Genomic DNA, 95342 nt, shown 5'->3' on the forward strand with positions numbered 1-95342 from the left:
GCTGACATCGTGCATCGTGGAAGCGAAGTGGCGGTGGGACCGGCCGGCCGGTCCCACCGCCACTTCGCCCGTCCTGAGGAGGAACGATGAGCGGGGCTGAGACCTCATCGCGGTTCGCCGCCGACCCGCCGCCGATCCGGTCCAAAGGCAAGCTCTTCGACTGGAAGCTGCTGGTCGGCATCGTCATCGTGGGCCTGTTGCTGGTGCTGTCGCTGTTCACCGGCGTCTACGACATCTTCGGTGCCGAGGACGGCGGGGAGATGTTCGCGATCACCCGCATCCCGAGGACGATCGCCCTCGTGCTGGCGGGCGCGGCCATGGCGATGTCGGGCCTCGTGATGCAGCTCCTGACCCAGAACCGGTTCGTCGAGCCGACGACAACGGGCACGACGGAATGGGCCGGACTCGGGTTGCTCGCGGTCATGATCCTCATCCCGGGAGCCAGCATCACCGCCCGGATGATCGGCGCCGTCATCGCGGCGTTCATCGGCACGATGGTGTTCTTCGCGTTCCTCCGACGGGTGTCGCTGCGCTCCTCGCTCATCGTGCCGATCGTCGGCATCATGCTGGGCGCGGTGGTCAGCTCGATCTCCACATTCGTGGCGCTGGAGACCGACATGCTCCAGAGCCTCGGCGTGTGGTTCGCGGGCAGCTTCACCTCGGTGCTCCGCGGCCAGTACGAGATGCTGTGGATCGTGGCCTTCGTGGCGGCCGCGGTCTTCGTGGTCGCCGATCGATTCACCGTCGCCGGCCTCGGCGAGGAGATCTCGACGAATATCGGTGTCGACTATCAGCGCATGGTGCTGCTCGGCACCACGCTCATCGCCGTCGCGACCGGTGTCGTGACGGTGGTCGTCGGCAACCTGCCCTTCCTCGGCCTCATCGTCCCCAATGTGGTCTCGATGATCCGTGGTGACGACTTGCGCAGCAACCTGCCCTGGGTGTGCCTGCTCGGGATCGGCATCGTCACGGTGTGCGATCTCATCGGCAGGACCATCATCATGCCCTTCGAAGTGCCGGTCTCGTTGATCCTCGGGATCGTCGGCTCGGTCGTGTTCGTGGCCCTCTTGCTGAGGCAGCGACGCCGTGGCTGAGACCCTCGCCGCCCCCGCCCCGGTCGGCCAACGCACCTCGCGATCCCTCGGCACCTCGCGGTCACGACGCCGCTACTGGATCATCCTGTCGATCCTCCTCGTGCTCGCGGTCGGATTCGCTTTCGGACTGCTCGCCTGGGACAACCCCATGCCCTTCAGCACCTCCGGCTTCTGGCGGATCGCCGAGCTGCGAGCGGCCAATCTCGTGGTCATGGTGATCGTGGCGATCTGCCAGGCGACCGCCACGGTGAGCTTCCAGACCGTCGCCAACAACCGCATCGTCACTCCGTCGATCATGGGATTCGAGTCGCTCTATGTGGCCGTCCAGACCTCGGCCGTGTACTTTCTCGGCGCCGCGGGAGTCATCGCCTTGCAGGGGCTGCCCCAGTTCCTCCTGCAGATAGCGCTGATGGTCGCCTTCGCGCTGGTGCTCTACGGATGGCTGCTGTCCGGCCGGTACGCCAATCTCCAGATCATGTTGCTGATCGGCATCATCATCGGCGGGGGGCTGGGTTCCGTCGCCACCTTCATGCAGCGCCTGCTCACACCCAGCGAATTCGACGTGCTGGCGGCACGGCTGTTCGGCAATATCTCCAATGCGCACACCGAGTACCTGCCGGTCGCGATCCCGCTGTGCATCGTCCCGGCGGTGCTGCTGTGGCTCAATGCCCGGAGACTGAATATCGTCTCGCTGGGCCGCGAGTCGAGTATCGGCCTGGGCCTCAACCACCGCGCCGAGCTGATGAAGGTGCTGTTCCTGGTCTCGATCCTGATGGCGGTCTCCACCGCCCTCGTGGGACCGATGACCTTCCTCGGTTTCCTCGTGGCGACGCTGGCCTATCAGTTCGCGGACAGCTACGACCACCGTCTGGTCTTCCCGGTCGCGGCGCTCACCTGTTTCGTCGTGCTGAGCGGCGCCTACTTCGTCATGCGCAACATCTTCTACGCCCACGGCGTGGTGTCGATCGTCATCGAGCTGGTCGGAGGAGCGGTGTTCCTGTTCGTCATCCTCAGAAAGGGCCGACTGTGATCTCTCTGTCCGAGGTCCTCAAGGAGTACAGCAGCGAGGTCGCGATCGGACCGGTCGACCTGGAGATCCCCCGTGGGGGCATCACCGCCCTCGTGGGTCCCAATGGCGCCGGCAAATCGACCCTGCTGACCATGATCGGCCGGCTCCTGGGTCTCGATGCCGGCACGATCGAGATCGCCGGCTACGACGTCGCCAGCACGCCATCGAAGGATCTCGCCAAGATCGTGTCGATCCTGCGCCAGGAGAATCACTTCATCACGCGGCTCACGGTGCGCCAGCTCGTCGCCTTCGGCCGGTTCCCGTACTCCAAGGGGCGCCTGACGGTCGCGGACGAGAAGATCGTCAGCGAGGCGATCGACTTCCTGGGCCTCGGGGTCCTGGAGAACCGGTACCTCGACCAGCTGTCCGGTGGCCAGCGACAGCGGGCCTATGTCGCGATGGTGCTCTCGCAGGACACCGAGTACGTGCTGCTCGACGAGCCGCTCAACAATCTCGACATGCGCCATTCGGTGCAGATGATGCAGCACCTGCACCGGGCTGCCGAGGAGCTGGGGCGCACGATCGTCATCGTGCTGCACGACATCAACTTCGCGGGCCACTACGCTGACCGGATCTGCGCGATGAAGGAGGGCCGGGTCGTCGAATTCGGCACGCCCGCGGAGATCTTGACCGATGATGTCCTCACCCGTGTCTTCGACACGCCCGTGCGAGTGATCGACGGGCCGAACGGCCCCCTCGCGGTCTACTACTGAGTGCGCTCAGCCGGTGAGCCGTCGTCTCACGAGGGAGGCGACGGCCGCACCCGCCAGTGACACTCCGGCGGCCACCCCGAAGGCGGCGACGGCCTTGCCCGCCGGAGAACTCAGCCGTCCGCGCAGTGCGACGGGCCGGGCGAAGATCAAGATGGGCCATCCCTCGGTCTCCGCCCGTTCGCGCAGGACCTTGTCGGGATTGACGGCGAAGGGATGGCCGACGACCCGCAGCATCGGGATGTCGGTCTCGGAGTCCGAATAGGCGTAGCAGTCGGCCAGGTCGTAGCCCTCGGCCTCGGCGAGCTCCTCGATGAGCTCGGCCTTGCCATCACCGTAGGCGTAGTGGAGGATCTCGCCGGTGTAGCGACCGTCCTCGACGACGAGATCGGTGGCGATGACGCGGTCGACGCCCAGCATCGCCCCGATCGGCTCGACGACCTCACGACCCGATGCCGAGACGATGACGACATCGCGCCCGGCAGCGTGATGCTCGACGATGAGGTCCACCGCCTCGGCATACACGATCGGCTCGATGATCTCGTGCAGAGTCTCGGCCACGACCTGGCGCACGGTCTCGACGTCCCAGCCGCGGACCATCTCGGTGAGATAGCCGCGCATCGCCTCCATCTGCTCGTGGTCGGCACCATTGGCAGCGAAGACGAACTGCGCGTAGGCGCTGCGCAGCACCGCGCGCCGGCTGAGCAGACCCTCAGCGAACAGTGGACGGCTGAACGCGAGCGTGCTCGACCGGGCGATGATCGTCTTGTCCAGATCGAAGAAGGCAGCGGTGCGGCCCATGCCCCCAGAGTACGGGGTGTGATTCAGTCGCGGGTCGGAGTTGTCCACAGCCCATCGCGACGGACCTTGCCGATGTCGGCGGTCGCGGTGACCCTGAGGCCATGTCAACGATCGGGGTCATCAGCCAGAACATGTCGCTCATCGAGCGGGGCCGTCGTTGGGGTGCGGCCGTCGGCGCGGAGGTGGTCGACGCGGCCGAGACCGCCGCGATCCGCCGGGTGTGGCGGACGGCCGGGGCGATCGTGGTCGGAGGAGACGAGCTCGCGTCGCTGGCCGCAGCCGGCCTGACACGACGCGACCACGTGCTCGTCGTCGAGGAGACCCCCGCCGAGCGGCTGTGGCGCGATGCGGTCACGGTGGGGGCGGTGGGGGTGTTCGCTCCGCAGGACGATGACGCCGTCACCGGGGCGCTCACCGCCGCGCTCGATGGTCGCGGCGCGGCGTGCGTCCTCAGCGTCATCGGGCTCACCGGCGGCATCGGCGCCTCCACCCTCGCCCTCGGGTGTGCCCAGCTCGCCGGGCGCAGGGGAGTACGGGCCCTGGCGGTCGATGCCGATGCGGAGGGCCCGGGGTTGCACGTCACGGCCGGCACCGAGAACGCGCCCGGACTGCGGTGGCGCGATATCGCCCGGGCCGACGGCCATGTCGCGGCGCGGGCGCTCGCGGGAGCTTTCCCGATGGCCGCGGGTTCCGCGGTGCTCTCCTTCGATCCCGAGGATCACTCTCCGGCCACCTCGGGGCCCGTGCTCTCCGCGGTCGAGCGCGGTTTCGATGCCGTGATCGCCGATGTGCCACGCCACGCGGCCTCCACCGAGCTGGGGTCCGACATCATCGCCCGCTCGGTGGCCCTCGTGCTGCTCGTCCCCGAGAACGTGACCGGAGTCAGCGCCGCGCGCCGTTCGGTGGTCCGCTGGCAGGAGCTCAATGACCGGTGCCTGGTGGTCTCGTGTGCCGTGCGCGCTGGGCTCGGGCCCGGTGACGTCGAGCGGTCCCTCGGGCTTCCGGTGCTCGCGCGACTGCGTCGTGATCGCCGGTTGGCGGAGGACGTCGAGGCAGGGCGTGGGCCGGCCCGGTCGCGGATGCTGCGGCGGGTGGCGGGTCGTGTGCTCGACGCGGTGGGGATCGAGGACGCGTCATGATGCCTGATCCGCAGCTGGTCGAGACGGTTCGGCGCAGGTTGGCCGTGACGGGAGAGGAGGCCACGCCGAAGACGGTGGCGGCGGCGGTCGCGGCCGGCCACGGGGTGGTGGGCACGCAGCAGCTCCTCGCAGTGGTCGACCTGCTGCGCGCCGAGGCGCTCGGGGCCGGCCCCCTCGAACCGCTGTTGACGCTCGATGGCGTCACCGATGTGCTGGTGAACGGCGCTGACGAGGTGTATCTCGATCGCGGGCGCGGACTCGAACGTCAGCGGATCGGCTTCCCCGACGATGCGGCGGTGCGTCGCCTCGCGCAACGTCTGGCCGCGCACGCCGGGCGCCGTCTCGATGAAGCGAGTCCGTGGGTGGACGCGCGGCTCCCGGACGGCACGCGCGTCCACGCGGTGTTGGCGCCGCTCGCACGCCCCGGCACCGTCATCTCGCTGCGAATCCCCGCTCGTCGTTCGTTCTCCCTGGCTGAGCTCGTGCGCACGGGCGCGATCGACGACGACGGAGCCGCCCTGTTGCGGGCACTGATCGCCGCTCGGGCGGCTTTCGTGGTCACCGGTGGCACGGGTTCGGGCAAGACCACGGTGCTCGCGGCGCTGCTGGGTGAGGTCCCGGCGGACGAACGTCTCGTGGTGGTCGAGGACGCCAGCGAGCTGCGTCCGGACCATCCGCACGTGGTGGGGCTGGAGGCGAGGCCGCCCAATGTCGAGGGCGCGGGTGCGGTGTCCGTGCGCGACCTCGTGCGGCAGGCGCTGCGGATGCGACCCGACCGCCTCGTGGTGGGTGAGGTACGCGGTGGCGAGGTGGTCGATCTGCTCGCGGCGCTCAACACGGGTCATGAGGGTGGCTGCGGCACTGTGCACGCCAATGCGCCGGCGGTCGTCCCGGCTCGGTTCGAGGTCCTGGGTGTGGCCGCCGGCCTGGCGCGCGAGGCCGTGCACAGTCAGCTCGCGGCGGGATTGGATGCCGTCATCCACGTCGGGCGCACCGCCGGTCGCCGCCATATCGCCGAGATCGCGGGAGTGACCCGTTCGCCGCAGGGTCTCGTCGAGGTCCTGACGGCGTGGTGTGCTCGGCGTGGCCGAGTGTCCACGGGGGCAGACCTGCTCGATCGGGTCTTCGACCGATGACCACCGCGGCCCTCGTCAGCGCCCTCTGCGCCGCCGGCGCCGTCTGGTGCCGGTTCTCGGCGTTGCGGACCCGGGTGCGCCGGCCAGAGCCACCGCGCCTCGGGATCCTGGGAATGCTGGCGGGTGCTCCAGTCGCCCTGCTGGTGGCGATGGTCATGACACCCGCACTGACTCTCATCGGTCTTGGATGCGTCGCGGTCATCGTCACGGCCGCGCTGCGCTGGCGCAGGAGCCGGCAGCGGGCTCGTCGACAGGAGCGAGCCGCGCAGGTGACCGAACTGATCCTCGTGCTGGCCGCGTCTCTGCGTGCCGGGCTCCCGGCTCCCGCGGCTCTGGGACATGCGGCCGAGGACGAACCGGTCGTCCGCTCGGCGGCGAGGGCCGCGGAGCGCGCGGCCGATGTGTCGCGGGCCTTGCGCGGGGCACACCGTGGTCCCGGGGACGACGGCCTCGAGAGGCTGGCCATCGCCTGGCAGGTGGCCGACCGCACCGGCGCCCCCTTAGCCGCGGTACTCGACCGGCTGAGCGAGGTGGAGCGCCAGGAGCGCGATCTCCGCCGGGAGGTCGCCGCGGGCGTCGCTCCCGCGCGGGCGACGGCTGCGCTGATGGCCCTGCTGCCGGCCTTCGGCTTGCTGATCGGCTCGGGATTCGGGGGAGATCCCATGTGGATGGTGATCACGGCACATCCGATCGTGGCCCTCTCGGTCGCCGTCGGCGCGGGCTTGGCCTGCGTGGGCGTGCTGTGGATCGACCGGATCGCCGATGGGGCGGAGGCGGCGTGATCGCGGCAGTCTGCGCGGCGCTGGCGGTGTGGTGCGGCGTCCCCCGACGCCCCCGCCATCGGGTGGGGATGCGTCAGACACGCGAGGCGTCGCGGAGGCGTCCCGAATATCTGTCGTGGGTGATCTGCCCGTTGCTCGGACTCGTGGTCGCCGGTCTGCTCGGCGCCGTGTGCGGCGTGATCGCGGCACCGCTGGCGGCCCGCTGGATCGCCCGCCTCGAACCCTCGGCTCGTCGGCGCGAGCGGTTGCGGGTGGCCGAGCAGCTGCCTTTGGCCGTCGAGCTGCTGGTCGCCGCCATGGACGCGGGAGTGCCGCTGCGTCGAGCGCTTGAATCGGTGGCGGCGGCCGTGTCCGAGCCGCTGCGCGCTCAACTCACCGATGTCACCCGCCGGCTTGCCATCGCCGGGGACGACACAGCGGTCTGGGCTGAGCACCTTCGGGGCCCGCTGGCACCGCTCGCCCGCTCCTTGATGCGCGCGGAGCGACACGGTGTCCCCGCGGGCTCAGTGCTGGAGGACAGCGCTCGTGAGCTGCGCCGCGAACGGCAGGCCGAACGTCGTGACGCCGCCCGGCGCGTGGCAGTGCGTACGGCCGCGCCATTGGGCGCGTGCTTCCTGCCGGCCTTCTTCCTGGTCGGGATCGTGCCGATGCTCGCGGGAGCGCTGTCGTCGATCTCCTGGTGGTGAGGGTTATCCCCAGGCGGGCAGCTGCCGGGCGTCGTCCCCAGATCGGTCATGGGCCAACCCGTCTCCCCCCTCGCGGGTCATCTTCCGGTGTCAGTTCGTCCACGAGACATCGGAGGTTGATCATGTTCCGTCTACGTCGCCGCGCCCAGGAGCGCGGCATGTCCACCGCTGAGTACACCGTCGGCACACTCGGTGCCTGCACCATCGGCGGGGTTTTGGTCAAGGTCGGCCAGAGCGAGTGGTTCGGTGATCTCGTCACCGGACTGCTCGACAAGATCCCGAGCCTTCTCCCGTTCTGACCGACGTGGACCGGCGGCGCTCCTCGCGCCGCCGGTCAGGAAGGAGTGACCATGCAGCAAAGAGGCACGCGGCAGCGGCGTGAGTGCGGCATGTCCACGGCGGAGTACACGGTCGGCACCCTGGGAGCGGTATCGATCGCGGGCCTGTTGGTGTCAAGCAATCCGATCGGCGATTTCATCAGCACGGTGTTCCGCGAGGCGGTCCGGATCGTCGTCTCCGGGGAGGTCGAGGATGTGCTCACCCTGCCCCGTCTGATCATGCGAGCCGTCGGGGACGTCCTGCCGTGGTGAGCCGCGAGCGGGGCATGGTGACGGCGGAGACGATGATGATCGCGCCGTTCGTCATCGCGATCGCAGTCGCCGGGATCTGGTTGGTCTCTCTGGGAGTCACGCACGCCCGGGCGACCGATGCCGCGCGCGAGGCCGCCCGGTCGCTCGCGCGTGGCGATCCCGAGGAGGTCGCGGAGCGACACGCGACGGATGCGGCCGCTCGCGGTTCCCGGATCGAGATCAGTCGGCAGCGTGACGCAGTGGAGGTCACGGTGTCCAGCCCGGCGCGGCTTCCCCTGTTCGGCGGTGTCGGCACGACCGTGTCGGGACGAGCGGTGGCGAGCCTGGAATGAGAACCGAGTCCGGAAGCGCCACCGTGTGGGCGGCCTTCATCGTCACCGGGATCGTGATCGCCGCCGTCATCGGCTGGCAGATCGCTCAGTTGGTCGGGCTGCGGCATCAGGCAGGCGCCGGTGCTGATCTCGCGGCTTTGGCGGCCAGTCGGGCGAGTCTCGCCGGCACGTCCCCTTGTGATCGTGCCGAGCAGGTCGCTCGCGCCAACGGCACGATCCTCGTCCAGTGCCGCATGGACGCCGACGTGGCCACCGTGACCGCACGAGCGGAGAGTCCGCGCTGGTGGGGCGGGCAGTGGGCCGTCGAGCAGCGAGCTCGCGCGGCCCCCATCAGCTATCTGCCGCCGTGACCTCTCCGTCGAGCTCGCCGAGGAGCAGGCCGAGCAGGCGGACGGCACCGGTCTTGTCGAGGGGATGATTGCCATTGCCGCACTTCGGGGACACCACGCAGGAGGGGCACCCATCGCGGCATTCACATGCCGCGATGGCATCGCGCGTCATTGTGAGCCACTCCTCGGCGGCGGCATAGCCCCGCTCGGCGAATCCGGCCCCGCCGGCGTGGCCGTCGTAGACGAAGACCGTCAGCGCGCCGGTCTGCGGATGCAGCGCCGTGGACAGTCCGCCGAGATCCCAGCGGTCGCAGGTCGCCACGAGCGGCAGCAGGCCGATAGCCGCGTGCTCAGCCGCGTGAGCGGCGCCCGCAATCTGTTCGGGCTCCAGGACCTCGGTCACGGCCGACTCGTTCAGGGTCCACCAGACCGCGGTGGTGGCGAGCCGTCGTTCCGGCAGCTCGAGGGGGTTCTCGCCGATCACCCGTCCGCTTTGCCGGTCGCGGATGGTGTAGGACGTCACCTGATGGGTCACCTCGACATCGCCGACGTTGAGGGTGGCGGCGTCCGCGCGTCGCGCATCACGGGGCTGCACGATCGTGACCGTCGTCGCGGTCCGTGCGGAGGTCGAGTACGGCACATCACCGCGTCGCACCACCGCGATGCCGTGGTCGATGTCGTACTCCTCGACGGTGAACATCTCCTGCTGGTGGATGTAGACCGCCCCCTCGTGGACCTCGCCGTCGGCGGAGGCCACGTCGACCGTTCCCACGAGACGGCCGGTCTCCGCGTCGACGATCTGCACCGGGGAACCGCCCGAGGATCGCAGATCCGCCAGGTCACTGGCGCGATCGCGAGAGGTCCAGTACCACCCGTTCGCGCGCCGTCGCAGCAGCCCGGCCGCCTCCAGCGCGGCCACGCCCTCTTCGGCGCGCGCACCGAAGATCGGCAGGTCCTCGGGGGTCAGGGCGATCTCCTGCGCCGCGGCGGCGAGGTGCGGTCCGAGCACGTACGGATTGTCCGGGTCGAAGACGGTCGCCTCCACCGGAGCGCCGAGTACGGCCTCGGGATGGTGCACCAGGTAGGTGTCGATGGGTTCGTCGCGGGCGATGAGCACCTGCAGGCTGCGATCGTCCACCCCACCGCGTCCGGCCCGGCCGAACTGCTGGAGCAGGCCCGCGCGGGTCCCCGGGAAGCCGACAGTGACCACCGCGTCGAGTCCGGCGATGTCGATCCCCATCTCCAGGGCATTGGTGCTCGTGAGTGCAAGCAGCTCGCCCGATCGCAGCCGATCCTCTAGTTCGCGCCGCTCCTCGGGCAGGTAGCCGCCACGATAGGTGGCGATTCTCTCGCGGAGCTCTGGGGCGACCTCGCCGAGTCGATCGCGGGCGATCGAGGTCAACTGCTCGGCCCCGCGTCGTGATCGCACGAAGCACAGGGTCCGGGTCTCCTCGACCGCCAGGTCGGTCACCAGCTCGGCGGCTTCGGTGGTGGCCGACCGGCGTGCCGGAGCATCATCGCGTCCGGGCAGCAGTGGGGGCTCCCAGAACACGGTGGTGCGAGGACCTTGGGGAGAGGCGTCGTCGACCACGGCTTCGAGGTCGAGGCCGATGAGTCGGCTGGCCGAGATCGCCGGATCGGCGACCGTCGCCGAGGAGGCGATGAACTGCGGCGACGCTCCGTAGTGGTCGCAGACACGTCGCAGACGGCGCAGCACCTGGGCCACATGGGCGCCGAACACGCCCCGGTAGTGGTGGCATTCGTCGATCACCACGTACCGGAGACCGGACCAGAATCGCGACCATCGCTCATGTCCGGGCAGGAGTGTGTGATGCACGGTGTCGGGATTGGTCAGCACATAGGTCGCATGGTCGCGGGCCCAGACGCGCTCCTCGCGGGAGTTGTCGCCGTCGACGGTCGCCGCTCGCAGGCCCTCTGCGTCGTGGGGAAGACGGCGCCATTGGTCGGCCGCGAGGGCCTTGGTGGGTGCCAGGTACAGCACGGTGGGGCGTTTGCCGCCGTCGAGGGCGCTGCCGGAGCGACCCTTGGACAGGCACTGCAGCGCAGGAGCCATGAATACCAGGGATTTCCCGGAAGCCGTGCCGGTCGATACCACGACATGACGCCCTCGTTCGAGATGGTGCAATGCCTCAGCCTGATGTGCCCAGAGGTCCACTGCTCCCTCGGCGGCGAAGCGCTCGCGCACCGAGGAGTCGATCCACTCCGGCCACGGCTCGACCACCGCAGCGCGAGCGGGGTCGTCGACACGGTGCAGGATGCGGTCGGCATGCCGCTGCAGAATCGACGGCGCCAGGGTCTCCACGTCATCGAGTCTGACGCATCGCGGGTGAGCGGCGTAGCCTCCCTGCGCACCCAGGCGAGTATCGACCCAGGTGCGGCGGTCGATGCCACGTGGTTGAATAGCCATCGATTCCGCGTCAGAGAAGGGATGACATGGAGCTCACGCTCACCGAACGCCCCGCCCCGCCCCACCACATCATCGCGGTGGAGGGTGAGATTGACGTCTACACGGCCCCCAAGTTCCGGGAGGCTGTGGTCGCTGCCATCGACGCGGGCCATACACGTCTGGTCGTCGACATCGAGAATGTCGCGTTCCTGGATTCGACCGGCCTCGGCGTCCTCGTCGGAGCTCTCAAGCGGGTCCGTGCCGAGGACGGCTCGCTGGACATCATCTGCACGAGCGATCGTCTGCTGCGGATCTTCAGCATCACCGGCTTGGACAAGGTGTTCGGACTGCACGAGTCCTACGAGGCACTCGCCCAAGCCGACTCCGCGTGACCTTCGCCGGCGACGAGCTCACTGGGGCGCAGGTCGCTGCGCTGCGTGAGCGCCTCGACGGGTTCACGGTGGATGCCGTCCATGCCGTGCTCGGCGACGACGCCTGGTATGCCCTCGCTCGCGGTGAGACGACACCTGGCAGGTTGGCGACCACGTCTGGGGATCGACTCTCCACCCTGATCCGGCTCTTCCAGTTGCAGGCCGTCGTCGACCGCTCGGCGGCGGAGGCCGTCTTCGGTGAGTTGCTCGGCGCGATCGCATCGGCAGGTGTGGTCGTCTGCTCGGGAGACGAGGTGCGAGCCGCTGTCGATATCCGGCCCTATGGCGATGAGGGGCACGACTGGTGGGTCGTCTGCGATCTCACGCCGGGCCTCGACGGACGCCTTGCGCCGATGGATCCGGCGTATGTGCTGGGCATCAGCGAGGCCTCCTCGTCGTTGGCGCAGCTGACGAGTCGTCGCGAGGTCGGCCGGGCGCTGGATCTCGGGACCGGCTGCGGGGTCCAGTCCCTGCATTTGGCGACGCGCTCCGCGCGAGTGGTGGCCACGGATGTCAATCCGCGGGCGCTCGCGATGGCACGGCTCACCGCTCGACTGAACGAGGTCGATATCGATGTTCGGGAGGGCAGCCTCTTCGAACCGGTCGCCGGGGAGCGATTCGATCTGATCGCGACCAATCCGCCCTTCGTCGTCTCACCTCCCGATGGCGAAAGGTTGGTGTACCGCGAGACCGAGTTCCCGGGTGACGATGTCGTCCGCCGGGTCGTTCAGGGGGCGAACGGCCATCTCCGCGAGGACGGCTGGTGCCATATCCTCGCGGCCTGGATCCACACGGACGACGAGCCGTGGCAGGAGCGGTTGGCCCGGTGGATCGAGCCGACCGGCCTCGATGCCTGGGTCGTGCAGCGTGAGCGAGCCGACCTGGCGACCTATGCGGAGATGTGGCTCGCGGACGGAGGTCACAAGGGAGCGCCCGACTATCCGAAGCGGTACGAGCGCTGGCTGCGCTGGTTCGCCGAGCAGCGGATCGATGCGATGGGTTTCGGCTGGATCTCGTTGCGGAGGGCCGAACGGGAGGTCCCAGCAGTCCGGATCGAGGAATGGACGGGGGAGGTCGGCCAGCCGATGGGTGCCGCCGCGCTCGCCTGGGCCGGCCGCACGGATGCCTTGGAACGCAGCGACGACATCCTGGACACCGCCTGGCAGCTCGCTCCGGATGCCACGCAGATCACCTACGGCGGGGTCGGGGCGGAGGACCCGGCCGCCATCACGGTCCGGTTGGAACACGGGCCGCGGCGCTCCGCGCGGCTGGACACCATCGAGACCGGACTGTTGAGCGCCAGCGACGGCGAGCTGACCGCCGGACAGATCCTCGATGCCCTCGCCACCCTGCTCGGCCAGGATCGCGCCGAGCTGCGCGCCACCTATGCGCCGGTGGTCCGCGAGCTCATCGCCGACGGCTTCCTCCACCCCGCCGGCTGACCTTGGCCCTCCCTTCGAAGGCGGTGAATAGGCGTCCATTCTCGCTCCCCGGCCGGTGAGTAGGCGTCCATTCGTGCGACGAGACGGACGCTTAACCACCGGACAGCGCGGTCAGTCGAGGGAACGGACGACGTCCTGACTGCCGAGCCGTTGGCCCACCAGGGCGATGACGGCGATGAGCGCCGCCAGACCGCCGCCGACGGCGAAACCGCCCAGCGCCCCGTAGTGATCGATGCACCAGCCCACGACCGGGCCCGCCGTCGCCCCGCCGATCGTGAAGGCCGTACCCTGCCAGCCCATCGCCACACCGCGTCGGCGCTCGTCGACCAGATGGGTGATCCACTCGGTCGCGGCTGCCAGCGAGGGAGCGCACATCAGACCTGCCGGCAGTGACGCGAGAGCGAGCAGCCAGACCGAGTCAGTGAGACCGATCGGCATCGTCAGCAGTCCCATCGCGAGCAGGAGATAGGTGGGCCGGATGGACCGGCTCTGCGCGCCGTACAGCAGACCGCCGACCAGCGAGGCCGCACCCCAGACGGCGTAGACCACTCCGACGAGCCCCACGGCATCGAACTCGCGCAGCGCCGCGATGATGCCGAGATCGGTCGCCATGAGCGCGAGCATCGTGCCCGCCGAGATGGCGAAGAGATAGCCGACCGTCGGCGTGAACCAGGGGCCCGGGACCGGTGTGGGGCCGTCGTCGACGGCCTGGAGCCGCGTGCGGGTGGGTGGATCCAAGACGAAGAAGATGAGGCCCGCCACGAGGGTCGAGCCGCCGACGACCAGGAGCGCCATGAGCGGACTGGCCTGGACCACCAGCACGCCACCCACGGCCGGACCGATGATGAAGGCCGCCTCGGCCACCACGCTGTCGGCCGCGAACGCGGTGCGACGCTGCGTGATCGGCGTGAGGATGCCCAGCGCGAGCCGGGTGATCGTCTGCACCGGGATGAGGAAGACCCCGGCCAGGAAGGCCAGCGGCAGCAACCCCCAGAAGCCGACGAAGGGCACCAGTGGATAGAGGACGAACACCGCGACCAGCGAGGGGATCAGCGCGCGCCGCACGCCGAAGCGATCGATCAGCTTGCCCCGCCAGGGCGAGCCGATGGCCGCCCCCACCGTCTCGACTGCGGCCACGATCCCGGCCTGGGCGTAGGTGCCGCCGAGCCCCTCGACGATGTAGAGGGTGAGGACGAGGGGCAGCGCCAGCATCGGGATGCGGGCGAAGAAGGAGGCGACGAAGAGGACGCCCACGTGGGGGATCCTCAGCAGCTCGCGATAGACCCCCAGGCTCACGGACCGATCCTGCCATGTGGCGCCGACAGTCCGGAGTCGAGGCGTAGGCTGCGCGGGGACGGTTGACGCGGCACGCTACGGTGTGCTGCGTCCCCCTCTATTATCCGCGTGGGATCAGGCAGGAAGTGGCTCGTGACCAAACTCGTCATCGTTGAGTCGCCGAACAAGGTACGCAGCATCCAGGCTTACCTCGGCGACGACTACGTCGTGGACTCCTCGGTGGGCCACATCCGCGACCTCCCGCGCGGCGCCGATCAGGTGCCCGAGAAGTACAAGGGAAAGTCATGGGCGCGGCTCGGTGTCGACATCGACAATGGCTTCGAGCCGGTCTATGTCGTGTCCGCGGACAAGAAGTCGCAGATCACCAAGCTCAAGAAGCTGCTCAAGGAGGCCGACGAACTCGTCCTCGCGACCGATGAGGACCGCGAGGGAGAGGCCATCGCCTGGCACCTGCTCGATGAGTTGAAGCCCAAGGTGCCGGTCAAGCGCATCGTCTTCAATGAGATCACCAAGGAGGCGATCCAGCGCGCGATCGCCCAGCCCCGCGATGTCGACATGGACCTCGTCGATGCCCAGGAGACCCGTCGCATCCTCGATCGTCTCTACGGCTACGAGGTCAGCCCCGTGCTGTGGAAGAAGGTCATGAGCGGCCTGTCGGCCGGACGCGTGCAGTCGGTGGCGACCCGGCTCGTGGTCGAGCGCGAACGTGAGCGGATGGCCTTCGTCCCGGCGTCCTACTGGGACCTGGAGGCCACCTTCGACGCCGGCGAGGGGCATGACCCGCGTCGCTTCGGTGCCAAGATCGCCTCGGTCGACGGCAAGCGGGTCGCCAGCGGATCGAATTTCGGCCCGGACGGCAAGCTCAAGGGCAAGGCCGACGTGGTGCACCTCGATGAGGCAGCCGCGGGCGCTCTGGCGACGGCGCTGGAGGGCCGCGAGTTCGCGGTCCGCTCGGTCGAGTCCAAGCCCTACACGCGTCGTCCCTACGCCCCGTTCCGCACCACCACCCTCCAGCAGGAGGCGTCGCGCAAGTTCGGCTTCGGTGCTCAGCGCACGATGTCGGTGGCGCAGCGTCTGTACGAGGGGGGCTACATCACCTATATGCGCACCGACTCGGTCACGCTCTCGCAGACGGCGATCAAGGCCGCTCGCGCCCAGGTCAAGGAGCTCTACGGGGACTCCTATCTCCCGGAGAAGCCACGCGTGTACACCGGCAAGGTCAAGAACGCGCAGGAGGCGCACGAGGCGATCCGTCCGGCGGGAGAGTCCTTCCGCACGCCCAAGCAGACCGGCCTGTCCGGCGACGAGTTCCGGCTCTACGAGCTGATCTGGAAGCGCACGGTCGCCTCCCAAATGCGCGACGCTCAAGGGGATCAAGTCACGATTCGCGTCGGCGCCCAGGCCAGTAGCGGAGAAGACGTCGTCTTCCATGCCTCGGGCCGCACCATCACCTTCTACGGCTTTCTGAAGGCCTATGTGGAGTCCAGCGAGGACCCCGATGCCGCCGACGACGACCAGCAGACCAAGCTGCCGGTGCTCTCCGAGGGCGACCAGGTGACCGCGGTCGACCTGGAGGCCGCGGGTCACCAGACCAAGCCGCCGGCTCGGTACACCGAGGCGAGTCTCATCAAGGAGCTGGAGGACCGCGAGATCGGTCGTCCGTCGACCTACGCATCGATCGTCAACACGATCCAGAACCGCGGCTATGTCTACAAGAAGGGCACGGCGCTCGTGCCCGCGTGGATCGCGTTCAGCGTGGTGCGGCTGATGGAACGGCACTTCGGCCGGCTGATCTCCTATGACTTCACCGCCGAACTCGAGGACGTGCTCGACGAGGTCTCCCACGGCCGTGAGGACCGGGTCGCGGTGCTGGAGTCCTTCTGGGCCGGCGAGGACGAGGGCAGCACCGGCCTGAAGCGACTCGTCGAGAGCCTGCCGGACATCGATGCGCGCGAGATCGCGACCTTCGACATCGGTGAGGGGATCCACCTGCGGGTCGGTCGCTACGGGCCGTATCTGGAAGGCCCCGAGAAGACGACCGGCAAGGACGGCACCGAGCAGCCGGTGCGCGCCAATGTGCCCGAGGACCTCCCGCCCGATGAGCTGACTTTGGAGAAGGCGCGCGAACTGCTGGCCAATCCTGCGGGTGCCGAGCGCGAACTCGGCGAGCATCCCGAGACGGGTCTGATGATCACCGCCAAGAACGGTCGCTTCGGTCCCTATGTGACCGAGCAGCTGCCCGACGACGCTCCGAAGGGCGCCAAGCCGCGCACGGCGAGCCTCTTCGCCTCGATGGACCTCGACACCATCACCCTCGAGGACGCGGTGAAGCTGCTGACGCTGCCGCGGGTCGTGGGCACCGACGAGGACGGCACGGAGATCACGGCACAGAACGGCCGCTATGGTCCGTACCTGAAGAAGGGCACGGACTCGCGTTCGCTGGAGTCCGAGGAGCAGCTCTTCACGCTCACCGAGGAGCAGGCCCGCGCGATCTACGCGCAGCCGAAGAGCTACGGCCGGCGGGCGGCGAAGCCTCCGCTCAAGGAGCTCGGTGAGGATCCCACGAGTGGCAGGCCGATCGTGGCCAAGGACGGCCGTTTCGGCACCTACGTGACCGATGGCGAGTACAACGCGACGCTGCGCAAGGACGACGACATCGAGTCGTTGACCCACGAACGCGCGGTCGAGCTGCTCGCCGAGCGTCGGGCCAAGGGACCGGCCAAGAAGGGTGCGAAGAAGACCGCCAAGAAGTCGACCGCCAAGAAGTCCGCGGCGAAGAAGAGCGCGGCGAAGAAGTCCACCGCGAGGAAGTCCACGGCCAAGAAGTCTTGAGTGGTCCTGCCGTCCGGCCGGCGGCGGTACGTCGTCAACCCTTCCGGTGGGTGGCGGTATCTGATCAACTTCAACGCGGGCTCGTCAGGTTGTTTAAGGTACCGCCACCGTCTCCGAGGTTTCGCTGTCGCGGAGAAGCGCGTAGCGCCAGATCATGTATTGCCACGACGACTTCGGGGGCTTATGTTTTCTCCATGACACATGCGGTCGTGGCGCCGACGACGGCCCACAAGCTCGGCGCGGAGACGCTGGGCACCTTCTGGCTCGTCTTCGGCGGGTGCGGTACGGCGATCTTCGCCGGCGAGTATGTGGGCTTTCTCGGTATCGCCCTCGCTTTCGGTCTCACGGTCCTGACGGGCGCCTATGCCTTCGGTCCGGTGTCGGGAGGTCACTTCAACCCGGCCGTGTCGGTGGGGCTCGCGGTGGCCCGCCGGTTCTCCTGGCGCGAGGTCCCGGGTTATGTCGTCGCGCAGGTCGTGGGAGCCACGATCGCCGGCGCCGTCCTTCTGGCCATCGCGTCGGGCCTGGACGGCTTCAGCGCATCCGATGGGTTCGCCACGAATGGATTCGGCGACCGATCGCCCGCGGGCTACTCGCTCGCCTCGGTGGTCGTCGCTGAGATCGTGCTGACCGCCTTCTTCCTGTTCGTCATCCTCGGCGCCTCGGCGAAGCGCGCAGCAGTCGGCTTCTCCGGCCTCAGCATCGGCCTGGCGCTGACGCTCATCCACCTCGTCAGCATCCCGATCAGCAACACCTCGGTGAATCCGGCGCGCTCACTCGGCGTCGCGTGGTTCGCGGGCGCGGACGCATTGAGCCAGGTGTGGGTCTTCATCCTGGCGCCCGTGATCGGCGCCGCGATCGCGGCATTCGTCTACGACCTCGTGTTGGGCGCCGAAGACTGACCACTCCCGCCCGAGCGATCTGTGGGCAGCGGCCATTAGGCTCGCTGACATGGACTCATCCTCCGTCCCCGCGCTCTACACCGAGACGGGTGTGTTCGTCGCCTTCGAGGGCGGTGAGGGGTCCGGCAAATCCACCCAGGCGCGTCTGCTGGCCGAGTGGCTGACCCAGCACGAGCGCGGTGTCGAGGTGACGCGTGAGCCGGGTGGCACCGCGGTAGGCCAGCAGCTGCGCCGTATTCTGCTCGACCCGGACACCGGCGAGCTGTCGCCCCGTACCGAGGCCCTCGTCTACATCGCCGACAAGGCCGAACACGTCGATCACGTCGTCCTGCCGGCGCTGGCGGAGGGCAAGGTCGTCGTCACCGATCGCTATGTCGACTCGACGCTGGCCTATCAGGGGGCGGGTCGTGCGCTGCGGGCCGCCGAGCTGGAGCCGATCGCGCGGTGGGCCACCTCCGGACTGCGGCCGCATCTGACGATCGTGCTGGACATCGACCCGGTCGTGGGACTCGCCCGCGCGGGTTCGCCCGACCGCATCGAGAGCGAGCCCCTGGAGTTCCACCAACGGGTGCGTCAGCACTTCCTCGAGCTGGCGAGCACCGATCCGACCCACTATGTGGTCATCCCGGCCGACCAGGACCCGGGCGCCGTCCATATCGTCGTGCAGCGGGCGATCGCCCCGTGGCTGTCGCAGGTGACCGCATGACGGTGCTGACGGGGGTGTGGTCCGAGCTAGTGGGCCAGGACGTCATGGTGGAGTCGCTGCGTGGCGCGGTCGAGTCGAGCTCTGCCACCCCCGAGGCCGATGCGAGTGCCCACGGGATGACCCACGCCTGGCTGTTCACCGGCCCCCCGGGGTCCGGGCGCTCTACTGCGGCGGTCGCCTTCGCGGCAGCCCTGCAGTGCGAGCGCGGCGGCTGCGGAGAGTGCCACTCCTGTCAGACTGCGCGTGCCGGCAGCCATCCGGACATCACCGTCGTCAACACAGACGGCCTGTCGATCGGCGTCGCTGAAGCACGCGAGATCGTTCGGACCGCGGCTCTGCATCCGGCCGTGGGACGCTGGCAGATCCTCATCGTCGAGGATGCCGACCGGCTCACCGATCAAGCCGCCAATGCCCTGCTCAAATCGGTCGAGGAGCCCTCGCCGCGCACGATCTGGATGCTGTGCGCGCCTGCGGTCGAGGATGTCATCACCACCATCCGGTCGCGCTGCCGGCCGGTGCTGCTGCGCACCCCCTCGGTCGAGGCGATCACGCGATTGTTGGTGGAGCGTGACGGACTCGATGCCGCCGAGGCGCATGCCGCGGCGGCGGCCTCGCAGGGTCATATCGGCCGTGCCCGGGGTCTCGCCCGCGATGCGGAGGCGCGTCAGCGCCGCGCCGATATCCTTGCGCTGCCGCGCAGTCTCCGCACGCTCGGCGACTGCCTGCGGGCGGCGCAGCGCATCGACGCCGAGGCCACGGCCCGGGCCGATGCCTACTGCGATGCCGCGGACGAGCGAGAGAAAGCCGATCTCAAGTCCTCCTGGGGCGTCGAGGACAGGGGCAAGCGTCCGGCCGGTTACGCGGGTGCGCTCTCGAGCCTCACCAAGGAGCAGGAGCGGCGTCGCAAGCGCATGGCCCGCGACAGCATCGACGGGGTTCTGCTCGACCTGCTCTCCTATTTCCGCGATGTCATGGCCGTCCAGCTCGGCTCGACGCAGTATCTGATCAATGCCGATGTCAGCGATGATGTCGTGTCCATGGCGCGCGAGCGTTCCCCGGAGTCGATCGTCGGGGCGATCGATGCCGTCGGCGCGTGCCGGGAGGCACTCGAAGCCAATGCCGCCCCGCTCCTGGCCGTCGAGCACATGATGACGAGGTTCCTGCCGTGAATCGTTCTGCCGCTATCGTCCTGGGTGCCGCCGGGATCGTTCTCGCCCTGATCGTCGCCGCGGCGGTCTATGTCATCGGCGACTGGGATGGGGACGATCCCGCCCAGTCCGCGACGCCCACCGGCGAGCAGGCTCCCGAGGGTCTCGATGCCTTCTACGATCAGCAGATCGACTGGGAGTCCTGCGACAGCGGCGATGCCCGCTGTGCCACCGCCGAGGTTCCCGTCGACTACGACGACCCGAGCGGCGAGACCATCGATCTCGCCCTGCTCAAGGTCGAGGCGACGGGGGAGCGGCAGGGCACGATCTTCGTCAATCCGGGTGGTCCGGGGGGCTCGGCCCAGGACTTCGCCCTGATGATGGGCGCTCGCTTCCCGTCCTCGGTGCGCGAGGCCTATGACATCGTCGGCATGGACCCCCGCGGCGTCGGGGACAGCACGCCTCTGCAGTGCCTCGACGATGCCGACTTCGACGCCTTCATCGCACTCGATCCCGACCCGGAGACCCCCGAGGAGATCGAGGAGTCCCGCGAGGGCATCGAGGCGATGGGAGAGGCCTGCCGCGAGAACTCCGGTGACCTCGCGGCCCATGTGTCCACCGCAGAGGTCGCCCGTGACCACGATGTGGTGCGGGCGGCGCTGGGTGAGGAGACCTTCAACTGGTTCGGAGCCTCGTACGGCACGCAGCTCGGCGCGCAGTACGCCGAGATGTTCCCCGATCGGGTCGGCCGCATGGTGCTTGACGGCGGTCTGGACCCTGCGCTCAGCTCGATCGAGGTGTCGCTGGGGCAGGCGGAGGGCTTCCAGCGGGCACTCGACGCCTATATCGCCGACTGCGTGAGCAGTGGTGACTGCCCGCTCGGCTCGAGCGAGGATGAGGCGCTGGATGCCGTCGCGGGCTTCATGGCCGATCTGGAACAGGAGCCGTTGGTCTCGCGCGGCGGACGGGAGCTGACGGAGGGTCTGGCCTTCTATGGGGTCGCGGTGACGCTCTACGCCAAGGAGTCGTGGAGCTACCTGACGGCGGCCTTCGAGGCGGCGCTCAGCGACGACGACCCGGGGGTCTTCCTCCAACTCGCCGATATCTACTTCGATCGCAACGCGCGCGGAGAGTTCCAGGACAACTCCGGCCAGGCGATCTACGCGGTCAACTGCCTGGACGGGCCGCTCGATGTCACGGTCGAGGAGGTCGAGTCGGAGTGGTTGCCGCGGTTCCGCGAGGCGTCACCGGTCTTCGGCGGGGCCCTCGGCTGGGGCGTCATGGCATGCGCCGACTGGCCGATCGAGTCCACGAATCCGCAGGAGCCGGTCGCAGCCGAGGGTGCCGATCCGATCGTGGTCGTAGGCACCACGCGCGATCCCGCCACTCCCTACGAGTGGTCACAGTCGTTGGCCGAGGAGCTGTCCTCGGGTGTCTTGGTGACGCGCGAGGGCGACGGCCACACCGGTTACGGCATGGGCAATGCGTGCGTCGACGAGGCGATCAATGCCTATCTGGTCGAGGGCACGGTGCCCGATGACGGGCTCGTCTGCGCCGAGTAACCCCCTGCGTCGCCGGCGCTCACACGGATGATGAGGCGTCGTGGTTGCCGTGGCGACCTCGATGCATCGTCATCCGCCCCTGGGCGTCACTGCGTAACGGGTCAGGCGGTGGTGTCGCGGGCGGCGGCCTCATGGTGGTGGATGACCTCGTCGATGATGAAGTTCAGGAACTTCTCGGCGAAGGCCGGGTCGAGATCGGCCTCGATGGCCTTCTCGCGCAGGCGACGGATCTGCCGCGCCTCGCGGTCCGGATCGGCAGGCGGGAGCTGGTGTGCGGCCTTGAGTCGACCGACCCGTTTGGTGCACTTGAAGCGCTCGGCGAGCAGGTGAACCAGGGCGGCGTCGATATTGTCGATGCTGGCGCGGATCTCGTCGAGTTCGGCGCGGATGTCGTCGTCCACCCCCCGAGTCTACGAAGCCACCCCCTCGGTGGAGTGCAGTCGGGGTGGCGGGTAGAGTTGCGGTGGTTCGACGGGCGATCCCTGTCGACCGCGCCGCCTTAGCTCAGTCGGTAGAGCATTTCACTCGTAATGAAAAGGTCGTCGGTTCGATTCCGACAGGCGGCTCCACTAGCCTAGGCGTGTGTCGGCTGTCGATGTGAATCAGGAACGTCTGCGCGATGTGTGCGAGCGTTATGGCGTCGCGTCCCTCGACGTGTTCGGCTCAGGCGCTCGCGCTGAGAGCGGTGAGGATAGCGATGTCGACCTGCTCTACATCTTGAAGCCCGGAGTACGGCTGGGATTCAGGCTCTTTGATCTCGAAGACGAACTTGTGGCGGTCTTCGGCCGGCCGGTCGACCTCGTGGCGCGCGCAGCGATCAATAAGTACATCCGCGAGAAGGTGCTCGCCGACGCGCAGCCCCTCTATGCGGCGTGAACTCCTGCTGGTGCGCGAGATGCGCGACCCAGCGGTCACGATTATTGATCTGGTCGGCGACCGGAACGCCGAGGAGATTCGCGGGGAGGCCCTCCGGCGCTCCGCCCTCCTGTGGCATTTCACGGTCCTCGGCGAGGCGGCCAGCCAGGTGACCGGCGAACTCCGAGACTCTCACCCTTGCGTCGCCTGGCGTGCCGCAGCGCGTCTGCGCAATGGCATCGTCCACGGTTATTGGAATATCGACGTGGACACCCTGGTCGCCACGGCTGTCGACGACCTTCCGCAGATGGTCAAGGACCTCGAGAGTCTTATCGAGGTTCTTCGCCGGTAGGCGATTCCGGCCCAGCCCCGTTCGCGCGCAGATCGCTGCGCTTCTTCCGGTCAGCTGGCGTCGTACTGTTTGCGAGCCGACAGGACCGCAGGCATGTTCTCGCGAGCCCAGGCCTCGATGCTCAGCAGCACCGGGCGCAGGGTGCGGCCCAGGTCGGTGAGCTCGTAGACGACGCGAGGGGGGACCTCGGCATACGCTTTCCGGGTCACGAGCCCATCGCGTTCGAGCGCCTTGAGAGTGTGGGACAGCATCTTCGGCGAGATCCCGCCGACACTCGCCGCGATCTCGCCGTAGCGGGCCGGGCCGTCCGAGAGCACGCCGGTCACGAGAATGGTCCAGCGATCGCCCACCCGGTCGACCAACTGCCTGCTGGGACAGTCAGGGTGGTACGGATCGAAGTCCGGTTCCTCGTTCACGGCGTCCTCTCGAATCCTCGAGCTCTCAGTATGCGACGCTGAAACGAGCTCGGCGGTGCCGGGGGTTCTCGATCTCGTCGACATAGGCGATCGCGTAGTCGGCGCCGGAGATGCTCGAATCGCCGTTCGCATCGGTGAGGAGCACGTCGCCGCCGATGCGGAACTCACCGGTCCGCTCGCCCGGGTTCCACGCACCGAAGCTCGCGGCCGGGCTGACATAGAACCAGTCCAGGTCGTCATCGGTCTCACGCAAGGCATCGAGGATCGCCCCGTGCTCGGTGGCCTCGGTGCGATAGTCGGCCGGGAAGTCGGGCGTATCGAAGAGGCGCGGGCCGCCCTCGCTGACATCGAGGGATCCTGCTCCGCCGACGAAACTCAGGCGCGCCTTCTCAGCGGTCGCCGTGGCGACCAGTGTCGGGAGTGCATCGATGAGTCGGGGGCCGTCCTCCTCCAGGGCGCGAGCCGGAAGGGCGACGACGATCTCATCGACACCGCGAGCGGCATCGCGGACGAGGTCGGCATCGAAGATCGAGCCGGCGCGGGCGGTGACGCGATCGTCCACCGACGACACGTCGCGGGCAATGCCGGTGACGTGATGCCCGCGGCTGAGCAGTTCGGCGGTGATGTGCCGGCCGGCGTAACCGGTGACGCCGAAGACGAGGACGTGAGCCATGGAGGGATCCTAACTATGCAATGGATACTTACTATCCAAATTATAGTAAGTGTGCCAAGTGCAGTTCGTCGGGTCCCCGGACGGTGGCTCTCTCGCCGAGGGGTGCTCCGCTGAGCGGACGCTCGATTCCCGCAGTAGGTTGCGAGAGTGGAACCACAGACAGGACTGCTTCGCGTCCGATACAACTTCGATGGCGACGCTCCCGCCAGTGAGCAGGGCGACTGGATGGAGCCGGAGGACGCGCTCGCCTGGGTCGAGCTGCAGAAGCTCGACCATGCGGAACGGTTCGAGCGTTGGGAGATCTGGCGCTTCGACGGCCGGGAGTGGGTCTTCGATCGCGGCGTCGATGACACCGACTCGGCGTCCTGAGGCGTTGATCGTGGCCGGCCCCCGGGCCGGTAACGTGCACATGGTGAATTCACCCCTCCGGCGCTGTACCGAGGACGACATCGCCGCGGCGGCCTCAACCCTCGCGACAGCCTTCGACGACTATCCCTGGACGCGCTGGACCGTGCCGGCAGAGGACCACTCGCGGCGCCTCGAGGAACTGCAGGCGATCTACCTCGCCCATGCCCTCGAGCACGGGTTCGCCCTCGTTGACGACGCCGTGCGCGCGGTGATCGCGTTCGTCCGCCCGGACGCTCCTGAGCTGGAGCCGGCGGCGATGAGGCGGATCGTCGAGCTGCACGGCGAGCGACTCGACCTGCTGATGGGCGCCGCCACTCCACCGGTTCCCACCGGGGCGTGGGATCTCGCCACCTTGGGCGTCCAGCCCGATGTCCGTGGCGCGGGCCTGGGGTCACGGATCACTGCCGCCGGACTGGACCTCGTAGCTGAGCTCGATCCGGGCGCCGCCGTCGCCCTGGAGACCTCCGATGAGCGCAATGTGCGGCTCTACGAGCGCCTCGGCTTCCGTCTCACGGCCACGACCCCCATCAGCCAGGGGCCGACGGTGTTCTCGATGCTGCGTACCTCCGACGCGCAGTGAGTGATCCCGTCCCGAGAACGGGACCACTCCCCCCGTGCGTAACGGTGGCGCGGTCCCGCGAGCACTGGTAGGTGGGAGTAACCGTGGCACGGGGCCGCAACGGAGGGGTACCCGGTCGTTGCGGCGATGAAACGGGGCCGAGTCAGGCGATCCCGGCCTGGCGCCGCCGCGACCGGCCGATGATCCAGAGGACGATGCCGACCACGAGCAAGGTGAGACCGCCCAGGCCGCCGAACACGGCGAGCAGGATGCCGCCGACACCGGCGAAGATACCGCCGATCGACAGCGGCGGCGCCACCAGCACGTCCCCGCCGGTGCAGCTCACCAGGTAGTCGCCAGCCGTCTTCGTGCGGAACGAGTCGAAGCTCTGCCACGTGTCACCGTGCACGGTGACACTGCTGGACTGGCTCGGTCCGGAAGCCGGCGTCTGCCCGTCGGGTGTCTGCACCGTGCAGGAGGGCGTCGCATCGCCCTGGCGGCGATACAGCTGTATGTCCTCGTCGGTCTCCAGAGTGATCTGGCCGGCACCGGAGATGACGTCGCCGTCGCTGACTTTCGAGACACTGCCGCCGATACCGACCACGCCGAGGGCGACACCCCCACCGACACACACCACCGCCATCACGGCGCCGAGGATCGTCAAGACGATCCCGGTGACGCGGAAACCCCGTCCGGGGTCGGTGGGTGGCGGTGTCGACATCAGCTCGGCTCCTTCGGTCGTCGGACACTCCATCATGGCCCATCGTCGCCGGCCGCGCGGGTGTGGCGCCCCGACCCCTCCCTCGGGGCCGGGGCGCCATCTCTGTGGATCAGCGGAGCGATGCGCTGCCGATGATCCCCTGGGCCTCGATCTCCACGGTGAGACCCGGTTCGACGAGCGCACTCACCTCGACCAGTGTGGAGCACGGGAAGTCGCCGGAGAAGAACTCCGCCCGAGCGCGCCCGATCTCGGCCTTCTCGCCGATATCGGTCAGATACAGCCGCAGGGTCACGAGATCGTCCATCGTTCCGCCGGCGGCCTCCACGAGATGCCGGATCTTGATGAAGGTCTGCCGAGCCTGGTCGTAGGTCGACCCGTCGCCGAGCACCCCGCCGGCTCCGTCACCGGCATGTAGCCCGGAGAGGAACAGCTGGTCGCCGATCAGTCGGGCGTTGCTGAACATGTCCGGCCGAGGGGGCCGAGCCACCTCGGGTGAATCAATCGCGGTCATACTCTCTCCTCTTCATCGGTCGCGCGTCGCTCGATCGACTCGCGGGTCAGCCGTTCGCGCACCGGCACGAAGTCGTAGGTGGCGTACACGTCGGTGGAGAAGGTCCCCCACGCGCGGCGCTCCAGCTCCACATTGACGGCATTGAGGCGTCCCGAGGGCAGCCGCAGTGTCACGATCTGCCCGAGTCCTACCGCAACCACCCAGGAGATGATCTCGACCCCCGCGGGCGGGAACCCGGTCCACCACTCGCGCTCGTCCAGCTGCCGCTGGAATTCGTCGAGATGACGGGACTGGTCATGGCGGAGGACGACGGTGAGCATCAGCTCGCCGTCATCATTTCCCTCCGCGGTGAGCGGGTCCGGCAGGCCACGACTCGTCCTGTGCTCGCTCATGCCTCACCGGCGATGAGCTTGGCCTGCTCGCGTGCCGCCGCCTGGAACATGCGCCGGATCCGTGCCACGCCGAGATCGTGTTGGTAGAGGTGCTCGCCCTGGTCGGCATCGACCGCGAAGTTCTCCAGCATCATCCGGTCCTGTTCCAGCACCTCCCAGTGCTTGGCCTCCAACGTGGTCTTGTAGAGGAAGCGCCAGACCTCGGCCTCCCACCCGGTCACCTCGCGGGTGCGCCAATGGAACACGGCGGTCACGTTCTCGGTGATCGGCGTGGGGATGCCGACGATGCCGAAAGGCCCGCCGGGGCCCGCATCGGGACCGTAGGGGATCTCCAGATCGACATACGACAGCGCGTTCTGCTCGACATACTCGACCCAGTCGAAGTTCTGGCCCCGCTGGTCGGTCTTCTCGAAGAAGAAGCCGCGGTCGGTCTCGCGGATGCGGAACCGTGCGGTCGTGTCGCCGCGGTACATCGAGTGCGAGTCCGCGTGCAGGAAGGCACCGTGCATCGGGTCGAGCACATTGTCGAGGTAGTAGCGCCAGGGTGCCTTCCACTCGACATAGTTGAGGAAGTGTGTGTGCTCGTCCGAGGCGAGGCGGTCGGGCAGCTTCAGCTCGGGTGCCTTGCTGTCCGGAGTCGCTGGGAACCACGCGAAGATCGCCCCGGCGCCCTCGGCGACCTCGAGGCTCAAAGTGGCCTGCTTGCCCTCCAGCGCGCATCCGGGCATGCCGGGCACCTTGACGACGGTGCCGGTCGGATCGACCTCGACTCCGTGGTACTGGCAGCGCACCCGATCGCCTAGGTGCTGACCGATCGACAGCGGAGCGTTGCGGTGTGGGCAGCGGTCGGCGAGCACCGAGATGCGTCCCCCCGCGTCCCGGAACACCAGCCAGTCCTTGCCCAGCCGGGTCACCTTCTGCATCTCTCCGGGCTTCACGAGCGCCGAGGGAAGGACAGGGTACCAACGATCGCGCAGACCGGTCGCCTGCAGCTCCTCGAAGGTCAGCGGTCCGGAGTTCTTGCCCGCGGAGTTGACGCGCGGCGCGGTGGTCATGGTGCTCATGTCATTCTCCTAGTCGTCGCATCTCGGCACGGAAGGTTTCTTCGGTCCACTCGCTGCCGTCCGGCGCGGTGGAGCCACGTTCGTTGAGGGCCCCGACGAGCGCAGGAAGCGTCTCGTGGCCTTCGGAGAAGATCGCGTGGATGAGTCCGGCGAGCTTTCGCTCATAGGGCGTCGGCGGCTCGTCCCGCGTCTGCATCGGTTCGAGGTACAGCGGTGATTCCATGATTCCTCCGGGGGTGTTCAAGCGGGGGTACGAGTGCTTGGGGGATCGGCGACCGCGTCGCTGTCCAGCGACCGCAGACCCTCGACGATGGAGATGAACGAGTTCGACCAGGCGCTGAACGACCCGGGGCGCGAACCGTGGGCGGGGAGCTCCACGTGATCGATCACGACGAAGACGCCATTGGGGATCTGGCCGGCGAGCGTCTGGGACTCCTCGAGACCGCTGGTGCCGTCGGGGCATGCGGCGACCACCAGGGCGGGCGCGGTGACCGTGGGCAGCTCATCGGTCACGTCGCCCAGATCGCTCGCCGGGCTGCAGTCGGCGAGCACGAGGGACTTGACGAGATCCGGCCGCGCCACCGCGAGCCGCACGGCGACCGCACCGTCGGAACCGCTGGCCACGACGTGCACGGGTGCGCCGAACTCCTCGATGGTCCGGGCCGCCGTCGCGGCGCGCTGGTCGAGGTCCTGGCCGGCCTCGAAGCCCACCGACAGATGCGTGTGCTCGTCGAGCTCAGGGCGGGCCCAGCTCGTGTGGCTGTGCAGGGTCAGCACGGCCGTCTCGGCGGAATCGATCGCGCCGACGCCGGTGGGGCTGATGGGGGTCTCAGTCACGGGTCTCCTCCTTGCTGCGGGGGTCTGCGGTGGGGCGCTCGGGGACGTGCACGGGCGGCACGAAGGGGGCCGGTGCCGGAGACAGCGCGGTCACATCGACCTCGATCACCATCGGTGCCCGTAGGTCGACGGCCTTGAGCAGCGCACTGCGGAACTCGTCCGCGCTGCGGGCCAGCGCATACGGCAGCGCGAGGGCGGAGGCGAGGTCGCCGAAGTCCGGCGTGAACAGATCGACCCCGTGGCGTTGCCCCGAGTGCGCCTCCTGCAGATTGCGCAGCACCCCGTAACCGCCGTCGTTGAAGATGACGAGTACACACCAGGGCGTCTCGCCGGCGAGGGTCGCCATTTCGCCGAGGTGGACCACGAGTCCGCCATCACCGGCCATGACCAGGGTCGGCACGTCCGGGCGGCCGATGGCCGCGCCGATGCCCATCGCCAGTCCCTGCCCGATCCCCCCGCCGAGCGGGAAGATATTCGAGCGCGGGTCGATGATCGGCAGCAGTCGGTTGCCCCACGAGCTGGACGGGATGGTCACGTCGCGGGCGATGATCGAGCCGGTCGGGAGGACCTCGTCGATCGCGGCGCAGATATCGCCGTAGGCACCGATGTTCTCGGTCATCACCGCGCGCACCTCGTCGCGGGTAGCGGTGATGCGATCGGTCCATCCAGCCTCGGCCCCGGGGTCGTCGCCGAGCGCCGTGAGGAGTCGGGGGACGATCTCGGCCGCATCGCCGACGAGGCCGACGTCGGCCGGGTAGACCCGGCCTATCGCGGCCGAGTCGACGTCGATCGCGATCTGGGTCCCGGGGAGCGGCAGCTGATAGGAGCGCGTCTCATTGGAACGGAAGTGCGTGCCGATGCTCAGCAGCAGATCGGCATCGCCGATGAGTTCGTCGAGTCCCGGGTTCGAGGCGAAGTTGCCGAGCACGAGGGGGTGATCCTCCGGTACGCTGCCGCGACCCGCGTTGCTGGTCAGCAACCCCGCCCCGAGCCGCTCGACGAGTTCGCGCAGCGGGGCACCGATCGTGCGGGCGCCGCCTCCAGCCCACAGCAGCGGGCGCCGCGCGGACCGCAACATGCCGGCGGCGGCCTCGATCTCGGCGTCCTCGGGGCTGCGCGGCTCACCGATGACGGGTGAGGCCGCGACCTGGCGATCGGGCTCCCCCAGGTACTGCAAATCGATCGGCCACTCGACGCTGGCCGGTGCGTGGGGCAGCGTGTGCAGATCCGCGATGGCGTCCTCGAGCACCCGCTCGGCATCGTCGACCTGCTCGACCGTGCGGGCGAAGCGCGAGATCGACTCCAGCATCTGCAGCTGGCGAGGCACCTCGTGGATCACACCGCGGCCGGAACCGAGATGCTCGCTGTCGATCTGGCCGGTGATGTGGAGCACGCGGCTGCCGGCGGAGAGCGCCTCGAGCATCGAGCCGGCTGCGTTTCCGGCTCCGGTGCCGGTGCTGGTGATCGCGACCCCGAAGCGTCCGGTGGCCCGGGCATAGCCGTCGGCCGCATTGACCGCGGCGGCTTCGTGCCGGACCGGCACGAAGCGCAGTTCGCGGTCGACGGCCTCGACCAGCGGGAGATTGTGGATGCTGACGACGCCGAAGGCGACCTCGACACCGTGCCGTCGCATCACCTCGACGAGGATGTCGCCGCCGGTGGGCTGCTGAGGATCGGACATGGGTTCTCCTGGGGGTCAGACGTAGCGGGCGACGCCGCCGCCCACGTCGATACAGGCGCCGGTGGTGTATCCGGACAGGGGGGACAGCAGCGAGACGATCGGGAAGGCGACTTCCTCAGCGCTGCCGAGCCGTCCGAGGACGATGCCCCGGTCGGCCGCGAGCCGGCCCGTCCACTCGGCGTAGTCGAGGCCGCTGCCGGAGGACTGGTAGCGCCGGGTCCACTGGCCCGTGTCGATGAGGCCGAGCAGCACGGAGTTGACGCGGATGCCGTCGGCGCCGAGGGAGTAGCTGAGCGTCTGCGTGAGGTTCAACAGCCCCGCGCGAGCCGCGGAGGTGATCGCGAGCTTCGGCTCAGGTTGGCGGGCGAGGATCGCGTTGACCGCCACGACGGAGGCGACCTCGGACTCCGCGAGGTGCTTCGCCGCCGCGCGGACGACATGGAGAACGCCGAACAGCTTCAGCTCGAACTCCTCGCGGATCTGCTCATCGGTGGTCTCATCGATCGTCGCCATCAGCGATCGGCCGGCATTGCAGACGACACCGTCGATGCCGCCGAAGACCTCGACGGCGGAGTCGACGAAGGAGCCCATCGAGGCGGCATCGGTGACATCCGCCGACACGGCGTGGACGCGGCCGGGATCGGCGACCGCGTCGCGGGCCCCGCGCAGGGTCGCATCGAGACGCGCGCCATCGCGTGCGCAGGCGGCGACATTGGCGCCTTCTGCGAGCAGCATCCGAGCGGTGGCCAGTCCCACACCGGAGCTGGCGCCGGTCACCAGGATGGTGCGGTCGCGCAATTGCAGATCCATCGCATTGCCTTTCGGTCGAAGATCGAGGTCAGTGCATGACGAAGCCGCCGTCGACGACGAGCGTCTGGCCGGTGATATAGCGGGCATCGTCGGACAGGAGGAAGGCCACGGCCCCAGTGGTGTCCTCCGGGGTCTGGTCACGATCGAGGGCGCGGCCCGTGCGGTACAGGTCGTAGCGTTCATCGGGCACCGTCTCGGTCGCCTCGACGCGGGTCAGCCCGGGGGCTACCGCATTGACGCGCACCTCGTCAGGCCCGGCATCGCGCGCCATCGCCCGGGTCATGGAGATGATCGCTCCCTTGGAGGCGATGTAGTGCGCGAGGCGCGGGGAGCCGTAGAGCGCGGCATCCGAGGCGAGGTTGACGATCGCTCCACGGTGCTGGGCGATCTGGGCGTAGAGGGCGCGGGATACCAGCCAGGTGCCGCGGACGTTCACATCGAGCACGCGACTGAAGGCGTCCTCGGGGATCTGGTGGAAGGGCAGGCCGCCGACGCCGTCGGCGAGGGCGGCGTTGTTGACCAGGCCGTGCGCACCGCCGAGGGCCGCCACGGCCTCACCGAGCGCGGCGACCGAGTCCGCATCGGCAACATCGGTGTCGACCCGGTGCGCCTCGATGCCGAGGCCGGTCAGCTGCGCGAGTCCCTGCTCGGCGACCTCGCTGCGCAGCTCGGCCACCACGATGCGGGCACCGTCGCGTCCGAGGCGCTCGGCGATCGCCAGGCCGAGACCACGCCCGGCGCCGGTGACCACGTACAGCGGAGCCTCGCTCATCGGCCCGTCCTCTCGACGACGGGTAGGCCCGACAGGAAGGTCAGCAGCTCGGCGGTGACCTCGACGGGGCGTTCCTGCGAGGCGGCATGGCCAGCCCCGGTGATCTCGGCGTACCGCGCTCCGGGGATCTCGCGGGCGAGCAGCCGTGACTCGTCGACCCCCGTGACCCGGTCCTCGTCGCCGACCACCACGAGCGTGGGCACGCGGAGGGTCGGCAGCAGCTGCCCGGTGTCGCTCTGGGCCATCATCTCGGCCGCACCCCGGTAGCCGGGCAGGCGCACGCGTCCCATGTGGTCGGCGACCTCGGCCGCGATCGCCGGCTCTACGCCGTCGGCGAGCAACCGGGGGGCGCGACGTGCGGCGAAAGCGGGTCCCCCGAACTCAATCAGCTCGTCCACCCGTGCTCGCATCCCGGCGGCCTTCTCCTCGGCGGTTCCCGATCCCCGGGTGCTGTCGATGAGGGTGAGCGAGGCGACCCGCCCGGAGACGCGCGCCGCGACGTGGGTCGCGATCACCCCGCCCCAGGACACGCCGACGAGGTGCGCGGTCTCGGCGCCCAGTCGATCGAGGAGCCGTACGACGGCCTCCACGTAGGCGCCGGGCGAGTCCGTCCCGAGGACGTCGTCCGGGGGGTCGGGGGACGCTCCGTATCCGGGTGCATCCCAGGCCACGGCCGTCCAGCCGGCCTCGGCGAGCAGCTCGCCCATCGCGGAGAACGCGTCGGCGCGACCGCCGATGCCGTGCAAGAGAAGGATCGGGGTCGTCTGTGGCGAGGAAGCCGGGGAGGGGGTCCAGGTGCGCACCGCGACATCGGTGGGCTGAGGGGTGGTCATAGCACCGTCTCCTTGCGTCCGGCCAGGTCGCGGATCGCCCGCAGCACGCTGAGCGGGACGAGCCCGGAGGTCGCCGGATTCTCGGGCGAGGGATGGTTCGCGATCCTGAATCGGTAGGTGCCGGTGGTCGATTCGACGGTGATGTCGTGGGTCGTCATGGTGCATACGGGGTCGGCGAAGACCGCCGCCTCGACAAGGGATGGGGATCCGGCGGCGGCTGCCACGGCCATCGCGACATTCGCCGAGGCCGGGAAAGCGCCGGCGATGTGCTGTGGGCTTCCCCGCAACACCTCGACGCGACCGGTGGCGTCGAGCAGCTCGGCACGCTGGGTCTCGGACATCCAGCCCTGAAGCAGGGTGGGGGGACGCTTGGTGGTCTCGATCGAGGCGCGCTGCAGGGTCCCGGCGTCCGCGACGGCGCGGAGCACATCGAGACCACCGATCGCACCGGTCGACAGGTAGAGACGGCCGGGTCCGGCACCGAGCCGATCGTGGAGATCGTCATCACCGAGGGCGCCGATGGAGAGTACGAGCAGATCCACTCCGGCGGCGATGACCGAAGGACCCAGGGAGGCCACAGCCGGCTGTCCAGCCGCCTCCACGACGAGATCGGCCTCGTCGAGCCAGGTGTCCCCCTCGATCGCCTCGCCATCGGGTCGAGTCGCCCCGGCGCGGTCAACCACAGCGGTCAGCCGGGCGCCCCGAATCCGTCCGGACGCGAGGGCCTCCCGGACCGGTGCGCCGATGGCCCCTTTGCCCAGCACGGCGACCCGCAAGGCCCCTCCTTGGGCCGAGATGTGCTCCGAGCTCGTCAACCGATCCGACCGTTGGTTGACGTTTCGGGAGCAGATCTCGGTCCAGGCCGTGGTGCGCTCACTCATGGGGACTCCGGGTTCAGGCTGTGGTCGAGAGCCGGGCGAGGTGGCCCGAATCGGGGATGCCGGCCATGTGCCGACGAATCTTCTCGGTCGGCGGTCCCGCGGTGCCCCACTGATCGGAGAGCTCCGGGGTGCGCTTCCAGACCCGGCAGAGCCAGCTGTCCTCGTCGATCTGTGCGACCTCGGAGGTGTACTCGCACACCAGGCCGGCCGGATCGGTGAAGTACGAGAAGGTGTTGTCACCCGGGCCGTGGCGACCCGGCCCCCACTCGGGGCTGACCCCGGACTGCTTGAGCTTGCCGATGCCCCGCATGAAGTGGTCGACCGTCGGCATCTCGTAGGCGACGTGGTTGACCGAGGTCCACGGAGCCTGGTTGAAGGCGATGACGTGGTGATCGCTGTTGCAGCGCAGGAAGGCCATCTGGTGCTCGGACCAGTCCGAGATCCGCATGCCCAGCACCTCGGTGTAGAAGGCACAGGCGGCGTCGATATCGACCGTGTTGAGCACCACGTGGGCGATCTTGCGGGGGATCGCCTCGCGGCCGTTGGTGTCCCGTGCGGTGACCGCATAGCGGTCGGCGCTGAGCTCGATGAGGCGTCCCTCGGGGTCGACGAACTGCACGCCGTAGCCACCGGCGGCGTCGTCGAGGGGTCCGGGCTCGTGGATGATCGGCACGCCGAGGCTTTCCAGCGCGCGGGCGGCATCGTCGACCTCCCGGCGAGTGGCGACGGCGAAGACGATGCGCCCGAGGGCGTTCTCCTCGTGGTGGCCGAGGTGCAAGATGTGGTGCTCCTCGCTGGTGCCGCGCAGCCAGGCCGCGTCATCGCCCTGGTCGACGGCGCTGAGTCCCCATGAGCCGGTGTAGAAGTCGATCGCCGCCTTGGGATCGGGCACGAGCAGCGAGACCGAGCGCAGCGAGCGCACGGTGGCGACGGGCGGTCCGGGGTTGATGATTACCGAATCGGTCACGGTGGGCTCCAGAGGGGTCGAAGGATCAGGAGAGGTCGAGGGTGAGCTCGGGCGTGAGAGCACGCGAGACGCAGACGAACATCGTCTTCTGCGCGCTCTTCTCGTCCTCGGTGAGCAGGAAGTCGCGGTGGTCGACGGTGCCCGCGATCACGCCCGTCTCGCAGGTGCCGCAGATGCCCTCCGTGCAGGAGCTGGGCATCGGGACCCCGGCGGCCTCCAATGCGGCGAGCGCGGTGGTGTCCACCGGTACGTGGACGCGACGGCCGGAGCCGGCGCAGATGATGTCGAAGGGTTGGTCCCCGCCCTCGGGCGGAGCGATGGGCTCGGGCGCCTTGAAGCGCTCGAGGCGCAGGCGGCTGGGGTCGGCCAGCTGCGCCTCGACGGCGGCGAGCAGCGGCTCGGGGCCGCAGACGTAGACGAGGGTACGGCCGTCGACATCGGCGAGGGTCGCCGCAAGATCGGGCGGGCCCCCGGCCTCATCGTCGGCATGCAGCTCCACCTTGCCCGCGCCGATCCGGTCCAGCTCGGGGAGGAAGGCCATGGTGGTGACCCAGCGGCCGGCATAGAGCATGCGCCAGTCGGCACCGCGACTCTCCAGCTCGCGGGCCATCGCGAGGATCGGGGTGATGCCGATGCCGCCCGCGATGAGCAGATAGCGCTCGGCGTCCTCAAGCCTGAAGTTGTTGCGAGGTCCGTCGACGGTGATCAGATCGCCGACGCGCAGCTCGGTGTGCACATAAGCGCTGCCGCCGCGTGAGCTCGGTTCCCGCAGGACCGCGACGGTCCAACCGCTGCGGTCCTGCGGGTCGGAGCAGAGGGAGAACTCCCGAACGAGGCCCCCGGGCAGATGCAGCGCGAGATGGGCGCCGGGCTGCCAGGAGGGCAGCTCCTCTCCTGACGGGTCGCAGAGCCGGAGGCTGAGGACGCCGTCGGCTTCCCAGCGCATTTGGCTGACGCGCAGCTCACGTGAATCGTTCGTGGTGTCCATCGCAGGTGTGCCTCCCTGTGGTGGTGAATCGGGTCCGACCCGATTCAGTCGCGGGTGACGCCGTACATCTCCGAGGTCTTGGGGTAGGTCGGCAGCTGGGGCTTCTGGGTGCCGATGATGACGCAGAAGAGCGCGTCCTCGGTGCCTGGATTGCGCAGACTGCGCGGCACGCCGGCCGGTACGACGATGAGGTCGCGGTAGCCGAGCACGCGGGTGGCGGTCTTGGTGCCGTCCTCGACATCGTGGACGGTGACCTCGACCTGACCCTCCAGGACGAAGAAGGCCTCCTCGACGTCATTGTGGGTGTGCTCGGGGCCGACCGCGCCGGAGGGGAGCCGCATATTGGAGAAGGTGAAGCCCTTCGAGGGGATGATGTTGTCATCGCCCTCGTGGTTGCCGGTGGCGCCGGAGCCGACGTAGCGGATCTGGGCGCGACGGAAGCGGTCGCCGCCCTTCTGGGCCTGGAAGCCGAGCGTGTCCCAGTCCTCGGTACGGGTCTCCCGCGAGGCAATGCAGGAATCGATCAGCTGCTCGAGCTCGGGGTGGGCGTCGACATTCGCATCGGTGGTGGTCATCGGGAAACTCCTTCAAGCAGTTGTTTCAGAGCTAAGATATTTAGTACTATGAGGCGTGTCACGCCCCGCGTCAAGTCATGCTCGCTGAGAAAACCAAAACCCAAGCACACGAAATATGCGGATCGGACCAGCTTCCCAGGGTTCATCGACCCCTTCAAAAACCCTTTGCGCTAAGGAGATTTTCATGACTCTGTCCACGGTTGACGGCCTCGGTCCGGTCACCGGGTGGTCCGATGAAATCCTCGTGGCCGGCCGGTGGCGCCGTGGCGGCGGCGATCTCATCGAAGCACGCGACCCCGCCACCGGAGCCGTCGTGCACTCCTTCCACGGCGCGGGGCTCGACGATGTCGAGGCTGCGGTCGCCGGCGGCCATGCGGCGGCACGTGCGAGCAGCTGGCGCGATCTGCTGCCCCATGAGCGTGCCCGTGTGCTGTACCGGATCGGCGATCTCATCGAGGAGCGTGCCGACGAGATCGCGCGGGTCCAGACCGCCGACACCGGCAAGACACTGCGGGAGACCCGCGCCCTCGCGACCAGCGCGGCGGGTACCTTCCGCTACATGGCCGCGGCGCTGGAGACCATGGAGGAGTCGGTCACCCCGCAGCGCGGGGGCAGCCTCACGATGACCGTGCACGAGCCCTACGGGGTCGTCGCAGCGATCACGCCCTGGAACTCGCCGATCGCCTCCGACGCCCAGAAGGTCGCCCCCGCCCTCGCGGCCGGCAACGCCGTGGTGCTGAAGCCACCGGTCTGGGCACCACTGGTGTCCCTGCTGCTGGGCCGCATCTGCGAGGAGGCCGGCCTCCCGGCGGGCCTGTTGTCGGTGCTGCCCGGTTCCGGGCGGGTCATCGGCAATGCCCTCGTCGCTCATCGGGGCGTCGGCAAGGTCTCGTTCACGGGTGGCACCGCGACCGGCCGCAGTATCGGCCGCGTCGCGGCCGACAAGGTCATGCCCGTCACACTCGAGCTCGGCGGCAAGTCCCCGACGATCGTCTTCCCCGATGCCGACCTCGACCAGGCCGTCACCGGGGTCGCCTATGGCATCTTCTCCTCCAGTGGTCAGAGCTGCATCGCCGGTTCACGCGTCTTCGTCCACCGCGAGGTCTACGACGAATTCGTCGGACGCCTGGTGGAGCGTGCCGAGTCCCTGCGGATCGGCCCGGGCACGGATCCGGCGACCGATATCGCCCCGATGGTTCACCGCGACCACCGTGATCAGGTGGCGGCGATGGTGCGGCAGGCGGTCGAGGAGGGGGCTCGGGTGCTCACCGGCGCCCGCGTTCCTGAGGATGAGGCGTTGTCCGCCGGCGCCTACTACCTGCCCACGATCCTCGCCGGGGTTCGTAATGAGGACACCATCTGCCGCGAGGAGATTTTCGGGCCGGTCGCCGTCGTGCTGCCGTTCGAGCATGAGAGTGAACTCATCGCCCAGGCCAATGACAACGACTTCGGCCTCGCCTGTGGCATCTGGAGCGCCGACTACCGGCGCGCCTGGCGCATAGCGCGGGCTGTCGAGGCGGGGACGGTCTGGATCAACACCTACAAGCAGTTCAGCATCTCGACGCCGTTCTCGGGCCACAAGCAGAGCGGCCTAGGGACGGAGAAGGGCCGTGATGGCATCGCGCAGTACATGCGGCAGAAGAGCCTGTACTGGGATCTCACCGGCGAGCCCGTCCCCTGGGGGCGCTGACCCCTCGCCGGGTTCGGTCAGACGGCGTCGAGGTCGGCCTCGTCACGCCGGTGTTCAGCCATCTCCAGAGAGACCTCGAGGCGCGACAGCAGCCGGGCGAGCTGACGTTGCTCGGTGCGGCTCAACCCACTGAGCAGGTCGTCCTGCTCGGCGAAGTGCCGCTGCAGGACGGTGTCGATCAGATCTTTGCCTTTGGCGGTCAGCTCGATGTAGACGATCCGTCGATCGTGTGGCTCCCGCGAGCGCTCGACCAGTCCGGCATCTACGAGGCGATCGATGCGCTGCGTGATGCCGCCGCTGCTGACCAGGCCGATCTCGGCGAGCTGTCCCGCGGTGCGCCGGTAGTCCGGTCCGCTGCGGCGCAGAGACGCCAGTACGTCGAAGGCCGCCGTGGTGAGGTTGAACTCGGCGAGGATCTCACTGACGAGCGCCTGATAGCGCAGGTCGCAGCGGTGCAGGCGTCCCAGGACGCCGATACTGTCCACGTGCAGATCGGGGATCTCCCGGCTCCACTGGTCGATGATGAGGTCGACCAGGTCCGATGATCGCCTGGGGCGCGATGTCGCCATTGTCGAAATCTCCTGAGCGGTAAGGTGTCGCGCCGTGTTCCGGCGTAAGCTGACAGTATCTCGGGTGGGGTCGTCTGTGGTTCGCCTACCCTTAGAAAAGGTACTCGATCCGATGACTCTTGTCCTTCATTCGGTGTCGCGCAGGTAAAAAAGTCTCTTAGAGCTTGACCTCTTAGCTAAAAGATGTCCACACTGGTGCGACATCAGCGAAGTGATCGGGGACACACCCCGGTCCACCCCCCCCAGGAGTTCACGGATGCGCACACGCTGGAAGATCGCGGCCCTTGCCGCCGCCACACCCTTGTTGCTCACGGCCTGCGGAGGTGACGGAGGCGATGAAAGCGGGGACGGCGACGAGCTCACGCAGATCACCGTGGGCGTACTGCCGCTCGCCGACTACGCCCCCGTCTACTGGGCGCAGGACCACGGACAGTACGAGGAACAGGGCCTCGAGGTCACCTTCGAGCCGCTGCAGGGGGGACCAGTCGGGATCCAGCAGGTCGTGGCCGGGGAACTGGACTTCGCCTTCTCCAATGCCATCAGTTCCACGGTCGCCAGCAGCCAGGGCGCACCGGTCCAGACCATCGCCACCGTGAGCGGGCTCGGGGAGGACGTGCTCGGCGTCTTCGTCAACCCCGACTCGCCGATCCAGGGACTCGCGGATCTCGACGGCGCGACCGTCGGCATCAACACCACCAACAACATCGGCGACGTGACCTTCGCCCGCCATGCTCGAGACGAAGGCGTCGACGCCGAGCCCGAGTGGGTCGAGGTGCCGTTCCCCGAGATGATCGCCGGCGTGCAGAACGGCTCGATCGAGGCCGGCTACCTGCCGGAGCCCTTCGCCACGTCCGCGCGCCAGGCGGGCCTGCGCCAGGTCGCGAACCTCGTCCAGGGCGAGACGGTCGGCCTGCCGGTCTCGACCTTCGTCACCAGCACCCAGTTCGCGAACTCCGATGCCGACACGGTCGAGCGCTTCGCCAAGGCGCTGAACGCCGCTCGCGACGACATGGAGGGCAAGGACGACGAGTTCCGCTCCTGGTGGCCCGAGGCCACCGATGCCGACCCCGACGCGACCGCCGAGATGCGCCTCCCCGTGCTCGACGTGCAGCTCAGCGTCGAGGGCATGCAGGACATCGCCGACTTCATGGCCGAGCTGGGAATCATCGAAGAAGGCTATGACGCGTCCGAGTTCACCGTCGTCAACGAGGACTGACGTCCACCGGGCCGTGCCGCGCGAGTGCCCCGCAGGTGCGCGGCGCGGCCCTCATCACAGAGGACTGATTCGATGCAACTGATCCACGATCCGCTCCCGCGGCGCACTCAAGTGATCCTCGGCATCGTCGGCGTGGTCGGCTTCGTCGCGGTGCTGGAGATGGTGATCCGCTCGGGGCTCGTCTCGGGCGCCGGTCTTCCGCTGCCCAGTGCCGTGGCCGAACAGGTCGTCGACCTACTCGGCGATGGCGAGTTCTGGACGCAAATCGGCTTCACCCTGCGGCAGTGGCTGCTCGGTCTGGCGATCGCCTCGGTCGCGGGCATCATCCTCGGCGGCCTGATGGGCGCGGTCCCGACGATCTTCGCCATGTTCCTGCTGCCGGTCGAGATCCTCCGGCCGCTGCCATCGATCGCTGTCGGCCCGTTGTTGGTCCTGTTGCTCGGGGCGGGCATGCTGCCCCTGTCGCTGACCGTCGCCCTGGCCTGCATGTGGCCGATCCTCTTCAACTCCATGTACGCCGCACGCGCGGTCGACCCGGTGGCCATCCAGACCGCCCGGACGCTGCATGTCTCGCGTGCGGGGATCCTGATGCAGATCCGCCTACCAGCCGCGCTGCCCTTCATGTTCACGGGCATCCGGGTCGCCGCCTCCATCGGACTGATCGTCGCCGTGAGCGCCGAGCTGCTGTTCGGCTCCGGACAAGGGATCGGGGGCTACATCCTGGTGGCGAGTACCAATGCGAGCAATCTCGACGGCGTCTACGCGGCGACCCTCGTGGCCGGCGTGCTGGGCGTGCTGGTCACCGCGGTCCTCGCGTCCATCGATCGACTGGCCTTCGGCTGGAAGGAGGGGTTGGCCCAGTGACCTCCATGACCCACGACGAGTCCACCGCGATGCCACGCGCTCGTCTGCCCCATCGTGTCGGACCCCTGCTGAAGACCGGGGCCATCCGGCTGATCGTCCCGATGCTGCTGGTGTTCCTGTGGTGGCTGGGCTCGCGCAGCGAGACCAATGGCCTGTTCATCGCGCCTCCGCTCGAGGTCGCGCAGCGGGTGATCAGCGACTTCCTGAGCTCTGATCCCCGGCACTTCTTCCTCGGCGATGTCGCTCGGGGCGATCTCGTCCCGAGCCTGTGGCGGGCCACACTGGGCTTCTGGCTGGCGGTGGTGGTCGGCGTCGGGCTCGGCATCGCCCTCGGCCTGCAGCCGGTGCTCGCGGCACTCTTCCAACCGCTCGTGCATCTCGGCCGCTCGCTGCCGACGCCAGCCCTCATCGGCGTGTTCTTCCTGCTGTTCGGCACCGGTGACTGGCCGAAGGTGTTGCTGATCGCCTTCGGCATCGTCTGGCCGATCCTGTTCAACACCATCGACGGCGTGCAGAGCATCGGCACCGCACGGGCGCACGTCGCGTCCGTCTTCAAGATCTCCTCGTGGGACGTGTTGACCCGTATCGTGCTTCCTGGCGCGGCGCCGAAGATCTTCGCCGGCGTCCGGGTCGCGCTCTCGCTCTCGCTGATCCTCATGATCATCTCCGAACTCCAGCGCTCCAAGAACGGCCTCGGCAATCTGCTCGTCTCGAACCAACGGAACTTCGACTATCCGGGCTTCTGGTCCGTGCTGGTGGCGCTGGCGCTCATCGGCATCGTCCTGAACGTCCTACTCGTCCAGATCGAACGCCGGGTCCTGGCCTGGCACAGAGGAGTGACCCTTCAGCATGACTGACCACGCCACCGAGCAGCCCGCCCCCGCGGAGCTTGTACTCGAACAGATCTCGAAGACCTACGGTCAGAACCGTGCCATCGGCGATATCAGCGCCACCATCCCGGCCGGCAAGGTCTCGGTCATCGTCGGGCCCTCGGGAGCCGGCAAGACGACCCTCCTGCGCATCATCACCGGGCTCGAGGAGGCCACCAGCGGACGTGTGCTGTTTGACGGCGAGGTCGTCAACGGCGTGCCCGAGGGGCTCGCGATGGTCTTCCAGGACTACTCCCGGTCCCTATTCCCGTGGATGCGGGTCGAGGACAATGTCGCCTTCCCGCTGCGCCGCCGGGCCTCCAAGGCCGAGCGCACGCGACGGGTGGCCGAGGCGCTGCAGGCGGTCGGCCTGGACGGCAAGGGCCGCCTGTACCCGTGGCAGATGTCCGGCGGTATGCAGCAGCGCGTCGCGATCGCCCGGGCGCTGGCCTGTCAGCCGCGCCTGCTGGTGATGGACGAGCCGTACGCCTCGGTCGACGCGCAGACCCGCGCGGAGCTCGAGGACCTGCTGCTGTCCATCCAGGCTCAGCTCGACATCACCGTGCTCGTGGTCACGCACGATATCGACGAGAGCGTCTACCTGGCGGACCGGATCATCGTGCTCTCCAAGCCGCCGAGCACCGTCACCGAGGTGATCGACGTCGGCCTGGCGCGTCCGCGTGACCAGATCACGACCAAGGAGGAGGCCGAGTTCGTCCATGCGCGAGCACACGTACTGCGGCTGCTGCGCGGCACCGCGACGCCGGACGATGCGTCGGACGTGCGGGTGGCCTGAGCAGATGAGGGAGACGAGCATGACCGAGCGCGATATCGCGATCATCGGCGGAGGCATCGGCGGCATGGCCGCGGCCATCGCGCTGGACAAGGCCGGACACCGGGTCCGGGTCTTCGAGCAGGCCCCGGGGCTCGGCCGGGTGGGCGCCGACATCAACCTCACCCCGAACGCCGTCCGCGCGTTGGACGGGCTCGGCGTGGGTGAGGAGTTGAGGCGCACCGCCGCGCGTCCGACCCATCGGATCAGCCGGACCTGGGATACGGGCGAGGTGACCTCGCGGCTGGAGATGTCCGATGCGGCTGAGCGGGCCTACGGCTCCCCTCAGCTGACGATGCATCGCGCGGATCTGCTGGCCGCCTTGCAGCAGGCGCTGCCGGAGGGTTCATTGCAGCTGGACAAGCGGCTGACCTCGCTGGCCGAGGATGCCGACGGTGTCGGGCTCGGCTTCGCCGACGGCACGACCTATCGGGCTGATCTCGTCGTCGGCGCGGATGGGATCCACTCGGCGGTCCGTACCGCCGTCCACGGACAGGAGCACCCGGAGTTCACCGGCGTCGTTGCTTTCCGTGCCGTCGTGCCGGCCGAGAAGCTCTCCGATCAGGCCGATCTCGGGACGTTCACCAAGTGGTGGGGGCCCGATCCGCAGACGCAGATCGTCACCTTCCCGCTGAACCGGGGCGAGGACGTGTTCATCTTCGCCACCGCCCCGCAGGACAGCTGGCTCGAGGAGTCGTGGACCACGCCGGGAGACTCCGACGAGCTGCGCTCGATGTACGCGTCCTTCCATCCCGAGGCGCGGCGGCTGCTCGATGCCGTCGACGAGGTGCTGAAGTCCGCGCTCTACGTCCGTGACCCGTTGCCGCGTTGGTCGACCGATCGCGTGTCCCTCCTCGGCGACGCCTGCCATCCGATGATGCCCTTCATGGCGCAGGGGGCGGGGCAGGCGATCGAGGATGCGGTGGTGCTCGCTCGCGCGCTGGCCGAGCCCGGCGACCTCGCCGACCGCCTCCGCGCCTATGAGGAGGCACGGCATGAGCGCACGGCGACGATCCAGATCGGCTCGCGCGGCAACGAATGGCTCAAGGACTCCGGCGACGGCGACTGGGTCTACGGCTACGACGCCTGGAGCACGCCCGTCTCCTGAACCCGGCGGTGGTGCGTGATCGACTGCCGGATTCGCCTGTGCCACGAGGCCCCCACTCGCTCGGCGTCCCAGCAGCACCTCGCGTTCCGCCCCTCGTCGCCCCGCGGAATGCCATCGAGGGGCCGGTCACCGCTCAGCGGCGTCCGTGACCGAGCGGCCGAGGGGCGATCGCTGCTGGGGCAGGTCGGGTTCAGCGACTCCGAGGACATCGATTCCTCGCAACTCTCCAGCGGTCAGCTGGGTTCGAGGATGATCGCGTCGCCGGCCACCCGCACCTGCCGCAGATCGTCGACACGCGCGTCGACCTCGGCCCCCTCGAGGTGGTCGCCTACGCCGATCACGGTGGCGACGCCCGCCGCCCGCGCGGAGGCGACCCCGGCCGGCGCGTCCTCGAACACGGTGCAGACCGATGGCTCGAGTCCCAGCCCTTTGGCGCCCAGCAGATAAGGCTCGGGGTCCGGCTTGCCGTGGACCACGTCCTCGGCCGCGACGATGTGCTCGGGGCGCGTGATCCCGACCGCGTCGAGACGGGCGCGGACGAGGCGGCTCGTCCCGGAGGTGACCACCGCCCATCGGTTCGCCGGGAGGGCGGAGGTGAGGCTGGCCGCTCCGGCGATGCCGTGCGTGCCGGCCGCGCCCTCGATCTCGGCCTCCTCGAGGAAGCTCTCGGCTTCCGCTCGGCGGTCTGCCACCACGAACGAGGCGACGATGTCCGCGGCACGTACACCGTGACGCATCTGCGTACGGTAGTCGAACTGTGGCGCGTAGCGCTCGGCCCACGCATCCCACGCGGCACCGGCAGCGTCGAGGGAGTCCACGAGCACGCCATCGCAGTCGAACAGGACACCGCCGAACCGAAACTCCATACCCCCATTCTCCTGGCCACCTGTGGTGAGAACGTGCGCGGGGACTCAGGTGAGGACGGCGAGTCGATCGAGGGCCTCGGCGAGGACCTCGGGACGCTTGCAGAAGGCCCAGCGTACGAGCGGCCGCCCCGCCTGCCTGTCGTCGTAGAAGACCTCGTGCGGAACCGCCACGACTCCCGCGAGCTCAGGGAGACGGCGACAGAAGTCGATACCGTCGTCGAAGCCGAGGGGGCGCACATCGGTGGTCGCGAAATAGGTGCCCTGAGGGGGGAAGACCTCGAAGCCGATCTCGCGCAGGCCTCCGCAGAGCAGATCGCGTTGCGAACGCAGGCGGTCCCGGAATTCCTCGAAGTAGGCGCTATCGGACCCCAGCGCCGCGGCTGCGGCGGGCTGGAGGGGAGCGCCCGAGGTGTAGGAGAGGAACTGCTTGACCCCCATGACCGAGCGCAGCAGTTCGGCCGGCCCGGTCGCCCAGCCGATCTTCCAGCCGGTGAGGGAGAAGCTCTTGCCGATGCTGGAGATCGTGATCGTGCGCTCGCGCATGCCCGGCAGCGTGGCGATCGGCACGTGGGGCTCGTCGAAGGCGAGATGCTCGTAGACCTCGTCGCTGATGACCACGAGGTCGTGAGCTACGGCCAGGGAGGCGATCGCTTCCAGCTCTCCGCGGTTCAGCACGGTCCCGGTCGGATTGTGCGGAGTGTTCAGCAGGAGCGCCGCGGTGCGCGGCGTGACCGCAGCGCGCAGCACGTTGATCGGCAGTCGGAAGTCGGGAGCCCGGAGCGTGACCGGCACCCGCGTCGCCCCGGCCATCTGGATCATTGCCACATAGGAGTCGTAGTAGGGCTCGAGGACGATGATCTCGTCGCCGGGGTCGAGCAGCCCGAGCAGTGATGCGGCGATCGCCTCGGTTGCGCCCGTCGAGACGACGATCTCGGTATCGGGGTCGATATCGAGGTCGTACCAGCGATGTTGATGCTCGGCGATCGCCTGACGCAGCTCGCCGATCCCGATCCCGGGGGCGTATTGGTGGTGACCGTGGCCACGGACCGTCTCAGCGGCCAGCTCACGGATCTCCTCGGGCCCGTCGGTGTCGGGAAAGCCCTGGCCGAGGTTGATCGCCCCGGTGCGCTGCGCCAAGGCGGTCATCTCGGCGAAGATCGTGGTGCCGAGGCCGGTCAGACGTGCGCTGGAGGTCTTCATCGGCTCCGACGATACCCGCGGTCCGGGGTGAAAGGGGCTGAAGACAGAGGTCGGCCCGCCGTTCTCGGGGGGTGAAACGGCGGGCCGTCGGCAGCTGCGAGTGAACCTCTGTGCTGCATGTTCAACTATACACACCCGATGGAGGGCGGCAAGCACTTTTGCGAAAAGAAATCCGACGTCCGGTCTTCGCGAAGGGAACGGTACCCACTCTAGGGGCGAGATGAGAGACTGGCACGGTGACGACGCAGACGACCCCGCGACGCTCGGGCCGGGTGCTCGGGGCCCTCGGCCTCGCGCTGGTGATCGCGGGCCTTGCCGTGCTCGGCTATGTGGCCTGGCAGTACTGGGGCACCACCTGGCTGGCCAAGAAGGAGCACGAGTCGCTGCGCACCACGATCGTCCAGGACTGGGATCGCGGCGACGATGCCACGGAGATCAACGGCGAGGGGCTGCTGCGGGTGCCGCGCTTCGGCGACGACTACGAGGTGCCGATCCTCCTGGGCTTCGACGATCCGACTTTCGCCAAGGGCGTCGGGATGTATCCCGAGGGCGCCAAACCGGGTGAGGTCGGCAATCTGGTGCTCGCCGCCCACCGCGTCACGCACGGTGAGCCCTTCCGTCACTTCTTCGAGCTCAAGGCGGGTGACGACGTCATTGTCGAGACGCGCACCGAGATCTTCACCTACCGGCTCCGCGACAATGGCGACGCCACACGGGTCGACTTCCGCACCACCTGGCCGCTGCAGCCCGTGCCCTCACCGGATGCTGCCGGAGTCGAGCCCACCGAGAAGCTCGTGACGCTGTTGACCTGCTCAGAGCTGTTCCATACCGACGACCGCAGTGTCGCGGTCGGCGAGCTGGTGGACGTGCAGACCAAGAGCGACGCCGGCTGAGTGGCGCCGCCTCCGCTCAGCGGGCTTCACCCGAGCGTCGCCGTCTCCGCGAGTGGTCCAATTTCGCCCTGATTCCGGCGAGATGAGGGCGAATCTGCACCACTCGTCGTCGAGATTGCACCACTCGTGCCTCCACCGCGCGAGGGGAGCCACCGACGCACTGCGCGGGTCCGTGGTGGGCGCATCACTAGGCTGAGCGCATGCACGATTACCAGCGTGAGTTCATCGAGTTCGCCATCGAGCACGACGTTCTGCGATTCGGCGAGTTCACGCTGAAGTCCGGTCGTCCCTCGCCGTACTTCTTCAATGCCGGCAGCTTCGATACCGGCGCCCGACTCGCGGCCCTGGGCCGCTTCTACGCCGCGGCGATCTCCCAGAGCGAGATCGACTTCGATGTCCTGCTCGGACCGGCGTACAAGGGCATCCCGCTCGTCTCGGCCGCCGCGATCGGGCTGGCGGGTGAGGGGCGCGATGTCCCGTGGGCCTTCAACCGCAAGGAGCTCAAGGATCACGGCGAAGGGGGCCTCTTCGTCGGAGCATCTGTCGAGGGCCGGGTGCTGATCGTGGACGATGTCATCACCGCCGGAACCGCCATCCGCGAGGTGCTCGATCTCCTCGACGGCGTCGGCGCCGAGCCCGCAGGAGTGGTGGTGGCCATCGATCGTCAGGAACGTGGCACGAGCGCCCAGTCGGCGATCGCCGAGCTGGAGAGCACCCGCGGCATCCCGATCCGTGCCATCGTGACGCTCGACGACATCATCGCCTATCTCGAGGAGACCGGACGCTTCGCCGAGCGCATCGGCGCGATGCGGACGTACCGCGAGGAGTACGGTGCCGCGTGAACGATGCCGAGATCGGCGTCGGGCCATGGGAGGGGCCGTGGCCCGATGACCCGCGATTCGATCCGGGACTGCTGGAGCACGGCGACCGGCGCAATGTGGTGGACCGTTACCGGTACTGGACGGTGGAGGCCATCGTCGCCGACTTGGACGCGCGACGTCACGACTTCCATGTCGCGATCGAGAACTGGCAGCACGACTTCAATATCGGGTCGATCGTGCGGACCGCCAATGCCTTCGCCGCGCGCGAGGTGCACATCGTGGGCAAGCGCCGTTGGAACCGTCGCGGCGCCATGGTGACCGATCGTTACCAGCACGTGCGACATCACGAGGGGGTCGAGGACCTCGCGCGGTGGGCGCGGGACGCCGGATTGCCGCTGATCGCCGTCGACAACCTGCCGGGCTCCGTCCCGCTGGAGACGACGGAGCTCCCGCGGGCGTGTGTGCTGGTGTTCGGGCAGGAAGGGCCCGGGATCACCGAGGCGATGCGTGCGGTGAGCGACCGCACCGTCTCGATCGCCCAGTTCGGCTCGACCCGCTCGATCAACGCGGGTGCCGCGGCCGCCATCGCGATGCACGTCTGGATCCGCCAGCACGCCCTCTGACCCGAACTCGAGAGTTCCGCCTAGGCTCGGGGCATGGGTTCTCGTGTGGTGATCGTCGGCGGTGACGCCGGCGGCATGACGGCCGCGTCCGCACTGGTCAAGAGTCTCGGCGCCGAGGACGAGGTCGTGGTGATCGAACGGGGGCAGTTCACCTCGTACTCCGCCTGCGGACTGCCGTACTGGGTGGCCGGCGAGGTCGAGTCGCGTGACGACCTGATCGCGCGTTCCCCCGACAAGCACCGGGAGAACGGCATCGACCTGCGGCTCGGTGTCACCGCGACCTCGCTCGATGCCGATGCCAAGGTGCTGTCCACGAGCGAAGGCGACCTGAACTACGACCATCTCCTCATCGCGACCGGCGCCGAGCCCGTGTGGCCCGATATCGAGGGTGCCGACGCCGAGGGCATCGTGCCCATCACCACCATCCCGCAGGGACAGGAGATCCTGCGCCAATTGGACCGCGATCCCGAGAAGGTCATCGTCGCCGGCAGCGGGTTCATCGGAACGGAGATGGCCGAGGCCTGCCTGCGACTCGGGCTCGACACCACGGTCATCAGCGCAGGCGAGCTCCCCCTCGCCCGGTTCGAGAAGGTCGTGGGGGAGCGGGTGCACGAGCAGATGGCGGCTCGGCAGATCGGCTTCCACGGGGGTCGGCGGCTCACAGGATTCCGTACCAAGGACGGCCGGGTGACGGGTGTCGAGCTCGACGACTCCACGGTCCTCGACGCTGACCTGGTGATCCTGGCCTTCGGAGTGAGGCCCCGCTCGGAGCTGGCGCGGGACGCGGGACTGACCCTGGGGCCCAAGGATGCGATCGTCGTCGACGAGTATCAGTGCGCCGATCGCGCGCGCGGGATCTGGGCCGCCGGGGACTGCACCGCGGTCCGGGACCGCCAGTCCGGCGAGCTGCTCCACCTGCCTCTCGGCGATCACGCCAACAAACAGGGCATGGTCGCGGCCTCCGGGATCGAGGCCGCGATCCTCGGCGGTGAGCCCGAGTGGTCGTTCCCGGGAGTCGTCCAGACCTTCATCACTCGCTTCTGCGATCTGGAGATCTCCCGTACCGGCGTCTCCACCGCCGAGGCGGAGAAACTGGGATGGGACACGGTCAGCGTGTCCATCGACACCACCACCCGGGCCGGCTACTACCCGGGCGCCGAGCCGATGACCGTCTGGCTGCTGGCCGACCGCCGCACCCGACAGGTCCGCGGTGTGCAGATCGTCGGCGGATCCACGGCGGGGCTGCGGATCGATGCTGCCGCGACCGCGATCACCGCCGGGATGCGGGTCGACGACCTCATCATGCTGGATCTCGCCTACGCGCCGCCCTTCTCCTCGGTGTGGTCGCCGCTGCACGTCGCCGCCAGAGCCGCCCGCAAGCTGCTCTGACCCGCCCTGGACTCGGTCCAGGGCGGGCACGGCATCGGTGGGCTGGAATACTGGCGGTAGCGCCCGCTTTCGACACCAGGAGAACTGATGCCCGTCGCAACTCCCGAGATCTACGCCGAGATGCTGGACAAGGCCAAGCGCGACTCGTTCGCCTTCCCGGCCATCAATGTCTCGAGCTCGCAGACCCTCAACGCCGCACTTGCCGGTTTCGCCGAGGCCGAGTCCGATGGCATCATCCAGGTCTCCACCGGTGGAGCCGAGTACTTCTCCGGTCCGACGGTGAAGGACATGGTGAGCGGATCGCTGGCCTTCGCCGCCTTCGCCCAAGAGGTCGCAAAGAAGTACCCGATCAATGTCGCTCTGCACACCGATCACTGCCCCAAAGACAAGCTCGACGGCTTCGTGCGTCCGCTCATCGAGGCCTCAACCGAACGGGTCCAGGGTGGCGGCCTGCCGTACTTCCAGTCGCACATGTGGGACGGCTCCGCGGTGCCGCTCGACGAGAACCTGCAGATCGCTCAGGAGCTGCTCGAGAAGGCCGCTGCCGCCAACATCATCCTCGAGGTCGAGATCGGCGTCGTCGGCGGAGAGGAGGACGGTGTCGAGGCCGAGATCAACGAGAAGCTCTACACCTCGACCGAGGATGCCCTCGCCACGGTCCGCGCGCTCGGTCTCGGCGAGAAGGGCCGCTACCTGACGGCGCTGACCTTCGGCAATGTGCATGGTGTCTATAAGCCCGGCAACGTCAAGCTGCGTCCCGAGGTCCTCAAGAACGCCCAGGAGGCCGTCGCCGCCGAGTTCGGCACCGAGCAGGCCTTCGACTTCGTCTTCCACGGCGGATCGGGATCGCTGCCCGAGGAGATCTCGGCGGCGGTCGACTACGGCGTCATCAAGATGAATGTCGACACCGACACCCAGTACGCCTTCACCCGGCCGGTCGTCGACCACATGTTCCGCAACTACGACGGCGTCCTGAAGATCGACGGCGAGGTCGGCAATAAGAAGACGTACGACCCGCGCGCCTGGGGCAAGGCCGCCGAGGCGGGCATGGCCGCGCGCGTGGTCGAGGCCTGCCAGAATCTGCGCTCGGCCGGCAACAAGCTCTGATCGAAGCCTCGAGGGGCCGGTGGCGCGACGGCGTCACCGGCCCTTCGTGCGTTCGACGGCGACGAGGAGATCAGTCCGCAGAGTCGCCGGATCGGCCTGCGGGGGTGGTTCGGTGACGTAGACCTCGCCGAGGGCGACGGGTTCGCCGCTGGCCGAGGAGGCGGCCACCGCCATGAGCCGGCCCCAACTGTCGCCGAGTGCGTCATAGCCACCGACATGGCTCAGCGCCGCCGTGGGCCCCGGCGGCCACTCGCTGGCGACGACGGTCACGCCGTCGGCATCGATCGGCCCCGACCACGGGGTCCGGACCGGGAAGCCGATCTCGATGTCGAAGGTGCCGCGCGGGTCGCCGCGGTACAGGCAGAGGGCCGGACCCGCCGGGGTGAGCTCGCCACGGGAGATCGCGCCGCCCACGGCCGTGAAGGTGGTGTCGAAGAGATCGCGTAGGTCGTCCATCGTGACCTGCTCGTAGATCGCCACCGCGAGGGGGACGCGTTCGGTGTCGAACCAGGTCACGTCGGCGATGGGCTCGGGGGTCAGGGGCAACATGGGGTCTCCTCGTCGTCGGTCACACGATGACACACCCCACCGACAGTCTCACCCCACCGCGTAGATCGTGTCCGGTGAGCCGGGGATTACCAGGGACGGCCTAGGTTCTGGGTATGACCAACTTGCTCGGAGAACCGCCGGAGACCCTGCTGCCCGCCGACCCGGGAGCCGCCGATCTGGACGCCGGCGCCGCGCCCGCCGAGGTCGCGACGGCCCATCCCGACTCCACCGCCGCCTGGGCCCTGCTGGCCACCGAGGCGCTGGCCGAGGGTCGTGACCTGGAGGGGTACGCCTTCGCCCGCACCTCCTACCATCGTTCGCTCGACGGCCTGCGCCGCAACGGCTGGAAAGGCCATGGCCCGGTGCCGTGGTCGCACGAGCCGAACCGCGGCTTCCTGCGCTCCCTGGCGGCCCTCGCGACGGCCTCGGAGCGACTCGGCGACGAGGCCGAGGCCCATCGCTGCCGTGAGTTCCTGCGCGAGTCGAGCCCGGAGGGGTACGCCGTCCTCGTCGGCTGACTTGATGAGGTGGTAGGCCGTCACCGTCATCGCGGGCGTGGTGGACTCGATGGGCCACCGCCAGGTGGGGCGAAGGGGCGACGGCCTACCGCCACCGGGGGAAGGACGGCTCAGGCCAGGAAGGTGAGGGCGCCGGGAAGGACCTTCCAGCTGTGATCGGGACAGGGGTCGCTGATCTCACCGTCGCTTGTGCACCGCAGCCCGTCCCCGTGCACCTCCACCCGCTGCGCGCGCTCGTAGTGCACGAGGGGCGACTCGTCCGTGGTGCGCGTCAGCAGACGCACGACATAGGCGGCCCGTCCGGCCAGAGTGTGGGCGAAGACAGCCTGTACGTCCATCTGCCCGTCGTCGATCTCGGCGGTGGGGAACAGCTCGGTCCCGCCCCCGACGAAGCGGCCGTTGCCCACAGACAATTGCGTGATGTGCCCGTGTCGCCGCCGTATCGGACGCCCGTCGATCCTCACCTCGACCTTGGCATCGGGGACGAAGGCCGACTTGGCAGCCCCGATCACATACCCGAACGGCCCCCACCGCTCCTTGTATCGCTTGGCGCGCACAGCGGCCTCGGCGCCCAGCCCGATACTTGCCGCGTTGACCACCACGGCGCCGCCGAAGTCCTCCAGCAGATCGATGCGCCGGCCCTCCGACCCGGAGACACGCTCCGCGGCACGGGCGGGATCGAGGGGGATGTCCAGCGTGCGGGCGAAGTCGTTGCCGGTGCCCAGCGGCACGAGCCCGACGGCGAGATCGTCCAGCCGCCCGGCGCGGTGGATCGCGTCGATCACGGCATGCAGACTGCCGTCGCCGCCGAAGACGACGACGGCGTCGACCTCGGAGTGCTCGGCGAGGGCCGCGTCGAGCTCGTCCAACGAGCCGGTCGCGACCACCTCGACCGCGGCATCGCGTCGCAGCACCTCGACACCGCTCTCGATGGAAGCGGAGGTCGAGGTTCCGGCGGAGGCGTTGGTGATCGCGAGGAGTCTGCGCATGGCGTGATCAGCCTACGTGCTCTCGCGAACCGGAGGGCGCTGTCGAGCCGCGATCTTCGGTAGAATGCGCGGGTAAGAGCCCCGCGAGGGGCTTTCCGCATGCCCTGAGGTGGTGCAACTCCATGCCCGCAGTCGTCATCGTCGGTGCCCAATGGGGCGACGAAGGCAAAGGCAAGGCGACCGATCTGCTCGGCAGCCGGGTCGATTACGTGGTCAAGTTCAACGGCGGCAACAATGCCGGACACACGGTCGTCATCGGCGACCAGAAGTACGCGCTCCATCTGCTGCCCAGCGGCATCCTGAGCCCCGGTTGCACGCCAGTCATCGGCAACGGCGTCGTGGTCGACCTCGGTGTGCTGTTCGAGGAGATCGACGGTCTGGAGGCGCGCGGCATCGACACCTCGAAGCTGGTCGTGTCCGCCAATGCCCACGTCATCGCCGACTACAACCGCACGCTCGACAAGGTCACCGAACGGTTCCTCGGCAGCCGGAAGATCGGCACCACGGGCCGCGGCATCGGGCCCACCTATGCCGACAAGATGAACCGTCTCGGCGTGCGTGTCCAGGACCTCTTCGACGAGAAGATCCTGCGCGCCAAGGTCGAGGGTGCGCTGGAGCTGAAGAACCAGATCCTCACCAAGGTCTACAACCGGCGCTCGGTCGAGGTCGATGAGGTCGTGGACGAGCTGCTCGGCTACGTCGACCGTCTGCGGCCGATGGTGGCCGACACGTCGCTGCTGCTCGGCGACGCGCTGGACGCCGACCAGACGGTGCTGCTGGAGGCGGGCCAGGCGACGCTGCTGGACGTCGACCACGGCACCTATCCCTTCGTGACCAGCTCGTCGGCGACCGCCGGCGGCGCGTGCACCGGCTCGGGCATCCCTCCCATGCGCCTCACACGGGTCATCGGCATCGTCAAGGCCTATGCCACGCGGGTCGGCGAGGGGCCGTTCCCCACTGAGCTCTTCGATGCCGATGGCGAGCGGCTGCGTGACAACGGCGGCGAGTTCGGCACCACGACCGGGCGTCCGCGCCGTTGCGGCTGGTACGACGCGCCGATCGCCCGGTATGCCGCCCGCATCAACGGCCTGACCGATTTCGTGCTCACCAAGCTCGATGTCCTCACGGGTTTCGAGCGGATCCCCGTGTGCGTGGCCTATGAGGTCGACGGTGAGCGGGTCGACGAGATGCCGATGACGCAGACCGGCTTCCACCACGCCACGCCGATCTACGAGTACTTCGACGGTTGGAGCGAGGACATCTCCGGGGCCCGCGCGATCGAGGACCTGCCGGTCAACGCACAGCGCTATGTCACGGCGATCGAGGAGATGAGCGGTGCGCGCATCTCGGCGATCGGCGTCGGCCCCGGTCGCGACGAGACGATCGTCGTCCACGATCTCCTCTGACCCCGGGGACGATGCTCCCTCGCCCGGCAGGGGTATCTGGGTAGGGTTGCTCAGCTACCGCCCGCCGAGTCGGGTGAGGATCGCGGTCGGTCAGGGGCGAGGTTGATCATCCACTCGATGCCGTAGCGGTCGATGACCATCCCGAAGGCATTGCCCCAAGGTGCGGCTTCGAGCGGAACGATCACGGTGCCGCCCTCGGCCAGCCGCTCGAAGTACTCCCTCGACCGTGGGGTGTCCTCGGCGGAGATCGCCACGCCATGCATGGGCGACACGGGCGCGGCCTCTCCCGACGGCACGTCGGCCCCCATGAGCTCGAACTCGTCGGTGGCGAGATCGCCGTGCATGATCCGGTCGGCATCGACGGGCTGGTGCTCGCCCATGTCGGCATAGCGGGCCAGTTCGAGGGTCCCGCCGAAGACCGATCGATAGAACTCCAACGCCTCGCGGGCAGTGCCGTCGAAGTGCAGGTAGGGGATGAGTCGAGTGGCCATGGGGGCTCCTTCCGTCCGCTCCCAGTGAACTCCTGACGGCCCCGGAGGGGAAGCCCCGTAGGCTGGTGACCCGTGAAGACGCTCGTCATCGGCACAGGCGGCCGCGAACACGCCCTCGCGCTCTCGCTCTCCCGCGATCCCCACGTCACCGAGGTGCACGCGGCGCCCGGGAATCCCGGTATCGGGCGGGTGGCCGAGCTGCACGAGGTCGACCCTCTCGACGGGGCCGCGGTGGCTTCTCTCGCGTCGTCGCTCGGCATCGATCTCGTCGTGGTGGGACCGGAGGCGCCGCTCGTCGCGGGGGTCGCCGATGCCGTCCGCGAGGTGGGGATCGCCTGCTTCGGCCCGAGTCGCGAGGCGGCCCGGCTCGAGGGCTCCAAGGCCTTCGCCAAGCAGGTGATGGCCGCGGCCGAGGTGCCGACGGCGCTCGCCCGGGTCTGCGAGACCCCCGATCAGGTGGCGGAGGCGCTCGACGCCTTCGGACCGCCCTATGTCGTCAAGGACGACGCCCTCGCCGCGGGCAAGGGCGTCGTGGTGACCGAGGACCGTGCGGCGGCCGAGGCGCACGCCGCCTCCTGCGACCGGGTCGTGATCGAGGAGTTCCTCGACGGCCCTGAGGTCTCCCTGTTCGCGATCACCGACGGCCAGACGGTGCTGCCGTTGCAGCCCGCGCAGGACTTCAAGCGGGCCTATGACGGCGACGACGGACCGAACACCGGCGGCATGGGCGCCTACTCGCCATTGGACTGGGCCCCGGAGGGACTCGTGGAGGACGTCTCGCGCCGGGTGCTGATCCCCACGGTCAAGGAGATGGCCGCGCGCGGCACCCCGTTCTCGGGCCTGCTCTACGCCGGTCTCGCCCTCACCAGCCGCGGCGTGCGTGTGGTGGAGTTCAATGCGCGCTTCGGCGACCCGGAGACCCAGGCGCTGCTCGCGTTGCTGGAGACGCCGATCTCGGCGCTGCTGATGGGTGCCGCGCAGGGGAACCTCGGCGAGGTGGGACTCCCGCAGTGGCGCGACGGCGCAGCGCTGACGGTCGTCGTCGCGGCGGAGAACTATCCGGAATCGCCGGCGAAGGGCGATGTCATCGAGGGCATCGACGAGGCCGAGCAGATCGAGGGTGTCGACGTGATCCAGGCCGGAACGGCGGAGGATGCCGACGGTCGACTCGTCACCGCCGGTGGACGCGTGCTCGCGGTGACGGCCGTGGGCGATTCGCTCGGACAGGCCCGCGAGCGCGCCTACGCCGGCGTCGAGCGGATCTCCATCCGCGGCGCCCACCATCGCAGCGATATCGCCCTCGCCGCCGAGCGCGGCGGGATCACCCTCTGACGGTATCCCGCGCAGCGGACCGATGATGATGCGTCGTGGTCGCCCGATCAACCGCGAGGCATCATCTTTCGCCCGGGCGTGGACTGACGATGATGCATTCGGGTGGCTCCAGCAGCCGTAACGCATCACCTTCGGTCCGCCGCGCGAGGACGAGAGGGGCTCCGCCCGACCGCGGCGACCACTAGCATCGTCGGCGTGAGCACCGAGGAACCCCGGCCGGGGGAGCATGCCTTCGATCCGTCGCTGCTGATCGACGTCGCCGCGCAGTTCCTCTTCGACGAAGAACCGACCCTGCGGCAGTCCGAGGTCGCCGAGGCCGCCGGAGTCGATGTCGACACCGCCAATGCGCTGTGGCGGCATCTCGGATTCCCCTCCCTCGCCGACGATGAGCCCGCTTTCCTGACCGCGGATGTCGAAGCCTTGAGGCTGACCGAGCGGCTCGTCGATCTCGGCGTCCTCGACCGCGACCGGCTGCCGCAGTTCGTCCGCTCCACGGGGCGGACCTTCGCCCGACTCGCCGACTGGCATATCCGGGTGATGCTCTCCGCCCTCGCGGCCGAGACGGAGGAGGACGAGGAGCCCACGTCGATCGATGCCTTCGCCGAGGTCATCCCGACGGTCGAGGCGCTCCAGGGCTATGTCTGGCGCCGGCATCTCCTGGCGGCCGCGAGCCGGATCGCACTGGGGGAGGTCGCCTCCGGCGGCGAGGTCCCGGTGGTGGTCGGCTTCGTCGACATCGTCGGCTACACCGCGCGGAGCCGCCAGCTCAATGCGCGAGAGCTCGGCGACATGGTCGAGTGGTTCGAGCGGGTCACCACCGAGCTCGTGGTCGAGCACGGCGGACAGGTGGTCAAGACCATCGGCGACGAGGCGATGTTCGTCCTGGAGAGTCCGGCCGAGGCCGCTGAGCTCGCCCAGTGCCTCGTCGAGCGAGCCGAGGACGACGAACGGTTCCCCGATGTCCGCGTGGGGATGGCGTACGGTCCGGTCGTCGCCCGACTCGGCGATCTGTTCGGCTCCACCGTCAATCTCGCGGCGCGTCTGACCTCGGTCGCGCGACCTGGCCGGGTGCTCGTCGACGACGAGTTGTCCGGCGAGCTGCGGTCCGATGAGGAGCGGTGGCGACTGCGCCGGGCCCGGCGGATCTCCGTCAAGGGCTACGACCATCTCCACCTCTGGTCCCTCAAGCGCGCCGAGCCCGTGAGCTGAGCACCGCCTGGGCGGTGGGCTACGCACCTCTCGTTCCGCGCGAGACGTGCGCGGTTCACCGCCCAAAGGCGTGAGAGAGGTGCGTAAGTCACCGCTCTCGCGGCCGGGAGTCACCGCAAGGCCCACATCGTCCGGGGTGACCGAACTGAGCACCACTCCGTCCCGCGGAGCGTGGCTGCGATACTGGGAGAGTGACCGCACCGAACGTCCTCGCCTCCCGCTACGCCTCCGATCAGCTCGCCGAGATCTGGTCCCCGGAGCACAAGATCCGCCTCGAGCGACAGCTCTGGATCGCGGTCCTCAAGGCGCAGCGCGATCTCGGTGTCGAGACCCCCGAAGGCGTCATCGAGGCCTATGAGGCCGTCGTCGACCGGGTCGACCTGGCCTCGATCGCCGCCCGCGAGCGGGTCACGCGCCACGACGTCAAGGCCCGGATCGAGGAGTTCGCGGCGCTCGCCGGCAGTGAGCACATCCATAAGGGCATGACCTCGCGCGACCTCACTGAGAATGTCGAGCAGCTGCAGATCCGCGCGTCGCTGGAGATCGTGCGCGACAAGGCCGTCGCCACGCTCGCCCGGCTCGGCAAGCTCGCCTCGGAGCACGCCGAGCTGGTGATGGCGGGACGCAGCCACAATGTCGCCGCGCAGGCGACCACGCTCGGCAAGCGCTTCGCGACCGTCGCCGATGAGCTGCTGGTGGCGCTGCAGCGGGTTGAGGAGGTCGTCGCCCGCTATCCGATGCGCGGCATCAAGGGGCCGGTCGGCACGGCACAGGACCAGCTTGACCTGCTCGGAGACGAGGACCGGCTCGCCGAGCTGGAGCAGCGGGTCGCCGAGCACCTCGGCTTCGATCACCGCTTCACCAGCGTCGGGCAGATCTATCCGCGATCGCTGGACTACGACGTCGTCACCGCCCTCGTGCAGCTCGTCGCGGCCCCCTCGAATCTGGCCACCACGGTGCGGCTGATGGCGGGCAACGAGCTGGTGACCGAGGGCTTCAAGCCCGGCCAGGTCGGTTCGAGCGCGATGCCGCACAAGATGAACTCGCGCTCGTGCGAGCGGGTCAACGGGCTCGCGGTCGTGCTGCGCGGTTATGCCTCGATGGTCGGCGAGATCGCGGGGGACCAGTGGAACGAGGGCGATGTGTCGGAGTCGGTGGTGCGCCGTGTGGCGCTGCCCGACGCCTTCTACGCCGCCGACGGCCTCTTCGAGACCTTCCTGACGGTGCTCGACGAGTTCGGCGTGTTCCCGGCCGTCGTGCAGCGCGAGCTGGACCGGTACCTGCCCTTCCTGGCCACCACCAAGGTGCTGATGGCAGCCGTCCGTCACGGCGTCGGCCGCGAGGAGGCGCATGAGGCGATCAAGGAGCATGCGGTCGCCGTCGCTTTGGAGATGCGGGAGCAGGGCACGAGTGAGAACGATCTCTTCGAGCGGCTCGCCGCCGATCCCCGGCTGGGTCTGAGCCAGGCCGATCTCGATGCCCTCGTCGCCGCTCCGATCGAGTTCACCGGTGCTGCGCGCTCGCAGGTCGAGGCGGTCATCGCACGCATCGCGGAGGTCCTGAAGGCCCATCCCGATGCCGCCGCCTACACCCCCGGCGACATCCTCTGACCTCTCCTCGGTGCCCTGTCCGGCGGTCCGGGGCGGTGAATAGGCGTCCATCCGCGACCCAGATCGGTGGCTGGGCGTCCGTTCGGCGCTGGCGATGGACGCTGTCTCACCGATCGCGGAGGTTGACGAAGGATGTGCTCCTGCTGTGGCTATGCGACCACAGATGCACCGTCACCTCGCCTCGCCCGCTCGTTCCGCGCGGGGCTCACGCTCGTCGCAGAGCTCCTTCCTGGCGGGCGGCACGTCCGCCGATCGCCGCCCACGTCAGGCGGTGAGCCAGGCGATGACGACCGGCTCGGGGCGGTCGCGCCAGGTCGCCTCGAGCGTGCCGGTGGCCGAGTCGGGAATGTCGGCGGGCACGAAGCGCGGGATCTGCGGAGCCCCCGCGCCGGTGCCGGAGCCGCGCGCGCTCGCCAGCGTCGCTGGCCGGTCCAGAGGGGTGCCGTCGCTCAGCTGCAGCGATGACCCGCCTCGGCCGTCGGCGATGACCGCCCCGATCTCGTCGAGGAAGACGGGATCGGTGGAGCCGTCGTAGACCCACCGATGGCCCAGCGCGGTGTGCTCCATCTCGCCGATCAGATCGGCGCCCTCCAGCGGCGCATCGCGGTAGGTCAGGGTCACGACGGCGAATCGGCCCTCGACCGGCAACGGCAGCAGTTGCAACTCCATGCCGACCTCACCGGCGGGGTCGTCGAAGCGCAGATTGGCGGCGAAGGGCGGCACGGGCTCCACGCTCGGCCACCACGACGTGGTGGGCAGCCAGGCGGTCAGCAGCTCGTGCTTGCTCGGGGTGATCGTCGCGTCCGGGTGAACGATGGCCATGGGGTCATGCTGTCACGCGCGCCGGGCCGGCGGGCGGGCCCGCGCCGGTAGGGTGGCGGCGTGGCCCTCGACATCCCCGGCGCGACCCATGTCCACTCGGGCAAGGTGCGCGATCTGTACTCCTACGGCGATCACTACCTGATGGTGGCCTCCGACCGAATCAGCGCCTATGACTTCAGCCTCGAACCCCCGATCCCCGACAAGGGTGAGATCCTCACGCGCATGTCGCTCTGGTGGTTCGACCAGCTCGCCGCGCTCGTTCCCAACCACGTCATCAGCACCGAGGTGCCTGAGGCGGTGGCCGGTCGCGCGCTCGTGGTGGAGAAGCTGGACATGTTCCCCGTCGAATGCGTCGTGCGCGGGTATCTGACGGGATCAGGCCTGGCCGACTATCAGGCCACCGGCGAGGTATGCGGGGTGCCGCTGCCCCAAGGCCTCGTCGACGGCGACCGGCTCCCCGAACCGATCTTCACCCCGGCAACGAAGGCCGCCCTCGGTGAGCACGACGAGAACGTGAGCTTCGAGCAGGTGGCTGCCACCATCGGCCAGGAGGCCGCTACGCGCCTGCGCGACCTCACCCTCGGCGTCTACAACCTTGCCGAGCACACAGCCCGCGAGCGCGGCATCATCCTCGCCGACACCAAGCTCGAGTTCGGTCAGCGCGAGGACGGCACGATCGTGCTTGCCGACGAGGTCCTCACCCCCGACTCCTCGCGCTTCTGGCCAGCCGACGAGTGGGAGCCGGGCCGCGCGCAGCCCTCTTTCGACAAGCAGATCGTGCGGAACTGGCTCACCTCGCCGGCGAGCGGTTGGGATCGCCACGGCGTGGAGCCGCCGCCTCGACTCCCTGATGAGGTCGTCGAGCGCACACGCGCTCGCTACATCGAGGCCTTCGAGCGCCTCAGCGGCCAGACCTGGTAGGGGGTTCCCCGGCGGTTCCTGCTTCTCGGATTACGGCCTCGCTGGACTGTGCCTGTGAGACTCCCGTTACAGTGAACGTGACATCATCACTGTCACTGATCACAGGGAGAACTACCGTGGCCAATCTGTCTCGCATCCTCGAGGAATCGGCGAAGAAGTATCCTGAGCGGACTGCGATCGTGTTCGGCGATACGCGTCTGTCTTACGCGCAGGTTGACGGCGCGGCTAGTCAGGTCGCGAATCTGTTGGTGAGTCGGGGTATTGAGCCGGGTGATAAGGTCGCGATCTCGATCCCGAATCTGCCGTATTTCACGATCGTCTATTTCGGGATTCTCAAGGCGGGTGCGACGGTGGTGCCGTTGAACATCCTGCTGACGGCCCGTGAGGTGGCTTATCATCTGGATGATTCTGATGCGAAGGCGTATTTCGCGTTTGAGGGTGCGCCTGGTGTGCCGATCGGTGATAACGCGTGGGAGGGTTTCCAGCAGGTCGAGGGGGTCGAGGATTTCTTCTTGATCAAGTTGGATTCTGCGGCTCCGGCTCCGTTGGAGGGGCCGGAGTATTACGCGCCGTTGGTGGCCGAGCAGTCGCCGGTCTTTGAGACTGTGGAGCGCGATGATGATGACACGGCGGTGATCCTCTACACCTCGGGTACGACGGGTCAGCCGAAGGGAGCGGAGCTGCGGCACCGCAATCTGTACGATAATGCGGCCCTCGGGGAGGCCTTGTTCGAGGCCGATGAGAACAATCCCGACATCTATCTGGCGGTGCTGCCGCTGTTCCACATCTTCGGTCAGAGTGTGATCCAGAACGGCTGCCTGCTCTATGGCGGCACGATGGTGATGTTGCCGCGTTTTGACGCCGCGTCGGCTATCAAGCTGTTGTTGAGCGAGAAGGTCACTTTCTTCGCGGGTGTCCCGACGATGTACTGGGGTCTGCTCGGGGCGCTCGATGAGACGGTCGATGTCGCCGAGATCGCCAGGAATCTGCGGGTGGCCGCGGCCGGTGGCGCGGCGCTGCCTGGCGATATTCACCGGCAGTTCGCCGAGAAGTTCGGTGTGACGATCCTGGAGGGTTATGGGCTGTCGGAGACCTCGCCGGTGGCCTCCTTCTCGCCGTGGGGCGAGCCGCCGGTGGTGGGTTCGATCGGTAAGCCGGTCCCGGGGGTGGAGATGAAGCTCATCGATAACGACTGGAACGAGATCCCGGACGATCCTGAGGCTATTGGTGAGATCGCGATCAAGGGTCACGGCATCATGAAGGGCTACTACAAGCGTCCTGCCGCCACTGAGGAGGCCATCCGCGGTGAGTGGTTCCGCTCTGGTGACCTCGCCCGCCGTGACGAGAACGGCTACTACTTCATCGTCGATCGTAGTAAGGACATGATCATCCGTGGCGGCTACAACGTGTACCCGCGTGAGCTCGAGGAGGTGTTGATGACCCATCCGGCGGTCTCGCTGGTCGCGGTCATCGGTGTGCCGCACGAGTCCCACGGTGAGGAGATCAAGGCCGTCGTGGTCCGCGAGCCCGGTGCCGAGATCACCGAGGACGAGCTGATCGCCTGGGGCAAAGAACAGTTCGCGGCATACAAGTACCCCCGCATCGTGGAGTTCCGCGACGAACTCCCGATGACCTCCACCGGCAAAATCCTCAAACGCGAACTCAGCTGACCTCGCGAAGTCGATGCGTCGTGGTGGCGATGGCGACCACGACGCATCGACGTCCGCCCCGTGGGGACCGATGGTGATGCATTCAGGCTGCCGGAGCGACCTCAACGCATCATCGTCGGTCCGCGACGGCGGTGTCCGGCGAGCCCGATACACTCGGACCGTCACCCCGTCCGTCGTTCCAGGGAGCGCCCGTGGCCCGCGTCATCGTCGATGTCATGCCCAAGCCGGAGATCCTCGACCCCCAAGGCAAGGCCGTGCACGGAGCCCTGCCCCGCCTCGGTTTCACATCGGTCACCGATGTCCGCCAGGGCAAGCGCTTCGAGCTCGAGGTGCCCGACACCGACGTCGCCACCCTCGACGAGGTCCGCGAGATCGCCGGCACGCTGTTGTCCAATCCGGTGATCGAGGACTTCGAGGTGCGCGTGGAGGACGGCTCGTGAAGATCGGCGTCGTCACCTTCCCCGGTTCGCTCGACGACGGCGACGCTCGCCGCGCTGTGCGGCTCGCCGGCGGCGAGCCCGTCGCTCTGTGGCATGGCGATCACACCCTCGCGGGCGTCGACGCCGTGATCCTGCCCGGCGGCTTCTCCTACGGCGACTACCTCCGCTGCGGCGCCATCGCGCGCTTCGCTCCGGTCATGGAGCAGGTGATCGAAGGTGCCAAGGGCGGACTGCCGGTGCTCGGCATCTGCAATGGTTTCCAGATCCTCTGCGAGTCCCACCTGCTGCCCGGTGCGCTGATCCGCAATGATCACCGCACGTTCGTCTGTCGTGATCAGGTACTGCGCATCGAGAACGCCGACACCGCCTGGACCCGCGACTACACGGCCGGACAGGAGATCACCATCCCGTTGAAGAACGGCGAGGGCGGCTTCGTGGCCTCTCCGGACACCGTCCGCGAGCTGGAGGACACCGGCCGAGTGGTCGCGCGCTACGTCGGCGTGAACCCGAACGGCTCGATCAATGAGATCGCCGGGATCACCAATGAGCGCGGCAATGTCGTCGGGCTCATGCCCCACCCCGAGCACGCGGTCGAGGATCTGTGCGGTCCGGGAACCGATGGGCTCGGCTTCTTCACCTCGGTCCTGCAGTCCGTCCTGGTCTGACTCGTGCGACTGCGTGCTGACCGGCACGAGCCTAGGCTCGGGGTATGAGCACCGAAGTCAGCCACAACGAGTCCGAACAGCGGTATGAGATCCGCGTCGACGGTGAGCTCGCGGGGCACCTCGTGGCCGAGCCCGATGGCGATGTCGTGGTCCTGCCGCACACCGAGGTCGACGAGCGCTTCGAGGGGCAGGGGCTGGCGAGCCAGCTCGTGACCGCGGCGCTGGAGGACCTGCGAGCCCGCGGCCAGCGGATCCGGCCGACCTGTCCCTATGTCAAGAAGTTCCTCGAGAAGCACACCGAGTACGCCGACCTCGTCGTCGGCTGACGCTCGCCGTCAGCCGACGGCGACGGACTTGCGCAGGCTGTGCAGGAACAGGCTGCGCACCTCGCCGCGTGTGTGTCTGGGAAAGCGCGTGTGCGCATTGGCGGAGTAGAGCAGGGACCACAATAGGTCGCTGACCCACGCGCTGGGGAGCACCGGGTCGATGGAGCCGTCTGCATGGCCGCGGTCGACGATCGCACTCACGATCTCGTCCTCCTCGGGCGCATCGGGGGACTGTTCGTCCTCGGGCATCAGGAACCACCACCCGACGACGTCGAGGCGATCGAAGAGCTCGGTCGCCAGGCGCATCAGTGCCTCGAGTCCGGTGCCGTCCTGGGGGCGGGCGTTCTCGGCGATCCGGCCGTACTCCTCCTCGACGAAGCTGCCGACGGCGGCCTCGAGGGCGGGCCGGTCCGCGAAGTACCGGTGGACGGTGCTGCGGGCGACATCGGCTGCCTCCCCGATCTCGCGCATGCTCGCCCGCCGATTGCTGCCCAGGACGCGGATCGCCGCGAGGAGGATGGTGCGTCGGGTGCGGTCTTGGGCAGGTGTGGTCACGATCGGAGGCTACCAAGGCGTCCTTTCCTGCGCCCGATTTGTCCCGAATAGGACATCTGTGTCTTAATAGTGAGCATGACCGACTCACGATCGCGTTTCACCGTGCTCTGGTCCTTCGCACGGCCGCATCGTGCCACCCTAGTCATCACCCTGCTCCTGGGCCTGTTCGCCTCCGCCATGGAGCTCGCCACCCCGCTGGTGACCAAGTGGGTCCTCGACACGCTCGCGGTCGGCGGCTCGATCACCGGTCCGGTGACGGCGCTGCTGGCACTGCTCCTCGTGGGTGCGGTGATCAGCTGGCGACAGTGGATCCTCCTCGGCACCCTCGCCGAGGACATCGTCTTGGACGCGCGTCGCCATATGATCACCCGGTTCCTGTCCGCCAAGGTGCTGCCACTGCTCCGGCGGCCGACCGGAGAACTCGTCACGCGGGTGACGAGCGACTCCGTGCTCATGCGCGAGGCGGCGTCCTCGAGCCTCGTCGGCCTCGTGAACGGCAGCATCGTCCTGGTCGGGACGCTCGTGCTGATGGCGGTGCTCGATCTCGTGCTCTTCGCCGCCACCCTCGCGGCTGTGATCATCGTCGCCATCCTCTTCGGCCTCCTCATGCCGGCGATCGCCAAAGCCCAGGAACAGGCTCAGGGTGCCCTCGCGGACCTGGGGGCCGGGACCGAGGGCACATTGCGCGCCATCAAGACTGTCAAGGCGGCCGGTGCCGAGGAGCGGCAGCGTGCCCGGCTGTTCGACGACGCCCAGCGGGCGCGCGAGCACGGCGTGCGGGCCGTGCGACGCGAGGTGGTGGCCTGGACGATCGCGTGGACGGGCATCCAGACGGCCATCATCGTGATCCTCGCCGTCGGTGCCGCCCGTGTCGCCGCGGGGGACATGGAGGTATCGACCCTCGTGGCCTTCCTGCTCTACGCCTTCGGTCTCATGGGGCCGATCACCGAGCTCAGTCAGAACATGACCGCTCTGCAGGCGGGCATCGCCGCGGCGGGGCGCATCCGGGAGATCGACGAGCTCGAATCCGAGCCCCGCAGCGAGATCATCGGCACGGAGCCGGTCGGCGGCGGGATCACCCTGGAGAACATCCGAGCCCGCTACGACCCGGATGCGGATCCGGCACTCGACGGTGTCTCCATCGAGGTGCCCGAGCGTGGTCACGTCGCGCTGGTCGGCCCGTCCGGGGCCGGCAAGACCTCGGTGCTGTCGGCCGTGCTGGGCTTCCTCGAGCCCGAGGGCGGCACCCTGTGGATCGGGGACGCGTCCTATGAGTCGCTCTCGCCGGCACAGGTCCGCGGCAGGATCGCCTATGTCGAACAGGAGACGCCCGTCGTGCCGGGCACCATCGGCGATAATCTGCGCTTCGTCAACCCGGAGGCCTCCGATGCGGCCGTCAGCCGTGTACTGACCGAACTGCGACTGGATGAGCTCGTCGAGCAACTGCCCGAAGGACTCGACACGCCGCTGACGGATACGTCGGTGTCCGGCGGCCAGCGTCAGCGCATCGCGGTGGCGCGAGCCCTGCTGGCCGACCCGGACATCCTCCTGCTCGACGAGGCCACGGCCCAGGTCGACGGGATCACCGAGGCCGCCATCCACCGCGCGATCCGGCGCCAGGCCGAACGGGGTACGGTGCTGACGATCGCGCATCGGCTCAGCACGGTCGTCGATGCCGAGGAGATCATCGTGATGGAGCACGGGCAGGTCTCGGCCCGCGGCACCCACCAGGAGCTGCTCGAGACCTCGGAGCTGTACCGCCAGCTCGTCGCGGCCCTCGTCGTGCCGGCGGGCTGATCGCCCGAATGCTGGGCGCGTCTGCGCCCGGGACGGTGAGCTACACACCTCTCGACGCGGTTGAGGGGTGCGTAAGCCACCGCCCCGAGGGTTGAGAGGTGCGTACCTCACCGCCCACGGGCGGGGGTCAGGCGGTGAGGAGGGCGCGGGCGAGTGCGCCGACGGCCTCGGACTCGACGAGGAAGCCGTCGTGTCCGTAGGGCGAGGACACCACGTCCAGCTCACCGCACCCTGCGATGCCCTCGGCCAGCTCGCGCTGCTGGTGCAGTGGATACAGTCGGTCGGAGTCGATACCCGCCACCAGCGTCCGCGCGGTGATCCGACCGAGGGCGGCGGCGATGCCCCCACGCCCACGCCCGATATCGTGGCTGTTCATCGCCTCGTTGAGCACGATGTAGGAGTTCGCATCGAAGCGCTTGACGAGCTTGGCGCCGTGGTGCTGCAGATAGGACTCCACGGCCCAACGCCCGTCCGCCTGCACCATGCGACCGAAGCGCTCGGACAACTCGAACTCACTGCGATAGGACAGGTGCGCGACACGGCGGGCCAGATCGAGTCCGGTCTCGGGCCCGGCAGCGCGGATGATGTCGTTCTGCGTGGTGGCCAGACCGATCTGGTCGGCCGAGGCGGCGGCACTGGTGGCCAGGAGGAAGAGCCGCTCTACGCGGGCGGGGTGCTCGATGGCCCACTCCAGCGCCCGCATGCCGCCCGCCGACCCGCCGATCACGCTGTGCCAGGTGTCGATGCCGAGGGCATCGGCCAGGGCGACCTCGGCGGCCACCTGATCACGGACGGTCACGGCAGGGAAACGAGACCCGTAGGGCTGCCCGCCCGGGTCGAGGCTGAGCGGTCCGGTGGATCCTCGGCAGCCGCCGAGGATATTGGCGGCCACGATGAAGAACCGGTCCGTGTCGATGCCGCGGCCGGGCCCGACGACCTCGCCCCACCAGCCGCCCTCACCGGTGACGATGTGGTCGCCGGTGAGGGCATGCAGGACGAGCACAGCATTGGAGCCGTCGTACTCGCCCCAGGTGGCGTAGGCGAGGCGGACCTCCGGCAGGAGCTCACCAGATTCGAGGGTGAGGTCGCCGATTTCCTGCTCGTGGGTCACTTGGCCGCGCGGAATCCTGCGTCGAGGTCGGCGAGGATGTCGTCGATCCCTTCGAGGCCGACGGCCAGACGCACCAGACCGGGGGTCACGCCCGCCGCCGACTGCTCGTCGGCCGTGAGCTGAGAGTGGGTCGTCGAGGCCGGGTGGATGGCCAGGCTGCGGACATCGCCGATATTGGCGACGTGGCTGTGCAACTCCAGGGCGTCGATGAAGCGGCGTCCGGCATCCAGGCCGCCGGGCAGCTCGAAGGTGACGATCGCCCCCGACCCCTTGGGCGTGTAGCGCTCCGCGAGCTCGTGGTACGGGCTCGACGGCAGGCTGGCCCAGTGGACCGACACGGCGTCTTCACGCGCCTCCAGCCACTCGGCCACCTTGCGCGCGTTCTCCAGGTGGCGCTCGATGCGCAGGCTCAGCGTCTCCAACCCCTGGGCGAGCAGCCAGGCGTTGAACGGAGCGATGGCGGGACCGATATTGCGCAGGTACTGCACACGCAGCTTGGTGAGGTAGGCGGCCGGGCCGAGGGCCTCGGCGTAGACGAGGCCGTGGTAGCTCTCGTCGGCCCGGGTGAAGCCGGGGTACTTGTCTCCGTGCGCGCCGTAGTCGAAGGTGCCCCCGTCGATCACGACGCCGGCGATGGCGGTGCCGTGGCCGCCGATGTACTTGGTGGCCGAGTGGACGACGGTGTCGGCGCCGTGCTGCAGCGGGTTCAGACCGTACGGGGTCGCGACGGTGTTGTCGACGATCAATGGAACGCCGACCTCGCGGGCGACGGCGGAGACGGCCTCGAGATCGAGGACATCGCCCTTCGGGTTGCCAATGGTCTCACCGAAGAACGCCTTCGTATTCTCCTGCGCCGCGTCGCGCCACTGTCGCGGGTCGTTCGGCTCCTCGACGAAGGAGACGGCGATGCCGAGCTTGGGGAAGGAGTGCCGCAGCAGGCTGTCGGTGCCGCCGTAGAGGCTGGCCGAGGCGACGATATGGTCGCCGGCCTCGGCGACATTCGTCAACGCGCCGGTCGTGGCGGCCTGGCCGGAGGCGAACAACAGGGCGCCGACGCCGCCCTCGAGGGCGGCGATGCGCTGTTCCACCACATCCTGCGTGGGATTCATGATGCGCGTGTAGATATTGCCGGGCTCGGCCAGGGCGAACAGGTCGCCCGCGTGCTGGGTGTCGCGGAACTGATAGGAGGTGGTCTGGTAGATCGGCAGAGCGCGGGCGCCCGTGGTGGGGTCGGCGGTCTGGCCGGCGTGGATCTGCTTGGTCTCGAACGACCAGTCGTCACTCGTCATATCTGCTCCTTGGCTCGCGAACCTGTACTGAGCGTGACAGATATCCCGTCAACTGGGCAACTGTCTCGCCATGCGGTCACCTCGTCGGGGCTGCCGAGTGGTGCAATTCCGTCCGCGAGTGGTGCAGATTCGCCCTCGAAATCGCTGTTCGAGGGCGAATCTGCACCACTCGCGGTCACCGGGAGGAGCGGCGGGGTGGTGGCGAGGACATGGACGCTCCTCTCAGGACCAGGTCAGCCGTACCTGCTGGCCGGGCCGCGACTGGGCGGCGCGGTCGACGTCCTCGTCCAGCAGGACGGCCGCGACCGGATAACCGCCGGTGACCGGGTGATCGGCGAGGAAGAGGACCGGCTCGCCGTTCGGCGGCACCTGGATCGCTCCGCGGGTGGCGCCCTCGCTGGGCAGCTGGCGACCCGGCTCGGCGTGCTGGAGCGCGTCTCCCTCCGGCGGACACAATCGCGCGCCGACTCGGTTCGTCCTGTCCGAGACGGTCCAGGTGATGCCTGTCAGCCGGTCGGCATCGGCCAGCCAATCGTCGTGGGGCCCGCGCACGGCACGCAACGTCACGACGTCCTCATCGAAGCGGGCGACGGGCGCGAGGTCGGTGGTCGGGAGCTCACCGGCCTTCGAACCGAGAGCGAGTCGATCGCCCCCGGCCAGCGGCGCCGGGCCGAGACCCGAGAGGGTGTCCGTGCTGCATGACCCCAGCACGGGCTCGGCCTCGATGCCGCCACGCAACGCGACGTAGGCGCGCACTCCCGAGGTGGCCTGTCCGAGGCTCAGCGTCCACCCCGGCTGGAGGGTGTGCCGGGCGTTGAGCCCCATCGGGACGGGCCCCTGGCCGCGATCGACGTGGACCTCGACGTCCGCGCCGGTGACCGCGATGTCGACGGTGCCGTCGGTGCTGAGGCTGAGACCACCCATCAGCACCTCGATCGCCACGGCGTCCTCGGGATTGCCGACGAGCCGGTGCGCCAGTGCGAACGAGCGCCGGTCGGCCGCACCCGAGCGCCCGACCCCGATCGAGGCGTAACCGGGACGGCCGAGATCCTGGAGGGTGGCCTGCGGCCCGGTCGCGAGGATCTCGATCGTGGTCATCGGCCGGCCTCCACGAAGCGCACGGTGGTGCCCGGCTGCAGCAGCGCGGGCGGATCGCGGTCGATGTCGAAGAGCGTGAGATCGGTGCGGCCGATGAGCTGCCAGCCGCCCGGGGACTCGCGGGGGTAGATGCCGCTGAAGGTGCCCGCGAGGCCGACCGCGCCGGTGGGCACGGCGGTGCGGGGCTCGTCGCGCCGGGGCACGTCGAGGCGTTCGTCGCCGCCGGTGAGATAGGCGAATCCGGGCGCGAAGCCCCCGAAGGCCACCGTCCAGGGCCGACCGGTGTGGGCCTCGATCACCTCATCGCGGGACAAGCCGGTCAGCCGGCATACCTCGTCGAGATCGGGTCCGTCGTAGACCGTGGGCACCTCGACCGTCTCACCCGCCGCGGCGGTGGCCCGCTCGCCGGGCGTGAGGGCCCCGAGGGCCTCGCGTGCCCGGCCTATCCGATCGGACGTGGCGGCGGTGATCAACACCGTGCAGGCGCCCGGCACCACGTCCAGCAGGTCGAGACCGGCAGCGGTCACCGCGGCGGCCCAGGCGACGGGATCCTCGTGCTCCTCGAGCTCCAGCAGCAGGGCGCGATCCCCGTAGGGCAGTGTCCTCATGCGAAGGCCTCCACCGTGATGTCGGCGGCATCGAGCGCGGCGCGTACCGCCTCGCTCATAGCCACCGCTCCTGGAGTGTCGCCGTGGAGACAGACGGAGTCGACCGCCATGCGGATCTGTGTGCCGTCGATCGCCTCGACGATGCCCTCGGTGACCATCCGGGTGACGCGATCGGCCACCACCTGCGGATCGGCCAGCACGGCTCCCTCCTCGCGTCGGGAGACCAATGTGCCGTTGGGCGTGTAGGCGCGGTCGGCGAAGGCCTCGTACACCGGCCGCAGCCCTCGCCGCTCCGCCTGCGCGAGCAACTCGGAGCCCGGCAGGCCGAGGATCGGCAGGCTCCGGTCGACCGAGGCGACCGCGTCGACCACGGCCCGGGCGTGCTCCTCGTGATGGACCGCGGTGTTGTAGAGGGCGCCGTGCGGCTTGACGTAGACCACCCGGCCGCCGGCCGCCGAGGCGAGCGCCTGAAGGGCGCCGATCTGGTAGACGACATCGTCGGTCAGCTCGCGGACGGTGGCGTCGACGAAGCGCCGGCCGAAGCCCGCCAGGTCGCGATAACCGACCTGCGCGCCGATCGCGACCCCTTGCTCCACGGCCCAGCCGCAGGTGCGGGCGATGGTGGTCGGGTCGCCGGCATGGAAGCCGCAGGCGACATTGGCGCTGGTGACCGTCCGCAGGACGGCCTCGTCATCGCCGAGCTCCCATCGGCCGAAGGACTCGCCGACATCGCTGTTGAGGTCGATGTGCATCAGATCAGCTCCAGAGATCGGACAACCCGCCGAGCGAGTTCCAGCCGAGGTAGAGGGTCAGCAGCCATACGAGCATGCCGACGATCTTCAACCACAGCGGATAGAGGTACCCGCCCAGGAGATCACGGCGCATCCACGCGATCCACAGCACCACCGTGAAGCCGATCGGCAGGATGAGCCCGTTGACCGCTCCGGCGAAGATCAGCAGTGTCACCGGGGCCGCTCCCAGCGCCAGGAAGGCGATCGCGCTGACGGCGATGAAGCCCACGGTCAACAGATTCTGGGTGCGCTCGGAGATTGCGGTGGTGCTCATGAACGACACGGACGTGTAGGCGGCGCCGATGACCGAGGTGATCGCCGCCGCCCACAGAATGACGCCGAAGACGATCAGCCCGGCATCGCCGATGGCGTTCTCGAAGGCGCTCGCGGTGGGATTGTCGGCGGCCAGCTGGATGCCTCCGGCGGTCACGCCGAGGATGGCGAGGAACAGCAGGACGCGCATGACCCCCGTGACGAGGATGCCGTAGACGGAGGTGCGGGTGATCTGGCCGACGTTCTCCGGGCCCGTGACACCGCTGTCGAGGAGGCGGTGGGCGCCGGCATAGGTGATGTAGCCGCCGACGGTGCCGCCCACGATGGTGGTGATGGCGAGGAAGTCGACCGTCTCGGGCATGACCGTATTGCGGAGGGCGTCGCCGATCGGCGGCCGTGACACGATCGTCGTGTAGAGGGTCATGCCGATCATCAGCACCCCGAGCAGGACGACGACGCGGTCGAGCGCGACCCCGGCGCGCTTGCTGAGGAAGATCGCGATCGCGATGGCCGCCGACACGGTACCGCCGATCCTGGGATCGACGCCGAACATCGCATTGGCACCGAGGCCGGCACCGCTGACATTGCCGATATTGAACACCAGCCCGCCGGACACGACCAGCGCCGAAAGCAGCCACCCGATGCCCGGCAGTACCTCGTTGCCGAGCTCGTGGGCACGACGTCCGGCAACACCGACCACGCGCCATACGTTCAGTTGGACGGCGATGTCGATGACGATCGAGGCGAGGATCGCGAAGGCGAAGGCCGCGCCCAGCTTGACGGTGAAATCGGTGGTCTGGGTGATGAAACCCGGACCGATGGCGCTGGTGGCCATGAGGAACATGGCACCGAGCAGCGCGCTGCGGGCAGATGGCCGCTTGGCCGAGTCGCGGACGTTCTCGTCGGTCATCGTGGTCTCCTGATCGCCGGAGGGCGCTGTCACGATGACCGCGATCGTAGTCCCGTCCTCGCCGGCCCGCTCGGCGTCGCGGTCAGCTCGCGCTGTCGACGGGATCGTAGGTGGGGTAGCCGATGATCTCCGCGACCGACCGCATGCTCGCGTCGTGGGTGACGATAGTGGCGTCCACGCCGGTATGGATGGCGGTGGCCAGATGCAGGGCATCCGAGGTCTTGAGGTGAGGGACGATCGCTTCCGCCTCCGCTATCACGGGGTCGGTGAGCGCGATGACGGCGATGAAATCCAGGATATCGTCGCGGCGGTCGACCGGGAGGTCCTCGCGGCGCAGCACCCTCGTCAATTCGGTGCGCAGCAGGCGTGAGGCGATCACGGTGCTGTCGGGTGCGGCGGTGGTTTCATCGAACCAGCGTGCCGCCGGGGCCGACTGGCCGAGGAGGATGCGTACCGCGACGGAGGAGTCGAGGTAGAAGTACCTCACCACGCGCCCTTCATGTCGTCGATCAGTTCGTCGACGGTCTCGGCGGTCCGTGGATCGTGTCGGGGAAGACGCGAGGTGCGCGCCGGGCCGGCCTTCTTCGGCGCCGGGATGCCGGGCTGGACGTCCGGCGGGACGATGTGGCCGATCACCCGGTGATGCCGGGTGATCGCGTAGGTGTCTCCCGCCTCCACGGCAGCGAGCGTCCGGGTGGGGTTCTGCCGGAGCTCGCCGACGGACACGGTCTTCATGTCTCAATAATACGAGATTTGTCTACGAGTATCTAGAGAAGCGTGACGGTCAGCGCATGGAGAAGGGCTGGCCGGTCGACTCCATGACGCTCAGCCAGAGATCGCCATCGGGGTTGACGCGCTGGGTGCGCTTGGTGACCTCCTCGATCGGCACGTGCGCGAAGCGGTGGCGTGGGCGGCCGACGACGATATCGGTGCGGCCCGCCATGGCCGCGTGGACGGCCACCTGTGCCAGCCGCGTGCAGTAGACCGAGTCGGCGGCATCCGCCGGCACCGAGCGAATCAGATAGCCGGGGTCGAAGTGCCGGAGCGTGAGCGGCATGCCGCGGTCTTTGAACTCGCGGGCGATCCTGGCGCGCAGGAGGCCGGAGAAGTCGCCGAGCACCTGGTTGCCGCTTGCATCGGTGCGTCGGCTGGCCGGGATGAGGTCCTGTCCGGCGCCCTCGGCCAGCACGATGACCGCGCTGCCGCGTTCGTCAACCCGCTTGGCGAGCTGTGCCAGCAGACCGTTCTCTCCGTCGAGGGAGAAGGGCACCTCGGGGATCAGCACGAAGTCGGCATCCTGATAGGCCAGTGCGGAATAACAGGCGACGAAGCCCGCGTGCCGGCCCATGACCTTGACCACCGCCACGCCCCCGGCTGCCGCATCGGATTCGACCCGCGCCGCCTTGATCGACTCTGCCGCCTTGGCGTAGGCGGTCTGGAAGCCGAAGCTGGTGCCGATGAGCGGGATGTCGTTGTCGATCGTCTTCGGCACGCCGACAACGGCGATCGACAGCTCGCGGCGTGCGATCTCCTCGTGGATGGCGTGTGCCCCGCGCATCGACCCGTCCCCGCCGATGACGAAGAGGATGTCGATGCCGCGATCGACCAGCGTGTCGACCATGACCTCGACATCCTGGCTGCCTCGCGAGGAGCCGAGGACGGTACCGCCGCGTTCGGCGATGCTCTGCACGAAGGAGGGGGTGAGCTCGATCGGGTCGGGCGCCTGACCGGGCGCGAGGCCCGCGTAGCCGTTGCGGAAGCCGGTGACATCCGTGACGCCGTAGTGTTCGAACAGTTCGAGGACCAGCGCACGGATGACGTCATTGAGCCCTGGGCAGAGGCCGCCGCAGGTGACGACGCCGGCCTTGGTGGTGGCCGGGTCGAAGAAGATCTTGCGCCGGGGGCCGCCCGGCTCGTAGGACGGGACCTCCTCGAGCGGGACATCGCCGCGGGAGGCGAGCAGGCTGATGGTGTCGTCGATCAGGACGCGGTCGTCCTCGGCGACGTAGTACGCATTGGTGGCGCGGTGCCCTACGTACTCGGCGAGCGGGGAGTCGTAGCGTGGCTCGCCGAGGGACCGGACCTGCAGGTCCGCCAGGCTCATGTCGTCATAGGTCACCACACCCCCAACGGTAGCCGAACTCCGTGCCCGGCAGGTGGGCACCGAGGGTCGCGGGTGGGGCTCATCACGTCACGTGTGGTGAGTGGTCCGCACCCGTATTCTGGCGATATGGCACCCGCCGTCCGGTCTCCTCGTGCCGCGCGTTGGCTCTCGCGGCGCCGGCCGTTGCGCGCCGTGCACGCCGACGCGGTCTTGCACGAGGATCCGAGTCCCCGCGCCCGGCTGATCGGTCGCGGAGCCCGTCTCGCGGTCAAGCCGTTGCTGAGGCTCGCCCCGATGGACGACCGGATGTTCGCGCGGCTCCGGTCCCTGGATCGGTATCGACCTCGCCATCCGACAGAGGGCATCAGTGCGGTGGAGGTCGATCTCGATGGTGTTCGCGCGGAGTGGATGGGCCTCGAGGAGGGGCGCGGCAGCGATCTGACCCTCGTGTACTTCCACGGGGGCGGTTTCTTCACCGGGAGCATCGACTCGCATCGCAGTATGTGCGAGCAGCTGGTGCGCGACACCGGCGGTGCCGTCGTGTCGGTCGACTATGTGATGCTCCCCGAGGGCACCATCGCCGACTCGGTCGCGGATGCGATGGCTGCCTATGAGGCCGTGATCGCCCGTGTGGACCGGCCTGACAAGGTCGTCGTCGGCGGTGACTCGGCGGGCGGATACCTGGCGATGAAGGTAGGTGAGCTCAGCACGCGTCGCGGCATCCAGCGTCCGGCCGGTCTCATCGGCTTCTCGCCGCTGCTGAGCCTCGATCCCGAGCGTGAGGACAAGAATGTCGTGCGGGTCTCGCCCGTGCGCGAGGCCTATCTGCCGATCAAGCGCACCCCGCGGATGCGCGAGCGCTGGCTGCCCGATGGTGCGGTGATCGAGGGATTCGCCTCGCCGCTGCACGCCGCGGCCTATATCGAGTCGCCGGTGCACCTGGTGGCCGTGGAGGACGAGATGCTCCGCCCGGAGACAGAGGCCTTCGCGCTGCTACTGACCGACAAGGGCGTCGACGTGGAGGTGCATCTGTGGCGCGGCCAGGTGCACGCCTTCGTGTCGCTCGTCGATGTCCTCCCGGATGCGCGGGTGGCCGTGCGTCAGGGGGCCGACTTCGCCCGGAGGGTCATCGGTGAGCTCGTCGAGGACTCCGTCACCGACCCTGATGCCCACCCCGAGGACCTCTCGGGCCACCTCGCGGGCTGACTCCGTCCCTTGGTCCAGCTTTTGCCGGGTTGTGGCCCCCTGAGACCTCTCTTGAGGGGCCAGAACCCGGCAAAGGTTGGGCGGAGCCGAGGGGACCTCAACTTACCGGCAGGGTTGACTGTTTCTTTCGTGCGCGCCATGCTGGGCGACGTGACCGAGGCAGAGACCCCGACGCGGGTTCCGCAGGAGGAACGGACGCGACAGATGCGCCGTCGACTCCTCGAAGCGACGGTGGATTCGCTCGTCGAGCTCGGCTGGTCGGGCACCACGACGACGGTCGTCAGCCGGCGCGCCGGGGTGAGTCGCGGCGCGCAGCTGCATCATTTTCCGAGTAAGCACGATCTGGTGGTCGCCGCCGTCGAGTTCATCACCGATCGCCGCCGTAGCCAGATGGATGCCGTATTGGCCGACCTGCCCGCCGAAGGCCGCACCCACGCGGTCCTCGATGCACTCGCCGCGCAGTTCACCTCGCCGGTCTTCTTCGCAGCCCTCGAACTGTGGGTCGCCGCTCGCACGGACGAGAGCCTGCGTGCCGAGGTGGGCGATCTCGAACGGCGCATCGGCCGCGAGACCCACGCGCACGCGGTCACCCTGCTCGGCATCGACGAGAGCCGGGGGCGCAACCGGCAGCTCGTGCAGGCCACGCTCGACCTCGTCCGCGGCCTCGGCCTCGCCGCGACCCTCAGCGACGATTCGGTGCGACGAGCCGCCATCCTCGACGCCTGGGCCGTCACCCTCGACCACGAACTGGAGCGCTGACATGACCGTCCTCGACTCGATCCTCGACGACCTCGCGGCGGAGAGCCTGCAGCTCGACGGCTGGGTCGCCGGCCTCCCGCTGGCCGGCTGGCAGACCGTGACGACCCCGGAGGGATGGACGGTGGCTCACCAGGTCGCCCACCTGCACTGGACCGATCAGGCCTCGGTCGAGGCGATCACCGACCGCGAGGCCTTCGACGAGCTGATGCGGCAGGCCGAAGCGAATCCCACGGGATTCGCCGACGATGCCGCCGACGAGCTCGCCCTGGAGCCGCCCGACCAGCTGCTGCGCGCCTGGCGGCAAGGTCGCGGGGCGTTGGCCGAGGCACTCAGCTCGGTACCCGAGGGGAAGAGGGTGCCCTGGTTCGGACCGCCGATGAGTCCTGCCTCCATGGCCACGGCGCGTTTCATGGAGACGTGGGCGCACGGACACGATGTCGCCGAGGCGGTGGGGATCGAGGTTCCGCGCCACGACCGGGTGCGCCATGTGTGCCACCTCGCGGTACGGACCCGAGGCTTCGCCTATCTGGTGCGGGGCCTGGAGGCGCCGGACGCGCCGGTACGTGTGGAACTCACCGCCCCCGGTGGCGATCGGTGGGAGTGGGGTCCCGAGGATGCCGCCGATCGGGTGACCGGTGATGCCTGGGACTTCGCACTGCTGGCCACGCGACGCCGGCATCGCGATGACGTGGACGTCCGCGCGGTCGGCGACGACGCGAACCGGTGGCTCGACATCGCGCAGACCTTCGCCGGCCTGCCCGGCAACGATCCCAAGCGTCTCGCCGACCGCTGAGGGGTCAGGAGACCAGGGAGCCGATCGTGAGGAAGGCGACGAGCGCGGCGACGAAGATCGCGGTGCGCAGGGTGCCGGTGCGGAGTTGCCGGCGCTGGACTTCGGTCATGGCCCCATCATAGTTCGCCATCCCGCCACGCGCTATCGGTGAGCGCGGACTAAGATGTTCGTCATGCCGAACATCTTGCGGTGGGGAGGGGCCGCCGCGGTCTTCGTCCTGTCCGCCTGCGCCCCAGCCGCCTCTGGTGAGCAGGCCGACGAGCGTCCGGTGGTCCTGTCGACCTTCACGGTCACCGCCGACATGATCGAGGCGGTCGGCGGCGATGCCGTGCGGGTCGAGTCCCTGCTCCCGCTCGGAGCGGAGGTCCACGGCTACGAGCCGACTCCCGGTGACCTGCGCCGAGCGGCTGATGCCGATCTCGTCATCGACAACGGGCTCGGGCTCGAGGCCTGGTTCGGGCAGTTCATCCAGCGCCTCGATGTGCCGCGCGTGGCTGCCGCTGAAGGGATCGAGCCGATCGCGATCGAGGGCACCGACGAGCCCAATCCGCACGCCTGGATGTCACCACGCGAGTCCGCGGACTATGTGGACACGATCGAGCGTGCCCTCGTCGACCTGGTCCCGGAAGAGCGGGAGGGGATCGAGGACCGAGCCGACCACTACCGGGCGGAGCTCGCGGCCATCGAACGGCGACTCGTGCGGGCGGCCGCCGAGGTCCCGGCCGAGCGCCGGATCCTCGTCACCTGCGAGGGAGCCTTCTCCTATCTCGCGCGCGACGCCGGACTCCGAGAGGCCTATCTGTGGCCGGTCAACTCCGAGCACCAGGTCACGCCGCGCCGGGCCGCCGCACTCGACGATCTGCTGACCCGGCGACAAGTCCCGGCGGTGTTCTGCGAGTCGACGGTGTCGAGTCAGACGATGCGCCAGCTCGCTGCCGCGACCGGCACACCCTTCGGAGGCACGCTCTACGTCGACTCGCTCTCGCCACCGGACGGACCGGTGCCCAGCCACCTCGACGTGGTGCGTCACGCCGCCGATCTGATCGTGGAGGTCCTACGATGACGGCCATCGAGATTGAGACGGCTACGGTCCGCCGCGCGCGGCGGACCGTACTGCGCGATGTCTCGGTGCAGGTCGAGGTCGGACACGTGTGTGCACTGCTCGGGATGAACGGCGCCGGCAAGAGCACGCTCTTCGATGTCATCGCCGACCGTCTGCCGCTCGCCGGCGGGTCGATCGACGTCCTCGGCGCCACGCCTCGCAGCGCACGCCGGGCGGGTCGTGTCGGCTATGTCGTGCAGAGCGAGCGGATCGACCTCGATTTCCCGGTGACGGTTCGCGGCGTGGTCTCGATGGGCATCGCCGGGCGCCGCGAGGCGCGGCGACGGACGGATGAGGCCATCGAGCGCGTCGGCCTGGAGGCCCTCGCCGACCGGCCCCTCGGTCGCCTGTCCGGTGGGCAGCGCAAGCGCGCCTTCCTGGCCCGTTGCCTCGCCCAGCGAGCCGAGCTGATCCTGCTGGACGAGCCCTTCGCGGGAGTCGATCGCCCGAGCGAGCTGGCCTTGCGTCAGGTCATCGGCGAACTCGCCGCCGATGGCACCACGGTGCTCGTCTCCACACATGATGTGCGCGAGCTGGAGACCTGGTGCGATGACGCGATCGTGCTGGCCGGCCGGGTGGTCGCTTGCGGCCCGGTACGTGAGACGGTGACGGCCGAGCGATTGGCGCAGGCCTTCGGCTGGGAGGGATCGGCGTGATCGAGATGTTCTCCTATGAGTTCATGCAGGTCGCGGCCCTCGTCGCCGTGGCCGCGTCCGTGGCCTGCGCGCTGCTCAGCTGCTGGATCGTGCTGATCGGCTGGTCCCTCATCGGCGATGCCGTCTCCCATGCCGTGCTGCCCGGCGTGGTGCTCGCCTATGCGGTCGGCGTCCCGTTCACGGCCGGGGCGCTGCTGTTCGCCTTCATCGCGGTCGGTCTGATCGCCTTGGTACGCCAGGGCCCGACCAAGGAGGATGCGGCGATCGGGGTGGTCTTCACGTCGCTGTTCGCGCTCGGCCTGGTCCTGGTCTCGGTGGTGCCCAGCCATCTCGATCTCGGGCACATCCTCTTCGGCAATGTCCTGGGCGTCAGCGACGCCGAGGTGGTCCAGGTGGTCGTGCTCGCGGTCCTCGTCGCGATGGTGCTCGTGGTCCTGCGCAGGCCGCTCACGATGTACGCCTTCGACCCGGTGCACACCTATATGATGGGTCGTTCTCCGCGGATGCTGGCGGGTGTCCTGTTGACGCTGCTGGCGGTGACGGCGGTGGTCGGGTTGCAGGCGGTGGGGGTGGTGCTCGTGGTCGCGCTGCTGATCATCCCCGGTGTCACCGCCCGTCTGTTGACCGACCGGATCGGGCGCATGCTGGTGATCGCTCCGCTGATCGCGGTCGCCGCCACCGCGGCCGGGCTGATGACGAGCTTCGCGCTCGACGTCGCTCCCGGCGGGATGATCGTGCTCGGCCAGTCGGCGGTATACGCCATGGTCTATCTCCTCGCTCCGCAGCGCGGCATGCTTCCCCGCCTCGCACGCCGGAACCACGAGATGCCCGTGTGAGCACCCCACCTGGTGGCGGTAGCTGGTCAACCCTTCCCCTGATCGCCGGTAGCCGGTCAACCTCATGGTCGAGTCATGAGGTTGACCAGCTACCGCTGACGGGCATGCGAGCCCGTAATCTGGGGACGTGCACCCCGACGAGCTGACCGCGTCCACACAGGACTATCTGAAGGTCATCTGGACGAGTCGCGAATGGCGCGACGAGCCGATCTCGTCGCGTGCGCTCGCGCAGCGCCTCGGCCAGTCGCCGTCGACGGTCTCCGAGACGGTCAAGAGGCTCACACAGCAGGGGCTGCTGACCCACGAGCGCTACGGCGATGTCGGGTTGACCGATGAGGGACGCCGCGCAGCACTCGCGATGGTGCGACGACACCGGCTCATCGAGACCTTCCTGGTGGACTATCTCGGCTACTCCTGGGACGAGGTGCACGATGAGGCCGAGGTCCTTGAGCACGCGGTCTCCGATCTGTTCATGCGACGTCTCGCGGTGGCCCTCGGGGAACCGGAGCGCGATCCCCACGGCGACCCCATACCGAGCGCCGAGGGTCAGTTGCCCGAGCTGGACGCCCGGCAGTTGTCGGAGATCGATGGCGGGGAGCGGGTCCGGGTGGTGCGGGTCTCGGACGCCGATCCCGCACTGTTGCGCTTCCTCACCGAACAGGGCATCGGCCTGGACGTGCTGCTGGATGTGAACGAGCGGCATCCCTATGCAGGCACGATCAAGGTGACGCGTGAGGGTGATGAGCTCGATCTCGGGCTGCCCGCGGCCGAGGCCATCTGGGTCGCCACGCCCTGACGCGTGCGGCGTCGGTCCGGGCGGTGAGTGGTCGACGACCGGCGGCCTCCGTCGCTTGCGCCGACGGAGGATGTGCCTCGGTGGCTGTCATAGCCGCCGCGGAAGCGCATCGTCCGTCGTCCCGTGCCGGCGGCGGTGGGTGAGCGTCCAGATCGCGGGCCGAATGGACGCCTACTCACCGCCCAGGCGTGCTACCCGGAGCGAGAGTCAGTGGCCGCCGACGAGGTGGGTCTCATAGGCGAGCACGACCAACTGCACGCGATCGCGGGAGCGGGTCTTGGCCAATAGCCGGCTGATATGGGTCTTGACGGTGGCCTCGGCCACGAACAGCTCGCTCGCGATCTCCGAATTCGACAGGCCCCGCCCGACCAGTACCAGCACCTCGCGCTCGCGATCGGTGACCTCGGCGAGCCGGTCGTCGGGGGACTTCGTGGCGTCCGTGGGATCGGGCAGCGTCGTCGCGAAGTGGTCCAGTAGTCGGCGCGTGGTCGACGGCGCCACCACGGCGTCGCCGCGATGCACCGCTCGGATCGCCCCCAGCAGCTCCGGGGGAGCGGCATCCTTGAGCAGGAAGGCCGCGGCGCCGGCCTTGATGGCCGCGAAGGCGTACTCGTCGAGATCGAAGGTGGTCAGCACGATCACTCGGGGGCCATCGGCCATCGCGGTGACCGAACGGGTGGCCTCGACGCCGTCGAGGCGCGGCATCCGCACATCCATGAGCACGACATCGCACGTGGTGACGCCGATGAGCTGCAGGGCCTCGGCTCCGTCGCCGGCCTCGCCGACCACCGTCATGTCGTCCTGGCTGTCGATGAGCATCCGGAACCCGGCTCGCACCATCTGCTGGTCGTCGACGAGGAACACGCGGATCGAATCGCTCACCAGGGAATCCTCGCATCGACCTGGTATCCGCCGCCCACGACGGGCCCGACCCGCAGCTCGCCACCGTGTGCCGCGACCCGTTCGCGCATGCCGACGAGCCCGTGGCCCCCGCCGTCATCGGCCGCGCTCGCCCCGCGGCCGTCGTCGCGCACCGTCAGGAGGAGCGCGTCACCGTCGCGGCGGAGCGTCACCGTGGTGCTCACCTCGGGTCCGGCGTGCTTGCGGACATTCGTGAGCGATTCTTGGAGCAGGCGATAGGCCGTCAGGGCGACGCCCGCCGGGACCCCGGACAGGTCCGCCGGGATCTCGGTGTCGAGTCGCATCGACATCGCGGCCTCCTCCAGCAGTGCCGGGACATCGGCGAGATCGGGCTGTGGAGCCGTGCCGGTGCCGTTCTCGCGCAGCAGGCCGAGCAGCGACCGCATCTCGGTCAGTGCCTGCCGGCCTGTGCTCGCGATGGTCTCCAGCGCCTCCACGGCCGACTCGGGGCGGGCGGCCGCGGCGTAGCGCCCCCCGTCGGCCTGCACGATGATGACCGAGAGTCCGTGCGCGACCACATCGTGCATCTCGCGGGCGATGCGATTGCGCTCGCCCTGAGCGGCGAGCTGGGCGCGCTGGTCCGCCTCGCGGGCGACCCGCTCGCTGCGTTCGATCAACGAGTTCACATAGGCCTCACGGGTGTGTCCGAGCCGTCCGAGCACCCAGGCGACGATGACGATGAGGCCGATGCCGATGGCCTGCGAGATGATGAGTTGCAGATCCGCGGTGGCGGTGAGGTCGAGTCCGGGCAGCCAGTCGACGGCGGCCACGACGGCGGCGATCAGGCTGAGGACGAGCACCGGGATGCTCGAGCGTAGCCCGCGCCATCGCGCCACCGAGTAGACGGCGACCGGGAACGCCAGCTGTCCGGGGAGGGTGGTGTCGTAGAGCAGCACCTGCGCGGCGTGCGTGACGTAGACAGCGGCGAAGACCGCCAGCGGATGCGACCGCCGCCAGAACAGGGGAGCGATCTGAGAGACGGTCAGGAGCGCCACGCCGATGCTGATGCTGACGGATGCCAGGGCGGCGAAGACGAGCAGCGCGCAGGTCAGCGCGATATCGAACCACCGCCTGCCGCGCGGGCTGAGGCGGAAGGGTGCTCTGTCCATCGTGTCGACGGTAGCCCAAGATGGACGTCCGCAGATCCGTCCAGGGGTGGATGTTTACCTCATAAAGGTGCTTTTTTGCCTGGAAAGTCAGATGATCATCCGAAAACGCGGCTGCTTGCCCTTGATCTCGCGCGCGACGCGCCGCGATCTGTTTCCATGAGGTCCAAGGAGTGGCAGACGATCGGAGGAGATCATCGTGGGCGCCACCACCCCACCAGGCTATGAGGACCTGGAACGCGACCTACGAGAACGTGGGCTCGATGCCTCGGCGAGCTGGCCGGCCGATGTGCTGGCGAGCGTGGTCGCGAGCGACGCGATGAGCTTCGTCGAGCTCACCCTCCAGCACGTCCTGGCCGATGCCCTGCGCGATGGCGAGCCGAGGGCCCGGGATCGCGAGCCTTGCGATGTCCGTGGCGCAGTGTTCGCGCACCGGCTGGACGGCACGATCTACGCCACCCTGGCCGAGGCCCTCTCGACGCTCGCCTGGGCCGGTGATCCCGGTGTCGAGCGGTGGCACGAGCTGCTCGCCGATGTCGACCACGATGCCACGGACATCCTGCGCTGCCGCATGCTCGCCGTCCCCTCGGCCGATTCCGATACCGCCGTGGAATGGCTGGTGGCCCACCCGGACTGGTACTCGCTCGGCTGGGGATCGAGCAGCTGGCCGCCGATGGACGTCGTCGCGGTACATGCCGACGTCTGCTCGATGGCGACCTATGAGGCACTCGAGCAGGCGATCTTGGAGTTCCTGCCCGAGGTCGAGGAGCCGGCCTGCCGGGGATTCGGCCAGTACGAGCTCCTCGCGGCCCTCGGCGACAGCCATCTCTCGAGTGTGGCGCGTGATCGCCTGGTGGAGCTGCACCACCGATTCGCCGAGGTGCCCGTAGCGCGGACCTAAGAGGTCGGAATCTCTAAGCCGCCACGGCAGACTGTCGATGCGGTGGCGCGAACGACACTCGAGATCGTTCGCGCTGCCGCCCGCCGGTGGAGTTCGCCACCGGGCCCCACCGCTACGAGCCTCGCGATGAGGTCTGCCCCCGCGTCACCTCCTATACTCGTGGGGTCCACGCCAGTGGGCACCTGTTCGTCGCGGGGAAGCCGGTCGGAGTCCGGCACTGTCGCGCAACCGTAGGCCTTCGGGCGAGTCGGGAGACCGGGCGGGCGGGTCCATCACGACACACTGTCGCGTCTCGCAGTGGGGGGTCAGGACCATGGTCGTCGCGACTACCAGCCCCCCGCAGCGCCGACAGCGTCGTGCTCGCGACCTCCACCCCGGCGCGTGGTGGATCTGGGCCCTCGGCCTGGCCGCGACGGCCTCCGCCACCACCAATCCGGTCGTCCTGAGCCTGGTGATCGCGGTGACCTGTCTCGTCGTCGTCAGTCGGCGCGGTGATGCCCCGTGGGCCCGCGCCTTCCGTTTCTACCTCTGGTTCGGTGCGGTCATCGTGGCGGTGCGTGTGCTGTACCGGCTGGTCTTCGGGGGAGGGTCGGTCATCGGTGACACGGTGCTGATCCCCTTGCCCGAGATCCCGCTGCCCGATGTCGTCTCGGGTATCCGGCTGCTGGGCGATGTCACGTCGACGGCGGTGCTCGCCGGTCTCTACGACGGTCTGCGGCTCGCGGCGGTCGTCATCTGCGTCGGTGCCGCCAATGCCCTCGCCAATCCCAAGCGACTGCTCGCCTCGGTGCCGCCCGCACTGTACGAGGTCGGGACGGCGCTGGTCGTCACGATGTCGGTCTTCCCGCAACTCGCCGAGAGCGTGCAGCGGGTCCACCGGGCACGGCGTCTGCGCGGCGAGCCCGGCACGGGGATCGGGGCGATGCGGCGGCTCGTCGTGCCCGTGCTGGAAGACGCGCTGGAGCGATCGATGACGCTCGCCGCGGGCATGGACGCCCGGGGCTATGGACGCGCCGGCACCGCCTCGGTGCGGGCGCGCGCGGTGACCGGAGGATTCCTGCTCGCCGGGCTGTTCGGACTGTGCGTCGGCACCTACGCCTTCCTCGACCAGACGGCCCCGAGATGGCTCTCCTGGCCGGTCCTCGCCGGCGGCATCGGCTGTGCCGTGATCGGCTTCCTGCGTGCGGGGGAGCGGGTGCAGCGCACGCGATACCGCCCGGACCGGTGGCGCGGCCCGGAGCTGATGACCGCGGCCTGCGGCATCGTCGCCGCCGTCGGCATGCGTTTCGTCGACCCGGCCGCGGCCTTCCCCTCGCTCACCCGGATGCCGGAGGTCTCGATCCTGGCACTGGCGGCCGTGCTCGTGACGGCCGTGCCCGCCTTCGCGACCCCCGAACCGCGGCGGGTGATCCGATGATCGAGGTCATCGACGTCTCCTTCGCCTACGACGGTGCTCCTTTCCGGGTGCTCACCGGAGTGGATCTGACGATCGGCGAGGGTGAGCTCGCGCTGGTCGTCGGTCGCACCGGATCGGGGAAGTCGACGCTGTTGGGTGTCTTCAACGGTCTGGTCCCGCACTTCACCGGCGGGACGCTGCGCGGGGATGTGCGCATCGACGGAACCTCCGTCCTCGGGCGACCGCCGCGCGAGCTGGCCGATCTCGTCGGCTACGTGCCGCAGGATCCGCTGGACGGCTTCGTGACCGACACGGTCGAGGAGGAGCTCGCCTACGGCATGGAGCAACTGGGGTTGAGCCCGTCGACGATGCGGCGCCGGGTGGAGGAGACCCTCGACCTGCTCGGCCTGGCGGATCTACGCGATCGCGCGTTGCGGACGCTCTCGGGAGGACAGCAGCAGCGCGTCGCGATCGGATCGGTCTTGACGATGCACCCGCGCGTCCTCGTGCTGGACGAGCCGACCTCGGCACTGGACCCCACAGCCGCCGAGGACGTGCTCGCCACGGTCGCCCGTCTGGTCGATGACCTCGCGCTCACCGTGGTGGTCGCCGAGCATCGGATGGAACGGGTCATCCCCTTCGCCGACCAGCTCGTCGTGGTCGAGGACGGCACCGTGCGCAGCGGGCCTCCGGCCGAGCTGCTGCGGGACTCCCCGGTTGCCCCGCCCATCGTGGACCTGGGACGTCTCGCCGGATGGGACCCTCTCCCGCTCTCGGTGCGTGAGGCGCGCAAGCGGGTGCGCACGGAGCCCTTCGTGCTCACCGAGCCCGAGCCGCGACCGGTGCCGCGTGGACCGGTGGAGCTGATCGCTCGCGGCATCGACGTCGGCTACGGTCCGGTCGTCGCCGTCGACGCGGTGGATCTGGAGGTGCGGACCGGCGAGATCTGCGTGCTGATGGGCCGCAACGGATCGGGCAAGTCGTCATTGTTGTGGGCCATGCAAGGCACCGGTCGCCGGGACGCGGGCACGGTCGCCATCGGTCCGGACGGGACCGATCCGTCCGATGTCCCCGCGGGTGAGGCACGGATGCTCGTCGGACTCGTGCCGCAGACGGCCGGTGATCTGCTCTACCTCGAGGACGTGGCCGAGGAGTGCGCCGCCGCCGACGAGCAGGCCGGAGCACCGTCGGGCACCTGCCGGGAACTGCTCGACCGGCTGGCGCCCGGCATCGACGGCATCCGTCACCCGCGTGACCTCTCCGAGGGTCAGCGTCTCGCGCTCGTGCTGGCGATCGTCCTCACCGCCCGTCCTCGTGTGCTCGCACTCGACGAACCCACGCGCGGCCTCGACTACCCGGCGAAGGCCGAGTTGTCGCGGGTGTTGCGCGAGCTGGCCGAGGATGGGCACGCCGTACTCCTCTCGACCCATGACGTCGAGTTCGTCGCACAGGTCGCCGACACGGTCGTGGTGCTCGCGGACGGTGAGGTGGTCTCGGCCGGCGCCGTCCGCGATGTGCTGGCGGAGTCGCCCGCGTTCGCGCCGCAGGTGGCCAAGGTCCTCGGACCACAGTGGCTGACGGTGGCGCAGGTGGAGCGGACGCGATGGTGAGTCCCGGCGTCCCCATCGGCCGCAGATCCGCAGCCGTCCTGGCTCTCGCCTCTCTCGCGGGCATCGTCATGTTCTGCTGGCCGCTCATCCTGCGCCCGTCCGATGACGCGACCCGCGTCGATCAGCCCTTCCTGTTGATGGTCCTGCTGCCCGTCATCGCGCTGGTGGTGCTCGCCGAGCTGTCCGAAGGCGGCATCGACTCGCGCGCCCTGGCGATCCTCGGGGTCCTGACCGCGGTGAACGCGGCATTGCGCACCCTCGGCGCCGGGACCGCCGGTATCGAGCTCGTCTTCTTCCTGCTGATCCTGGCCGGACGGGTCTTCGGCCCGGGCTTCGGCTTCGTCTTCGGGTGCACGACGGTATTCGCCTCCGCACTGCTGACGGCCGGAGTGGGGCCGTGGCTGCCGTTCCAGATGATGTGCTCCGCCTGGATCGGCATGGGGGCGGGACTGCTGCCGCATCGCCTCCGCGGCAAGGCGGAGATCGCGATGCTCGCGCTCTACGGCGTGATCTGCGCCTATCTCTTCGGCCTGCTCATGAACCTGTCCACCTGGCCCTTCGCGATCGGCATCGACTCGGGGGCCCTGTCCTTCGTGCCGGGGGATCCGCTGCTGGAGAACCTCCGGCGCTTCGCGGTCTTCTTCCTGCTGACCTCCACCGGCTGGGACACCGGGCGCGCCATCACCAATGCCCTGCTGATCGTCGTCCTCGGTCCCGCCATCCTGCTCACCTTGCGCCGGGCGGCCCGCCGGGCGCGCATCATCCCCTTCGAGAGGAACCCCACATGAAGCGACTGATCGCCGCTGCTGCCCTCGTCCTGCCCGGCCTCGTCGCCGTCGCCGCGCCGTCCGCGGCGCAGAGCGAGTGCGAGGATCCGGCCGATATCCCGATCCTCGTCGACTACGGTCCGCTGGAGGCGGAGCAGCAGGTCGTGTGCGCCGAGGGCGCCGCCCAGATGTCGGCGCTCGCCGCGATCACCGGTGCCGGGGTGGACCTGGAGGGCACCACGGAGTACGGCGACAGCGTGGTGTGCCGGGTCGAGGGCCGTCCGGGTGCGGATGTCGAGTCCTGCGACTCGATGCCGGCCGGGGACAGCTTCTGGGGGTTCTACATCGGCTCCGACGGCGCCTGGGAGTTTGCCCAGCAGGGGGTGGACCAGCAGATCCTCGAGGAGGGTGAATTCGTTGCGCTGGCCTATGGCGACGGCACCGCGGCACCGGCCACGGCTCCCGATGAGGAGCTGCGTCAACAGGCGCGGGAGGCGGGCGTCGAGTCCACGCCCGCCGACGATGCCGCGGCCGAGGATGCCGAGGACGAGGCCAGCGACGTCGGCCTCATCGCCGGCTCGATCGTGGTGCTCGTGGTCGTCATGGCGGCGATCGTGGTCGTGCTGCGCCGCCGTCGCAGCTAGTCGGCCGCGCCGTCAGAAATACGCCGTGACCCGCGGGGAGCCTTCGAGGGGAGACCACAGTTCGACGGTGCCCCGCGGTTCCACGAGGGTGAGCAGTTCGAGGGTGAGTGTCGGTACGGACGTTCCCGGTGTCCACTCCAGGGAGCAGTCGATGGCACGCGTACCGAAGTGCAAACCCTCACACACCCAGCCGCCGTCCGGGGAAGCCGGCCAGATGCCCCGCTCCAGCCGGATCGTGGCGTTGAGCGTGATCGGGGTTTCGCCCCTGCCGCTGGCGTGGGCGATGACAACGAGGGATCGGATCAGCTGGCCGCCCAGTGCCGCTTCGACGCTCAGCTCGTCGAGCTCGGGCTCCGGCTCCGGCTCGGGCTCCGGCTCCGGCTCGGGCTCGGGCTCCGGCTCGGGCTCGGGCTCCGGCTCGGGTTCGGGTTCGGGTTCGGGCTCCGGTTCGGGCTCCGGTTCGGGCTCCGGTTCCGGTTCCGGTGGAGTCAGTGGAGTCGGCTCGGGCTCGGGCGGTGCCGACCGAGTCGGGATGTCGCGGTTGATATCGGCGGGCCCGCCTGGGGGCAGGGCGGTCTCATGGGGTGTCGTTCCGGTCACCGGAAGCACCGGCGGCGTGATGAGCGCTGCCGGCGCGAGGTCCGATGGATCGGTCCCTGCGGTCGTTGTCGGCGGGTTCGCGCCGGGTGCAACTGGGGTCCCTACCGGTCCATTCGGAGCGGCGGCGGTTGCCGGCGAAGGAGCGCTATCGGATATCTCCATCACCGACGCGGCTGCTACCGCGACGGCGGCGGCCACGGCGACCGTCGCTGTCGCGAGACCCGCCGGTTGAGTCATCCACTGACGCAGACGCGGACGTGGAAAGGCGGCGAGGATCGCTCCGGCCGTCCCACCCGGGGCCGCCCACGCCGCGGTCGAGATGCCGCCGAAACCGGTGAGCACCACGGGCCAGGTCCAAGCACCGAGCTGCGTATTGATCGTCGTCAGCTGGTGATAAAGGGCGGCGCATTCGGCGCATTCGTCCAGATGGCGCATCGCTTTGGAGCTGCCCGATGAGCCGAGTCCGCCCCGAACGAGACTGCTGAGCCGATCGCGTGTCCAACGGCACGGCAGTTTCTCAGTGGGAGTGACGTGTCCGCTCAGATAGCCGCGACGCAGAGCCTCGCGTGCGCGGTGGGCCCATGTCGAGACCCGGGGGGCGGGCACGCCGAGTCGCTCGGCGACCTCCGCGACGGATAGATCCTCGACATCCAGGTACCAGAGCACCTCGCGCCACCGCTTCGGCAGACCGTTCAAGGCCTCGGCCGCCCGGCGCTCGTCGACCGGGTCGAGGAGCTCGTGCGTGTGCGGTTGGTCGAGCAGCCAGTCGCGATCCGAGCTCGGCGTCTCGCGGTTCCCGGTGCGCTGGTGGTCCAGATGCAGTCGCCGGACGGTGGTGGCCAGATAGCCGAGGACATTGCGGTCCGGCCCGCGACCTGCGCGCAGAGCAGTGAAGACCCGGGTGAACGCCTCGGAGACGAGATCATCGGCACGGCCGGGGTCGAGGGCCAGGGCCACGCGCCGCAGGGCGGGCGAGTGCTGTCGATAGAGAGTGTCCATCGCCTCGGTGTCGCCGCCGCGGACGGCATCGAGCAGGACTTGGTCATCGAAGGCGAGAACCACGAGTACTCCCAGCGTGGACATGACAGGGCCAGCGCTCCCGATCGCTGCTCCCACTATAGAAGGTGATGTAGATCACTTCGGTAGTGGCGTCAGATCCACGGCGGTCGCCCGTCTTGTTGTTGATGAGTTCCTACGGTGATCGCCCCCTGGTCCTGGTGATCGATGACCCCTCCGCCCTGCCAGACCAGATATGGCAGGCGCTGGAGGCCGCCGGTGCGCGCGCAGACTCGCGTCTCCTTCGTGCTCTGCACACCGGTGATGCAGAGGAGGCCGAGCGCCTGCTGGGGGCCTGCGGTCCCGCACTGGTGACCGACCATCCCGGACTGCTGTCCCGATGGCACGACGACGCCTGGGCGCGGGAGAACGCCGGTCCGCGCCTCCAGTGGGCCCTCTGGCTCGATGGAGGCGCCCTCCCACGTCCGCTCGGCAGGGAACGTGGTCCCGACCGCCTGCTCGCGCGGGCTCTGCGCTGTGAGATCAGTGCCGCCCGGGGCCAGGTGATCGCGAGGACCGATGCCTCGGCGATCGCGGTCGCCGTGCAGGATGCTCCACGCCAGGTGTGGGAGGCACTCGGTCCCTGGCGCGCTGCCGTGCACGCCGCTTGTGCGCGCCAGCTCACCGTCGAAGGGAAGACCGGAGAGGCTCTCACGACCCTCGCGGTGGGGCTCTCCGTCGCTGGAGACGATGGAGCCCGTCGAGAGCTCAGCGGCTTGGCGGTCTTCGTCGCGGCCGTTCACGGTGACCTGGTGGAGGCGCGCCGCCACCGGCAGACGGTTCCCGAGGTCTCGGGCGGCCATCGCGTCGATCCCACGCTCGCGGCCGCGGATGCCCTCATCGCCCTCGAGGCCGGAGATCACGCCGCTGCTCGCCGGATCCTCGAACGAGCAGGGGACCGTCATCGCGATCTGCGTATGGCGAAGGCATTCCTCCTGGTGGCCGATGGCGACCCGCAGGCAGCCGCGGCCCTTCGGTCGACGATGAACGGCACCCATCCTCTGCTGCGAGCCCTCGATGACGCCGCCGCCTCCGGCGGAGCCGGAGCACCGCCTCGACTGGTCGATCTGTCTCTTGCGCAGGATGCCCCGCGTCCGCGGTTGCACGCCGCCGTCCGCGAGTTCGCCGCCGCCCGGCGGTTCGCCGGTCCCACGACCGCCGCCGTCCTGGCGCAACGTATCGCCGATCTGGCTGCGATGCACGGGATGAGCTGGCCGCTCGGGCTGCTCGACGGCGAGGACGGAGACGCCCTTGCCGGCCTGCTCGGACGACACGCACCGTCATTCCTCCCGGCTCCTGCTATGGCGCAGCTCACCGATGCTGAGGTCGAGGTGCTGCGTGAACTCGCCGCCGGAGGCACGGAGGCGCAGATCGCCCGTCGGGTCTTCCGCTCGGTCAACACGATCAAGACGCAACGCCGGTCGCTGTACCGGAAGCTCGGCGTCTCGAACCGGGCTGATGCCGTCGCCCTCGCTGCGCAGTGGGGCATCGCTCCGGCGAGTCGCGGGGTGGACCGGGGGTGAACTTTCGTCGAGATCCGCCGAACCAACGGTTCCCGGCCAGAGAAATAGGATCGGCCGTCGGTATCGGGGACCGAGGAGCTTCCTCGGATAAGAGCAGTGAACGTCATCCATCGATCGATTTAGGGAGTAGTACTCGTATGAGATCCCCGCAGGCCTTCTTCACGGCTGCCACCGCACGCAGGGGAAGGTCCGCCCGCGCGCATGGTGCGCCGGGACGAGCGCGTCGTCTCCTGATGGTGTTCCTCGCGGCGCTGGTCGCCGTCGCGGGCACCGTCGTCACGGCGGGCACCGCCAGCGCGGCTCCGAATCCGCGCATCATCGTCGACGACGTCGAGTTGAGTTGGGACGGTGACGGGCAGGTCGAGATCGGCGATGTCCTCCGACTCGACGGAACCTGGGATGCCAGCGATGCCGATGCGACATCCGGCGACACCTTCTACGTCGGTCTGCCGCCCGAACTGCACTTCGATGCCGCCGTTCCCTTCGATCTGCTGGGCCAGGACGGTGAGATCTGGGGCAGCTGCCTCACCGACCCGGCGAGCGACCAGGCCGTCTGCACGCTCAACGAGCGCGTCGACGAGTGGGATGGCGCGCGCGGCACCTTCTGGTTCGAGGTCACGGCGAATCAGCGGACGGATGCCGAGACCGTCATCATCGACGGCAATGGCGAGGATCGACCGGTCATCGTGCCGGGCGAGGGTGGCATCGGTGATGGCATCGAGCTCCCTGGCGAGGTCTCGAAGTCCGGAGTGATGAACGGCAATAACTGGTCGATGACCTGGACCGTCGACGTGCCGGGTGCCAACATGGCCGGCCAGGACACCGTCACCATCGTCGACAGGCTCGGCGCCGGGCACCAGCTGTGCGAGGACCCCGCTTTCCGGGTGCAGACCGTCCGTGGCGAGACCGTGAACGATGTGTCGGGCATCGCCGCCTTCGACGGTCAGGCCGGTGACACCGAGTTCGGCATCGTCCTCACCGCACCCGAGGGTGGTTTCGCCGCCGATGTGATCTACCGGATCACGTACCGCACCTGCACACCGGACGGTCAGATCGATCCGGCCGGGACGACCTATGACAACACGGCTGAGGTCGAGGGCTGGGGTGACGCGGGAATCGGCACCGACGAGGTGACGAATCGTCCCTGGCGCCTGGACATCGGCAAGTCCGGCAGCGTCCTCGGGGGAGCCGAGCGCAACGGCAAGATCCGCTGGACCATCGAGATCCCCGGCAGCAAGCTGGTCGGCGAGGACGGCTTCTCCCTGACCGACACGCTCGGTGGCGAGCACGTGCTCTGCGAGGACACGGTCTCCGGCATCCAGATCTTCGAGCGTTACGGGCCCAGCAACGATCGGCGCACCAACATCACCGACCAGCTGATCGCGACACCCGTGGGCACGCCCACCGACACCTCCTTCGCGGTCGACTTCGCGATCGCGAGCGGCTCGGATCTCGAGTTCAAGGACTCGGACTGGCGCTACGTCATCGAGTACACGACCTGCGCCACGGCCGAGGGGCTGCCCGAGGGCGGAACGCCGTTCACCAACTCCGCGAGCATCGACGGCGAGGTCGTGACCGGCGACACGCAAGTGCCGGGCCGCTCGCAGGGCAAGGGCGGCGGCATCAACGGCGGCGTCGTCGAGATCGGCGATGAGGACTACCTGCCGCAGACCACCATCAACTGGAATGTCCGGATCCCGGGCGAACTAGTGGACGGCGAGGAGTCGCTGACGATCACCGACACGCTGAGCAGCACCCACCAGGTCTGCGAGGGCGGCGAGGATTACGCCGAGTCGCTGCGACTGCGGGTCCGCGCGCTCGACCAGATCGATGGCGGTGGGCTGAGCCCGATCGAGCTGACCGGCTCGACCGGGGTCGACTACGACGCGGACACCCGTCAGCTCACTTTCACGCTCGATCCGGCGGACGGCTTCAGCCGTGAGTACCAGTACTACATCGAGTACACGACCTGCACCACCAGCGGTGGTATGGACGCCCCGGGCACCGAGTACAGCAACGACATCGAGTTCGGCACTACCCAGTGGAACCGTACGGTGACGCAGAACAACCGCGCCGGTGGCACCGGTGAGGGCGTCAACCGCGGCTCGATCTCGATCTCGAAGGACCTCGCCGATGTCCCGGGTGCAGAGTTCGTGCCCGATGGCACGATGTTCACCGTGCACGTGGCGGAGATCGATCCGTCCGGCGTGACGCAGCACGAGTACGACCTTCAGGTGCCGCTCGACGGCGACCCGGTGAGCGGTTTCACCCCGCGCGGCCACGGATGGACCTTCGAGCTCTCCGAGCCGACCTTCCCCTCGGTCCCGGGTGTCCTCTTCGGTGCCCCGGTGTTCGCCGAGTCCACGGGCGTCACGCCCTCGGACGACGGCGCGACCGCGGTCGCCGAGATCACTCCGCGGACGAATATCGCCGTACAGCTGACGAACACGACGCAGCTGGGCGGTCTGGAGATCGTCAAGGAGATCGACGGCCCCGCCGCGGGACTGGTGGCTGAGGATCAGGAGTTCCTGATCAACGCCGCGATCGATGTCAGCGCCATCGGGGACGGCTTCCCCGCACAGCCCGACCGTCAGTTCGCGGTCACCGCGGGAGAGCCCTACCAGCTGGAGGACCTGCCGGTCGGGGCAGTGGTGACCTTCTCGGAGGCCCTGCCCACCGATGACGACGTACTGACCTGGCTCCCGGTACAGATCAGCCCCGAGACCATCGAGGTCACCGCTGATCACGTCGCCGAGCCGGCGACGATCACCGTCACCAATACGGTCGAGCGCACGGTCGGCACCTTCGCCCTCGCCAAGCAGGTCACCGGCGACCAGGCGGACAATCCGGCGGTTCCCGAGACGGTCGAGGTCACCGCGACCTGGACCGAGGAGGGTGGCACGCAGCAGAGCAAGGTGCTGAACCTGCCGACCGACGGCACCGCCGTGCCCTTCGACGAGCAGCTGCTCATCGGCACGCGGGTCACGCTGACCGAGACGCCGCTCGAGGATGGCTCGAGCATCGTCTGGGGCACGCCGGTCTGGTCCGGTGACGGGGTCGCCATCGATGGCGGTTCGGCCGTCGTCACGGTGAGCCGCGACGCCGAAGCTCTGGTCACCGTGGAGAACCATGCCGCCACGTCCACGGCGGGTCTGAGCCTGCTCAAGGGCGTCGCGGGAGAGGCGGCTGGCGAGGTCGGCGACGATGCGGAGTTCCCCGTCACGGTGTCGTGGACTGATGCCGATGGCGAGGAGCAGACCCGTGAGCTGATGATCAATGCTCAGCAGCCGGTTGAGTTGGGTGAGGAGTTGCCCGCCGGCACGGTCGTGACGATCACCGAGGGTGACGCTCCCTCGATCGACACCGTCATCTGGGATGCGATCACCATCAACGGGGACGATGTCACCGACAACGGCGACGGCAGCGCCACCGTGGTGGTCTCCGATCAGCAGAACGATGTCACGCTCGTGACGGTCACCAATGAGGCCACCTGGGCACCGGGCACGTTCTCGGTCAGCAAGGAGCTGACGGGCGTGTCTCCGGATCACGGCGATGTGCCGGAGACGTTCACGGTCATCGCTAGCTGGCTCGACCAGGAGGGTGTCGAGCGGACCAAGGAGCTGACGGTGCCTGTCGACGGCGCCACCGTTCCGCTCGATGAGGATCTCCCCCACGGCACCGAGGTCGCACTGAGCGAGCTGCGTCCGGAGGACTCCGCGAGCTTCATCTGGAACCGTCCCGTGTGGACCGGCGACCGGGTGACGACGCACGATGACGGCACAGCCGTGGTCGTCATCGGGGCCGCAGACGATGCCGCGGTCGAGCTGGCCAATTCGGTGACGGCGCTGACAGGCAGCGTGGAGCTGACCAAGGCCCTCGATGGCACGGGCGCCGATGAGGTCCCGTCCGACGCGTCCTTCCCTGTGCGGGTCTCCTGGACCGATCTCCAGGGTGTTGAACAGCACCAGGACGCGCGGATCACTGCCGGCACGCCGGTCGTCATCGACGGCATCCTCCTGGGCGCCGAGGTCACCGTGACCGAGTCGGCGGGAGACGCCGACGTGCCGGGCAACATCCTGTGGTCCGGGGTCCAGTGGAGCTCCGATGACGTCAGCCTGTCGGTGCATGAGGGCGACAAGGCCGCCGGGTTCACAATCGTGGGCGGGGAGGGCGCGAAGGCTGCGGTCACCGTGACCAACTCCTTCGACGATCTCGGCACGATCCCGAATGCCGGGGCCCCGGATGGCGTCCTATGGCTCGTCCTGGCCGGACTCGTGGCACTGGCGGCCGGGGGTGGACTCATGGTTCAGCGTTCGCGCCGGCACTGAAAGACCCCCACGGCGCGGGTTAAGCTCCCGAGGCGCCCGCGCCGTGGGCCCATCACATGACCGAGCATGTGAGGGAGGGGCGACCGCCGTGGTGGATCCATCCATCTACCACGGCGGTCGTTGCATGCTGCCGCACGTTTCGGACCCGACACGAACGAGGAGACGCGTACGTCCTGCACGGGTGATGAGCGGACGGGTTGATCCTGGGTGACGTCCCGCAGTGTGGTGGAGTTTCTCGACACCGTGCGGGTCAGTGGTTCGATTCTATGCCGCGTCGATCGCGGCGACCATCGGGCCGGTGACCTTGGGCACCTTCGCGAGGGACTCCGTGTCGCCGATGTCGAACCCCAGGACCTCCCGGTGGCCGTCTGCGGCGACACCGACCGCGACCACAATGGCCTGGGACACGACACGGGGACCGACCCGAGCCTTGCAGTAGGTCGCATCGACGAACACATACGGATAGGTCGTGGCATTCAGCGGGCGCTCTCCGAAGGCGGCGACGTCTTCGTCCGGATTCGCGCAGATCCTGGAGACCTCGGACTCGCTGATCCCGGTGTCAGCGCCCAGCGCCCGCACCAGGTCGTCGACCTTGCGCGTGCTAATGCCGTGGACATAGGCCTCCATCACGACTGCGACGCCCCCAAACACTCCGTGCAGGGCGGTACCCCCAGCGCCTGATCGACCCGGCGCCTGCGTTCCAGCAGCGAGGGGAAGAACGATCCGGCACGCAGCTGCGGGATCCGCAGATCCACCTGACCGGCCGTCGTGGTGACCGTCTTCGGCCGCGTCCCGTTACGGTGCGTGGTCCGATCAACAGAGCGTTCGAACGGGGCCGCGCCGATCACCGCAGCCGCCTCGGCATCAATCAACTCCTGATAGAGCTTCTCGGTCGCGACACGGACCCGATCAGTCACATCGGTTGAGCGAAGTTCCCCGAGTAGCTCGAGGAGGGCAGACTGGCCAAGAGCCATCGTGCGTTGTGTCCCATCTGTGAGTTCCTTGGTCGGTTCTCACTGACCATCGCACGATGGCTCACCTCATCGAGGCCAAGACCGAGAACCACATCACCCCACGGCACGCCACCTGATCGCGGAACCGTCGCGGCCTCCAGGGAAGGCG

98 protein-coding genes, 1 tRNA gene, 1 pseudogene and 1 riboswitch are annotated in these 95342 nt (G+C 68.8%); of the genes and pseudogenes, 59 read left to right on the forward strand and 41 right to left on the reverse strand.

The genetic code is table 11. The features are described 5' to 3' along the window. Window positions 1–86: 86 nt before the first annotated feature. Genes BHE97_RS10790 through BHE97_RS10800 form a run of 3 tightly spaced genes read left to right on the forward strand, consistent with a single transcriptional unit; the run spans window position 87 to window position 2876 of the window. A complete protein-coding gene (locus BHE97_RS10790) occupies window positions 87–1094 on the forward strand; it encodes an iron chelate uptake ABC transporter family permease subunit (protein WP_087624048.1) in 1008 nt (335 codons plus the stop codon). Continuing rightward, complete coding sequence (locus BHE97_RS10795; RefSeq protein WP_087624049.1) at window positions 1087–2124, forward strand: iron chelate uptake ABC transporter family permease subunit; 1038 nt, start codon at window positions 1087–1089, stop codon at window positions 2122–2124. The genes BHE97_RS10790 and BHE97_RS10795 overlap by 8 nt, the downstream gene beginning before the upstream one ends. Further along, window positions 2121–2876 carry an ATP-binding cassette domain-containing protein gene (locus BHE97_RS10800; RefSeq protein ID WP_087624050.1) on the forward strand — a complete coding sequence of 252 codons (756 nt, stop codon included), beginning with the start codon at window positions 2121–2123 and terminating at the stop codon, window positions 2874–2876. The genes BHE97_RS10795 and BHE97_RS10800 overlap by 4 nt, the downstream gene beginning before the upstream one ends. Before the next feature lie 6 nt (window positions 2877–2882). On the opposite strand, the gene BHE97_RS10805 is transcribed toward BHE97_RS10800, so the two are convergent. Further along, entirely contained in the window at window positions 2883–3674 is a 792-nt protein-coding gene (locus BHE97_RS10805; RefSeq protein ID WP_087624051.1) for an HAD family hydrolase, read from the reverse strand. Between the two features lie 101 nt (window positions 3675–3775). Here BHE97_RS10805 and ssd point away from each other — a divergent pair, with 101 nt between their 5' ends. The 8 genes from ssd to BHE97_RS10845 all read left to right on the forward strand — a co-directional run bounded on the left by ssd (window position 3776) and on the right by BHE97_RS10845 (window position 8689). Continuing rightward, entirely contained in the window at window positions 3776–4813 is a 1038-nt protein-coding gene (ssd, locus tag BHE97_RS10810; protein ID WP_087624052.1) for a septum site-determining protein Ssd, read from the forward strand. Further along, window positions 4813–5949, forward strand: coding sequence for a TadA family conjugal transfer-associated ATPase (locus BHE97_RS10815; RefSeq protein ID WP_087624132.1), 1137 nt, complete (start codon window positions 4813–4815; stop codon window positions 5947–5949). The genes ssd and BHE97_RS10815 overlap by 1 nt, the downstream gene beginning before the upstream one ends. After that, the gene (locus tag BHE97_RS10820) at window positions 5946–6731 is read left to right on the forward strand and encodes a type II secretion system F family protein (RefSeq protein ID WP_087624053.1); all 786 of its coding nucleotides are present in this window, start codon (window positions 5946–5948) and stop codon (window positions 6729–6731) included. Before BHE97_RS10815 ends, BHE97_RS10820 begins: the two co-directional genes overlap by 4 nt. After that, window positions 6728–7417: a type II secretion system F family protein gene (locus BHE97_RS10825; RefSeq protein ID WP_140400095.1), complete on the forward strand. Its 690-nt coding sequence runs from the start codon at window positions 6728–6730 to the stop codon at window positions 7415–7417. The genes BHE97_RS10820 and BHE97_RS10825 overlap by 4 nt, the downstream gene beginning before the upstream one ends. A 122-nt stretch (window positions 7418–7539) precedes the next feature. Next, window positions 7540–7716, forward strand: coding sequence for a DUF4244 domain-containing protein (locus BHE97_RS10830; RefSeq protein WP_087624055.1), 177 nt, complete (start codon window positions 7540–7542; stop codon window positions 7714–7716). Between the two features lie 51 nt (window positions 7717–7767). Further along, complete coding sequence (locus BHE97_RS10835) at window positions 7768–8007, forward strand: DUF4244 domain-containing protein (RefSeq protein WP_087624056.1); 240 nt, start codon at window positions 7768–7770, stop codon at window positions 8005–8007. After that, on the forward strand, window positions 8004–8339 hold the full coding sequence (locus BHE97_RS10840; protein ID WP_140400097.1) for a TadE family type IV pilus minor pilin: 336 nt from the start codon (window positions 8004–8006) through the stop codon (window positions 8337–8339). The genes BHE97_RS10835 and BHE97_RS10840 overlap by 4 nt, the downstream gene beginning before the upstream one ends. Beyond that, window positions 8336–8689 (forward strand): Rv3654c family TadE-like protein, encoded by a 354-nt coding sequence (locus BHE97_RS10845; protein ID WP_087624058.1) that lies wholly within the window; start codon window positions 8336–8338, stop codon window positions 8687–8689. The genes BHE97_RS10840 and BHE97_RS10845 overlap by 4 nt, the downstream gene beginning before the upstream one ends. Here the strand turns inward: BHE97_RS10845 and BHE97_RS10850 are convergent. Then, window positions 8670–10991 carry a DEAD/DEAH box helicase gene (locus BHE97_RS10850; protein ID WP_236757646.1) on the reverse strand — a complete coding sequence of 774 codons (2322 nt, stop codon included), beginning with the start codon at window positions 10989–10991 and terminating at the stop codon, window positions 8670–8672. The genes BHE97_RS10845 and BHE97_RS10850 overlap by 20 nt on opposite strands. 131 nt (window positions 10992–11122) lie before the next feature. Here BHE97_RS10850 and BHE97_RS10855 point away from each other — a divergent pair, with 131 nt between their 5' ends. Together BHE97_RS10855 and BHE97_RS10860 are read left to right on the forward strand one after the other, a co-directional pair. Beyond that, entirely contained in the window at window positions 11123–11467 is a 345-nt protein-coding gene (locus BHE97_RS10855; RefSeq protein ID WP_087624060.1) for an STAS domain-containing protein, read from the forward strand. Beyond that, entirely contained in the window at window positions 11464–12948 is a 1485-nt protein-coding gene (locus BHE97_RS10860) for a methyltransferase (RefSeq protein WP_236757647.1), read from the forward strand. Before BHE97_RS10855 ends, BHE97_RS10860 begins: the two co-directional genes overlap by 4 nt. A 111-nt stretch (window positions 12949–13059) precedes the next feature. Here the strand turns inward: BHE97_RS10860 and BHE97_RS10865 are convergent, their stop codons facing one another. Further along, window positions 13060–14244 (reverse strand): MFS transporter, encoded by a 1185-nt coding sequence (locus BHE97_RS10865; protein ID WP_087624061.1) that lies wholly within the window; start codon window positions 14242–14244, stop codon window positions 13060–13062. Window positions 14245–14376: 132 nt separating this feature from the next. Between BHE97_RS10865 and topA the strand changes: the two genes are divergently transcribed. The 5 genes from topA (at window position 14377) to BHE97_RS10890 (ending at window position 21394) form a co-directional block, all read left to right on the forward strand. Further along, the gene (topA, locus tag BHE97_RS10870; protein WP_087624062.1) at window positions 14377–17076 is read left to right on the forward strand and encodes a type I DNA topoisomerase; all 2700 of its coding nucleotides are present in this window, start codon (window positions 14377–14379) and stop codon (window positions 17074–17076) included. A gap of 194 nt (window positions 17077–17270) precedes the next feature. Beyond that, the gene (gene aqpZ, locus BHE97_RS10875) at window positions 17271–17978 is read left to right on the forward strand and encodes an aquaporin Z (protein WP_087624063.1); all 708 of its coding nucleotides are present in this window, start codon (window positions 17271–17273) and stop codon (window positions 17976–17978) included. Between the two features lie 49 nt (window positions 17979–18027). Further along, window positions 18028–18684, forward strand: coding sequence for a dTMP kinase (gene tmk, locus BHE97_RS10880; RefSeq protein WP_087624064.1), 657 nt, complete (start codon window positions 18028–18030; stop codon window positions 18682–18684). Next, on the forward strand, window positions 18681–19853 hold the full coding sequence (locus BHE97_RS10885) for a DNA polymerase III subunit delta' (protein WP_087624134.1): 1173 nt from the start codon (window positions 18681–18683) through the stop codon (window positions 19851–19853). Before tmk ends, BHE97_RS10885 begins: the two co-directional genes overlap by 4 nt. Beyond that, a complete protein-coding gene (locus BHE97_RS10890; protein ID WP_170931370.1) occupies window positions 19850–21394 on the forward strand; it encodes an alpha/beta hydrolase in 1545 nt (514 codons plus the stop codon). Before BHE97_RS10885 ends, BHE97_RS10890 begins: the two co-directional genes overlap by 4 nt. Window positions 21395–21495: 101 nt before the next feature. Here BHE97_RS10890 and BHE97_RS10895 read toward each other — a convergent pair whose 3' ends face one another. Further along, window positions 21496–21795 carry a chorismate mutase gene (locus tag BHE97_RS10895; RefSeq protein WP_087624066.1) on the reverse strand — a complete coding sequence of 100 codons (300 nt, stop codon included), beginning with the start codon at window positions 21793–21795 and terminating at the stop codon, window positions 21496–21498. A gap of 92 nt (window positions 21796–21887) precedes the next feature. Between BHE97_RS10895 and BHE97_RS10900 the strand changes: the two genes are divergently transcribed. The 3 genes from BHE97_RS10900 (at window position 21888) to BHE97_RS10910 (ending at window position 22601) form a co-directional block, all read left to right on the forward strand. Next, window positions 21888–21963 (forward strand) — tRNA-Thr (locus BHE97_RS10900). A 13-nt stretch (window positions 21964–21976) separates the two neighbouring features. Beyond that, complete coding sequence (locus tag BHE97_RS10905; protein WP_087624067.1) at window positions 21977–22270, forward strand: nucleotidyltransferase family protein; 294 nt, start codon at window positions 21977–21979, stop codon at window positions 22268–22270. Continuing rightward, window positions 22260–22601: a HepT-like ribonuclease domain-containing protein gene (locus BHE97_RS10910; RefSeq protein WP_087624068.1), complete on the forward strand. Its 342-nt coding sequence runs from the start codon at window positions 22260–22262 to the stop codon at window positions 22599–22601. The genes BHE97_RS10905 and BHE97_RS10910 overlap by 11 nt, the downstream gene beginning before the upstream one ends. Window positions 22602–22651: 50 nt before the next feature. On the opposite strand, the gene BHE97_RS10915 is transcribed toward BHE97_RS10910, so the two are convergent. Together BHE97_RS10915 and BHE97_RS10920 are read right to left on the reverse strand one after the other, a co-directional pair. Beyond that, on the reverse strand, window positions 22652–23017 hold the full coding sequence (locus BHE97_RS10915; RefSeq protein WP_236757648.1) for a helix-turn-helix domain-containing protein: 366 nt from the start codon (window positions 23015–23017) through the stop codon (window positions 22652–22654). A 25-nt stretch (window positions 23018–23042) separates the two neighbouring features. Next, window positions 23043–23690 (reverse strand): NAD(P)H-binding protein, encoded by a 648-nt coding sequence (locus BHE97_RS10920; protein ID WP_087624070.1) that lies wholly within the window; start codon window positions 23688–23690, stop codon window positions 23043–23045. Window positions 23691–23837: 147 nt separating this feature from the next. On the opposite strand from BHE97_RS10920, the gene BHE97_RS10925 reads away from it, so the two are divergent. Both BHE97_RS10925 and BHE97_RS10930 read left to right on the forward strand, forming a co-directional pair. After that, on the forward strand, window positions 23838–24059 hold the full coding sequence (locus tag BHE97_RS10925; RefSeq protein ID WP_087624071.1) for a hypothetical protein: 222 nt from the start codon (window positions 23838–23840) through the stop codon (window positions 24057–24059). Between the two features lie 43 nt (window positions 24060–24102). Next, a complete protein-coding gene (locus tag BHE97_RS10930; RefSeq protein ID WP_236757649.1) occupies window positions 24103–24678 on the forward strand; it encodes a GNAT family N-acetyltransferase in 576 nt (191 codons plus the stop codon). Between the two features lie 142 nt (window positions 24679–24820). Here BHE97_RS10930 and BHE97_RS10935 read toward each other — a convergent pair whose 3' ends face one another. The 14 genes from BHE97_RS10935 to BHE97_RS11000 all read right to left on the reverse strand — a co-directional run bounded on the left by BHE97_RS10935 (window position 24821) and on the right by BHE97_RS11000 (window position 35689). After that, window positions 24821–25378: a hypothetical protein gene (locus BHE97_RS10935; protein ID WP_140400099.1), complete on the reverse strand. Its 558-nt coding sequence runs from the start codon at window positions 25376–25378 to the stop codon at window positions 24821–24823. A 109-nt stretch (window positions 25379–25487) separates the two neighbouring features. Next, on the reverse strand, window positions 25488–25889 hold the full coding sequence (locus BHE97_RS10940) for a RidA family protein (protein ID WP_140400100.1): 402 nt from the start codon (window positions 25887–25889) through the stop codon (window positions 25488–25490). Further along, window positions 25886–26281, reverse strand: a complete 396-nt coding sequence (locus BHE97_RS10945; RefSeq protein WP_201791414.1) for a hypothetical protein — start codon at window positions 26279–26281, stop codon at window positions 25886–25888. Before BHE97_RS10945 ends, BHE97_RS10940 begins: the two co-directional genes overlap by 4 nt. Beyond that, on the reverse strand, window positions 26278–27345 hold the full coding sequence (locus BHE97_RS10950) for a Rieske 2Fe-2S domain-containing protein (protein ID WP_087624075.1): 1068 nt from the start codon (window positions 27343–27345) through the stop codon (window positions 26278–26280). The genes BHE97_RS10945 and BHE97_RS10950 overlap by 4 nt, the downstream gene beginning before the upstream one ends. A 1-nt stretch (window position 27346) precedes the next feature. Continuing rightward, entirely contained in the window at window positions 27347–27568 is a 222-nt protein-coding gene (locus BHE97_RS10955; RefSeq protein WP_087624076.1) for a recombinase-like helix-turn-helix domain-containing protein, read from the reverse strand. A 17-nt stretch (window positions 27569–27585) separates the two neighbouring features. Further along, window positions 27586–28182, reverse strand: a complete 597-nt coding sequence (locus tag BHE97_RS10960; protein ID WP_201791415.1) for an alpha/beta hydrolase — start codon at window positions 28180–28182, stop codon at window positions 27586–27588. Continuing rightward, the gene (locus tag BHE97_RS10965; protein ID WP_087624077.1) at window positions 28175–29863 is read right to left on the reverse strand and encodes a thiamine pyrophosphate-binding protein; all 1689 of its coding nucleotides are present in this window, start codon (window positions 29861–29863) and stop codon (window positions 28175–28177) included. The genes BHE97_RS10960 and BHE97_RS10965 overlap by 8 nt, the downstream gene beginning before the upstream one ends. A gap of 15 nt (window positions 29864–29878) precedes the next feature. Continuing rightward, window positions 29879–30673, reverse strand: coding sequence for an SDR family oxidoreductase (locus BHE97_RS10970; RefSeq protein WP_087624078.1), 795 nt, complete (start codon window positions 30671–30673; stop codon window positions 29879–29881). A 28-nt stretch (window positions 30674–30701) separates the two neighbouring features. Beyond that, window positions 30702–31445, reverse strand: a complete 744-nt coding sequence (locus BHE97_RS10975; RefSeq protein WP_087624079.1) for a 3-oxoacyl-ACP reductase family protein — start codon at window positions 31443–31445, stop codon at window positions 30702–30704. Beyond that, window positions 31442–32278 (reverse strand): alpha/beta hydrolase, encoded by an 837-nt coding sequence (locus BHE97_RS10980; protein WP_087624080.1) that lies wholly within the window; start codon window positions 32276–32278, stop codon window positions 31442–31444. The genes BHE97_RS10975 and BHE97_RS10980 overlap by 4 nt, the downstream gene beginning before the upstream one ends. Next, window positions 32275–33159, reverse strand: a complete 885-nt coding sequence (locus BHE97_RS10985; RefSeq protein ID WP_201791416.1) for an aspartate dehydrogenase domain-containing protein — start codon at window positions 33157–33159, stop codon at window positions 32275–32277. The genes BHE97_RS10980 and BHE97_RS10985 overlap by 4 nt, the downstream gene beginning before the upstream one ends. A 13-nt stretch (window positions 33160–33172) precedes the next feature. Next, window positions 33173–34126, reverse strand: a complete 954-nt coding sequence (locus BHE97_RS10990; RefSeq protein WP_170931371.1) for a VOC family protein — start codon at window positions 34124–34126, stop codon at window positions 33173–33175. A 25-nt stretch (window positions 34127–34151) separates the two neighbouring features. Next, window positions 34152–35114, reverse strand: coding sequence for a PDR/VanB family oxidoreductase (locus BHE97_RS10995; RefSeq protein WP_087624081.1), 963 nt, complete (start codon window positions 35112–35114; stop codon window positions 34152–34154). Window positions 35115–35158: 44 nt separating this feature from the next. Beyond that, the gene (locus BHE97_RS11000; protein ID WP_087624082.1) at window positions 35159–35689 is read right to left on the reverse strand and encodes a cupin domain-containing protein; all 531 of its coding nucleotides are present in this window, start codon (window positions 35687–35689) and stop codon (window positions 35159–35161) included. Window positions 35690–35873: 184 nt separating this feature from the next. Here BHE97_RS11000 and BHE97_RS11005 point away from each other — a divergent pair, with 184 nt between their 5' ends. Then, the gene (locus BHE97_RS11005; RefSeq protein ID WP_087624083.1) at window positions 35874–37379 is read left to right on the forward strand and encodes an aldehyde dehydrogenase; all 1506 of its coding nucleotides are present in this window, start codon (window positions 35874–35876) and stop codon (window positions 37377–37379) included. Window positions 37380–37396: 17 nt separating this feature from the next. Here the strand turns inward: BHE97_RS11005 and BHE97_RS11010 are convergent, their stop codons facing one another. Continuing rightward, a complete protein-coding gene (locus tag BHE97_RS11010; protein ID WP_087624084.1) occupies window positions 37397–37948 on the reverse strand; it encodes a MarR family transcriptional regulator in 552 nt (183 codons plus the stop codon). Window positions 37949–38204: 256 nt separating this feature from the next. Between BHE97_RS11010 and BHE97_RS11015 the strand changes: the two genes are divergently transcribed. The 5 genes from BHE97_RS11015 (at window position 38205) to BHE97_RS11035 (ending at window position 42837) form a co-directional block, all read left to right on the forward strand. Continuing rightward, window positions 38205–39164: an ABC transporter substrate-binding protein gene (locus BHE97_RS11015; RefSeq protein WP_087624085.1), complete on the forward strand. Its 960-nt coding sequence runs from the start codon at window positions 38205–38207 to the stop codon at window positions 39162–39164. 72 nt (window positions 39165–39236) lie between these two features. Continuing rightward, window positions 39237–40028: an ABC transporter permease subunit gene (locus BHE97_RS11020; RefSeq protein WP_087624086.1), complete on the forward strand. Its 792-nt coding sequence runs from the start codon at window positions 39237–39239 to the stop codon at window positions 40026–40028. Window positions 40029–40033: 5 nt separating this feature from the next. Beyond that, window positions 40034–40885 (forward strand): ABC transporter permease, encoded by an 852-nt coding sequence (locus tag BHE97_RS11025; protein ID WP_087624139.1) that lies wholly within the window; start codon window positions 40034–40036, stop codon window positions 40883–40885. Next, the gene (locus tag BHE97_RS11030; protein WP_087624087.1) at window positions 40878–41693 is read left to right on the forward strand and encodes an ABC transporter ATP-binding protein; all 816 of its coding nucleotides are present in this window, start codon (window positions 40878–40880) and stop codon (window positions 41691–41693) included. The genes BHE97_RS11025 and BHE97_RS11030 overlap by 8 nt, the downstream gene beginning before the upstream one ends. 19 nt (window positions 41694–41712) lie before the next feature. Further along, on the forward strand, window positions 41713–42837 hold the full coding sequence (locus BHE97_RS11035; protein ID WP_087624088.1) for an FAD-dependent monooxygenase: 1125 nt from the start codon (window positions 41713–41715) through the stop codon (window positions 42835–42837). 233 nt (window positions 42838–43070) lie between these two features. On the opposite strand, the gene BHE97_RS11040 is transcribed toward BHE97_RS11035, so the two are convergent. Next, window positions 43071–43703, reverse strand: a complete 633-nt coding sequence (locus BHE97_RS11040; RefSeq protein ID WP_087624089.1) for an HAD-IA family hydrolase — start codon at window positions 43701–43703, stop codon at window positions 43071–43073. 45 nt (window positions 43704–43748) lie between these two features. Next, entirely contained in the window at window positions 43749–44903 is a 1155-nt protein-coding gene (locus BHE97_RS11045; RefSeq protein ID WP_087624090.1) for a pyridoxal phosphate-dependent aminotransferase, read from the reverse strand. A gap of 236 nt (window positions 44904–45139) precedes the next feature. Between BHE97_RS11045 and BHE97_RS11050 the strand changes: the two genes are divergently transcribed. The 5 genes from BHE97_RS11050 (at window position 45140) to fbaA (ending at window position 49736) form a co-directional block, all read left to right on the forward strand. Continuing rightward, window positions 45140–45796 (forward strand): sortase, encoded by a 657-nt coding sequence (locus BHE97_RS11050; protein ID WP_087624091.1) that lies wholly within the window; start codon window positions 45140–45142, stop codon window positions 45794–45796. Window positions 45797–45996: 200 nt separating this feature from the next. Beyond that, on the forward strand, window positions 45997–46638 hold the full coding sequence (gene pyrE / locus BHE97_RS11055) for an orotate phosphoribosyltransferase (RefSeq protein WP_087624092.1): 642 nt from the start codon (window positions 45997–45999) through the stop codon (window positions 46636–46638). Beyond that, a complete protein-coding gene (locus BHE97_RS11060) occupies window positions 46635–47240 on the forward strand; it encodes an RNA methyltransferase (protein WP_087624093.1) in 606 nt (201 codons plus the stop codon). Before pyrE ends, BHE97_RS11060 begins: the two co-directional genes overlap by 4 nt. A 33-nt stretch (window positions 47241–47273) precedes the next feature. Continuing rightward, window positions 47274–48629 (forward strand): FAD-dependent oxidoreductase, encoded by a 1356-nt coding sequence (locus BHE97_RS11065; RefSeq protein ID WP_087624094.1) that lies wholly within the window; start codon window positions 47274–47276, stop codon window positions 48627–48629. An 87-nt stretch (window positions 48630–48716) separates the two neighbouring features. Next, window positions 48717–49736: a class II fructose-bisphosphate aldolase gene (fbaA, locus tag BHE97_RS11070; protein ID WP_087624095.1), complete on the forward strand. Its 1020-nt coding sequence runs from the start codon at window positions 48717–48719 to the stop codon at window positions 49734–49736. Window positions 49737–49769: 33 nt separating this feature from the next. Here fbaA and BHE97_RS11075 read toward each other — a convergent pair whose 3' ends face one another. Continuing rightward, on the reverse strand, window positions 49770–50285 hold the full coding sequence (locus tag BHE97_RS11075; RefSeq protein WP_087624096.1) for a GyrI-like domain-containing protein: 516 nt from the start codon (window positions 50283–50285) through the stop codon (window positions 49770–49772). Window positions 50286–50398: 113 nt separating this feature from the next. Here BHE97_RS11075 and BHE97_RS11080 point away from each other — a divergent pair, with 113 nt between their 5' ends. Then, on the forward strand, window positions 50399–50803 hold the full coding sequence (locus tag BHE97_RS11080; protein ID WP_087624097.1) for a DUF3151 domain-containing protein: 405 nt from the start codon (window positions 50399–50401) through the stop codon (window positions 50801–50803). 110 nt (window positions 50804–50913) lie between these two features. On the opposite strand, the gene BHE97_RS11085 is transcribed toward BHE97_RS11080, so the two are convergent. Further along, window positions 50914–51792 carry a diacylglycerol kinase family protein gene (locus BHE97_RS11085; protein WP_087624098.1) on the reverse strand — a complete coding sequence of 293 codons (879 nt, stop codon included), beginning with the start codon at window positions 51790–51792 and terminating at the stop codon, window positions 50914–50916. Window positions 51793–51914: 122 nt separating this feature from the next. Between BHE97_RS11085 and BHE97_RS11090 the strand changes: the two genes are divergently transcribed. Continuing rightward, window positions 51915–53198, forward strand: coding sequence for an adenylosuccinate synthase (locus BHE97_RS11090; RefSeq protein WP_087624099.1), 1284 nt, complete (start codon window positions 51915–51917; stop codon window positions 53196–53198). A 50-nt stretch (window positions 53199–53248) separates the two neighbouring features. Here BHE97_RS11090 and BHE97_RS11095 read toward each other — a convergent pair whose 3' ends face one another. Further along, complete coding sequence (locus BHE97_RS11095; RefSeq protein WP_087624100.1) at window positions 53249–53689, reverse strand: VOC family protein; 441 nt, start codon at window positions 53687–53689, stop codon at window positions 53249–53251. 72 nt (window positions 53690–53761) lie between these two features. Here BHE97_RS11095 and purD point away from each other — a divergent pair, with 72 nt between their 5' ends. The 3 genes from purD (at window position 53762) to purB (ending at window position 57840) form a co-directional block, all read left to right on the forward strand. Next, on the forward strand, window positions 53762–55021 hold the full coding sequence (gene purD, locus BHE97_RS11100; RefSeq protein WP_087624101.1) for a phosphoribosylamine--glycine ligase: 1260 nt from the start codon (window positions 53762–53764) through the stop codon (window positions 55019–55021). Window positions 55022–55216: 195 nt separating this feature from the next. After that, window positions 55217–56230: an adenylate/guanylate cyclase domain-containing protein gene (locus BHE97_RS11105; protein WP_170931372.1), complete on the forward strand. Its 1014-nt coding sequence runs from the start codon at window positions 55217–55219 to the stop codon at window positions 56228–56230. Between the two features lie 191 nt (window positions 56231–56421). Beyond that, a complete protein-coding gene (gene purB, locus BHE97_RS11110; RefSeq protein WP_087624102.1) occupies window positions 56422–57840 on the forward strand; it encodes an adenylosuccinate lyase in 1419 nt (472 codons plus the stop codon). Between the two features lie 264 nt (window positions 57841–58104). Here the strand turns inward: purB and BHE97_RS11115 are convergent, their stop codons facing one another. Continuing rightward, window positions 58105–58662: a hypothetical protein gene (locus tag BHE97_RS11115; protein ID WP_087624103.1), complete on the reverse strand. Its 558-nt coding sequence runs from the start codon at window positions 58660–58662 to the stop codon at window positions 58105–58107. A 60-nt stretch (window positions 58663–58722) separates the two neighbouring features. Here BHE97_RS11115 and BHE97_RS11120 point away from each other — a divergent pair, with 60 nt between their 5' ends. The 5 genes from BHE97_RS11120 (at window position 58723) to BHE97_RS11140 (ending at window position 62684) form a co-directional block, all read left to right on the forward strand. Continuing rightward, window positions 58723–59583 (forward strand): phosphoribosylaminoimidazolesuccinocarboxamide synthase, encoded by an 861-nt coding sequence (locus tag BHE97_RS11120; RefSeq protein ID WP_087624104.1) that lies wholly within the window; start codon window positions 58723–58725, stop codon window positions 59581–59583. 116 nt (window positions 59584–59699) lie between these two features. Beyond that, entirely contained in the window at window positions 59700–61253 is a 1554-nt protein-coding gene (locus BHE97_RS11125) for a long-chain fatty acid--CoA ligase (protein WP_087624105.1), read from the forward strand. 191 nt (window positions 61254–61444) lie between these two features. Further along, window positions 61445–61693, forward strand: a complete 249-nt coding sequence (purS, locus tag BHE97_RS11130; protein WP_087624106.1) for a phosphoribosylformylglycinamidine synthase subunit PurS — start codon at window positions 61445–61447, stop codon at window positions 61691–61693. After that, on the forward strand, window positions 61690–62358 hold the full coding sequence (gene purQ, locus BHE97_RS11135; RefSeq protein ID WP_087624107.1) for a phosphoribosylformylglycinamidine synthase subunit PurQ: 669 nt from the start codon (window positions 61690–61692) through the stop codon (window positions 62356–62358). Before purS ends, purQ begins: the two co-directional genes overlap by 4 nt. Before the next feature lie 44 nt (window positions 62359–62402). Next, window positions 62403–62684, forward strand: a complete 282-nt coding sequence (locus tag BHE97_RS11140; protein ID WP_087624108.1) for a GNAT family N-acetyltransferase — start codon at window positions 62403–62405, stop codon at window positions 62682–62684. Between the two features lie 9 nt (window positions 62685–62693). On the opposite strand, the gene BHE97_RS11145 is transcribed toward BHE97_RS11140, so the two are convergent. Beyond that, a complete protein-coding gene (locus BHE97_RS11145; RefSeq protein WP_087624109.1) occupies window positions 62694–63239 on the reverse strand; it encodes a helix-turn-helix domain-containing protein in 546 nt (181 codons plus the stop codon). Window positions 63240–63314: 75 nt separating this feature from the next. Here BHE97_RS11145 and BHE97_RS11150 point away from each other — a divergent pair, with 75 nt between their 5' ends. Beyond that, entirely contained in the window at window positions 63315–65036 is a 1722-nt protein-coding gene (locus BHE97_RS11150; RefSeq protein ID WP_087624110.1) for an ABC transporter ATP-binding protein, read from the forward strand. 127 nt (window positions 65037–65163) lie between these two features. Here the strand turns inward: BHE97_RS11150 and BHE97_RS11155 are convergent, their stop codons facing one another. The 9 genes from BHE97_RS11155 to BHE97_RS11195 all read right to left on the reverse strand — a co-directional run bounded on the left by BHE97_RS11155 (window position 65164) and on the right by BHE97_RS11195 (window position 73238). Continuing rightward, complete coding sequence (locus tag BHE97_RS11155; protein WP_236757650.1) at window positions 65164–66147, reverse strand: homoserine O-acetyltransferase; 984 nt, start codon at window positions 66145–66147, stop codon at window positions 65164–65166. After that, complete coding sequence (locus tag BHE97_RS11160; protein WP_087624112.1) at window positions 66144–67436, reverse strand: bifunctional o-acetylhomoserine/o-acetylserine sulfhydrylase; 1293 nt, start codon at window positions 67434–67436, stop codon at window positions 66144–66146. Before BHE97_RS11160 ends, BHE97_RS11155 begins: the two co-directional genes overlap by 4 nt. Before the next feature lie 222 nt (window positions 67437–67658). Further along, window positions 67659–68534, reverse strand: a complete 876-nt coding sequence (locus tag BHE97_RS11165) for a biotin-dependent carboxyltransferase family protein (RefSeq protein WP_087624113.1) — start codon at window positions 68532–68534, stop codon at window positions 67659–67661. After that, complete coding sequence (gene pxpB / locus BHE97_RS11170) at window positions 68531–69142, reverse strand: 5-oxoprolinase subunit PxpB (protein ID WP_087624114.1); 612 nt, start codon at window positions 69140–69142, stop codon at window positions 68531–68533. The genes BHE97_RS11165 and pxpB overlap by 4 nt, the downstream gene beginning before the upstream one ends. Further along, complete coding sequence (locus tag BHE97_RS11175) at window positions 69139–69897, reverse strand: 5-oxoprolinase subunit PxpA (RefSeq protein ID WP_087624115.1); 759 nt, start codon at window positions 69895–69897, stop codon at window positions 69139–69141. Before BHE97_RS11175 ends, pxpB begins: the two co-directional genes overlap by 4 nt. A gap of 1 nt (window position 69898) precedes the next feature. After that, on the reverse strand, window positions 69899–71116 hold the full coding sequence (locus BHE97_RS11180; protein WP_087624116.1) for an NRAMP family divalent metal transporter: 1218 nt from the start codon (window positions 71114–71116) through the stop codon (window positions 69899–69901). Window positions 71117–71198: 82 nt separating this feature from the next. Next, window positions 71199–71603: a PIN domain-containing protein gene (locus BHE97_RS11185; protein WP_087624141.1), complete on the reverse strand. Its 405-nt coding sequence runs from the start codon at window positions 71601–71603 to the stop codon at window positions 71199–71201. After that, window positions 71600–71851, reverse strand: a complete 252-nt coding sequence (locus tag BHE97_RS11190; protein WP_087624117.1) for a type II toxin-antitoxin system Phd/YefM family antitoxin — start codon at window positions 71849–71851, stop codon at window positions 71600–71602. The genes BHE97_RS11185 and BHE97_RS11190 overlap by 4 nt, the downstream gene beginning before the upstream one ends. Before the next feature lie 49 nt (window positions 71852–71900). After that, complete coding sequence (locus tag BHE97_RS11195; RefSeq protein WP_236757651.1) at window positions 71901–73238, reverse strand: ATP-dependent 6-phosphofructokinase; 1338 nt, start codon at window positions 73236–73238, stop codon at window positions 71901–71903. Window positions 73239–73346: 108 nt separating this feature from the next. On the opposite strand from BHE97_RS11195, the gene BHE97_RS11200 reads away from it, so the two are divergent. From BHE97_RS11200 to BHE97_RS11230, 7 genes are all read left to right on the forward strand, one after another. Next, a complete protein-coding gene (locus BHE97_RS11200; protein ID WP_087624118.1) occupies window positions 73347–74426 on the forward strand; it encodes an alpha/beta hydrolase fold domain-containing protein in 1080 nt (359 codons plus the stop codon). 150 nt (window positions 74427–74576) lie between these two features. Beyond that, a complete protein-coding gene (locus BHE97_RS11205; RefSeq protein WP_236757652.1) occupies window positions 74577–75185 on the forward strand; it encodes a TetR/AcrR family transcriptional regulator in 609 nt (202 codons plus the stop codon). Between the two features lies 1 nt (window position 75186). Further along, the gene (locus BHE97_RS11210; protein WP_087624119.1) at window positions 75187–75978 is read left to right on the forward strand and encodes a TIGR03084 family metal-binding protein; all 792 of its coding nucleotides are present in this window, start codon (window positions 75187–75189) and stop codon (window positions 75976–75978) included. A 172-nt stretch (window positions 75979–76150) separates the two neighbouring features. Beyond that, complete coding sequence (locus BHE97_RS11215; protein WP_087624144.1) at window positions 76151–77041, forward strand: zinc ABC transporter substrate-binding protein; 891 nt, start codon at window positions 76151–76153, stop codon at window positions 77039–77041. After that, window positions 77038–77736: a metal ABC transporter ATP-binding protein gene (locus BHE97_RS11220; protein WP_087624120.1), complete on the forward strand. Its 699-nt coding sequence runs from the start codon at window positions 77038–77040 to the stop codon at window positions 77734–77736. Before BHE97_RS11215 ends, BHE97_RS11220 begins: the two co-directional genes overlap by 4 nt. A gap of 5 nt (window positions 77737–77741) precedes the next feature. Continuing rightward, window positions 77742–78572, forward strand: a complete 831-nt coding sequence (locus BHE97_RS11225; protein WP_087624145.1) for a metal ABC transporter permease — start codon at window positions 77742–77744, stop codon at window positions 78570–78572. A 127-nt stretch (window positions 78573–78699) separates the two neighbouring features. After that, a complete protein-coding gene (locus BHE97_RS11230; protein WP_087624121.1) occupies window positions 78700–79368 on the forward strand; it encodes a metal-dependent transcriptional regulator in 669 nt (222 codons plus the stop codon). Window positions 79369–79575: 207 nt separating this feature from the next. Here the strand turns inward: BHE97_RS11230 and BHE97_RS11235 are convergent, their stop codons facing one another. Together BHE97_RS11235 and BHE97_RS11240 are read right to left on the reverse strand one after the other, a co-directional pair. Further along, window positions 79576–80250 (reverse strand): response regulator transcription factor, encoded by a 675-nt coding sequence (locus BHE97_RS11235; RefSeq protein ID WP_087624122.1) that lies wholly within the window; start codon window positions 80248–80250, stop codon window positions 79576–79578. Then, window positions 80247–81398 (reverse strand): sensor histidine kinase, encoded by a 1152-nt coding sequence (locus BHE97_RS11240; RefSeq protein WP_087624123.1) that lies wholly within the window; start codon window positions 81396–81398, stop codon window positions 80247–80249. Before BHE97_RS11240 ends, BHE97_RS11235 begins: the two co-directional genes overlap by 4 nt. Before the next feature lie 196 nt (window positions 81399–81594). Between BHE97_RS11240 and BHE97_RS11245 the strand changes: the two genes are divergently transcribed. The 5 genes from BHE97_RS11245 to BHE97_RS11265 all read left to right on the forward strand — a co-directional run bounded on the left by BHE97_RS11245 (window position 81595) and on the right by BHE97_RS11265 (window position 86713). Further along, the gene (locus BHE97_RS11245; protein WP_087624124.1) at window positions 81595–82296 is read left to right on the forward strand and encodes a hypothetical protein; all 702 of its coding nucleotides are present in this window, start codon (window positions 81595–81597) and stop codon (window positions 82294–82296) included. 152 nt (window positions 82297–82448) lie between these two features. Continuing rightward, window positions 82449–82575: riboswitch (cobalamin riboswitch) on the forward strand. A 34-nt stretch (window positions 82576–82609) separates the two neighbouring features. Beyond that, window positions 82610–83713 (forward strand): energy-coupling factor transporter transmembrane component T, encoded by a 1104-nt coding sequence (locus BHE97_RS11250; protein WP_087624125.1) that lies wholly within the window; start codon window positions 82610–82612, stop codon window positions 83711–83713. After that, entirely contained in the window at window positions 83710–85302 is a 1593-nt protein-coding gene (locus BHE97_RS11255) for an ABC transporter ATP-binding protein (protein WP_087624126.1), read from the forward strand. The genes BHE97_RS11250 and BHE97_RS11255 overlap by 4 nt, the downstream gene beginning before the upstream one ends. Next, window positions 85296–86090, forward strand: coding sequence for an ECF transporter S component (locus BHE97_RS11260; RefSeq protein WP_087624127.1), 795 nt, complete (start codon window positions 85296–85298; stop codon window positions 86088–86090). The genes BHE97_RS11255 and BHE97_RS11260 overlap by 7 nt, the downstream gene beginning before the upstream one ends. Further along, window positions 86087–86713, forward strand: coding sequence for a hypothetical protein (locus BHE97_RS11265; RefSeq protein ID WP_087624128.1), 627 nt, complete (start codon window positions 86087–86089; stop codon window positions 86711–86713). Before BHE97_RS11260 ends, BHE97_RS11265 begins: the two co-directional genes overlap by 4 nt. A 12-nt stretch (window positions 86714–86725) precedes the next feature. On the opposite strand, the gene BHE97_RS11270 is transcribed toward BHE97_RS11265, so the two are convergent. Continuing rightward, window positions 86726–88396, reverse strand: coding sequence for a sigma-70 family RNA polymerase sigma factor (locus BHE97_RS11270; RefSeq protein WP_087624129.1), 1671 nt, complete (start codon window positions 88394–88396; stop codon window positions 86726–86728). A 101-nt stretch (window positions 88397–88497) separates the two neighbouring features. On the opposite strand from BHE97_RS11270, the gene BHE97_RS11275 reads away from it, so the two are divergent. Together BHE97_RS11275 and BHE97_RS11280 are read left to right on the forward strand one after the other, a co-directional pair. Next, on the forward strand, window positions 88498–89892 hold the full coding sequence (locus BHE97_RS11275; RefSeq protein ID WP_087624130.1) for a helix-turn-helix transcriptional regulator: 1395 nt from the start codon (window positions 88498–88500) through the stop codon (window positions 89890–89892). A 137-nt stretch (window positions 89893–90029) separates the two neighbouring features. Further along, a complete protein-coding gene (locus BHE97_RS11280; protein ID WP_140400104.1) occupies window positions 90030–94220 on the forward strand; it encodes a DUF5979 domain-containing protein in 4191 nt (1396 codons plus the stop codon). 321 nt (window positions 94221–94541) lie between these two features. Here BHE97_RS11280 and BHE97_RS20710 read toward each other — a convergent pair. Then, window positions 94542–95194, reverse strand: a pseudogene (locus BHE97_RS20710) (transposase); the annotation flags it as partial. Between the last annotated feature and the right edge of the window lie 148 nt (window positions 95195–95342).

Source organism: Aeromicrobium sp. PE09-221, from assembly GCF_002174305.1.
Taxonomy (GTDB): domain Bacteria; phylum Actinomycetota; class Actinomycetes; order Propionibacteriales; family Nocardioidaceae; genus Aeromicrobium.

Coding starts and splice junctions, on each gene's coding strand:
- BHE97_RS10790 (WP_087624048.1), top strand. CDS start 87: ATGAGCGGGGCTGAGACCTCATCGCGGTTCGCCGCCGACCCGCCGCCG.
- BHE97_RS10805 (WP_087624051.1), bottom strand. CDS start 3,674: ATGGGCCGCACCGCTGCCTTCTTCGATCTGGACAAGACGATCATCGCC.
- ssd (WP_087624052.1), top strand. CDS start 3,776: ATGTCAACGATCGGGGTCATCAGCCAGAACATGTCGCTCATCGAGCGG.
- BHE97_RS10815 (WP_087624132.1), top strand. CDS start 4,813: ATGCCTGATCCGCAGCTGGTCGAGACGGTTCGGCGCAGGTTGGCCGTG.
- BHE97_RS10820 (WP_087624053.1), top strand. CDS start 5,946: ATGACCACCGCGGCCCTCGTCAGCGCCCTCTGCGCCGCCGGCGCCGTC.
- BHE97_RS10830 (WP_087624055.1), top strand. CDS start 7,540: ATGTTCCGTCTACGTCGCCGCGCCCAGGAGCGCGGCATGTCCACCGCT.
- BHE97_RS10835 (WP_087624056.1), top strand. CDS start 7,768: ATGCAGCAAAGAGGCACGCGGCAGCGGCGTGAGTGCGGCATGTCCACG.
- BHE97_RS10845 (WP_087624058.1), top strand. CDS start 8,336: ATGAGAACCGAGTCCGGAAGCGCCACCGTGTGGGCGGCCTTCATCGTC.
- BHE97_RS10855 (WP_087624060.1), top strand. CDS start 11,123: ATGGAGCTCACGCTCACCGAACGCCCCGCCCCGCCCCACCACATCATC.
- aqpZ (WP_087624063.1), top strand. CDS start 17,271: ATGACACATGCGGTCGTGGCGCCGACGACGGCCCACAAGCTCGGCGCG.
- tmk (WP_087624064.1), top strand. CDS start 18,028: ATGGACTCATCCTCCGTCCCCGCGCTCTACACCGAGACGGGTGTGTTC.
- BHE97_RS10885 (WP_087624134.1), top strand. CDS start 18,681: ATGACGGTGCTGACGGGGGTGTGGTCCGAGCTAGTGGGCCAGGACGTC.
- BHE97_RS10910 (WP_087624068.1), top strand. CDS start 22,260: ATGCGGCGTGAACTCCTGCTGGTGCGCGAGATGCGCGACCCAGCGGTC.
- BHE97_RS10920 (WP_087624070.1), bottom strand. CDS start 23,690: ATGGCTCACGTCCTCGTCTTCGGCGTCACCGGTTACGCCGGCCGGCAC.
- BHE97_RS10935 (WP_140400099.1), bottom strand. CDS start 25,378: ATGTCGACACCGCCACCCACCGACCCCGGACGGGGTTTCCGCGTCACC.
- BHE97_RS10940 (WP_140400100.1), bottom strand. CDS start 25,889: ATGACCGCGATTGATTCACCCGAGGTGGCTCGGCCCCCTCGGCCGGAC.
- BHE97_RS10945 (WP_201791414.1), bottom strand. CDS start 26,281: ATGAGCGAGCACAGGACGAGTCGTGGCCTGCCGGACCCGCTCACCGCG.
- BHE97_RS10950 (WP_087624075.1), bottom strand. CDS start 27,345: ATGAGCACCATGACCACCGCGCCGCGCGTCAACTCCGCGGGCAAGAAC.
- BHE97_RS10955 (WP_087624076.1), bottom strand. CDS start 27,568: ATGGAATCACCGCTGTACCTCGAACCGATGCAGACGCGGGACGAGCCG.
- BHE97_RS10965 (WP_087624077.1), bottom strand. CDS start 29,863: ATGTCCGATCCTCAGCAGCCCACCGGCGGCGACATCCTCGTCGAGGTG.
- BHE97_RS10970 (WP_087624078.1), bottom strand. CDS start 30,673: ATGGATCTGCAATTGCGCGACCGCACCATCCTGGTGACCGGCGCCAGC.
- BHE97_RS10975 (WP_087624079.1), bottom strand. CDS start 31,445: ATGAGCGAGGCTCCGCTGTACGTGGTCACCGGCGCCGGGCGTGGTCTC.
- BHE97_RS10980 (WP_087624080.1), bottom strand. CDS start 32,278: ATGACCACCCCTCAGCCCACCGATGTCGCGGTGCGCACCTGGACCCCC.
- BHE97_RS10985 (WP_201791416.1), bottom strand. CDS start 33,159: ATGAGTGAGCGCACCACGGCCTGGACCGAGATCTGCTCCCGAAACGTC.
- BHE97_RS10995 (WP_087624081.1), bottom strand. CDS start 35,114: ATGGACACCACGAACGATTCACGTGAGCTGCGCGTCAGCCAAATGCGC.
- BHE97_RS11000 (WP_087624082.1), bottom strand. CDS start 35,689: ATGACCACCACCGATGCGAATGTCGACGCCCACCCCGAGCTCGAGCAG.
- BHE97_RS11005 (WP_087624083.1), top strand. CDS start 35,874: ATGACTCTGTCCACGGTTGACGGCCTCGGTCCGGTCACCGGGTGGTCC.
- BHE97_RS11010 (WP_087624084.1), bottom strand. CDS start 37,948: ATGGCGACATCGCGCCCCAGGCGATCATCGGACCTGGTCGACCTCATC.
- BHE97_RS11015 (WP_087624085.1), top strand. CDS start 38,205: ATGCGCACACGCTGGAAGATCGCGGCCCTTGCCGCCGCCACACCCTTG.
- BHE97_RS11020 (WP_087624086.1), top strand. CDS start 39,237: ATGCAACTGATCCACGATCCGCTCCCGCGGCGCACTCAAGTGATCCTC.
- BHE97_RS11025 (WP_087624139.1), top strand. CDS start 40,034: ATGACCCACGACGAGTCCACCGCGATGCCACGCGCTCGTCTGCCCCAT.
- BHE97_RS11030 (WP_087624087.1), top strand. CDS start 40,878: ATGACTGACCACGCCACCGAGCAGCCCGCCCCCGCGGAGCTTGTACTC.
- BHE97_RS11035 (WP_087624088.1), top strand. CDS start 41,713: ATGACCGAGCGCGATATCGCGATCATCGGCGGAGGCATCGGCGGCATG.
- BHE97_RS11040 (WP_087624089.1), bottom strand. CDS start 43,703: ATGGAGTTTCGGTTCGGCGGTGTCCTGTTCGACTGCGATGGCGTGCTC.
- BHE97_RS11045 (WP_087624090.1), bottom strand. CDS start 44,903: ATGAAGACCTCCAGCGCACGTCTGACCGGCCTCGGCACCACGATCTTC.
- pyrE (WP_087624092.1), top strand. CDS start 45,997: ATGCACGATTACCAGCGTGAGTTCATCGAGTTCGCCATCGAGCACGAC.
- BHE97_RS11065 (WP_087624094.1), top strand. CDS start 47,274: ATGGGTTCTCGTGTGGTGATCGTCGGCGGTGACGCCGGCGGCATGACG.
- fbaA (WP_087624095.1), top strand. CDS start 48,717: ATGCCCGTCGCAACTCCCGAGATCTACGCCGAGATGCTGGACAAGGCC.
- BHE97_RS11075 (WP_087624096.1), bottom strand. CDS start 50,285: ATGTTGCCCCTGACCCCCGAGCCCATCGCCGACGTGACCTGGTTCGAC.
- BHE97_RS11080 (WP_087624097.1), top strand. CDS start 50,399: ATGACCAACTTGCTCGGAGAACCGCCGGAGACCCTGCTGCCCGCCGAC.
- BHE97_RS11085 (WP_087624098.1), bottom strand. CDS start 51,792: ATGCGCAGACTCCTCGCGATCACCAACGCCTCCGCCGGAACCTCGACC.
- BHE97_RS11090 (WP_087624099.1), top strand. CDS start 51,915: ATGCCCGCAGTCGTCATCGTCGGTGCCCAATGGGGCGACGAAGGCAAA.
- BHE97_RS11095 (WP_087624100.1), bottom strand. CDS start 53,689: ATGGCCACTCGACTCATCCCCTACCTGCACTTCGACGGCACTGCCCGC.
- BHE97_RS11115 (WP_087624103.1), bottom strand. CDS start 58,662: ATGGCCATCGTTCACCCGGACGCGACGATCACCCCGAGCAAGCACGAG.
- BHE97_RS11140 (WP_087624108.1), top strand. CDS start 62,403: ATGAGCACCGAAGTCAGCCACAACGAGTCCGAACAGCGGTATGAGATC.
- BHE97_RS11150 (WP_087624110.1), top strand. CDS start 63,315: ATGACCGACTCACGATCGCGTTTCACCGTGCTCTGGTCCTTCGCACGG.
- BHE97_RS11160 (WP_087624112.1), bottom strand. CDS start 67,436: ATGACGAGTGACGACTGGTCGTTCGAGACCAAGCAGATCCACGCCGGC.
- BHE97_RS11165 (WP_087624113.1), bottom strand. CDS start 68,534: ATGACCACGATCGAGATCCTCGCGACCGGGCCGCAGGCCACCCTCCAG.
- pxpB (WP_087624114.1), bottom strand. CDS start 69,142: ATGAGGACACTGCCCTACGGGGATCGCGCCCTGCTGCTGGAGCTCGAG.
- BHE97_RS11180 (WP_087624116.1), bottom strand. CDS start 71,116: ATGACCGACGAGAACGTCCGCGACTCGGCCAAGCGGCCATCTGCCCGC.
- BHE97_RS11190 (WP_087624117.1), bottom strand. CDS start 71,851: ATGAAGACCGTGTCCGTCGGCGAGCTCCGGCAGAACCCCACCCGGACG.
- BHE97_RS11200 (WP_087624118.1), top strand. CDS start 73,347: ATGGCACCCGCCGTCCGGTCTCCTCGTGCCGCGCGTTGGCTCTCGCGG.
- BHE97_RS11210 (WP_087624119.1), top strand. CDS start 75,187: ATGACCGTCCTCGACTCGATCCTCGACGACCTCGCGGCGGAGAGCCTG.
- BHE97_RS11215 (WP_087624144.1), top strand. CDS start 76,151: ATGCCGAACATCTTGCGGTGGGGAGGGGCCGCCGCGGTCTTCGTCCTG.
- BHE97_RS11220 (WP_087624120.1), top strand. CDS start 77,038: ATGACGGCCATCGAGATTGAGACGGCTACGGTCCGCCGCGCGCGGCGG.
- BHE97_RS11225 (WP_087624145.1), top strand. CDS start 77,742: ATGTTCTCCTATGAGTTCATGCAGGTCGCGGCCCTCGTCGCCGTGGCC.
- BHE97_RS11240 (WP_087624123.1), bottom strand. CDS start 81,398: ATGGACAGAGCACCCTTCCGCCTCAGCCCGCGCGGCAGGCGGTGGTTC.
- BHE97_RS11250 (WP_087624125.1), top strand. CDS start 82,610: ATGGTCGTCGCGACTACCAGCCCCCCGCAGCGCCGACAGCGTCGTGCT.
- BHE97_RS11255 (WP_087624126.1), top strand. CDS start 83,710: ATGATCGAGGTCATCGACGTCTCCTTCGCCTACGACGGTGCTCCTTTC.
- BHE97_RS11260 (WP_087624127.1), top strand. CDS start 85,296: ATGGTGAGTCCCGGCGTCCCCATCGGCCGCAGATCCGCAGCCGTCCTG.
- BHE97_RS11265 (WP_087624128.1), top strand. CDS start 86,087: ATGAAGCGACTGATCGCCGCTGCTGCCCTCGTCCTGCCCGGCCTCGTC.
- BHE97_RS11270 (WP_087624129.1), bottom strand. CDS start 88,396: ATGTCCACGCTGGGAGTACTCGTGGTTCTCGCCTTCGATGACCAAGTC.
- BHE97_RS11275 (WP_087624130.1), top strand. CDS start 88,498: ATGAGTTCCTACGGTGATCGCCCCCTGGTCCTGGTGATCGATGACCCC.
- BHE97_RS11280 (WP_140400104.1), top strand. CDS start 90,030: ATGAGATCCCCGCAGGCCTTCTTCACGGCTGCCACCGCACGCAGGGGA.